Source organism: Acidisoma sp. L85 (assembly GCF_009765865.1).
Taxonomy (GTDB): domain Bacteria; phylum Pseudomonadota; class Alphaproteobacteria; order Acetobacterales; family Acetobacteraceae; genus Acidisoma.
In genome coordinates this window covers 180,523-264,273 of the sequence record NZ_LMUQ01000026.1, presented here as the reverse complement: position 1 = coordinate 264,273, position 83,751 = coordinate 180,523, and the positions used below count along the sequence as shown (strand labels likewise).

The following is an 83,751-nucleotide window of genomic DNA, read 5'->3' as shown; positions in this document are numbered from 1 at the left end:
ACTCTTGGGAATAACGCTAGTATCTGTCTATAACCGATCGGCGAGCGGCGACGTCGCCGGCGCGGTCGCCCGGGAGGACCGGGATCTGGAACTTGGCGCAAACGCGCCATTCTTGGCGGGTCTACCCTCGGGCGGCGAGATAGAGGCGCCATGGCTTCCCGTCATGCAGCCACAGCTGTCCGCGTCGAGCCCGGAGCTCACTTCGCAACCTGCGTCGCTCCGGCGCTCGCAATCCGCGTTGTTCTAAGGAGCATAGATCGATCTCGCCAACGGGTCCGGCGCCGGGAGGGCGAGGTAGACGCTATCGGTCCAGACTTCTCCCACACGAAAGGTCGCCTGCGCCTCACCGGTTTTCTCGAATCCAAGGGAGAGCAACAGCCGCAGGGACCGGTCGTTGCGAGGATCGATGTCCGCCGTGATGGCGGTCACATCGCGCGCGAAAGCGCGGCCGATGACGGCCTGCAAGGCTTCCCGCGCGAGGCCTCGTCCCCAATGGGAGCGGCTGAGGAAAAAGCCGATCTCGGAGCCCTGCCACAGGCCCGCTTTGCCGATGACAACGCCATCCTGTGTGATGACGAAATCGTCGCTGTCTCCGGCCACGACCGCGGCGATCGTCGTTTCCACAAACGTCCGCGTTTGCGCCTCGGTCTCATGCGGCAAGTTTGACCAGTAGCGCATCACGTCGGGGTCGCTCAAAGCGAGGTGCAAGGCGGGCACATCCGCCAACTCGAACCGGCGAAGGCGAAGACGCGGCGTTTCCAGCACGACGTCGGTCATGGCTGCCTCCACAAAAAAAGGGCGCCCGCAGGCGCCCTTTCCGATCCGGCGATGCTGCCGAAACCGCCCTCAGCGCGAATAGAATTCGACGACGAGGTTCGGCTCCATCTGCACCGGGTAGGGCACGTCGGTCAGCTTGGGCGCGCGCAAGAAGCGGCCCTTCATCGCGCGATGATCGACCTCCATATATTCCGGCACGTCGCGCTCGGAACTCTGGGCGGCATCAAGCACGACGGCCAGCTGCTTGGATTTGTCGCGCACCTCGATCACGTCGTCATTGCTGACGAGGTAGGAGGCGATATTCACCTTGCGGCCGTTCACCATCAGATGGCCGTGGCTCACGAACTGCCGGGCCGCGAAGGGCGTCACCGCGAATTTCAGGCGGTATACAACCGCGTCCAGCCGGCGCTCGAGCAACTCGATGAGGTTCTCGCTGGTGTCGCCCTTACGGCGCACGGCTTCCTCATAATACTTGCGGAACTGCTTCTCGCTGATGTTGCCGTAGTAGCCCTTGAGCTTCTGCTTCGCCATCAGCTGAACGCCGAAGTCGCTCGGCTTCTTGCGGCGCTGGCCGTGCTGGCCGGGACCGTAGTCGCGCTTGCCGATCGGGGACTTGGCACGACCCCAAAGGTTCACGCCGAGGCGGCGGTTAATCTTGTACTTACTCTCGAGGCGCTTGGTCACGCGCTACTCCTTCTCGTGTTGCGCCAGTAGTCCATCCCGGCCTGCCGCCCTGGGGCGGAAGACAGCGAAAGGGCGGCGACCGGCCCCAATAGGAGCAGTCTCCGCCCGAAACGCCTTGGGTGGCGGGCGCGAGGCACGGAAGGCCGCATCTCGTCCACATTCCCAGCAATGGCGCGCTGTCTAGGGCGCCGCGCCGCCGCTGTCAAACCATGGCAGCCCCCAAACTCAGCCTTCGGCGATGAGCTTGTTCGAGGTCGCGCCGCCTCGCGCCGCCGACCAGTCCGCCGGAGCTTCAAGGAAGCGATGGACTTCGGCCAGCGCCGCGGCCGGGAAGTAGGAGCGTTCACGGCAGGCCTCCAGCACATCCCACCAGGTGCAGAGGTAATGCAGGGCGATATCGTTCTCCGCGAGAGTCTCCAGGCTGCCCTCGAAGACGCCGTAGAAGAAGATGACGAAGGCGTGGTGGACGAAGGCGCCGGCATCGCGCAGCGAATTGGCGAACCGGATCTTGGACTGCCCGTCGGTGGTCAGATCCTCGACCAGCAGCGTGTGCTTGCCCTCCGGCACATCGCCCTCGATGAGTGAGTTCCGGCCGAAGCCCTTGGGTTTTTTCCGGACATAGGCCATGGGCGCGGCCATGCGGTCGGCGATCCAGGCGGCATAGGGGATGCCGGCGGTCTCTCCGCCCGCAACGACCTCGACCGATTCGAAGCCGATATGGCGATAAATCTTCTCGACCGCCAATTCGCAAATCCGGGTCCGCGCGCGGGGAAAGTAGATGATGCGGCGGCAATCGATATAGACCGGCGATTTCCAGCCCGAGGTGAGGGTGTAAGGCTCATCGGGTCGGAAATTGATCGCGTTGATCTCGAGCAGGATGCGGGCCGTGGTCATGGCCGCGTCCCGATCCCAGTCGCTCGCATGCCCCGCGATCTTGCGGGAAGGGACAGCCATGTCCGAACTCCTTATCTCCTTTTGGGGGTTCTAGTGGAAAACACCCTGTCCGCAAGGCGCGCCGGCTGGCAGTATGGGCTATCGGTGGCTCGCTTGAATTCACGGGCTACCGCCGATAGAGGACGACCAAGGGCCGCGATTGTCGCGGCTGCGTTGAGGCGAGGAGCCGATACCCCGGATGGTTCGCCAGTTCAGCAACATCGCGAGGCGCTGCGAACGTGCCGTGGCAACCGCCTATGGCGAGTTGCGGTCGATCGGCTGCGAGGACATGTCGGCCTTCCAAAGCTGCGTGACCCTCTACCGCATCCACCACCCGGAAGCACCGCTCACCGAGGCTCGCCGCCTCGTTGCCGAGTGGATCGATCACCATCATGTCCGCGCCGACGAGGGGCCGACCAACGGTTGCGACTGCGCCGACTGATTTTCGGCCATGACGATCGAGTTGCACGGGCATCGTGGTGCCCGTGGCCTATGGCCCGAGAACTCACTCCCCGGATTTGCCGCCGCCATCGCTCTTGGCGTTACCGCCATCGAGATGGATATCGCGCTCACCGCCGATGGCGTGGTCGTTCTGAGCCATGATCCTGGGCTCGACCCCGATCTTACCCGGCTGGATGGCGACTGGATTGATGCGCCGACACCGCGCGTGCTCGATCTGACTTTGGCGGAACTCTCACGTTACGACATAGGTCGCATCCGCCCGGGGAGCGCCCAGGCGGGCCGTTTTCCCGATCAACGCGGCCTCGACGGGCTGCGCATTCCGACGCTCGCCGAGGTCGTCGCTTTGCGGCCGGAGGTCATGCTCAGCGTCGAGCTCAAGACCCACCCTGACCGCCCAGCGGACAGCACCTCTCCCGAGGTCATGGCCGATGCGGTTTTGGCGGTGCTGGAGGAGGGCGGGGGGCTCGGCCGCGCCCGCGTCATCTCCTTCGACTGGCGCGGGCTGCGCCACCTAAGACGACGCTGTCCCGGTCTCAGCCTCGGCTTCCTGACGGATGCGGAGAGCCTGGCCGATGCTGCCCTCTGGTGGGATGGCCCGACCGCCGCCGACTATGGCGGCTCCATCCCGCGCGCCGTCGCGGCCGAAGCTGCGGCAGGTGCCATAACAGCCTGGGGACCGGACCACGAGGGTCTAAGTGAAGCGCAGGTGGCGCAGGCCAAGGCGCTTGGTCTGCTCGTCAACCCTTGGACGGTCAACGACGAAGCCGAAATGACCCGCCTCCTTGGCTGGGGCGTCGGGGCGATAACCACCGACTATCCGAACCGCGGCCTGCGCGCGATCGCGGCCTTCGCCGCGACGTGACCCATAAGCGAAGCGAATGAGCGTTACGCCCGTTCGCTCATCGGTATGAAGTCCCTCGCGGTCTCGCCCGTGTAGACCTGGCGTGGCCGGCCAATGCGGTTCGCCGGATCTTCGACCATCTCTTTCCACTGGCTAATCCAGCCGACCGTGCGCGCGACGGCGAAGAGCACGGTGAACATGCTCGTCGGGAAGCCCATAGCCTTTAGGATGATGCCCGAATAGAAATCGACATTCGGGTACAGCTTGCGCTCGACGAAATAGGGATCGTGCGTCGCAATCTTCTCTAGCTCCATGGCCAGATCGAGCAGCGGATCATCCTTGATACCAAGTTCGGCCAGAACCTCGCGGCAGGTCTGTTCCATGATCTTCGCGCGCGGATCGTAGTTGCGATACACGCGATGGCCGAAGCCCATCAGTCGAATATGGCTCGTCTTGTCCTTCACCTTGGCGATGAAGTCCGGGATGTTGTCCTTGTGCCCGATCTCGCCAAGCATCTTCAGCACCGCCTCATTGGCGCCGCCATGCGCGGGACCCCAAAGCGAGGCAATTCCCGCCGCGATGCAAGCGAAGGGATTGGCGCCGGTCGAACCCGCCAGCCGCACCGTGCTGGTCGAGGCGTTCTGCTCGTGATCCGCGTGCAGGATGAGAATACGATCCATCGCCCGAGCGAGAACAGGACTTACGACGTATTCCTCGGCGGGCACCGCATTCATCATGTAGATGAAATTCGCCGCATAGCCGAGGTCGTTGCGCGGATACATGAAGGGCTGGCCAATCGAGTACTTGTAGGCCCAGGCTGCGATTGTCGGAAGCTTCGCGATCAGGCGGAAAGCGCTGATGCGGCGATGCTCGGGGTTATTGATGTCGAGACTGTCGTGATAGAAAGCCGAGAGCGCGCCGACGACGCCACACAGCACTGCCATCGGATGCGCGTCACGCCGAAAGCCCTCGAAGAAGCGGCGAAGCTGTTCGTGCACCATGGTGTGACGAATGACGCCGGTGTGAAAGTCTTCCATCTCCACTTCGTTCGGAAGCGAGCCGTTCAGCAGGAGATAGGCGACTTCGAGGAAGTTCGACTGTTCGGCGAGCTGGGCAATGGGATAGCCGCGATGCAGCAGGATGCCCTCATCGCCATCGATATAGGTGATCTTACTTTCGCAGGCCGCAGTGCCGCCATAGCCAGGGTCGAAGGTGAAGATACCGAGGTCGGCATAGAGTTTTCGGATGTCGGCGACTGCCGGGCCGATTGTGCCGGTAATGATCGGCAACTCCGCCACCCGGTTGGAGCCGTTCAGCGTGACGGTCGCCGAGCCACTGGCCGTATCGGTCATTGTGCCGCCCTTTGCGTTAGTACCCCTCGACAAGCATGGCTCGGAGGGAAAGGTGGGATACCTTCAAGAGCACATAATATCGCCGGCTCACCCTGGCAATCTTCGCTGCTGCAGCAACCGCGGCGCAGCAGCCATCGCGGGGTGTGAGGTCAGTCGCAGTGATGAAGTTAGAAGGCGCCGGACTTAAGCAGCTTGCGCCAAAGCTCGAGAACCTCGCCGCGATCGCTGCGGCCGCCGCCAACACCGAAGCCGCGCACCAGCCCTAAAGCCTCGTCAGCGCGCGCGTCAGGTTTGGGCGGACGGAGATCGCGCGCCAGACCCGCCGCGACGATGCCGTCATTGTGTTTTCCCATACTCTCCTGCAGTTGAGACAGCCGCTGGACAAGCTTCCTCGCCTCACGCTCAGGCAGAACATCGGAAAACATTTCAGTCTGGTAGCGCAGCTTCTTACATTTGATCCGGAGCCTGTGGAGGTCCGCGTCCGATAGCGCCATCACTTCGCTCGTGGGGCACGCGATCTTCTTCCAGCGGCGATGAATCAGATGCCGCGCGTAGCTGTCGATCGTCTCATAGGCTGGCTCGGACAGTGCGGGCGGCAGCGGGACATCCGCCTCGGGATCCGAGGCGACGGCGTCGATGGCTTCAGCAAGCGTCGGCTCTGCGGCCAACTCAGGGGAAAGCTCATTCTGCGCCTCACCCTTCCAGCCTTCACCTAAAGTGACAGCCACCAGATCCCAGGCTAGCTGCCGGAAAGCATCCCCGGCCAGCCATTGAAGAAGCGTGGCATAGGCCTCCCTCCGCCGCTGTTCCGCGGTCTGCCGTAGCCAGGCGATGGCGGGATCTTCCGCCGGCAAGCCATCCGCGAGCGGCCCCACCGTTTCGGCAAGGAAGACATCCCAATCCCTGGCGGGACCCAAGGCTTCCTTCAGCCCGCCCAAGGCGAGTTTCAGCGCTTCCTCGGTCTCTCCCAGCAGCGGCCGGAAGGCGAAAAGCAGCGCTCGCAGCCGGCGCAGCGTCACCCGCGCCTGGTGGACATTTTCCTCGCCGCTGTCGTGCTTGATCCCGCCGAGCAGGTTGAGAAGCGTGCTGACCCGGTCACGCAGCAAAGTCCCGAATGCCGTGGCGGCGGACATCTCCGGACTAAGCCTCACCGGCACCCGCCCCGGCAGCGTAGCCTCGGCAAGCTTCAATGCCTCATGCGGCAGGCTGCGAAGGGATGGCGTGAGCGCGGTGTCCCGCCCGACCAGCTTCGCGAAGGACAGCGCCGCGGCGACATCTCCCTCGATCTCGATGCGCGCGACCGGACGCGAGGCGGTGATCTCCCCGTGCAGGTTCACCGCAGTCAGCGTGCCGCTCAGGATGCGGAATTCGAGCGGGGCGCCGTCATGGTTCAGGCCTAGTCGCTGCAAGCGGCCGTGCAGGCTTGCGAAGGGGCGGAGCGGGCCCGGCAAAGGATGACCAAGGCGCTCCTCGATTCCCGCCGGGTGGATAGACGTCGCGGAGGGCGGGACGGGCCGCCCAGGACCCTGGCGCCTCGCGCGTCCCACAGTCTCGGCGCTCCATACCGGGGCAGCCTCGACCAAGGCCAGGTCGCATGCCGCGAGGTCCCAGCCGGTAGTGTCGTAAAAGGTCCGGGTCACTGTGCGAAACCGGCTGCGGGTGCCGCGTGGTCGCCCGAATGCCGCGTGGCGGGGGAGGGCGAGCGCGACCTCGGTTGAGCAGATCATCTCGATCGTGGGCGCCTGGGCACCGGGCTGCCCCCTCTTACTCATGGCGCTCAAGCGTTTCCTCGAGTTTCGGCGGGAGTTACGAAATTTAACAAGCGCGCGCCGTGCGGCAGGTCGGACCATTGGCCTGCAACGGAGAAGTCGAGCAGGCCGCCGGTGGGCAGGCCGCGCGCCAGCCGGCTCGTGAGTTTGCCGCCCAGGCTTATGCCATGCGCCCCACTGAGCATCATCGCGAGATCGTGCAGGCCGGGATTATGCGCGATCACCAGCACGCGCTCGATCTCGCGCGGGGTGAGCGCGAGATAGTCAAGGATCTGCCGCGGGCTCGCCAAATACAGGTCGCTGCTCCGCTCTATCCGAGGCGAACCCGGCAGCGGCTCAAGCAATTCAAGCGTTTCGCGCGTGCGCCGGGCGGAGGAGACGAGAACCAGTTGAGGTGCGAAGCCAAGGCCAAGAATTGTCTCGCGCATACCAGAAGTAGCGGACCGGCCCTCGCTATCGAGGGGTCGATCGTGATCGGCAAGACTGGGGTCCTCCCAGTTTGATTTGGCGTGCCGGAGCAGAAGCAGCTGACGCATGAGCGCGATCCTGCCACGAAACCCGACCCCTGTCGTCAGGGACATCCATCCTCACCTATTGTCCGTAAAACATGGCTGAGGCTTAAGACGCTTGGCCATCCATGTCAGATTCGCCTCTCCGGCCGGATCGAGACTGCAGGAAGGAGGACGAACCAGATGCTCGATCACCTCGAACTGGCGAAACGCGAGACGCCCACCAACACAGCATTGCCTCGGGCTGTCGGGCGCGCCGCATGATTGGCGGTTTCTTTCACTCGCTCCAATCTCCGGTTGTGGCGCCAGAGAAGCAGAGCAACAGCGTCCCGGGTCGGCGCCGCTTTTTGCTGGGTGCGGCGGCGGGGGCGACAGCCCTGGTGCTCGACCACCCGGCATTGGCACAGGTCATCCCGGCGTCGGGCCACGCAACCTACCAGCTCGTGCGCCATGGCGATGTGATCGGGCATGAGACGATCAGCTTCAACCAGTCGGGCGGCATGCTGACGGTGACGATCGAGGCTCACATCAGAGTCACGCTGGCGATGGTGACGATATACGCGCTCGATCATCACGAGACGGAAACCTGGCAGAACGGCACTTTCCTGAGTTTCTCGTCGACGACGAACAAGAACGGCACCAAGTTCTACGCCCAAGGATGGCGCGACAACGGGCAGCTCATGGCGCGGGGCACGCGGCACCCGGCGACCTATGTGGCACCGCCGAATGCGCTGCCGACCTCGCAATGGAATCACGCGATGCTGAGCGGGCCGATGTTGAATACGGAAGACGGCCGGCTCATGCACCCGCATGTGGTTGACATGGGGCTGGTCAGCCTGCCGACGGCGAGTGGTGGCACCGTCACTGCGCGGCATTTCAACGCCAGTGGCGACTTACGGTTCGACACCTATTTCACCCCGGCCTGGGATTGGGTCGGTCTTTCCTTTCATGCCGATGACGGTTCACTCGTCACCTATCAGAAAGTCTGAAATCCTTGGCGACTCCCCTGAAGCTGGCGATCGAGATCGTCACACCCTTCGCTCAGAATTGCGCGATCCTCTGGGACGACTCGACAAAGCATGGCGTGATTGTCGATCCAGGCGGGGAGGTCGATCGTCTACTCGCCTCGATCGATAAACTCGGCATCCACATCGACCGCATCCTGCTGACGCATGGCCACATCGACCACGCGGGCGGGGCAGCGCGGCTGCGGGACGAGCTAGCCGCACGTGCCGGCACACCACCGCCCATCGAGGGACCGCACGAGGCCGACAAATTCCTGCTCGACAATCTTGAGATCACCGGCAAGGGCTATGGCCTCACGGATGCGCGCCCCGTCGTGCCCGATCGCTGGCTCGCGGAGGGGGATGAGGTCGAGATCGCCGGGGCCCGTTTCGCGGTGCGCCACTGCCCCGGCCACTCGCCCGGCAGCGTGGTTTTCATCGCCGCCGATTTGGGTTTCGCCATTGTCGGTGACGTCCTGTTCCGGGGCTCGGTCGGCCGCACGGACTTCCCGTACGGGAACACGGAGGCGCTACTGGAATCCATCCGCACGAAGCTGATGACGCTCGATGACAGCGTCGTTTTCATCTGCGGCCACGGTGCCCGCTCGACGATCGGGGCGGAGCGGCGTAGCAACCCTTATGTCCTCGCGGCCGAGTGACGGAACCCGCCTAGCAAGCCACGGCGCGGCGTCCCTGACCATCGAACCGGCCGATGTCGCCATCATCGGCGCCGGTGTGGTCGGTTGCGCGATCGCCCGCGCCCTGGCGCTTGAGGGCCTCTCGGTCGTCCTTATCGAGCGCGGGCGAGACATTTTGTCGGGCGCCAGCAAGGCCAATTCCGCGATCCTGCATACCGGTTTCGATGCGCCCACTGGCAGCGTCGAACTGCGCGCCATGCAGGCTGGCTACGACGAATATCTCGCGATCCATGAGAGCCTTAACCTGCCGCTGTGGAAAACCGGCGCGCATGTCGTCGCCTGGACAGAGACAGAGGTCGCGAAGCTCGACGCGATCGTTGCGAAGGCGCGGGCCAATGGCGTGGCGGACGTCGCCCGCATCGAGGTGGCGGAGTTGTCGCGCCGCGAACCGGCCCTTGCCCGTGGCGCACTCGGCGCCGTTCAGGTGCCGCGTGAGTTCCTCATCGATCCGTGGTCGGCGCCGCTCGCTTACGCGTTGCAAGCGATGGCCCATGGCGCGCGCGTGCTGCGCGATGCGGCGGTGACAGCTGCGCGGTTCGATGGCGATGGCTGGGTGATCGAGACGTCGCGTGGAATGGTGCGCGCCAGCGTGGTCGTCAACGCGGCCGGTCTTTTCGGCGATCACGTTGAGGCTTTGGCGCGAACCTCACCTTTCGCGATCCGCCCAAGACGCGGACAGTTCCTCGTCTACGACAAGCCCGCCGCCGCGTTGATGCAGTCGATCCTGCTGCCAGTGCCGAATGAGCGCACGAAGGGCATCGTTCTCTGCCGCACTGTCTACGGCAACCTGCTCGTCGGCCCAACCGCCGAGGAGGTCGATGAGCGGGAGAATGCCACGACCACGGAGGACCAGCTTCGCATGCTGCGCGAGGTCGCTGAGACCCGGCTCCCGGCGCTGCGCGACATACAGATTACCGCCACCTATGCCGGGCTGCGGCCAGCGACGGAGCGGCAGGATTATGTCGTGGAGGCGGTACCTGACCGCCGCTGGATCACCGCCTGCGGCATCCGTTCAACAGGGCTGACCGCCTCGCTTGGTGTGGCGGCCATGGTGCGCGCGCTTTACGCGAGTCACTTCGGTCCGCCGCGTCCGGTGCCAACGCCGCACCTTATCCGCATGCCGAACCTGGCCGAGGATCGGCCGCGCGGGATCGACGGTCCGGCGCCCGGCGCGATCATCTGCCACTGCGAAGGCGTAACCCGGCGGGAAATCGAGGCGGCGCTCATTGGGCCGCTGCCCGCGGCGGATCTCGGTGGCCTCAAGCGGCGCACGCGGGTGATGATGGGCCGCTGCCAAGGTTTCTACTGCGCGGCGCAAGTCGCGGCGCTCGCGCCCAAGCTGGTCACGCCATGAGCGCGGAACGCGACGTGGTGGTGATCGGCGGTGGCCCAACGGCGGCGGGGGCGGTGCGGGCATTGGCCAGGAAGGGACGGCGCGATGTCATCGTGCTGGAGCGCGAGTCGGAGGCGGGCGGCATTCCCCGGCATTGTGGCCACACGGGCTACGGCGTCGCCGAATACGGCCGCCTCATGCCCGGCCCGAACTTCGCCCGCCGGCTTGCGGCGGAGCTGGGGGCGGGTGCGGATCTACGCCGCCGGCATACGGTGCGTAGGCTGCAACCGGACGGCCAGCTAAGTGTCGTCGGTCCGGAAGGGTCGTATGAACTGAGGGCCCGCGCCGTGCTGCTCGCGACCGGGGCGCGGGAGACGCCGCGCAGCGCGCGGCTCGTCGGCGGCATCCGGGCGCCGGGTATCATGACCACAGGCACTTTGCAGCAACTGGTCTATCTTCAAGGCGCGCGCCCGGTGCGGCGGGTGGTGATCATCGGCACTGAGGTCGTCTCCTTCTCGGCCATCCTGACCTGCCGCCATGCCGGCATCGAGATCGCGGCGATGATCGGGGAGGGTTTCCGCACGCTCGCCCGCTGGCCCGCCCATCTCGTCTCGCGGCATGCCTTCGGCGTATCGGTGCTGCGCGGCGCGCATCTCGAGGCGATTGAAGGCGGGTCAACCGTGACCGGCGTACGCCTGCGCCTCGCATCCGGTCAGACAAGAGTCATTGCGTGTGACGGCGTGATCTTCACCGGAAAATTTCGGCCCGAGACGGCGCTCCTCGCCGATCATCCCGGACTCGTCGATCCGGGCTCACGCGGCCCATCCATCGACCAGTTCCGCCGCCTCGAGCTGCCGGGCTATTTTGCTGCGGGCAACCTCGTGCATCCGGTGGAAACCGCTGGGCGGTGCTTTCGCGACGGCATGGCGGCGGGCGAGGCAATCGCCGATCACCTCGCGGGGGTTTTGCCGCCGTTGGGTGACACGCGCCTGATTCGTGCGGCGGGCGCGATCCGCTCGCTCTATCCGCAGCGCCTGGCCGGGGAGGGTATGGCGCCGATCCACTTCCAGGTAACCGAAGAAGTGCGCGGGAAGCTCGAGATCCGTCTGGACGGCACACTGATTTGGTCCCGGCCGCGGCACTATCTGGCGGAGCGTCGCCACACCATTCCACCCTGGCGCCTCGCCGGCAGGCACTTTGCCGAGGCTGAGGTGCGCATCGCGTGAACGCGCAGCCCATCCTCGGGATCGACCAAGGCACCACAGGCACCAAGGCGGTGCTGCTTTGGCCGGACGGCCGCCACCGACTGGTCTTCGAGCGGCGCCACGCCCAATCACACCCGAGGCCGGCCCAGGTCGAACACGACCCAGAGGAGTTGTTGGCAAGTATTGCAGCGGCGCTTGCCGCGGGGCAGGCGGAGTCACCGGCGGCAATCGGCCTCGCCAATCAGGGCGAAACCGTTATCGCCTTCGATGCCGAGACCGGCCGCGCGATCCATCCCGCGATCGTCTGGATGGATGCGCGAGCGGAGCAACTTCTGCAGACCCTTCGCGTGGCGGGAGCGGAGGAGGTCAGCCTGAAGCATTCCGGGCTGCCGCTGGACGCATATTTCTCCGCCGGCAAGCTGCGCTGGATCCTCGATAACGTGCCGGAGGCGCGGCGTCTCGCGACCTTCGGCCGTCTTCGGCTCGGCACGAGCGACGCTTTCTTCCTCCATCGCCTTACGAGCCGCTTCGCGACCGACCTCTCCACCGCCTCGCGCACCGGCCTGCTCAATCTCAACACCGAGCGGTGGGACGAGACGCTCTGCGCCCTTTACGGCATCTCGCCTGAGACACTGCCCGAGATCCTATCGAGCGCCGACGACTTCGGCACGACGGCCGAGGGCATCGCCGTGCGCGCCTCGCTCGTCGATCAGCAGGCAGCCTTGTTCGGCCATGGCTGCCGGGAGCCGGGCGCACTCAAGTTCACCTTCGGCACCGGCGGTTTCGCCCTCGCCCTGACTGGCGCGGAGCCTGTGCGGGATACGACCAACGGCGTGCTGACGACGGTTGCCTGGCGGCGGCCGGGCGGCACGGACTATGCGCTCGACGGCGGCCTTTATCACGCCGCCTCGGCGGTCGATTGGGCGCGGCGGATCGGGCTGTTCTCGGACTACACGGAGATTGAGAGTTTCGACGGACCTTCGGCACTGGAACGCGGCCTCGTCTTCGTGCCCGCGCTGACCGGCCTCGGCTGCCCCCATTGGGACCGTTCAGCGGCGGGCACGTTTCTCGGGCTTGGCATCGATACGATCGGCCGGGAGATGGCGCGCGCCGTAGTGGAGGGCGTGGCGCTCAGAGCAGCCGAGATCATGCGGGCGATAGGCGGGTTGCTGCCACTGGCGGACACTGTCTCGATCGATGGCGGCCTATCGCGCAATGGCTATTTCTGCCGGTTCCTGGCCCGCGCTCTCGGCCGCGAGGTGCGGGTCTTTGAGGGTGAGGCGGCAGCCCTCGGCGCGGCGCTTATGGCCGCCGAGGGGCTGGGACGAGCGCAGGCGGCGCCCCATGCGGATGGCCGCCGTTACTCGCCCGGCCCGCCTGTGGCCGAAGCCGATCTGGTGCGTTTCGCTGAGGCAATTCGGCGCGCGAAGAACTGGCGCTGACCCCGGCCGACACACGGCGCCGGCCGGGAAACGCCGCGTCGTCTTAGGCTTCTGCCTCCAATGCCCGCTCCTCGGCGAGGATTGCGGCCTGGCGCGCGCGGATCGCGGCGTCGCCAATCGGCGGGCCCTTGAACCGGCGGCGCTCCAGCGCGAACCAGCCGATCACCAGCAGCACCAGGGCGCCGATCGCGTAGCTATCGAGAATGTCGTTCGGCGGCCGGGTGCCGATGTAGAGCAGGATAATTCCGCCAACCACGGTGATCACCGCGAAAGGCTTGGACAGCGCGCCGAGCCGGAAGGGGCCGAAATCGGTCCAGCTCCGGCCCTCGGCGAGAAGACCCGCGAAAACCGGCATGGCGTAGGAGACATAGAGGAACACGGCGCAGCCGGCGGCGAGCGCGTTGAAGGCGGGCGAGTAGAGCGTCGCGAGGAAGGACAGTACCGCGACGGTCCAGATCGCCGGAACCGGCGTGCGGTAATGCGGGTTCACCCGCTTCAGAGTGTTCGAGAAGGGCAGCCCGCCGTCGCGCGCGAAGGCGAAGAGCATGCGGGAGGTCGATGTGACGCCGGCCAGCGCGCAAAGGTAGTTGGCCAGCACGATCGCGATGAAGATCAGGTATTTGAGCCAAACCGCGATCGGCAAACCGCCGAGCAGGTTGAAGAAGACGTTGCCGCCGTCCTTCGCCGCCTTGGTCATGTCGGGCATGGCAAGCACGAAGGAGCAGGCCATGATGTAGCCGAATAGGCCGGACCAGACGACGGCATGAATCATGCCCTTCGGCACCGTCCGCTGCGCGTCAACCGTTTCTTCGGAGGTATGGGCGGAGGCGTCGAAGCCAGTGATCGTATAGAGCGGCAGGATAAGACCGAGCAGCAAGGCCATCAACGGCCCGGTATGGGTCGGGAAGACCCCGCCGCCCGCATCGCCGGTATTGTTCACGAAGGTGAAGAGGCGGCTGATATGGATCGAGGGTGCCGCGTAGAGCATCGCGATGGTCAGCACCACGGCGGTGACCAGGATGAGGTAGCCGGAAAAGTCGGTGAGCTTGGTCGTGACGCGGATGCCGAAATGATTGAACAGCGCCTGGCTCGCGGTGATCAGAATCACGCCGATAGCCTGCTGCGTAAGCCCCCAATGCGACACGTCGATGTGGAAGATATTGGTCAGGATCAGCTGGGTGAACAGCAGATAGACGCCGACATCGACCGAGGCCACGACGAAGATGAGGCCGAGCAGATTGATCCAGGCCGTCGCCCATCCCCAGCCCCGGCCGCCAAGGATCGAGGACCAATGGTAAAGGCCACCCGCCGTCGGATAGGCCGAAGCGATCTGTGCCATCGAGCATGCGACGATGACCGCGAAGACGGAACCGATGAGCCAGCCAACGCCGATGCTGAAACCGCCGGTCGAGCTGAATCCGAGCTGAAACGATGTGATGCCGCCAGCAAGAATACAAATAATTGAGAATGATATGGCGAAATTGGAGAAGAGTGGCATCCGGCGCGAAAGTTCCTGCGCGTAGCCCATCTTGTGCAGATGTTGGGTATCGCTATCGAGAACTTCCGGCTCGTGCGGCGATGGTGGTCGAAGAGGCCCGGTGGGCTGGGTCATGCGCAGCCTTTCACGAAATGATGAGGAAGGTTACGGGAATATTACCAAAAAACTCAACGACAGAGTTTTCTGCCGGCCGGCGCCGGGTTGGCAGTTCATGACGAAACTGACAGGATTGCCCTCGGCAAAGGCGTAGCGATCGAAGCTGCGGCCGCGGAAGGGGTGGTTGATGCAAGACATTGGAAATGCACGCCGGGTCGTCGTCGCCTCCTACCTCGGCTGGACCCTCGACGCCTTCGATTACTTCATCATGATTTTCGTCTTCGACGACGTTGCGCGGACCTTCGGAGTTGGGCTGACCACGGCCAGCCTCGCCATCACTCTGACGCTTGCGATGCGCGCCGTCGGCGCCTTCATCTTTGGCCGTCTCGCGGACCGGTATGGGCGGCGGCCGGTCATGATGATCAATATTCTCTGCTTCTCCGGGCTGGAGCTGCTGTCGGGTCTCGCGCCGACGCTGCTCGCCTTCATGTTTCTGCGCGCCCTTTTTGGCATCGCCATGGGCGGCGAGTGGGGCGTCGGCTCCTCGCTGACGATGGAGACGATTCCGGCGCGCTGGCGTGGCTGGGTCTCCGGCCTGCTACAGGCGGGATATCCCAGCGGCTATCTGCTGGCGACGCTCGCCTACGGCATTCTCGGACCTTATGTCGGCTGGCGTGGCCTGTTCATCGTGGGCGCGCTGCCGGCGCTGCTGGTGCTCTATATCCGCCGCAACGTTCCCGAGAGCCCGGATTGGGAACGCATCCAGGAGAAGCCGAAGGTCAAGATCACCGAGGTCCTGCGCCGCCACATCGGTCTCACGATCTACGCGGTGATCCTGATGACCGCCTTCAACTTCTTCAGCCACGGCACGCAGGACATCTACCCCAAGGCTTTCCTGAAGGCGCAGCATGGCTTCAGCCACGGCACCATCACGATGATCGCCTTGACCTATAATATCGGCGCGATCCTCGGCGGGCTGTCCTTTGGCGCGGTCTCTCAGCATATCGGCCGGCGCCGCGCCATGGTCATCGCGTCGCTGCTCTCTCTGCTCGTCATTCCGCTCTGGGCCTTCGCTTCGTCGCCTTGGGTGCTCGGCCTCGGCGCCTTCCTCATGCAGTTCATGGTGCAGGGCGCCTGGGGCATCATCCCAGCGCATCTAAACGAGCTGTCACCGGGCGAAATTCGCGGAACCTTCCCGGGCGTCGTCTACCAGCTCGGCAATTTCCTCGCCTCGTATAACGCGACCTTGCAAACGGCGATCGGTGCCCGGAACGGCCACAATTACAGCTGGGCGCTGGCCGGGGTGGCGGGCACCGTCGCGGTGGTGATCGCCCTGCTTGTCGGCTTCGGGGTGGAGAACCGGCACGTCAAACTCGGCAACGAGGCGCGGGAGGCCGAGCGATTGGCCTAGCGGAGTCGCCGCCTAAGCCGGCAGGGTCAGCACGATGCGGGTGCGGCCCTCGGGCATCTCCGGTGCGAGCGTGATGTCGCCGCCATGGGCAAGCATCACGTCCCGGGCGATGACCAGGCCAAGACCCGTGCTCCCGTAGCGATAGCAGCCGGAGAAGGCGCGGAACGCATCGTCCCGCATGGCCGGTGCGAACTCGGTGCCGTCGTCGGTCACGAAAATGACGATCCTGCGGGCTTCCGTACGTGCCTCGACCACGGCGACCTTTGCCTGGGCATCCGCTGCCACGCGCAGGACATGGGCAAAGGCGCGGTCGAGGTGAGCACGATCCGCTTCGACCTCCAGCTCGGCCGGGGCGCGGTTCTCCACCGACAGCGAGCGGTGCGTTTCCCCGAGGTTGAGTGCAATCTCGTCCACCAGCTCGGCCAATCGAAAACGCGACGGGGTGAGGGCAGGGCGCGCCTCTCCGGCGAAGTCGGACGCCGACTGCAGCATCGCGGTCGATCGTTCCACCGCACTTACCAGCCTGCCCCCCGCTCGGCTCACGGCCTTGTCCTCCGACTCCTGCAGCCGGTCGGCAACCAGCATCGCCGAGGTCAGCAGATTACGAAGGTCGTGGTGAACTTTGGCCGCCGCGACGCCAAGCTCGGCGAGCCGGTTCTGCCGCCAGAGAGCGTCGCGCAATCGCTGATCGTGGCGATGGATGGCAGCGGTAAGCGCCGCGACCTCGTCGGCCTCCACGGAGGCCAGCGAAAGCGCGTCCAGCTCCTCGCGCGTCGCGGTTAGCGCCCCGGTGATCTGTCCCAGTGGTGTGGCGATCCAGCGCCTTGCCAGCACCGCCGCGACTGAGGCCACGGCGAAGGCGGCAACCAGACCGATGAGGCAAAGCACCAGTATGGGTCCGGTCGCCATCGGCAAGAGAGCAGTGGCGGGGGCAAGGGTCACGGCCTCAGCGAGGACGGCGGCGATAAAGATCCGCAGGAAGAACCGACGAGGAAGGCCGTCCGACCTCCTCATGCAGAAGCGTTGGGCTGGCCGATATGTGGCTCCGGCGTGGCCTCAGCCGGCTGCGCGAGGGCGTCGTCTGCCGCCGCCTGGCCAGCCGTGAAAAGCTCCGTCAGGAAGTCGAACTCGGTGTTGAACTTACTGGAAATCGGCAGTTCCGCGAGCGTAGGGTCAGCGTCGATTGAGCGCAGCAGGATGCCGGCCGGCAAGGCCGCGAGTTCGGTCTCCAGCACCGTGTGGCACGCGATCTCGTTCAGCCGGTTCATGATCTCGGCCGGGGTCCTCGGCACGCCGCGCCGCCGCTCGGGCTGGCCACGGATGATCCAGAGTTCGTCGGGCAGCGGGTTGAGCAGCGGGCGGAGCGGCGGATTGCCGCTGTAGCCGCCGTCCCAATAGGCGCGGCCATCGATCTCCACCGCTGGGAACACCAGCGGCAGGCAGGCGGAGGCGAGCAGCACGTCGACGGTGATCGCGTCATTGCCGAAGATCACCGGCGCCCCGGTCTCCACGTCGGTCACACCGACATGGAGTCGCGGTGCATCCGGATGTTCCAGCAGCGCCGGGTCAATCAGCTCCTCGAGAAGCGCGCGGAGCGGATTGTGCCCAAGAGGGTTGAGCTGATGCGGGCTGAACAGCCGCATCGTCGTCTCGAGGCCGGCCCAGGCCATGTTGTTCGACAGATCCCAGCCGTAGAGCCACTTTTCCAAGGGCGAGCTGCGAATCGGGCTGAGGGCGCCGGCGGAGGCGACACCCTGCCAAAGGCGATGCATCGCTGCTCGGCCGCCAGCCGCTCCACCCTGCGCCAGACCCTGTACCAGCACGGCGCCCAACATCGCCCCCGCCGAAACGCCGCAGACCCGCGTTGGCACGACATCGCGTTCGAGCAGGCGGTCGATCACGCCCCAGGCGAAGGCGCCATGCGCAGCGCCGCCCTGGAGAGCGAAAGCAATGCCGCCCTGCCGGGCGTCTGAAGGAGTCGCGTTCAATGTCATTCCTGGGGTAAGTGAGCCTTCAACGAGGCGGCGGCAACTTCTTAGCGGATCCAAGTTCCAGTCGGCACCGCCCTCACCCCGCCCGGCCACCCCCGACAGTACGCTGATGGGTGGCCGGGTGGGGGTTAGGGCCGGTGCCAACTGGAACCAAAAATCCGCGTGGCATTGACGTGAGCTTCTGGCGGCCCCTATACACCGCCGCCGAAAACGGTGCCTGTGACGGGCGCCGCCTTCGTTGCTGCGGATGACCGTGCGGCCCCCTTCGACGGCGAGGTGGGGCCAAGCGTTGTTAAAGAGAGCTGGAGAGTAACGTGAAGCGCACCTATCAACCCTCGAAGATCGTCCGCAAGCGGCGGCATGGCTTTCGCGCCCGCATGTCGACGGTGGGTGGCCGCAAGGTGCTCGCCAATCGGCGCGCTAAGGGCCGTCAGAAGCTCTCGGCCTAGGCCCGACCGCACATCGCAAGGGCACGTCGCCATGGCGCCGACGCGGTTGACGCCGCCGGCGCGCCTTAAGCGCCGGGCGGAATTTCTCACTGTCGCGAGCCGCGGCGCCAAGGCGCCGATGCCCGGACTTGTGTTGCAACTTCTTTCGCGTGGCGACGACGCGCCACCTCGTATCGGCTTTACGGTGACCAAGAAGGTCGGCAACGCAGTGGTGCGGAATCGCACCAAGCGTCGCCTCCGCGAAGCCGTACGCCTGACGCTGGAGGCGGACGCCCATCGCGGCCTCGACCTCGTGGTGATCGGCCGGGACAAGACCGCAGCACGGCCCTTTCCAGACCTGGTGAATGACCTCCATGCCGCCATCGCCAGAGCGCGGCGGGGCAAGCGGTCATGATCGGCGGCCGTGAATGAACGACTTTTTGGCAACGCTGCTCCGCGCGCTTCTGATAGGGCTGGTTAAGGCCTATCAGCTGACCCTGCGCCCGATCCTCGGCAATAACTGCCGCTTCACGCCGAGCTGCAGCGACTATGCCCTGGAGGCGATCCGCAGCCATGGCGCCATTCGCGGCGGCTATCTGGCGGGGCGCCGCATCCTGCGCTGCCACCCTTGGCATGGCGGCGGGAGCGACCCCGTGCCTCCCGCCTCTTCGCGCTCAACCTAGGACCCTGTCGGCTGATGGATCAGAAGCGCCTCATTATCGCGATCGCCATCTCGGTCGCGATCCTGCTCGGGTTCGAGTTCCTGGTGCGCCCGCATCTACCTCAGCCACCGCCCGAATTGGCGCAAACCACGGCGCCTGCCTCCACCGGCAATACGACTCCGGGAGCGGGCGCGCAGCCCGGCATCGGTACGGCAACCTCGGCGGCCGCCACCGCCGCCGCGCCGCGCGTCACGATCCATGCCGAGCGCGTCGATGGCAGCCTCAGCCTGCGTGGCGCCACGCTCGATGACCTCGTGCTGAGCGACTATCACGAGACGGTCGATCCGAAATCGCCGCTGGTCCGGCTGCTCGAGCCGGCTACCCAGCCGCAGCCCTACTACCTGCAGTTCGGCTGGACCGGCGCACCCGGCGCCACGATCGACGGCGCGCCACTGAAGCTGCCCGACTCGAACACGCTCTGGACGGCATCTGCGCCGAACCTCGACACGGCCCACCCGGTTACCCTGCATTGGGATAACGGCCAGGGCCTCACCTTCTCGATCGTGATCGCGATCGATCCGCATTACATGTTCACGGTTGACCAGCAGGTCACGAATAGCGGCAAGCAGCCGGTCTCGCTCTATCCCTGGTCCCGCATCCGCCGAGACTACACGCCGACGACCGCAGGTTTCTATCTTCTGCATGAGGGTCCGGTCGGCGTCTTCAAAGGCACGCTGCACGAGTTCAGCTACAAGTCGATCAAGAGCGACGGCGCCCATCAGGATGGCATCGGCTATACCGAGAGCAGCGACGGCGGCTGGCTTGGCATCACCGACAAATACTGGCTGACCGCCCTCGTCCCCGATCAGCGCCTCAGCGCGACCGCCGATGTGCGGGAGATGCAGATCAACGGCACGACCGGCTTCCAGACCGACTTCATCGCCAATACGGCGCAGGTCGTCGCCCCCGGCGGCACGACATCCACCCAGACCCATGCCTTTGCCGGCGCCAAGGTGGTGAGCCTGCTCGATCGCTATGAGAGCGAGTTCAATATCCCGAGCTTCGACAAGGCCGTCGATTTCGGGATGTTCTACTTCCTGACCAAGCCGATCTTCTTCGCGCTCGACTACCTCAACCGCGTGCTCGGCAACTTCGGTCTGGCGATCCTGGTCTTCACGGTCGCGGTGAAACTGTTGTTCTTCCCGCTCGCCAACAAATCCTACAAGTCGATGAGCAAAATGAAGCTCCTCGCACCGAAAATGACCGAGGTGCGAGCCCGCTTCAAGGATGACCCGGCGAAGCAGCAGTCCGAGATCATGGCGCTTTATCGCGCCGAGAAGGTCAATCCGGCCTCGGGCTGCTTGCCGATGGTGATCCAGATCCCGGTGTTCTTCTGCCTCTACAAGGTCATCTTCGTGACCATCGAGATGCGGCACGCGCCATTCTATGGCTGGATCCACGATCTGTCGGCGACCGATCCCACCAATATCTTCACCCTCTTCGGTCTGATCCCCTGGGATCCGACGGCCATCGCCCCGTTCCTGCATCTTGGCGTCTGGCCGCTCATCATGGGCTGCACGATGGCGCTGCAGCAGCGGCTCAACCCGCCGCCGCCCGACCCGACCCAGGCGCGGCTGTTCCAGTTCATGCCGATCATCTTCACCTTCATGCTGGCGCGGTTCCCGGCCGGGCTGGTGATCTATTGGAGCTGGAACAACCTGCTCTCCGTCGCACAGCAGTGGTTCATCATGCGCCGCACCCGCCTCGCCAAGCCGCGTATCGCCCGGACCGATCGTCCGCGTGTCCGTTCCGGTGCCTGAGCCCGAGCCCGACTGGGACGAGCTGGAGGAGGAGCCCGGCACCCCGGCGCCGATCGGCCACAAGCCGCCCGACGCCGACCAGATCGAGGCGGGGCGCCTGCTGTTCGCCGCGCCCTGCACCTTCTTTTTCGCGGCCCAGCGGCTGGAGCAACTGCCGGCACCGCGCAGCATCGAGCTGGCCTTCGCCGGCCGCTCCAATGTTGGGAAGTCATCGCTGATCAATGCGCTGACCGGCCAGCATGCGCTTGCCCGCGCCTCCAACACGCCCGGCCGCACGCGCCAGCTCAATTTCTTCGATCTTGGCGGGCGCATGACCCTCGTGGACATGCCAGGCTACGGCTATGCCCAGGCCGAGAAGGCGGTGAAGGAGGATTGGCAGGGTCTCATGTTCGACTACCTGCGCGGCCGCCCGAACCTCCGCCGCATCGCCTTGCTGATGGATGCGCGGATCGAGCTGAAGCCCTCCGACACGGCGGTGATGGATCTGCTCGACAAAGCCGCGGTTACTTTCCAGCTCGTCCTCACCAAGGCCGACGGGCTGAAGCCTCCCGCGCTGGCCCGCAAGCTGGCTAGCCTGGAGGCGATGGCCCGCAGCCATCCGGCAGGCTTTCCCGAGGTGCTGGTAACCAGCGCCCGCAGCGGCGACGGCATCCCGGAGGCTCGCGCCGCCTTCGCGGCGCTGCTGGCTTAGGCGGGCCTGAGACGTGGTGATTTATTATTGAACCGCGACCCAAAGGATCCGTCATGGCACGCGAAGGCGTGCGGGGCACCCCGTGCCATCCACGCCTCCCGTCGTCACGCAAGTAAGGCGTGGATGCTCTGCCTTCGCGGAGCAGACGCAGTGAAATGCACACGGCTAAGACCAAAGACATCACGCTTAGCCCGGACCCTCGCAGGCACTGAAGCTGACGGCTTGACCCGCCGCGCGAGCCAGACCACTAGCTGAAAACCTGCCAATTGCCGGAGGGATTCGCGCGCATGACCAATGCGGCTGAGCGTTATCGGATTGCGGCCGAACAGGCCTCCACCGTATCGCGCGCACTTCCCTATCTCCGCCGTTATGCCGGTGCCACGATCGTCGTGAAATACGGCGGCCATGCGATGGGCGATGAGAGCCTTGCCGCCGGCTTCGGGCGTGACATCGCGGCGCTGAAGCAGGTCGGCATCAACCCCGTCGTGGTTCATGGCGGCGGCCCGCAGATCAACGCGATGCTTAAGCGGCTGGCGATCCAATCGACCTTCGTGGACGGACTCCGCGTGACCGACGCCGCGATGGTCGAGGTCGTCGAGATGGTTCTCGCCGGCACCGTCAACAAACAGGTTTCGTCGCTGATTACCCAGGCGGGGGCGCTCGCGGTTGGCATCTGCGGCAAGGATGGCGGCCTCATACGGGCGCGCAAGCTGACCCGGGTGAAGCGCGATCCCGATAGCCATATCGAGCGTGCCCTGGACCTCGGCTTCGTCGGCGAGCCGGTGCATATCGACATCCGCGTCATCCACGCGCTGACCGGCGCCGGTCTGGTGCCGGTCATCGCGCCTGTGGGCCTGGGGGATGACGGGCTGACCTACAACATCAACGCCGACACCGCCGCCAGCGCGATCGCCGCCGCTCTCTCGGCACACCGGTTGTTGATGCTGACGGATGTCCCCGGCGTGCTGGACGAGAATCGGGAACTGCTGCCAGAGCTGACGGTGGCGCAGGTGGAGGCGGGAATCGCGAGCGGCATGATCAGCGGCGGCATGATCCCGAAGGTCGAGAACTGCATCGCGGCCGTGCGCGGCGGGGTGCGCGGTGCCACGATTCTCGATGGCCGCGTCGAACACGCTTGCTTGCTTGAACTCTTCACCGAGGGCGGCGTCGGCACCATGATCTTGGGATGACAGCGAGCATGCGGACCATCTCGACAAGACTGCGGCCTCTCCGGCTGGGCGCGGCGCTTATGGTGGGGCTGGCCCTCGGTACCGTGGGCGCGCGAGCGGAGCATTCGGGCGATGTGTTCCCGGGCATCGGCGAGGTCTTCATCAAGACCGAGAAGGCGGTGGGTCAGCTCCCGAAGGTCGTGGTTACGGATAAAGCTGGCCGCGTGTTGCTGAGCACGGCGGTGGGTGGCACGCAATCCGACTATTTCAGGATCCAGCAGAATACGGACGGCACGCTGAACCCTACGGTGCATTACGCTGTGCTGCCCGGGCCGACGCCAGACTCCCGCGCGGTGCTTGCAGTGGCAGCGGCCACCGGCGGCTCGGATTGTGCCTATGAGGCGGTGGTTTTCGGCTCCAACCGGGGCAAGCTCAGCCTCTGGACGCCGCGCACGCTGGATACGATGGCGGAAGGCGGCATCTATGTCGGCGATCTTGGCGGAAGGAAGGGCTACGGCCTCGCGGTCTGGAACTTCATCTGGGGCAACGAGGCGCATGTCGATCCGCATCGCTACAAGGTGTGGTTCTATAAGCTGAACCGGCGGAGCATGGTCTTCGTGCCGTCCGGCACCCGCATGACCCGCGGGCGTTTCGCAAGCGATACCGCCGCGCTGCATGAACTTGGCCTGACCTTTCCGAACCTTACCCGCGCGATTCCGAAGCTGGCTTGCTGAAGGGTTGTTTGGGCCGTCCATGCCGACCTTTGGCCGAAATTTAACTGGCGTATCTGGCGTCAACGGACATGGTTCGGCGGAATACCCGTCATGGCACGCGAAGGCGTGCCATTCACGCCTTCTTCCTGGAGCAAGCAAGGCATGGATCCTCCGCCTTCGCGGAGGATGACGAGTGCGAGTGGTGGCTACACGCGGCGGACCTATTCAAACTAGCCGCAGCGTCTCCAGCGCTTCTCCAACCCGCCGCGCGACATCTTGTGATACCGGCAGCATCGGGCGTGGCGGCTGCGCGTTGCTGAGACCAAGCTGGTTCACGATCGCATAAACCACCCGGACGCTGCTGGCCTCTACGAACAGATCGAACAACCGGGCGAGACGCTGAGCGAGATCACGCACCTTCCGCGCGTCGCCCGCTTCAGCGGCTGACATGATCGGCGCGCAAAGACCGGGGAAAATTCCGCCGAGCACGCTGTACCAAGCGTCGGCCCCAGCGATCATCGCCTCGGCGGCCTTCCAGTCCATGCTGTACCCGACTGAGAAGTCAGCCGCCGCCACCTCCCGCAACCGGCGGAGATCCTCTGCGGCGGTATCGGCACCAGATGCCGGGTTCTTCAGCGCCACGATATGCGGCAGCCGGCTCAACCTGCCGACCAGCCCGGCGGAGAAGTCGAAGCGCGTTGCGCCGGGATTGTTGTAAATGCAAAGCGGCAAACCTACCGACCCCGCCACTGTCTCGTAATGGACAAAAGCCTCGTCCTCGGTCAACGGCGTGTAGGATACCGGCGCAAGCAGCACCGCATCTGCGCCCGCAGCCTTCGCGTCCTGCCCGAGCGCCACCGCTTCATCCGTCCGCAACGCGCCGATGCCGACCATGAGCGGCGCCCGCCCGCCAACCTCATCCACCGCGATCTCGATCGCCCGCCGCCGCTCCCCGCGTGTGAGATAGGGATAGGCGCCCGTACTGCCGAGCAGCCCGATCGACCCGACCTCCGGCCCTGTCAGCCGCCGCAGCAGCGCTCGAAGGTCCTCGGCAATGACCCGCCCGTTCTCGTCGAAAGGCGTGATGGGAAAGGCCGACAGGCCACGGAAGAGCGTCATGCGCGGACTACTCCTGCTCCTTGAGCTGCACGGCGTAATCTCCGAGCGGCAGCGTCTTGGCGATCAGCTTATGCGCCAGCATGAAATCCGCATAGTTCGTGTAGCGCGGGCCATCCAAGCGAAACGGATCGGCCGCGAAATAGGGCAGGGTCTGGAACCAAGCCGTCTTGTTCAGCGTGTCGTTTAAATCCGGATGCGACTTGATGAAGCCCTCCCAGGCCTCCTGCGGATGCGCTTGCAGATAATCCTCGCCCTCCTTCACGGCGGCGAGAAAGCGGGGGAGACGCGAGTCCGACAGCGACTTACGGTTGGCGATCAGGATCAGCTCGTCATCAGCCGGGACACCCTCGGCCTGGGGATCGATGACGACGGGCGACAGCCCATGCTCCTTCAACTCATTGACCTCGAAGTTGCGATAGGCGCCGGTCACCGCATCCACCTGATGCGCCATCAATGACGTCACCAGCGCGAAATTGACGTTGACCAGATGCACGTCCGAGAGGTGCAGCCCGGCATGGCCGAGCATCGTGTCGAGCAAAGCCTCGTCCAGCCCCGGCACGGAATAGCCGATGCGCTTGCCTTTGAAGTCCGCCATCGTGCGGATGCCGCTCGCTGGCAGGGCGACAAGCACGTTCAGCGGCTTGTCGATCAGCGTGCCGACGCGGACCAGCGGGAGGCCCTGATCCGCCAGCAGATAAATCTGGGTCTGGTAGCTCACCGCCAGATCCGCCTGACCGGCCGCGACCTCGCGCGGCGGCGTCGAGGGATCGGCGGGGGCAATGAATTTCACCTCCAGCCCGCGCTTCTTGTAGGCGCCGATCTGCTCGGCGACGAAGAGCGGCGCGTGATCGGGGTTCACGAACCAGTCCAGCACCACCGTCAGCCGATCCTCGGCGAGCGCTGGCCGGCTGAGGGAAGCAATCAAGAGCAGCGCGACAATGACTCGGATGAGCATGGCTGGAACCCTCGGGTGACGGGACCTAGGGATCGCAGGCGCACGGCCCACCATCAACTGGCATCGCGGAGACCTTGCCATGTTCAGAGCGAGGGCCGTGGCGATTTCTGCTCCGAAGCCCAGACAAGACCTTGAGGGAGCGCCCCGAATACCGCCTGCGGGCTGTTTCTTCCGGTTTAAGCCTTGTCGAATAGATCGACGTCATCGCGTGTTTCGATCAGGATAGCGAGGTTTGCAATGAATAACGCTAGAGAAGCTAACGGCGCGCGAATGTCTCAAGCAAAGATCCCGCAATCGCCGCGTGGGCAGGTCACTCGCAACCTCATCACAATGTCTGATCTCCGCCGTCGCGCGGCGCATCCTTTTGGCCGACCCACCATCTGAGGGTCTTGAACGAATTCGCCGGAAGACCCGGAGCCCCGTCAAGTCGCCGTCCGGAGTCCGCGATTGCCATCGTGCCGGGACTCAGCAACAGGGACCTTTCAAATGCGGATATCCCACTAGATGCCGACAGCTTTTATTACCGGCATCACCGGTCAGGACGGCGCCTATCTGGCGCAACTGCTCCTCGGAAAAGGTTATCGCGTCTTCGGACTGCTTCGCCGCTCCGCGTCCTCGGACGTCGTCGGAGAGCGGCTGCGCTGGCTCGGCGTGCTCGATCAGGTCGAGCTGATCGACGGCAATCTCACCGACCTCTCCAGCCTCATCCGGGCGATCGAACAGGCTAACCCCGACGAGGTCTATAATCTCGCCGCCCAGAGCTTCGTGACAGCGTCGTGGCAACAGCCGCTGCTCACCGGGACCGTCACAGGGTTGGGCGCCGCCAATCTGCTTGAGGCCTTGCGGATCGTTCGCCCGAAGGTTCGCTTCTACCAGGCCTCCAGCTCCGAAATGTTCGGCTTGATCCAGGAGCCGGTCCAGAACGAGCGTACGCCCTTTTATCCGCGCAGCCCTTATGCCTGTGCCAAGCTCTATGCCCATACGATGACGGTGAACTATCGCGAGAGCTTCGGCATGTATGCCTGCTCCGGCATATTGTTCAACCACGAGAGCCCGCTTCGAGGAATCGAATTCGTCACGCGGAAGATCTCGGACGGCGTGGCGCGCATCAAGCTTGGACTGGCGGACCATTTGACTCTCGGCAATCTCGATGCGCGGCGCGACTGGGGTCATGCGCGGGACTATGTGCAGGCGATGTGGCTCATGCTGCAGCAGGACGTGGCGGAGGATTTCGTCATCGCAACAGGCCAGGCCGCGTCGATCCGGGATTTCTGCCGGCTCGCCTTCGGTCATGTCGGCCTCGACCCCGAGATTTACCTCCGCTCAGACCCGGCCCTGTTGCGGCCCGCCGAGGTCGATCTCCTCCTGGGCGACGCCTCGAAGGCCCAGTCGAAGCTGGGCTGGAGCGCGGAGACGCCCTTGGCTGGCCTGGCGACCGAGATGGTGGAAGCGGATCTTGCGAGATATCGCGTGAAACTCAGGACGTGGTATGAACCCGCCCTAGTATGAATCCTCGCCGCATATTTCTGACGGGTGCCAGAGGTTTTGTCGGCGGCCACATGCTCACGCGGCTTGGGAAGTCCTTCCCGGACGCGATGGTTCATTCGTCGGCCGCCGACATTACCGATCGGCGGGCCATCACATCCGAAATAGCCGCGGCCCGGCCTGACGTTTGCATCCACCTGGCCGCCATCGCGGCGATCGCCGAGGCCAACCGGTCCTCGGAACGCGCTTGGCACGTCAATCTCGACGGCACGCTGAATCTGGCGCAAGCGGTGCGTGAGCACGTGCCTGATTGCCTCCTGCTCTACGCGTCGAGCGCGGATGCCTATGGCGGCGCATTCAAATCCCGCGTGGCGGTGGACGAGGCCGTGGCCCTGGCCCCGCTCAACACCTACGCGGCCACAAAAGCGGCGGCGGATCTGGCATTGGGCGCCATGGCAGCGGGTGGCTTGCGCTGCGTTCGGCTGCGAGCCTTCAATCACACGGGTGCCGGCCAGTCGGATGCCTTTGTGGTTCCGAGCTTCGCCCGGCAACTGGCGCTCATCGAAGCGGGCCGCTTACCGCCTGTGATCCGTGTCGGGGACCTCTCGCCGAAGCGGGACTTCCTCGATGTCCGGGATGTCTGCGGGGCCTATGTTGATTGCATAACCAATGCCGAAGTTCTGGCGCCCGGCACGATCCTCAATATCGCCTCGGGTGTGCCGCGACAGGTTGGCGAAGTGCTGCAAGCGCTTTTAGCAGCAGCACGGCTGACGGACGTGGCGATCGAGCAGGATCCAGCTAAGCTGCGGCCGAGCGATATTCTGCTCGCCTGTGGCGATTCGGCGCGGGCGCGGGAACTGTTGCAGTGGCAGCCACGCGTGCCTTGGGATCAGACGATCAAGGACGTGTTGCAGGATTGGCGCGAACGCCTCGCCTCCGCTTAGCGACGTAATCGCACCAGCGCTCTATCCGTTCAGCAGTCGCAGGAAGCTGCGAAGGCGGGTAAGGAACATCTCCGGGTGTTCGAGTTCGCTGCCCTCATGGGGCGCGGTATCCGCGCGCAGCGCCGCCTGGCCGCGTTGCGCGACGGCCTCCAAGCCCTTCGCAAGTTCGGGGCTGGCCTTGATGGCGGCGATCATCGCCTCCCTTTCCAGCTGATAGACCTTCAGCGGCGTCAAGGCGGTGGCTGTGGCGATGAAGGGCGCATTGGTAATCAGGCCGATCGCACCCACGGTCTCGCCAGGGCTCATCCGATACACGACACGCGGACCGGACGGCCCGTTCACCGTGATTTCGGCGGCACCGGACGCAATGACATAGAGCGCGACAGGGGTCTCGCCGATGCGGATCAGCGTCTCGCTCGCTTTCAGCCATACCGGCGAGAAGTGCTCCGCCAGCGAGTCTCTGTCGCCGGGCTGCAAACCGCCGAACAGATCCGACTGCTCCAGCAATTGGCTCAAGGTTGGGATCGCTATCGCGGGCACCGTTGCGACGCCCGGAACGGCCAGCGCGATTCCCGCATGGCGCAGATGGCGCTGGATTTGCGTGAAGAGTTCGTCGCGGGCCTTGCCGAGCCGGTCGCTCGACGGAACCGTGAAGCTGATCTCGTAGGTAACGCCGTCACCATGCAGGCCGGTGCAGGTGATCCCGGGCGGTGCCAGTGGGATACGGCAGGCGCGCGTCGCGGCGGTCAGGGCGGCGACGCAACGGTCCGAAGCCGCCGCTGGATCGAGCCTCAACTCAATTGAATCGCCGCGCGTCGGTGTGGGCAGGCTGCGATTGACCAGCCGCGCCTTGGCCATGATGCTGTTGGGAATCACGGCGATGTTGTTGTGCCCGGTGGAAATCTGCGTCGATCGCCAGGTCACCTGGATGACATGGCCCTCGATACCGCCTTCCACCCACAGCAGATCGCCGGCCTTGTACGGTCGCTCCAAACCCACCGCGATGCCGGAGAAAACATCCGACAATGTGTTTTGCAGCGCGAGGCCGAGCACGATGGCGATGACGCCCGAGGTCGCGAGCAAGCCGCCGATCGGCACGGAGAAAACAAAATTGACGATCGCCAGCGTCGTCGCGACATAGATCGCGCCGGCCATGAGATCCGAGACGATCTGCGTCTCCCGTGGCCGATGCTCCAGCACCACAAGCAGGCGCACGATGCCCACCGCGACGCGCGCGGCGATTACCCACCAGCCCGCTTCCACGAGCTTTTCCCAAAACAACACGCCTTCCTGGCCGTTGCCGTAGATCGGGCGCAACGGCGAGCCTAGGATGTGCTGGACAAGCACGGTGAGCACGACAAAGACCGCGACGCGCCAGCTCACCCTCAGCCAAAGCGGCCAGTGTGGCCGCAGCCGCGGCACAACGGCCGAGATCACCAGCACCAGCGTCGCGAGCAGCAGCAATTGAATCGGCTGGTTTGACATCACTGCCCTTGGCGCTTTGTAATGGCAGAGGACGAAGTGTTTTCCAGTTTACATCTCGATGATGTGCCGCACGACATCACCCCGGTCGAGGCGGTCGAAGGCTTCGTTGATGCCGGAGAGCGGACCCGTGCTGGACAGCAGCTTGTCCACCGGCAGCTTGCCGGCGAGAAAAAGGTCGATGTATCTCGGAATGTCACGCGACGGCACGCAACTGCCCATGTAGCTGCCTCGCACGACTCTTTCGTCGGCGACCAAGGTGACCGGCGGAATCTGGAAAATCGCATCGGGCCGCGCCAGCCCAGCACTCGCGGTGGTGCCGCCGCGTCGGGTGATGCTGAACGCCATCTCGAAGGCGCGGGGCGATCCCGCCATTTCCACGGCGTAATCGACGCCGCCATTGGTCGCCGCCCGGATCTCCTTCGTGGCCTCCGGATCGGTGGCGAGGAAGGTGTCGGTGGCGCCCATCGATCGCGCGAGTTCCAGCTTTTCCGGTAGGATGTCGATTGCCACGATGCGCCCGGCCCCCGCCGCGACGGCGCCGAGCAGCGCGGAAAGCCCGACGCCGCCGAGCCCGACAATGCCGACCGATTGGCCCGGCGAGACCTTGCAGGTGTTCACGATCATCCCGACGCCGGTCATCACCGCGCAGCCGAACAGCGCCGCATGGGTGAGGGAGATCGCATCGGTGATCTTCACCATCGAATGCCGCGAGATCACCGCATATTCCGAGAAAGCCGAGACCCCGCTGTGATGATTCATCTCCACGCCGTCGCAGGTGATGCGCCGCGCGCCGGAAAGCAGCGTGCCGCTGGCATTCGCCGCATGGCCCGGCTCGCAAAGCGAGGCCCGGCCGCTCGCGCAGCTTGGGCAAACGCCGCAGACCGGCAGGAAGGACATCACGACATGATCGCCGCGCTTCAAATCCTTGACGTTCGAGCCGGGCTCCTCGACCACGGCTGAGGCCTCATGGCCGAGTGCAACTGGCAGCGGCCTCGGCCGGTCGCCGTTGATGCCGGAAAGATCGGAGTGGCACACGCCCGCGCCCGCGATTTTCACCAGCACCTCGTCCGGCCCCGGCGGCGCGAGCTCAAGGGTCTCAATGCTCAAAGGCCGTGAGGTCGCATAGGGCTTCGGAAGCCCCGACTGGCGCAGAACAGCGGATGATATACGCATGGTGCTCCTCCTCGGGGCTGGTCCCCTTTCTTTCTCGGCGCGGCCGGTGGTTCATCCGGCCGCTTCCTTCCGACACAGCCGAAGCTTAAGCGGAAGGGCGCATGACACCACGGGGATTGCTATGCGGCAAGCTCACGGGGAAAGGCGTGAAACGACCGCGCGAGGGATCAGGTTGAATTAAGGTATTGAAATCGGTGTAAGATTGTTCGCCTCGCCGCGTGATTCCGTCCGCCATGCGACGACGTAGCGGCGGCTGATCGGATCGTGCTAGGCGAGGTTCGGTCCTCCGATCGGAGAAGAGATGATGGCTGATCCCGAAATCGACCGCATTCGCGAAATATTGGCGGCCAATCCGCGCCCTGCCGCCTTGGCTGAGCGGCGCGAAAGGCTCGACATGCTCGGCCGGACATCGAACCTGCCGCCCGATATTCGTGTCGAACCCGCCGATGCCAACGGTGTCGCGGCGGAATGGACGATGTCGCCGGAGGCCGATCCCTCCCGCGTGATGCTGTTTCTCCATGGCGGCGGCTATGTCTCGGGATCGCTGCTCAGCCATCGCGCCATGGTTGCCGAGGCCGGCCGTCAGGCGAAGCTTCGCACTTTCGCCTTGGCCTATCGTCTGGCGCCCGAGAACCAGTTTCCCGCCGCACTGGAAGATGCGGTGACCGGCTTCCGCTTTCTTGTCGCGAGTGGCATCGACCCGAGCCGGATCGTCGTTGCCGGTGACAGCGCCGGCGGCGGGATGACGATCGCCATGATGATCATGCTGCGCGAGGCGGGCGAGGCCCTGCCTGGCTGTGCCTGGTGCATCTCGCCCTGGGTTGATCTGGAAATGACCGGCATCAGCATGAGCACCAAAGCGGCGACCGATCCGATGATCCAGAAACCTTACCTTGAAGAACTGACCGGCCAATACCTCAACGGCACCGACGCCAGCAACCAGCTCGCATCGCCTCTCTATGCCAATCTGCGCGGGCTGCCGCCGCTCCTGATCCAGTGCGGTTCAGCGGAAACCTTGCTCGATGATTCGCTACGTCTCTCCGCCGCCGCGGCTGAGGTCGATGTGCGGACCACGCTGGAAGTTTATCCCGACATGATCCATGTCTGGCCGCTGTTCCATCAGCACGTTGCGGCCGGCCAGCGAGCACTCGTTTCCGCTGGCGACTTTATCCGCGCCGCTCTCGGCTGATTCGAGTCACACCAAGAGCCTAAGTCGCAGCCTGCATGTCCTTTGTAATTGCCGTACGGATAACCTGCGAGCGCCGGTAATATTGATGCGATTCGAGGAAGCCCGCAGGGTAGTCGGAGGCGGTGGCGGCGTCGAACATGGTGTAGGGCGGCACGGGAAAGGTCTGCGCATTGGCACGGTCGCGCGGCCCGTCCTGGCCCATCCTCTGCGCAAGGTTCACGACCTGGCTGAGCTTAAGCACGTCGTCGCGGTCGCTGTAATAGATCGAGACGCGGTCGGTCAGATGCACAAGACCGCTGAGGCCAAGCATGTTAGGTTGATCAAAGGCGTCAAAGCCACAATCGGCGGCGGCGAGAATCGTCAGGTCGAAGAGTGCGGCGTCCCCTTGGCCGTGCAGGAACCAGTTCTCCACGGCGCTATTGAGCGCCAGATTGCCCATGCTGTGGGCAAGAAGGAATGTCCGGCACTTGTTCGCGCGCGCCGTTCGCAGAATAGGCTCGAGTTTTGCGAAGAACGACATCAGATGGATGCCGGAATGCTGTGCCATGGCCTGATCGTGCTTGTAGGCATCGGGCAAGATCGGAACTTCGACGATCTTCCCCAGGGAGGGCCAGCTGAAGGAGATGATCGCGTCATTCGCGGCCAGAACGCGTGAGGCGGCCATCCATTCGCGATTAAACGCCGCTTGGGTGATCGCATCGGTAAAGGTGTTGTCGAAGCCGTGGATGAAGACCAGCAGGTTGCGTCCGGGTTGCGACAGATCGGCGGCTGCTTCTGTCGGGAAGCGGCCGAGAGTTGTCTCCTCGATGGCGGTGATGACGCCCGGGTTGTTGGTCGGAATATCCACGCCGTTGACGAAAGCGGTGCCGTAGACCATCGATTGTGAGTTCGAGGGCGGCTGGATATTCGGGCCGTAGCTTGCGGGATCGTCGGCCGGGCCGGTCAGGATTCGGTTGCTCGCAAAATACACTGTGGTTGCCATGGGAGGTCACCTTCCAGATTAAATGCATCGGAAGCCAAGCAATCTCGAACGCGAACGCCAAAGGACGCTCTAGCCTAATTTCCTCTCAGGGTAGTCATCCATCTGCGCTGAATGTAAGTGTGAGCGGAAGCAGCGCGCAACGGTCAGATCATGTACTTGCCACTCCGTGCCATTAGCGTGTTCCACGCCGCCGCCAGGGCAGGCAGCATTACCAAGGCTGCCGCCGAACTCAACGTGACGCCATCGGCCGTTAGCCAGCAAATTCAGGCACTTGAAGTCCAGCTCGGCACGTCACTGATGACCAAGACCGGCCGCCGTATCGTGCTGACAGAGGCCGGGGAGCGCTACTTTGAAAGTATTACCGACGAGATCGAGCGTATTTCCGAGGCGACGAAGAATATTCGTGGCTATAGAACTGTGACTACATTGACGGTTCGAGCCTCGCCGACACTATCGAATAAATGGCTGTTGCCGCGTCTTCGGTCCTTCCTTGACGCCTATGCTGATATCGAGATCCGGCTCGACGGGACGAATGAGTCGACGGACTTTACGCGTGAGGCTGTCGACCTTGAAATTCGCCACGGTGGCGGCCGATGGGCAGGTCTCTTCATCGAGGGGCTGGCGGACGAATCCTTCGTTCCGGTCTGCACACCGTCTTACGCCGCCGCTGAGAGCCTGGACGCGGGTGAAGTCGCCAACTTTCGGCTGATTCACTCGGTGAAGTCCCAGGCGCAGTGGCCGAACTGGTTCGTGATCGCAAATGTACAGCCACCCGCGCGTTGGCGAAGAATCCTGTTCGATCGCAGCCACATGGCGATCGACGCCGCCTCGGACGGTCTTGGGATAGCGCTCGAAAGCCGGTTTATGATGTGGCGCGAATTAAGCGACGGCAGCCTCATTTGCCCGGTGCGAGCACCGCCGCCGCTCATTCTCACGACGCAATGGATCGTCTGCCCGCACGACCATTTGAGGCAGCGAAAGGTGCGGGTTTTTCTCGACTGGCTGCGCAATGAGCGCGATTTGGCGGGTTACAGCTCAGCGGAGCCCATCAAGGCAATCGTTTAGCCTGGCTAATCGATCCGATCGAAAATCTGCATTGTTCTAACCAAAGCAGGCCCGTATCCTCCTCAGCAAGAAGACCACAGAGGAAAAACGTCATGGCGCCGGCCAAGTATGGCGGCCACCGAACAGTTTCCATGCGGATACTCGTGACGACCCTCCGGTAGGGCGCGGGCGTGCGAGCCTGAGCGGGCTCGACACGCGTTTATTTCAATCGATGGCTATCGGGCATTGGCGTCGTTTGAGTGACGACAACAAGGCCTATTGAACAGGAAAAGACGAGCATGAACCTCTCCTCACTGTTGGCTGCTCACGCGTCGAAGGGACGTGCGGTGCGTGTCGGTCTGATTGGCGCGGGCAAGTTTGGGTCCATGATCCTGGCGCAGGCGCAGCAGATTGTCGGGCTTCATGTCGTGGGCGTCGCGGATCTCGATGTCGCGAAAGCTCGCGCCTCCTTCGCGCGCGTCGGCTGGCCTGCTGAGCGCTATGCTGCGAAGTCGCTTGGCGACGCTCTGAAGTCAGGCTCCACATGTATCGTGGACGATGCGGCGCTGCTCGCTGGCTGTGACGAAATCGACTGTATCATCGAGGCGACGGGCCATCCGATTGCCGGCGTGCGCCACGCGCTTGCGGCGATCGAAGGTGGCAAGCACATCGTCATGGTGAACGTCGAGGCGGATGTTCTATGCGGACCGCTGCTGGCGGCACGCGCCGCGGCGAAAGGCCTGGTTTATTCCATGGCCTATGGCGATCAGCCGGCCATTATCTGCGAGCTGGTCGATTGGGTACGCTCCTGCGGCTTCGAGCTGACCTCCGCCGGCAAAGGCATGAACTTCGAGCCTCGCTACCGTTACTCCACGCCGGATACAGTCTGGGGTTTCTTCGGATGGAGTGAGGAAGAGGTTGCCAAGGGCGACTTCAATCCGAAGATGTACAACTCCTTCACCGACGGCACGAAAGCCGCGATCGAGATGGCGGCTGTCGCGAACGGCACTGGTCTCGACTGTCCGGATGACGGCTTGGCGTTTCCTCCGGCGGGCCTGCAAGATCTGGCACAGGTGTTTCGTCCTGCCGCCGATGGTGGCCGCCTGTCACGTAGCGGCCTCGTCGATATCGCCGCGAGTCAGGAGCCCGATGGTCGCGAGGTGCTGAACAATATCCGCTACGGCGTCTTTGTGACGTTCAAGGCACACAACGAATATGCGCGCGCCTGCTTCAAGCAATATGGGCTGCTGACGGACTCCTCAGGTTGGTATGGCTCAATGTGGCGTCCGTTCCACATGATCGGTCTCGAAACCAGTGTCAGCGTTCTGTCGGCGGTGTTGCGCGGCGAAGCGACCGGCTCGTCAAAGGAGTTCCGCGGCGATGCGGTCGCGACCGCCAAGCGCGATCTGAAGGTCGGCGAAATGCTAGACGGGGAGGGCGGCTATATGGTTTGGGCGAATGCGATCCCTGCCACAAAGAGCCTCGCCTTCGGCGGTCTTCCAATAGGCCTCGCCGGCAATGTGCGACTGAAGCGACCGGTCGCCAAGGACGCGATGGTAAGCTTCGACGATGTCGAGATGGTCCGAGATCTCGACGTTGTGGCGCTCAGGCGCGAGATGGAAGCCGCGGCAACCAGCCGGGCCGCGAAGGCCGCTTAATACGCCGACGCGCGAGACCGCTAAGCAAGAACCAGAAATGCCAAGCGGCGCCGGTATTGAATCCGGTTCCGCTAACGAAGGGGAAACGACCGTGAACAAGAAGTCCGCTATACTCGGGTCTACGACCGCGCTTGCCGCGCTGTTGCTCTGCGCGCCGGCCTTTGCCGCCAGCTCCTGCTCGGCATATCCGACTTCGCCGATCGACAAGATCGAGTCCTCCGCGATTGTTGCGAAATTCGGCGCACTGCCGAAGCCGAAGGATGAACTGAAATTCGCCTATGTCACGAAGACGCTGATCAACGAATTCTGGCAGGTCGTCGCGGCTGGCGTGAAAGGTGAATCGGCCAAATACGGCATCAAGGTCGATCTGCAAGCGGCGAATGATGAGTCATCCATGATCGAGCAATTGAACCTCGCTCAGACGGTCATGTCGAAGAAACCTGATGCGCTGCTGTTGTCGCCGGAATCCGATTCCAATCTCGTGCCGGTCATCGAGGCCGCGCGCGCCGCGAATATCCCGACCGTGGTTATCGACGACGCCCGCACGAAGGGCGCCAGCACCTATATCGGAACCGATCAGGTGGCGATCGGCGCCAAGGCCGCTGACTTCTTCCACAAGATCTACCCGAATGGCGGCAAGGTCGCACAGATCGAGGGCGCCGCTGGATCGCCGAATGCGCGTCTTCGTATCAAGGGCTTTGAGGATGAGCTCAAGACCTATCCCAACCTGCAGCTTGTCGCGAGCCAGCCGGGCAACTGGGATCGGCTGACGGCCCTCAATGCCACCTCCAACATTCTACGTCAGCACCCCGACCTCGTGGGCATCTACGCCAATAATGACGGCATGGCGCTCGGCGTCGTCGAGGCTGTGAAAAGCGCTGGCGACCTGGCGAAAGTCGCGGTCGTGGGAACCGACGGCATCAAGGAAGCGAAGAATTCGATCATAGCGGGCGAGCTCAGGGCGACGGTTGCCGAGGCTCCCTATGCGGAAGGCCAGCTCGGCGTGCAGATGGCTCTTCGGCTCCTAGACTGCCAGCCGATCCCGGCTTGGGTTTTGTCGCCTCAGGTCGTGATCACCAAGGACAACCTCGCCGACTTCCCGAGTGCCACGGGCGACTAAGGACCCGACCCATGCAAAGCATTCCCGCCGTGAGCGAAAGCTCAACCGGGGCATCCGTCATGCTGCGGATGGAAGGCATCTCCAAAGCCTTTCTCGCGGCCCGGGTATTGAAGAACGTGGATCTGACCCTGCAGAAGGGTGAGGTTCACGCGCTTCTCGGGGAGAACGGGGCGGGAAAGTCGACCCTGATGAAAATCATGTTCGGCGTCGTCCAGCCAGATGCGGGGGTTATCGATCTGGATTCCGTTGGCCCAATTCGGGTCGATGGACCGCGTCACGCGCTGGCCTTAGGGATTGGGATGGTGAGCCAGGAACTCAGCCTTGTTCCGCAACTTGACGTGGCACAAAACATCTTTCTCGGGCAAACGCCGGCCATGGGGATCGTACCGCGCCGGCGCTATCGCGACGAAGCGGCTATCATACTGCAAACTCTGGCACCTCATCTGCAGGTCGATGCTCCTGTCCAGACCCTAGGCATGGCAGACCGTCAGCTTGTGGAAATCAGTAGAACCTTGGCACGTGGCGGCCGTGTCATCGCCTTTGACGAACCGACATCCAGCCTGACGCCTGCCGAGCAGGAAGCGCTTTTCGCTGTAATCCGGCGGCTTCAGCATGACGGCAAGGCGATCGTCTATATCTCGCATCGTATGCAGGAGATCCGCGCCATCGCCGACCGGGTCACGATATTGCGCGATGGTGCGGTGGTGGCATCCGGGCCGATCGGTGATTTCACCGATGACGCCCTCAATGAGCTGATCGCCGGGCGAGAGCTTTCGCGTGCGTTAAGCCGCCATCACGTTCCCAAGGAGAACGCCGCTGCTCCGCTGCTGGAGTTGCGGAACCTCTCGACCCAGCGGATTCGTAACATCGATCTTACGGTGAGGCCCGGTGAAATCATGGGCCTCGCGGGGCTCATGGGTTCCGGGCGGACCGCGATCATGCGCAGCATTTTCGGGATCGACAAGAAAACCTCGGGACAGATCCTCATTGATAGCGAGCCCGTGGACATCCACGGGCCGGCCGACGCCATTGCCGCCGGGATCGCGCTGATTCCTGAGGATCGTCGTGGTCACGCCATCGTGCCGATGATGACGGTGGAGCAGAATTTCGGCCTTGCAAGCCCGCGCAAGTTTTCTCGGCTGGGCGTCCTGCGCGGAGCCACGAGGCGAGGGGCGATCGATCATTTTGTTGGCGAGCTCGGTATCCGTCCGACAACGACAGCCTCGCTCATGAGCAGCCTGTCAGGTGGCAACCAGCAGAAAGTCGTGATTGCCCGCTGGCTGGCGACCGGAGCGCGTGTTCTGCTGTTTGACGAGCCCACCCGCGGCATCGATGTCGGGGCGAAAGCCGAGATCTACACTCAGCTGAAGCGCCTCGCCGAGAGCGGCGCCGCCATCCTCGTCATTTCGTCCGAGCTGCCGGAGCTGCTCCTGCTGTCGGACCGCATCGCAATTGTCTCTGGCGGGCGTCTGACCCGAACCGTCGAAAATACCGAAGATCTCAGCGAAGATATGCTCATCGCCTATACGGAAGTGGATGGCACAGCATGAAAACCCAGGCCGTTAAAACCGAGCTATCCCCCGCCGCCCTGGCTCCCTCAATCGGGCGGCGCAAGAGCGTCTTCCGGCAAGCCGGGGCTTTGACCGGCTGCGTTGGCCTGTTCGTCATCTTCTCGATCCTGACGAGCAACTTCTACCAGCCGGCTAATCTCATCGATGTCATGCTCCAATCGTCGATCAACGCGATCATCGCGGTCGGCATGACGCTTGTCATTATGACGCGCGGGATTGATCTCTCGGTTGGCTCGGTTGTGGGTCTGTCGAGCATGGTGGCATCGGACATGCTGTCTCATGGGCTGCTTGTCGGTATTATCGCCGGCCTCGTCGTCGGTTTGCTGTGTGGCGCGATCAACGGCATTCTAATCGCAAAGCTCAAATTGCCAGATTTCATCGTGACTCTCGGCACGCTGAGCGTGTTTCGCGGGGCCGCGCTGATCTACACCAACGGCCAGCCGATCTACGGTCTGCCGCCTGCCTTCCGTGACGCCTTCGCGGGGCGAATATTGGCGATCCCGACGCCGGTGCTGCTTGCCATCATAATCGCGGTCGCTGCCTTCCTGTTCATTCGCTTCACCGCCCTGGGCGAACAGGTCATCGCCATCGGTGGCAATGAGGAGGCCGCGCGCTTGTCCGGCATCAGCATCGATCGCGGAAAAATACTAGTCTACACGATATCCGGCGTGCTCTCGAGCATTGCGGGCTTCGTGCTCATCGCGCGCATCGGCGCCGCAGAGCCTATTGGCGGCAGCGGATTCGAGCTTCAGGCGATCGGCGCGGCGGTCATCGGCGGCGCCAGCCTGTTCGGCGGGATAGGCAATCCACTCGGTTCCCTCATCGGCGCGCTGACCCTTGGCGGTTTGCAGAACGGCCTGACGCTCATGAACGTGCCTTCCTTCTGGCAATACGTGGCTTCCGGCGCAGTCGTCATCCTCGCGGTTTACGCGGACCAGTTGACCCGCAAGCGTCGCTAGGTATGACATCCTGGCTCGCGTCGGGTTTGCGAAGGGGGAAGCACAATGGAAACGGCACGGCCAAAACGGGTCGCCATAACGGGAGCCTGCGGCAACCTCGGTCGCAAACTGGTGGAATCCTGTGTCCGCGCCCCGTGGTGTGATGAGGTTGTGGCCCTCGACATCCGTTCCTGGGATGGCGCGGGCGACAAGGTTTCCTCGGTCGTTGCGGATCTTGCGGATCGCAGGGATCAGCGATGGCTGGACGCGCTACGCGGCGTCGATGCGATCGTTCATTTCGCTGCCCAAAATCCTTATACGGACGCCAACTGGGAAGACATGGCGGCCTCGATCGACATGACCTTGAACCTCAGCGGCGCCGCGCAGGCAATGAATGTCGGGCGCTTCGTCTTTGCGACGTCAAACCATGTGATGGGCGGCTACAAGGAAGAGTCGGACCGCATGCTGCCCGGATCCCTGACGGTCGATCTTCCGCCGTGGCCCGGCACAAAGGTGAAGGAGCCGAATGGCAGCGAAGTCCAGCCCCATCCTTATGCTGTCTCGAAACTAACCGGCGAGCGCATTTGTCGCGAACGCGCGCTAGGCTCGAACGGCAGCCTCACGACCGTCGCGGTTCGGATCGGCTGGTGTCAGCCGGGAGACAACCGGCCGGAGACGCTCAATGCTACTGGCATGCCCGGAGCGGAGCACAGCGGCGAAATGGATGCCGAAGCCGCGCGAGACCTCGCTTGGTTCCGCAACATGTGGCTATCCAACAGCGATTTCGCGCAGTTGTTCGAACGCGCGATCTGCGCCGATGCCGGCGCTTGGACGGAGCCCTCGATAATCGTCAATGGCATGTCCAACAACGATCGGATGGTTTGGGACATCGCACAGACCGCGCGGCTACTCGGCTATCAACCGGTCGATAACGTCTCTGCCGGCTAGCGCTGAGCAGTATGTCCGCGGCGGGATTCGAACCCACGACCCCAGGATTCATCCCACTTCGGCTTCCGCCGCCGGCGACCGAAATGGCCGCCGTTCGTGGTCTGGACTGTCCCTTCGCCTTGAGATGGAACCCGTTCCATCCGTTAGGCGTCGCCCGTCCAGTCTCTACACCTTCCTCGCCGGGTAGGCGGGGCTTGGCTCGGGATTGGCTGGGTGCGCGTGCACCGGGAGCTTTCCCCGACTTTGAGCGAATCCGCCGCGCGGTTTCCCCTCGCGACGCCCAATCGATTGCCGAAACTCCTTCGAGTTCCGGCGACCAGGAATCCTGTGCTCTATCCTACTGAGCTACGCGGACATAGGCTGCCGAGGATAAAGCGGCTGCGCGTGGTGGGCAAGCCGCGCCCAGACCAGCCAGCAGGAGAACGAGCCGATGTGTCAGCGGTGCGACTTTACCATTCATGCCGCCCAGCATCATTTCGGCTGGGACAATAGCTTCACCCCGGTTCTCCGCACCGAGCCGGGCAAGCGCATCGAATTCGTCTGCAACGACGCCTCGGCCGGCCAGCTCGGGCCGAGCAGCACGGTGGCCGATGTCGCGACCCTGGATTTCAGCCGGATCAACCCGGTCAACGGCCCGGTCTATATCGAGGGCGCCGAGCCGGGCGATGTGCTGAAGGTCACGATCGAATCCTTCGCGCCCTCCGGCTTCGGCTGGACCGCCAATATCCCCGGCTTCGGCCTGCTGGCGGACCAGTTCACCGACCCCGCGCTGAAACTCTGGTCCTACGACGCGAACGAACTCGCCCCCGCGGCATTCTCCGACACCGCCCGCGTGCCGCTGAAACCCTTTGCCGGCACGATCGGCGTCGCTCTGGCCGAACCCGGCCTGCACTCGATCGTTCCGCCCAGGCGGGTCGGCGGGAATATGGACATTCGGGATCTGGCGGCGGGCACCACGCTCTATCTGCCCATCGAGGTCCCCGGCGCCTTGTTCTCGATCGGCGATACCCATGCTGCGCAAGGCGATGGCGAGGTTTGCGGCACAGCGATTGAAAGCCCGATGACGGTGGTGGCCCAGCTCGACCTCATCAAGCAGACGCCCTTGGCCACGCCGCGCTTCACCACGCCGGGGCCGGTCACGCGCCACCTGGATGGTGCAGGCTATGAGGCGACCACCGGCATCGGTCCTGATCTGATGACCGGCGCGCGAGACGCCGTTTCTCGCATGATCGACCTGCTTTCCGCGCAGCATGCGCTCTCGGCCATGGAGGCGTATCTTCTTTGTTCGGTGGCCGGTGATCTTCGGATCAGTTGCGTCGTCGATCGGCCGAATTGGCTGGTCTCCTTCTACTTCCCGCGAATTATTTTCGCATGAGAGAGGCCGTTTGGATCTACTGGGTGCCTTCCGATGTTTCGTGCGCGTGGCCGAAACCGGCTCCTTCTCCGCAGTGGCGCGAGAGGTAGGAGCCACGCAGCCCGCGATCTCCCGCCAGATCGCCGCCCTCGAGGCGCATTTCGACGTCCGCCTGATCCAACGTACCACGCGCAGCCTGACGCTCACGCAAGACGGCCAGGACCTGTTGAGCCATGCTCGCAGGGTGCTCGATACGGTGGAGGAGACCGAGGAGGTGCTGGGCAAGCGCCGCGCCTCACCCTCCGGAACGGTTCGGCTCGCTTCTTCCACCGCCATGGCGCGCCTGCATATCGTGCCCCGCCTGCCGCGCCTGCTCGAGCGCTACCCGCAGTTGGAGGTGGAGCTCAGCATCTCCGAGCAGGCCCAGGATCTCATCGCCGAGAATATCGACCTCGCGATTCGGGCAGGAACGATCGGCGATTCCTCGCTCGTGGCGCGGCATTTGGGATCGACCGGCCGTGGCGTGATGGCCGCCACCTCATACCTCGCGACGCATGGCGAGCCGCAGTCGCCGGCCGAACTCGCCGACCATGCCTGCATCATCTACACGGGCGGCTTCGGCTCCCAGAGGCTGACGGCCCATAGCTGGGATTTCGAGGGGCCGGCCGGCAGCGTGACGGTCGAGGTGAGCGGCCGCTTCCGTTGCGACAGCGTCGAGGGGATCAGTGACGGGTTGCGGGCCGGGCTCGGCGTCGCGCGGCTGCCGATCTGGATGTTCAGCGAGGATATCCGAAGGGGCGAGGTGAAGCCGATCCTCACCCATTGGCAGACCTCGCGCATTCCGATCCACGCCGTATATCCCTCCCGACGCCACCTGGCGCCGCGGGTGCGCGCGATCATCGACTACTTTGTCGCGGAGTTCCGGCTCGATCCTGTGGTCTCCGACCACGTAGCTGCCGCCTGAACCCGCGAAAGATGCCCGCCACGCGCACGAGAAGGCTATAAGGGCGCTGGAGGAAAAGGACACGTCGGATGAATATGCCGGCCTATGCGCGGGCACCGCTCTCGATCGAGGTCATCTATGACCTGATTTGCCCCTGGTGCTTCATCGGCACGCGGCGCCTCATGCGCGCCCTGCGGCGGAGGCCGGAATACGCCACCAGTATTAAATGGCGTCCGTTTCTGCTCAATCCGGATATGCCGCGCGGCGGGATGTCGCGCGTCGATTACCTCACGCGGAAATTCGGTGCGGAGGACCGGGCGCGGCGCCTGTTCAACTCCATCACGCAGCTCGGCCGGGGTGAGGATATTCTCTTCCGCTTCGACCAGATCAAGCGGTCACCGAGCAGTGTCGATGCCCATCGGCTGGTCGGCTATGCCAGCGGCTTCGGCCGCGCCGAGATCGTCGCGGATGCTATTTTCACGGCCTATTTCACGGATGGTCTGGATATCGGGTCCGCCGAGGTGCTCGTCCGCGTCGCGATGCAATGCGGGCTCGACCGGCGCGAGGTGCGTGACTACCTCTCCTCGGGGGACGGCACGGACCAGGTGCATGGTGACAATCTTCGCGCCCATCGCCTCGGCATCAACGGCGCGCCCTGTTTCGTTCTCGGCCGCCGCCACGCCATCGCCGGCGCGCAGGAGGAGGAGGTGTTGGACCGCCTCCTCAATGTCGCGGCGCTCGATATGACCGAGGACTGACTGCCTATGTCTTCTTCAGCGGCTTGTGGGCGCGATCGACCAGGCGGCGCAGCAGGCCGGGCGGCTTCGGCGGTGGCGGCGGCTTGCGCTGGGCGGTGGCTTCCAGGCGCTCCCGCTCCTTGGATTGCAGCCACTTATCCAGCGACATGCCGGCTTTCTGCGCCCGCTTCGTCTCATAGGCCTTCTGTGATTCGCTCATTTTGCGCTGCATGCCGCATCTCCCGCCCGTCGCGCTCATCTGGCAGGCGGCCGCGCGGGTGTCGAGAGGGGCTTTTGGTTACGAGGAAGCCACGCCGGCATGTCTGAGGCGCGGGTCAAGGCCGGCATCTGGGTGCAGGCGGCGCTACGCCTCGCCGATATCGGCGGCCGGCCCGGCATGGTGCTGCGCCGGGGCGACGCGGATGCCGGCGGCGTGCTGGCGGTGTTGCGCGACCGCGAGGGCGGCGTCTCCGTGTTGTCGCAGACCCGGACGGATGGCGGAGCGCTCGCCTGGATGCGCGGCACCGGCGCCGCGCCGGTGGACGACGCAACGGCCGATGCCTATGTGGCGCGCCAGATCCGCATCGATCCGGACCTCTGGGTAGTCGAATTCGATGCCCCGGATCTGCTGCCGCCGTTCGAGGGCAAAGTTATTTAGAATGCGATGACTTTGGTCAGGACCATGCTCATCGTACCACGTCATGTTCGGCGAAGGCCGAGCATCCACGCCTTTTCTCGCTTCACAAAGGCAAGGCGTGGATGGCATGCCTTCGCATGCCATGACGAATCGTTGGGTGACGGCTCGGGGATCGAATCATGACGCACTACCCCCTCCGTGCACGGGAGGGGAAAAGCCGTCAGCGCGTTTAGTTCACCCCAGCTTCACAGCCCGGCCCGTCTTCAAACTCTCCAGCGCCGCATTCGCTAGCCGCAACGCCTCCGCGCCATCGCGGAAACTCGTAAGCGGCGTCTGCTTCGCCGCGATGCTGTCGACGAAATGCGCGACCTCATTGGCGTATGCATCAGCGTAGCGCTCGATGAAGAACGGCAGCACCACATCGCCCGCTCCGGTGCGCTCCGCCGAAAAAGCCGTGACCGTCGTTGCCGTCTTGTTGCCGGCGAGCAGCATGCCCTTCTCGCCGAAAACCTCGAGCCGCTGGTCGTAACCATAAGCGCAGCGGCGGCTGTTGTTGATGTGGATGAGCGCGCCGGAAGTCGCCCGCATCGTCACCATCGCCGCGTCGATATCGCCCGCCGCCGCGATGGCCGGGTCGACCAGATTGGCACCGAAAGCCTGCACCTCTGCGATCTCGCCCGCGAAGTAGCGTGCGATGTCGAAGTCGTGGATTGTCATGTCGCGAAACAACCCGCCCGAGACATTGATATAGGCGATCGGCGGCGGCGCCGGATCGCGGCTGGTGATGACGAGTTGCTCAAGCTTGCCGATCTCGCCAGCGGCCATCCGGTCGTGCGCCGCGCGGAAGGACGGGTCGAAGCGACGGTTGAAGCCGATCATTACCGTGGCGTTGAGATCGCGAATGTCGTTCCAGCACTGCTCGACCTTCGCCATGTCGAGCGCGATCGGCTTTTCGCAAAGGATCGCCTTCCCGGCCCGGGCGGCGGCCGTGATGAACTCGACATGCGTGTCCGTGCTGGTCGCGATGAGAACGGCATCGACCTCCGTATCCCGCAGAACTTCCTCGATGGAGGCGGCTGCCTTCACTCCGAGTTCCGCCGCCATGCGATCGGCGGCGGCGGTCACCACGTCGAAGACTGAGGTGAGGCGGGCCTGCGGATGCCGCGCGAGGTTGCGCGCATGCATGGTTCCGATGCGGCCACAGCCGAGAACGGAGAAACGGATCATCATTTTTCTTTCGTGTGGCGAGGGCGTGTGAGTGTTCGGGTCGGCGTGCGAGATGTCGGCAACGGCCAAAGAGGGCAGGGCGCCGGAGCGCTGAGTCGGCAGGCGATCCTTCCCTCACGCGCCGCTTAGATTGGAGCGTTTCTTTTTCTTCGATCTAATTCTGGAAGTCGTATTCCATTCACGCTATGGGATGTCAACGGGAGATGACGCCCATGCAGGACGTAGGACATGATTTCGCTGGCGCGGGGGAAACGGACGAAGTGGCGCATGTCGCCGCGCCACCCGCCGAGACCCCGCGCGATTTCCGAACCCTGCGCGCGCTGATCCTGGAACGACGGGACGGGCTGCCCAAGCGGTTGATCCAGGTCGCCGAATTCGCGCTCCAACATCCGTCGGAGATCGCCTTCGGCCGCGTCGCCGAACTCGCGAGGCAGGCGGGGGTACAGCCCTCGACGATGATCCGCTTCGCCCAGGCGCTCGGCTATTCCGGCTTCTCCGATCTCCAGCTCGTCTTCCAATCCCATGCCCGCGACCGCTGGCCCGACTACAATACCCGTCTCGAAGCGCTGCAGGGGGGCGCGATAAGCGGGGACGTAGCCGCATTGCTGGATGGGCTGGTCGAAGCCTCCTGCAACTCGACAATCAGTTTCCGTCAAAGCGTTGACCTCGTCGCGCTGGAGCAGGCCGTCGTGGTCTTAGCGGCGGCGCGGACTATCCATATCGTCGGTGTGCGGCGCGCCTTCCCTGTCGCGATCTACCTCACCTATGCGTTGCAGAAGCTCGGGGCGCGCTGCGATCTGATCGACCAGCTTGGTGGGCTAGGCGGCCGCCAGGTCGATCTCATCGATCCGGAGGACGCGCTGCTGGCGGTGAGCTTCACGCCCTACGCGAGCGAAACCTTGTCGATCACGCGCGCTGCCTTCGATCGCGGCGTGCCGGTGATCGGCATCACTGATTCCCCCTTTTCACCGCTTGTCCAGACCGCATCTGTCTGGCTGGAGGTTGCCGAATCTGATTACGCCGGCTTCCGCTCCCTCGCGGCGACCTTCGCTTTAGCAACGACCCTGGCCGTCGCTTTGGTCAGCCGCCGCTCGGCGACCGGTTCGGCTCAAGATTCTTCGGATCAAACTAAAAGGAATGAATGAACCATATTGACTTCGATTTGGAATACTGATTTTAGTGTGCTCGGCTGATCCTGAGGGGTCGGCCCAATGAATTCGGGAGGACGTAAATCGATGCCAGCCCCAAGCCTGGATCTGATCGCGATCGGCCGCAGTTCGCTCGACCTCTATGGCCAGCAGATCGGCGGTCGGCTTGAGGATATGGGCAGTTTCACCAAAGCCGTTGGCGGCTGCCCGTCGAATATCGCCATCGGCACCGCGCGTCTCGGCCTGCGTTCCGCTCTCATTACCCGTGTCGGAGATGAACAGGTCGGCCGCTTCATCCTGGAGCAACTGGCGCGCGAGGGCGTGGAGACCGCCGGCGTCGTCACCGACAAGGCGCGCCTCTCGGCGCTGGTCATTCTCGGCGTACGCGACAGCCACACCTTTCCGCTCATCTTCTACCGAGATGACTGCGCCGACATGGCTCTATGCGAGGACGACATCGACGAGGCCTTCATCGCCTCGGCCGCCGCTGTCGTCGTCACCGGCACCCATTTCTCCCGCCCCGGCGTCGCCGCCGCGCAGAACAAGGCGATCCGCATCGCCACGGCGAACGGCCGCAAAGTCATTTTCGATGTCGATTATCGCCCCAACCTCTGGGGCCTCGCCGGCCATGACGCCGGCGAAAGCCGCTACATCCGTTCGGACGAGGTGACCGCCCATCTGGCGCCGGTTCTCGCCCAATGTGACCTCATCGTCGGCACGGAGGAGGAGCTGCATGTCGCTGGCGGGTCCGAGGATACGTTGCAGACCATCCGCAATATCCGCGCGCTCTCTTCCGCCGTCATCGTCTGCAAGCGCGGCCCGATGGGCTGCGTCGTTTTCCCCGGTGCGATCCCTGACGATATCGAGGATGGCGTGCGCGGCCCCGGCTTCCCGGTCGAAGTCTATAACGTGCTCGGCGCGGGCGATGCCTTCATGTCCGGCTTCCTGCGCGGCTGGCTCAAGGATGAGGCGCTGGAGACCTGCTGCGCTTACGCCAATGCTTGCGGCGCCTTCGCCGTTTCGCGCCTCCTTTGCTCACCCGAAATCCCGACTTTCGCCGAACTGAAAACCTTCCTCGCCAATGGCAGCCCGCATCGCGCCCTGCGCCATGACGCGGCGCTCAACCATGTCCATTGGGCCACCACCCGGCCCGCCAGCCCGCCGGGCATCATGGCGCTCGCGATCGATCACCGTGTCCAGCTCGAGGCTGTCGCCAAGGAAGTCGGCGCGCCCTTCGCGAAGATCGATGACTTCAAGGTGCTGGCCGTGCAGGCCGCCGCCCGCGTCGCCGACGGCCGCCCCGGCTTCGGCATGTTCATCGATGGCCGCTACGGGCGCGAGGCCCTGTTCCGCGCCGCCGACCACAAGCTCTGGGTCGCACGCCCCGTGGAACTCACCGGATCCCGTCCGCTCGACTTCGAATATGGCGGCAGCCTAGGCACCCATCTCATCGAGTGGCCGACCGCGCAGGTCATCAAATGCCTCTGCTTCTACCACACAGATGACCCAGAGGAGTTGAAGCTGCGGCAGGAGCGGGAGTTGCAGCGCGTCTATGACGCCTGCCGCAGCCTCGGCCGCGACCTGCTCATCGAGATCATCGCCGGCAAACACGGCGCGCTGACCGACGACACCATCTCGACGGTGATCCAGCGCATCTACGACATCGGCATCAAGCCCGACTGGTGGAAGCTGGAGCCGCAAAAAAGCGCCAAGGCCTGGGACGCCATCAGCCAGGCCATTTCCCGCAACGACGAATACTGCCGCGGCGTCATGGTGCTGGGGCTAGAAGCGCCGATCGAGGATTTGGTCGAGGCTTTCCGCGCCTGTGCCGGTGTGCCGCTGGTGAAGGGTTTCGCGGTCGGTCGCACGATACATATCGAGCCTGCACGCGCATGGCTGGCGGGCCGCATCACGGACGCGCAAGCTGTGGACCAGATGGCCGAAAGGTTCTCCCGCCTCGTCGAGGCCTGGGGGCAGGCGCGGCGAGCGGAAGCGGCCTGAGCCGTGGACGCAATGGGGGGAACGGGCATGAACAAAATCCGGTTGACCATGGCGCAGGCCCTGGTGCGCGCCATGGCGGCGCAGAAGACGATCATCGAGACGCCGGATGGCAAAACGTCGACCGTGCCGTTCTTCGGCGGCGTCTGGGCGATCTTCGGCCATGGCAATGTCGCCGGCATGGGCGAGGCGCTGCATGGCATTCGCGAACGGCTTCCGACCTATCGCGCGCATAACGAACAGGCGATGGCCCATGCCGCCATTGCCTATACCAAGGCGCTGCGCCGCCGCCGGGTGATGGCCTGCACAACATCGATCGGGCCCGGCGCGCTCAACCTCGTCACGGCCGCTGCACTCGCCCATGTCAATCGCCTGCCGCTGCTTCTGTTACCGGGCGATATCTTCGCCACCCGCCGCCCAGATCCGGTCTTGCAGCAAGTCGAGGATTGGAGCGACGGCACGATCAGCGCGAACGACGCCTTCCGCCCGGTCTCGCGTTATTTCGATCGCATCACGCGCCCCGAGCAGATCATCCCAGCCTTTGCGCGCGCCATGCAGGTTCTCACCGATCCGGCGGAATGCGGTCCGGTGACGCTCGGCCTCTGCCAGGATGTGCAGGCCGAGGCTTATGATTTCCCCGCGCATATGTTCGAGGACAAACTCTGGGTGCCGCGCCGTCCGCGGCCCGATGTCCATGAATTGGGCGAGGCCGTGCAGATGTTGCTCGGCGCGAAACGCCCCTTCATCGTCTGCGGCGGCGGCGTGCTCTATTCGGAAGCCGAGCGCGAGCTGGCCGATTTCGCGCAGAGCTACGGCATTCCAGTCGGTGAGACGCAGGCCGGCAAATCCTCGCTGCCCAGCACGCATCCTATGAATCTCGGCGCAATTGGCGTGACCGGCACGGGCGCCGCCAATACGCTGGCGGCGGAGGCGGATGTCGTCCTCGCGATCGGCTCGCGGCTACAGGATTTCACCACCGGATCCTGGGCGCTTTTCCAGGGGGACGGTCGTCGCATCATTGGCCTAAACACGCAGGCTTTCGACGCCGGCAAGCACAATGCTCAGCCGCTGCTCGCCGATGCGCGCGCCGGGTTGTCGGAACTTGCGGCGGCGCTGGGCGACTGGCGCGCACCCAAAGCTTGGGCGGGTCGCGCGGCGGAGAACAAGGCGAGCTGGACCGTCGAAGCCGCCGACTACACGGCGGCACCGGTCGCGGAGAGCAACGAGCTACCCTCCGACGCTCAAGTAGTTGGCGCGGTCCAGCGGCAGACGCAGGCGGATGACGTCATCGTCTGTGCCGCCGGCGGGTTGCCGGGCGAGCTGCACAAGCTGTGGCTGGCGAGCAAGCCGGGCGGCTATCACATGGAATACGGCTTCTCCTGCATGGGCTACGAAATCGCCGCTGGCCTCGGCGTGAAAATGGCCGAGCCCGAGCGCGAGGTCATCGTGATGGTGGGCGACGGCTCCTACCTCATGCTGAATTCCGAGATCGCGACCTCCGTTATGCTGGGCCACAAGATAACCCTCGTGATCCTCGACAACCGAGGCTACGGCTGCATCAATCGCCTGCAACGCGCGACCGGCGGGGCGCCATTCAACAATCTCCTGCGGGACGCTGTGCATGAGGTGCTGCCGGAAGTTGATTTCGCGATGCATGCGCGCAGCCTCGGCGCAGTGACGGAGAAAGTCGCGAACCTCGCGGCACTTGGCCCAGCGCTGGAACGCGCACGCGCAAGCACACGGACTTATGCCGTGGTCATCGACACGGATCCGCTCATCAGCACGGATGCCGGTGGCTATTGGTGGGATGTCTCGGTGCCGGAAGTCTCCGTCCGCAGCGAGGTCCGCGCCGCACGCGAAAAATACGAAGCCGCCATCGAGCACCAGTTCATCGGCAATTGACGATGGGCTGGGGCGCCCGCATCGCGAAGGAAACTGCCGCACCATGACCATCCGCATCGGGGCCAATCCCATCTGCTGGTCCAATGACGACATGGTCGAGCTCGGCGGCGACACGACGCTCGAGACGATTCTCAGCGAAGCGCACCAGGTCGGCTTCGAGGGCCTCGAGTTGGGCAAGAAATTCCCCCGTACCCCAGACGCGCTGAAGGCCGCGCTGGCGCCTTATGATCTCGCCTGCATCTCCGGCTGGCACTCCGCCAAGCTGCTCACGCGTGATGCCAATGCGGAGTTCGCCGCCATGGGCAAGCACCTCGCTTTGCTCAAGGCGATGGGCAGCACGGTCATGGTGGTTTGCGAAACTTCCAACACTATCCAGGGCGAAATCGAGACGCCTCTGTCACGCCGCCCGCATCTCAAAGGCGATGAGTGGAAGGTTTTCGGCGCGCGGATGACCGCCGTGGGTGACCGGCTGCTGACCGAGGGCATCCGCATTGTCTACCACCACCACATGGGCAGCGTCGTGCAGAGCGATGACGATATCCATGCCTTCATGGCTCATACAGGACCGTCGATCGATCTGCTGCTCGATACCGGCCATGCGGCCTGGGGCGGCGCCGATCCGGCGGCGCTCGCGGCCCGCTATCGCGATCGTATCAGCCACGTCCACACCAAGGATATTCGTCCCGCCGTACGCGCGCAAAGCGATGCCGAGGACAGGAGTTTTCTCAAAAGTGTCCTCAACGGCGTCTACACCGTGCCCGGCGACGGCACGATCGACTTCGCGGCGATCTTCCGAAGTCTCCCAGGCTATTCCGGCTGGGTCGTGCTGGAGGCCGAGCAGGATCCGAAGAAGGCCAATCCGCTCGTCTATACGACGAAGGGCTATGCCTATCTCAAGACAGTGCTGACACAGACGGGGCTGATGTGATGTCGAAGCTTCTGCTCCATCCGAACGCACCCGATGGCGACGGCTATATCCACGACATCACGCCCGCTAGCGCCGGCTGGGATTATGTCGGTTTCGCCGCGCTCGAACTAAAACCCGGCCAGCGCGTGACGCGCGAGACCGGCGGCACCGAAGTCTGCCTCGTTATCCTTTCGGGCCGCGCCCGCATCGAAGCGGGCGCGGAGGATTTCGGCATGCTCGGCGAACGCGAGTCGGTTTTCGATGGCATCGGCTGGTCCGTCTATATCCCCGCGCATTCCCGCTGGACTGTGACCGCCGAGACCGCCGCCGAAATCGGCGTCTGTTCCTCCCCCGCCGAAGGCAAGCTGCCCGCCCGTGTCATCACACCGGACGAGGTGGGGCAGGAAACGCGCGGCAAGGGCACCAATACCCGCTATGTGCGAAACATCCTGCCGGATACCGGCATCGCCGAATCTCTGCTCGTGGTGGAAGTCGTCACCCCCGGCGGCAATTGGTCGAGCTACCCACCGCACAAGCATGACGTGAACGATCCGCCGCGCGAGACCTATCTTGAGGAAACCTACTATCACCGCCTCAAGCGCGGCTCAGGCTTCGCGCTACAGCGCGTCTATACAGACGACCGATCACTGGACGAGACGATGGCGGTCAGCGACCGTGATGTCGTGCTGGTGCCGAAAGGCTACCACCCAGTCGGCGCGCCGCACGGTTTTGATCTTTTCTATCTCAATGTGATGGCGGGACCGGTGCGCGAGTGGCGCTTCACGATGTCGCCCGACCACGCATTCCTGACCTGGTAAGCAGCGCATCGCGCGCGAGGAGTCGAAAGTGGATACTGTTCAGCACTATATCGGGGGCAAGCTGACTTCCGGCGCTTCCGCGCGACGGGCGAAGGTCTACCAGCCGGCGGATGGTTCGGTCGCGCGCGAAGTCGTTCTCGGCACGCGTGACGATGTCGATGCCGCGGTGCGTGCGGCGGCCGCCGCCTTCCCAAAATGGGCCGCGACGACCCCGCTGATGCGCGCTCGCGTCATGTTCCGTTTTCGCGACCTCATCGAGCAGAACGCGAAGAAGCTCGCCGCCATCATCACCGAAGAGCACGGCAAGGTGCTCTCCGATGCGCTGGGCGAAGTCACGCGCGGCATGGAGGTGGTGGAATACGCGACCGCCGCTCCGGAGCTGCTGAAGGGTGATTTCACCGAACAGGCCGGACGCGACATCGACGCTTTCTCGCTGCGCCAGCCGCTCGGCGTTTGTGCGGGCATCACGCCATTCAATTTTCCCGTGATGGTGCCTTTGTGGATGCTGCCGATGGCAATTGCTTGTGGCAATTGCTTCATCCTCAAACCCTCGGAGCGCGATCCCAGCGCCTCGTTGCTGCTCGCTGATCTGCTCAAGCAGGCGGGGCTGCCGGATGGCGTGTTAGGTGTGGTCCACGGCGACAAGGAAGTCGTGGATGCGATCCTGGAGCACAAAGGCATCCAGGCGGTCAGCTTCGTGGGCTCCACGCCGATCGCGGAATATATCTACCACACCGGCGTCAAGAACGGTAAGCGCGTGCAGGCGCTGGGTGGTGCGAAGAACCACGCCGTCATCATGCCGGATTGCGATCTCGACAAGACCGTCGATGCGCTGATGGGTGCGGCCTATGGCTCGGCGGGCGAGCGCTGCATGGCGATTTCCGTGGCCGTCGCAGTCGGAGGAATTGGCGACAAGCTGATTGAGACCATGGCGCCGCGCGTGCGCGCCCTGAAAATCGGGCCGGGCACGGATAGCACAGCCGAAATGGGTCCGCTCGTCACCAAGGTGCATCTCGACAAAGTCACCGGCTATATCGATGCCGGTGTGGCGGAGGGCGCGAAGCTCGTGGTGGATGGCCGCGGCCTGAAGCTGCAGGGCTACGAGAACGGCAATTTCATCGGCGGCACGCTGTTCGACGACGTGACGCCCGAGATGAAGATCTACAAGGAGGAGATCTTCGGTCCGGTACTCGCGGTCGTGCGCGCCGATGACTTCACCTCGGCCATCAAGCTCGTCAATGAGCATGAATTCGGCAACGGCACCTCCATCTTCACCCGGGATGGCGATTCTGCCCGCGCCTATATGCACCAGGTCCAGGCCGGCATGGTGGGCATCAACGTGCCAATCCCGGTGCCGATGGCCTATCACAGCTTCGGCGGCTGGAAGCGCTCGCTCTTCGGGGACCACCACATGCACGGGCCGGAGGGCGTGCGGTTCTTCACCAAATACAAGGCGGTGACCTCGCGCTGGCCGGCCGGTATCCGCGCCGGGGCGGACTTCGTGATGCCAACGCTCGCCTGACGGATTATTGCGGGGCTGCCGTGCCGGGAGCGCTTGACAAGAGTGTTCCCGGCGCGAAACCTCTAAAATTGCAGATGCGGCTCAAACCGCGCGGAAACGGGAGGGTTTATGGAGCCGAACGAGACGGTCGCAAGCGCGCCAGCGCTTGACGCCAAACCGAAGTCGACCGCGCTTGAAATGCGTGGAATCAGCAAAACCTTTGGCTCCGTCCGCGCTCTGACGAACGTTTCCCTCACGGCCTACGCTGGTGAAATTCACGCCCTGATGGGGGAGAATGGCGCCGGCAAATCGACCCTCATGAAAATCCTCTCCGGCGCCTATCATGCCGATCCGGGCGGCGAGATCAGGATCGACGGTAAGCCTTTGCAAATCGGCAGCCCCCAGGCCGGCCGCCGCTCCGGCATTGCGGTGATCTACCAGGAATTGGCGCTCGCCCCGAATCTCACCGTCGCCGAGAATATGTTTCTGGGCGAGGAAATGCGCCGTGGCGGCATGATCGACCGCGCCGCCATGAACGCCGCCGCCCGGCCTTTCCTGGAGCGTCTGTCGGCGCCGTTCTCGCCTTCCGCCAAGGTCATCAGCCTGTCGATCGCCGAACGCCAGCTCGTCGAGATTGCGCGGGCGCTGGCAGGCCATCCGCATATCCTGGTGATGGACGAGCCGACGACCTGCCTTTCGGCCCGCGAGGCGGATAAGCTTTTCGCGATCATCCGGCAGCTTCGGTCCGAGGGGATCGCGATCATCTATATCAGCCACCGGATGGGCGAGGTTTACGAACTCTCCGACCGCGTCAGCGTATTGCGCGACGGCGGCATGGTCGGGACGCTCATGCGTGCGGAACTGAATGCCCCGACGCTGGTGCGCATGATGGTGGGACGCGACGAATCTTCCTTCTACAAGAAAGAGCATCGGCCGCCGGAGGAAGGGCACCGCAAAACCGTTTTCGAGGTGCGGGACATGGCCGATGTCAGCCGCGTCCACGGCTGTTCCTTTGTGGTGCGGGAAGGGGAGGTGCTGGGTATCGCCGGTCTCGTTGGCTCCGGCCGCACAGAGCTGGCGCGGCTGATCTATGGCGCCGACCCGAAAACCCGTGGTCAGGTCTTCATCGAGGGTCAGGAGAAGCACATCTCCAATCCGCGCGACGCGATCGACGCGGGGATTGTGTATCTCACCGAAGATCGCAAGGTGCTCGGGCTGTTTCTCGATATGAGCATCAGCGGCAACCTCAATATCAACGTCATCGGCGAAGACTCCCTGACCGGCGGCGTGCTCAACCTTGCGGCCGCGCGCCGCCGGGCGGCGGCGGCCATCCAGAAACTAGGGGTGCGCGCGCCTAACGCCGAGATTAATGTCGGCAGCCTCTCGGGCGGCAATCAGCAGAAAGTGCTGTTGTCGCGCCTGCTCGAAAGCAAGCCGAAGGTGCTTATCCTCGATGAGCCGACGCGCGGCGTCGATGTCGGCGCCAAATCAGAAATTTACCGTATCATCGACGATCTGGCACGCGGCGGCGCGGCGGTCGTCGTGATCTCCAGCGAGTTGCCGGAAGTCATCGGTGTCTCCGATCGCGTCGTCGTCATGCGGGACGGCCATCTGGTGGGCGAGGTCGAGGCGCATGCCGGTGCGCCCATCACTCAGGAAGCCGTGATGGCGCTCGCCACGGATCTCGCGGCGGCTCACGCGGCGTGATGACCCCGAAGAATAAATCCTTCAGCATGAGAGGGCCGAGAAATGTCTGAAGTAGCGGGCGATCCGATCGCGGGAAAAAGTCGCGAAACGGTCACGCATGCGCAGCGCATGCGGGCGATGTTCCAGTACGCCGGGATGCTGCCGGTCCTGATCCTGCTTTGCATCGGCTTCGCCATCGAGAATGGGCGATTCGCCTCGCTCACCAATATCTCGATCGTCCTGCAGCAGGCCGCGATCAATACGGTTCTCGCGGCCGGCATGACTTTTGTCATCCTCACCGCCGGTATCGACCTTTCGGTCGGCTCGATCCTCGCCGCTTCCGCGATGGGCGCTTTGCTGGTCTCCAAGATCCATGGCCTCGGCATGCTGGGCATCGTCGCAGGGCTCGCGGTCGGCCTGGGGTTTGGTCTCATCAATGGCCTGCTTATCGCGCTGGTTCGCCTGCCGCCCTTCATCGTGACCTTGGGTTCGCTGACGGCGGTGCGCGGGATGGCGCGGCTGATGGGCAGCGACACCACGATCTTCAACGCGAACCTGCCTTTTGCCTTCATCGGCAATGGCACGCTTTTCGGCGTGTCCTGGCTCGTCATCATCGCGCTGATTGTGGTGGTGCTGTCCTGGTTCATCCTGCGGCGAACCGTGCTCGGCACTCGCATTTACGCGGTCGGCGGCAATCCGGACGCGGCGCGGCTGACCGGCATCAAGGTCGGTGTCATCCTCATCTTCGTCTACGCGACCTCGGGTTTCCTTGCCGGGCTCGGCGGCGTCATGTCCGCCGCACGCCTCTATGCCGCGAATGGGTTGCAGCTTGGGCAGAGCTACGAATTGGACGCCATCGCCGCCGTCATTTTGGGTGGCACAAGCTTCACCGGTGGCATCGGATCGATCTGGGGCACACTGATCGGCGCATTAATTATCGCGATCCTCACGAATGGGCTTGTGCTTTCCGGTGTCTCGGATATTTGGCAGTTCATCGTGAAGGGTCTCGTCATTATCGGTGCCGTGACACTCGATCGCTATCGGCTGGACCATAACGGCCGCACCTGACCGGCCCGGAACGATCCGGGCCCCATCAACGCCATTCGGAGGACAGATAATGCAGCTTACCCGTTCGGGTCTCTCCCGCCTCGCCCTCGGCGCCGCGCTCGCGGTGGGTCTCGCCAGCCCGTCTTTCGCGGCTGACATCAAGAATGTCGGCATCACCGTCGGTTCGCTCGGCAACCCCTATTTCGCCGCGACCGATAAGGGCATCCAGGCGAAAGCCAAGGAGATCACGCCGGACGCGCATCTCACCGCGGTATCGTCGGATTACGATCTCAACAAGCAGTTCACCCAGATCGACAACTTCATCGCGGCCGGTGACAGCATCATCATGCTGAATGCCGTCGACCCGGTGGCGATCCTGCCCGCGGTGAAGAAGGCTCAGGCCGCCGGCATCGTCATCGCCGGGTTCGACGTCGCGGCGACCGGTGCCGACATCACGGTCATGACCGACAACGTCAAGGCGGGCGAGATTGCTTGCCAGTACATCGTCGATCATCTGCCGGGTAAGAAGGGCAATGTCATCATCATCAATGGCCCGCAGGTCTCGTCCATCGTCGATCGCGTGAAGGGCTGCCATCAGGCGCTCGCCACAGCGCCGGACATCAAAATCCTGTCCGATAACCAGAACGGCCAGGCCTCGCGCGATGGCGGTTTCGCGGTGGGACAGAGCATGTTGACCCGCTACCCTCAAATCGATGCGGTCTTCGCGATCAACGACCCGACGGCGATCGGTTTCAGCCTCGCCGCGAAACAGCAGAACCGTAAGGACCTTTTCATCACGTCAGTCGATGGAGCCCCGGATATCGTGGGCGAGATCGCGAATAAGGACGGGATGATCAAGGCTTCTGCCGCGCAGGACCCCTACGGCATGGCCGCTCAGGCCTATGAGATTGCCGTTGGCATCGTCGGCGGCAAGAAGCCCGCGAACAACGTCATCCTGCTCGCGCCGACACTGATCACCGCGGATAACGTTGCAAGCTACAAGGGCTGGGATCCGACCGCCGCGAAGTAAGCGCGCCGGACCAGGACCGCTACAAGCCCGCGTCGATCCTCGGCGCGGGCTTTTCTTTGTCGGGGAAAGGATCGTAGCGATGACGAATGTTCCGGCGGCGAATTGGCGCGGCGTCGTGCTGATGTTCGCGGCGGGATTGGCGCTGGGCCTCGGCCCCGCAGCGCCCGCGCGTGCCGCGACGCCTGATCAGACGCAGATCGCGGACGCGCTCAAGGCCTGGATGACGGCATTCAATACGCGCGATGCCGCTCATGTCTGCGATCTCTTCGCGCCTGACCTGGTCGCTGCCGTCCAGGGCAGCCCGACCCGTCATTTCGACACGGTTTGCGCGGGCCTGCGCAAGGCGCTGGCGAATAACTCGCGCGCCTTGCACTACACGATGGCAATCCGGGACATCATCGTCTCGGGCGACCTCGCCGTGGTGCCGATCGCCTGGACGCTGCAGGAGCGTGTTGGCCAAGGCAAGCCGCGCGTCGTATCCAAAGAAATCGGCATGGACGCCTTCCAGCGCCAAGCGGACGGCAAGTGGAAAATCACACGCTTCGTGAGCTTCACGATCCCCGCGAATGCGAAGTAACCGTCTGAGTTGCGGACATGAGCCGTCGGGGGTTTCCATCGTCATCTTCGGCGAAGGCCGAAGATCCACGCCTTACTCGCGGCGAGAAGGCAAGGCGTGGATTCTCGGCCGCGGGCGGCCCCGCCTTCGCCGAGCATGACGGGGGTGAAATCACTCCTGGCACTAGGCTCCGTTCAATCCAGCGTCACCCAGCGCTGCGCCCGCGACGATTCCAGCGCCGCGTCGATGACGCGCTGAACCTCATAGGCCTCGCGGAAATCAGCGAAGGGTCGCGGCCCGCCTGCCAGCGCTTCGAGGAAGTTGCGGATCTCGATGACCTTGAGATCGTTGAAACCGATCTGGTGGCCGCCCGCGATGCAGAAGGCGCCATAAGGCGGATGCTCCGGCCCGGCCAAAATGGTGCGGAAACCGTTGCGCGATCCGTCGCGCTCGACCTTGTAATAGCGCAGCTCGTTGAAGCGTTCCTGCGAGAAAACCAGCGCGCCCTTCTCGCCGATCACCTCGAATTCCAACTGCATCTTGCGGCCGGAGGAAAGCCAGCTCGTCTCGATCACGCCACGGCAGCCACGCGCGAAACGCAGCAGCATGCGCGCTTGGTCATCGACTTCTACAGCGCGTGACCCGCCACCACCGGGCAGCGGCCGCTCGGGAATCACCGTCTCGACATCGGCGCAGAGCGCGGAAATGGGGCCCAGCAAGAACCGCGCGATGCCGATGATGTGGCTACCGATATCGGCGATGGCACCCGCGCCGCCCGCAGGGTCCAGCCGCCAGGTCCAGGGCGACTGGCGGTCGATCATGAAATCCTCGGCATGGATGCCGCGGAAAGACCAGATTTGGCCAAGCTCGCCACTGGCGATCATCTCATGCGCCAAGGCCAGCATCGGATTGCAGATATAGTTGAAGCCGACCTGCGTCACGATCCCGGCGCGCTCGGCGGCTTCCACCATTTCCAACGCCGCCACGGCGGTCGGCGCGAGCGGCTTCTCGCAATAGACCGGCTTGCCAGCGGCGATCGCGGCCAGAGCGATGGGCGCATGCAGCAGATTGGGCGCGGTGATATCGACGACATCCACCGCCGGATCCGCGACCAGCGCCCGCCAATCTCCGGTTGAGCGGGCAAAGCCCAGCCGCGCCGCGGCGCCACGCGCCAGATCCTCATTCGCATCCGCCAGCACCTCCAGCACCGGCGCCAATGCCAGGTCGAAGACTCCGCCGACGGTGCGGAAGCCCAACGCGTGGGTTCGCCCCATAAAGCCGGACCCGACAAGCCCGATGCGTACCGGTTTCTTCATGGCGTCCCCTAAACACATCGATTGCATCGCACCGCTATTTGCCACGCGCGGCCTCGCGCGTCATCGGTTCGCTCGCGCGGTTTTGCGGGGGCGAGCGGTGGCGGTAGGGTCGCGCGCGGTTGAGCTTGAAGGATGAAGCGGAATGGCTGGCGGACGGAACGACTGGAATTTCGGTAGCGACAACGTGGCGCCCGTCGCGCCCGAGATCATGCAAGCCATCGCGGCCGCCAATCACGGCACCGCCGCCTCCTACGGCGCCGACGAATGGACCCTGCGGCTGGAGGCGAAGGCGCGCGACATCTTCGAAACCGACCTCGTCCTTTTTCCGGTTGCCACCGGCACCGCCGCCAATTCGCTCGCCCTCGCGGTGCTGGTGCCTTCCTACGGCGCCGTGCTCTGCGCTGAGGATGCGCATATCAACACTGATGAGTGCGGTGCGCCCGAATTCTTCACCGGCGGCGCCAAGCTGATCGGCTTGCCGGCGCCCGATGGCCGGCTGCGGCCCGAGCAGATCAACCAGCAAGCCGAGCGGGCGCGTGCCCTCGGCGTCCATGCCGTACAGCCGGCGGCTGTCAGCATCACTCAATCGACCGAGTGGGGCGCGGTCTATTCGGCCGCCGAACTCCAAGCGCTGGGCGAGGCGGCGAAGGCGCAGCGGCTGCCGGTCCATATGGATGGCGCGCGGTTCGCCAACGCGGTCGCGCATCTCGGCTGTTCGCCGGCCGAAACCACCTGGAAGGCCGGCGTGCAGGTGTTGTCGCTCGGCGCCACGAAGAACGGCGCCATGGCGGCTGAGGCGGTCATCTTCTTCGACCGCGCCCTCGCGCGCGGCTTCGAGGAGCGGCGCAAGCGGGCAGGGCACCTCTGGTCGAAGCTCCGCTACGTGAGCGCGCAGCTCGGCGCCTATTTGGAGGACGGGCTTTGGCTGCGGAACGCTACCCACGCCAATGCGATGGCGTCGCGTCTCGCCGCTGGCCTCGCCGCCATTCCTGGCGCCTCACTCGCGGTTCCGGTGCAGGCCAATGAGATCTTCATCTGCCTGCCGGAGCCTGTGGTCGCCGGTCTCCTCGCGGAGGGTTTCGGCTTCTACCGCTGGGATGCGCGACAGAGTTCCGCCGATCCGATGGTGCGGCTCGTGACCTCCTACGTCACCGACCCGGCGGCGGTGGAGGCACTCATCGCGGCGGCTAAGCGCCTCGCGAGTTAAGCTGGATGTCTCTGGTTTGGGTCATGCTTGTTCCACCACGTCATGCTCGGCGAAGGCCGAGCATCCACGCCTTGCCTGCGAACCAAGGAAGGCGTGGATGGCACGCCTTCGCGTGCCATGACGGATCTGTCGTTCCGGTTCGGTGCTAGATCATCACGCCAAAGCGGGCGCGGCGGTCTTACGGAACCTCCGCGTAGAGCTCCCACAGGATATTGTCGGGGTCGGTGAAGTAGCAGCTCCGCGCACCCCAGGGATAATCCGCCGGCATCCGCTGGAAGAGGAGACCGCTCTCCGTCAGGGTTGCGTGCCAGCGATCCACCGCCTCGGCGCTCGGTAGTTTGATCGAGACGCAGGCGCGGTGGTCGGGGCGCGGCGATATTGGCGGGCCGTTCGGACGTTTCACATCGGGCACATGCCCCACCTGCCAGACGACCAGGCTGACGCCCCGGCTGTCGAAGGCGGCAAACCCCTCGGTCCGCCGCCGCACGGTGAAGCCCAGCTTCTCGGTATAGAAGGCGATCGAGCGGTCCAGGTCCTGGACCAGCAGGCAGATGTCGCTGATGGCGTGAAGTTCGGAGAAGTCCGTCATCATTTCCTCGCAGGCTGGCCGTCGTGCCAGCTCTTTTGACGACTGCTTAACCATTTTCGCCTTCGACGAAACGCGCGAAAGCCTGGAGGCAGGTATCGGACACGTGATGTTCGATTCCCTCGGCATCCTGTTCGGCGATTTCCAGGGGCACGCCCAAGGCGAGAAGGGTCGCGACCACCAGGCGGTGGCGGGCCCGGACCCGCTCGGCAAGCCGCAGTCCGGCAGCCGTCAGCGCGACGCCGCGATAGGGTTTGACGAGGGCGAGCCCCTCGCGCTCCAGCCGGGTCACGCTGCGGATGACGGTGACATGCGAGACACCGAGGCGACGGGCGATTTCGGCCGCGCGGGCTTCCCCGGCTGTGTCGAGCAGATCGGCGATGAGCTCGACGTAATCCTCTAAAAGCGCCGAAGCCTGGGCACGCCGGGTCTTGCTGAAGCGATGGGCTTGAGTGGGTTGGGCCGGCAATTCTGTCAAAGCGGACCCTCCCTCGCGGTCGCTGTCGCTACGCCAAAGCCAAACTGCGGCAGACATCGCACTTGATCAAGATGTAGCACATGCTACATCTTGTCTCATGGACGCGGAGGCGCAACAGACACGGAGCTTGCGGCTGAGCGGCGGGGCGACCTGGCCGCGGCGTCTGCTCGCGGCTTCTGGTCCGGGTTACGTTATCGCCGTCGGCTATATGGATCCGGGAAACTGGGCGACCGATCTGGCTGGCGGTTCGGCCTATGGCTATCGCCTGCTCTCCGTCGTGCTCGCTTCCAGCATCATGGCGATGCTGCTGCAGGCCTGGTCGGCGAGGCTCGGCCTTGTCACAGGGCGCGACCTCGCCCAGAGCTGCGCCCAGGCTTTGCCCCGGATCCCGCGCATCGCACTTTGGGCCACGGCGGAACTCGGCATCATCGCCTGCGACCTCGCCGAGGTCATCGGCACGGCGATCGCGCTGAAGCTGCTGTTCGGACTGCCGCTCCTTGTCGGCGCCATCATCACCATTGTGGACGTCATCATCGTCCTCGCCCTTCTCGGGCGCGGCATGCGCGGGCTGGAGGCCTTCGTGATCGCCCTCATCATCACGGTGATGCTGTGCTTTGCGATCCAGATGGCGCTGGCGCAGCCGCCAATCCGCTCGGTGCTCGGCGGCTTTGTGCCGACGACGCGGATCGTGAGCGACCCGGCGATGCTGTATCTCGCGATTGGAATCATCGGCGCGACGGTGATGCCGCATAATCTCTACATGCACTCCGCCTTGGCGCGCGGACGGGCGGATCGACCGGATGGAGAAAAACGCGCGGCGCTGCGTTGGGCGGTCCTCGATTCCAATGTCGCCCTTGGCCTCGCCTTCGTCGTCAATGCGGCGATCCTGGTGCTGGCGGCGGCGACCTTCTTTGCGCATGGACGGCATGACGTGACCGATATCGCGCAAGCCTCTCACCTGCTGGCGCCGCTCCTCGGGAGCCATATCGCTCCGTTGGTTTTCGGCGTGGCGCTGCTTGCCTCCGGCCTCAACTCCTCGGTGACGGGGACGCTGGCGGGCCAGATCGTGATGGAGGGTTTTCTCAACATCCGTCTGCGGCCCTGGATGCGGCGGCTCGCGACAAGGGGCCTGGCGGTGGTGCCGGTCGTGGCTTTCACCGCTTTCGCCGGACCGAACAGCGTCAACGGCCTGCTTCTTGCGAGTCAGGTCGTGCTGTCGTGCCAGCTTCCCTTTGCCGTTTTCCCCCTAGTTCGCTTCGTGGGCGACCGCCGGCGCATGGGCGCCTTCGCTCTCAATCTGCCAGCCAAGACCCTGGCGTGGGGCGTCGCCTTCCTGATCCTAGGTCTCAACCTGTGGCTGATCGGCGGATTGCTGTAACAGCGCAGTCCGACGCCGAGGCGTCAGCTTTCTCCAACACGCCGCCTCCTGCCTCCGCCGCGGCGAGAGCCATTTCAAGCAATTCGCACCGCTCGTGAAACGCCGCGATTTCCGCTTGCAGGAGTCCGCGCAATGCGGCGACCTCGACTTGAAGGTGAAACTGGGTCTTCTCAACCCGGGCGAAAAGTCGCGCGGTTTCGGTGCGATGAGACCGCAGCATCGCGTCGCGAAACCGCCTCGCGGCTGGGCGAATATCGAGGCCGACCCCGGCGAAAGTGAGGATGGCGCGGCGGCACAGACTTGGCGAATGGGGCACGGAATTCCTTTCGCCGAACCTCGCGGCTGATCGCGGGCAGTGGCAAAGTGGTTTCGTATCGTGTATGAAGTTAGATGCTGAGTCGCAACCAAAATATTTGCTGAGTCGCAACGTCTGTGACGCTTTCCCGCGCTAGCTCTCGCTGGCAATGCCCACCAGCGTCATCGTCCGCGCAGGCATGCCATCCAGGGTCGCAGCGCTGCCCGCGCCGGCTTTGGCGATTGCCCAGCTGCTCGGGAAGAACGTCGCAGGTCTCGATGCGGAACTCGCCGAACTCGCTCGCACGATCGCGGCACTGCACAAGGCGAACCCGGTGAGCCAGAGACTTGCGGCGGTCCCCGGCGACGGTCGGTCAGCGCCATCACGCTGGCGCTGACTGTGGATGCGGCGCGGTTCCGGTGGAGGCGGCACTTCGCGGCCTGGATCGGATTAACGCCGCGTGAACACTCGACCCCGGCAATCCGCGTCTCGGCGGGATCAGCCGACAGGTAGTGAGCGGCTGCGCAGCTGCTGGTCATCGGCGCGACCGCGTCATCAGACATCCGGCAGTCGCGGCGAAGCAAGGCCGCCTCGCGCTCAGTGGTAGTGCATCCAGTCTGGCAGGGCGGCGTCTGGCGCCGCCTTCATGAAGTTGAGTTGGTCGCGATAAGGCAGGAAGGTCAGTAGCGCTGCAAAGACCGCCGGGGAGGGCGGGGTTCCCCGCGAGACCCAGGCGAACAATCCCTCCGAGGTCAGGACCTTCGGCGGCAGCGACGCGAGTTCGGCGACGATCTCGGGCTGAGGCAAAGCTCCGAGCAATCCGTGGACCTTGGCGAGCGAAAAGCGTTCCCAGTCCATCGCGACCTCACGGGTGACGAAAACTCGACCGATACCCTCTGGATCATCGACCATCGGCGGCCACGCCGTGATGAAGCGCCCGGTGCGAGGATGGCGCAGGCTGAACCGGGCGCTTTCGTCGCCCGCAACAGAAACCGCCTGGTAGGAGAGGATATCGCCGATGCGATGCTCTCTCAGGAAATCGACACGAATGGCGGGATCGACAGGCCGCACGATGCGGAGCGGGATCTCCGAGCGCGAAGAGATGAGAAAGACTATATCGGCTTCCGCAAGCGGTCTCATGGCGAAAACTGGATGGCAGCCAGCCAGCTTGATGGTGTCGGGTGTCGCGTGGAGCAGTTCCCCGGTGATTCCGTCGGCGCAGAGCACGGTTCCAAAGGCGCTTACGATCCAGTGAAAATCAGCTGCCGGCGAAACGATTGGCGCGGCGGCTGTTGGCGCGGTGCCGATCACTGAAAGCAATCGCTGCGCCAGTGGGGCAAAAAGACGCGGCAAGCTTCGCCTCTCCCGAGCTTCGCGCCTGAAGGCGAAGGCCGCCTGTCGGCATCGGTTCACGAAAGCCTTCAATACCTCGCGGTCGATCCGGAGGATCTGCCGGTAGATTGGCGACAATTTATCGAGCGGCGAAAGATCCTCGATCTCGTTCGTTCCGAACCCACCGAGATCCTCCTGTGACAGCAGGCGCAGATCCGGCCGGCGATGCAGGCGATCGATCAGATGCTCGATGCTGCGGCCGGTAAACTGCATGACCTTCGCCTGCGACCAGTCCGGCGGTTTGGCAACACAGCCGTGTTCGGTCCAGTCAAGGTGATGCCCCGCAGCGTCGATATAAGGCGCCTCGACATCGAAGCGATGCGTGTCGAGCCATTGCGGGCCGACTTTGCCGGGGCGCACGAATGATTTGATGACGTTGTGATAGGACCATGGAGCCGTATGCCGGGTGAAAGCCTCAAAAGGCGGGATCCGCGGCTTTAGAACGTGACCGTTATTTCCATAGCTGCACCAGCTGAAGCCGAGGCCGTTCGCGCCGGGATAGCGGGCGAGGAAGGATTTGATCGAGAGGTCTTGCCGGAGGTGCAGATATTCGTCGCCATCGAGAAACCCCATCCAATTGAATTTCGCGCCGAATAACGCGAGAGCTTCCCGAAAGGCCGCGGACTGCCGGTCCGTACGCGAGCGCAGCTTCGCGTCCGTTCGCAACAGACGAATATCCTGGCACTGGCTCGCGGCTCTGGCGATATTGTAGGTATGATCATCCGATTCATCGTCGAAGAGGATGATCGTATCGACACCGATCGTATGGTACCAGGCAAGCCAGGCCGGCAGATCCGATGCTTCGTTCTTGATGACCGTCACGACAGCAACCTTCATGGCAATCCCGTGCATTCGTTGTCGTATGGCGCGTCACGCCGATTGGCAGGATAGGACATCAGCCTCTCGACTGTGCTCGCGCGGAGCAGCGAATGCGTGCCTTGAACGCGGGATGACTTGCCGGAAACGGGTTTCAGCTTGATGAAGATAGACGGTATATTCCGCCTCCGAAGTGACTCTGATTGATGTAGCGATGGACAAACTGCCAATGTCTCAGGCGTCAGCCTCCTCACCCTTCATGCGTGACTTCGAGGCGCCCGGCCGCTCGGTAGCGATGGGGCGCAATGGTATGGCCGCGACCAGCCACCCGGCCGCAACCCTGACCGCGATCGAGGTGCTCCGCGCGGGCGGCAATGCCATCGATGCCGCCATCGCCGCCTGTGCCGTGCAATGCGTCGTCGAGCCGGCGATGACCGGCATCGGTGGTGACTGCTTCGCGCTCTACGCGCCCAATGGCGGTGCCGAGATTCACGCCTTCAACGGCGCCGGGCGGAGCCCCGCCGGGAGCGATGCGGAGGCACTGCGGCGTCAAGGCCATGCGCGGATCCCGCCGCATATCGCGGCAGCCGTCACGATACCCGGCGCGATCGATGCCTGGTGCCGCCTATCGGCCGATCATGGCTCCATGCGGTTGGGCGAGTTGCTGCAACCAGCAATCGCCTATGCCCGGGACGGCTACGCAGTGACACCCCGCGTCGCCTTCGACTGGCGAAACGCCGAGCCCGTCCTCGCTGCGCGCCCGGCGACCGCTGAGGCCTTTCTGACACAGGGGCGGGCGCCGGCCGCCGGAACGGTGCATCGTCTTCCACAGCTGGCCGAGACCTTGGCCGCCATCGCGGAGCATGGCCGGGACGCGCTTTATACCGGGCCGGTGGCCGAGGAGCTGGTGGAGACGCTCCGGGCCGAGGGCGGTTCGCATAACCTCGCGGATTTCGCCAACCATGCCGGCCAGTACGTCACGCCGGTCCGCGCGAGTTTCGGCGACTACGAGGTCGTCGAGTGTCCGCCGCCGGGGCAGGGCATCATTGTGCTGCTCATCCTCGGCATCCTCGAGCGCCTGCCGCGCTCCGGCGGACCGCTCGACCCTGCCCGGCTGCATCTCGAGATCGAGGCGGTGCGACAAGCCTATGCGGTGCGGGATGCCGCCCTGGCCGAGGGCTCGCCGAAATCGGTCGAGGAATTTCTGGCGCCGCGCTTCCTGGACAAACTGGCGGCCCTTATCGACACGAAGAGCGCGGCGACCGAGCTTCATGGCTATCCGGGGCCCGAGCATCGCGACACGGTTTACATCACGGTCGTCGACCGGCACCGCAACGCCGCGAGCTTCATCAACTCGATCTTCTGGGGTTTCGGCAGCGGCATCCTGGCGCCTCGCAGCGGCGTGCTGCTTAATAATCGCGGTTCAGGCTTCTCGCTCGTTCCGGGTCACCGAAATTCCTTGGCGCCGGGTCGGCAGCCGCTCCACACCATTATCCCGGCGATGCTGACGCGAAAGGGCCGCGTGGTGATGTCCTTCGGCGTGATGGGCGGCCATTACCAGGCGATGGGACAGGCGGCCCTGTTGTCGAAGGTCCTGGAACAGGGCCTCGACCTGCAAACCGCGATCGACCTGCCGCGCCTCTTCCCCGATCCAATGACCGGCAAGATCGAGGCGGAGGCGACGCTGCCCGCCTCAAGCCGGGCGGGGCTGGAGGCGCTTGGCCATAGCTTCATGGCGGCGGACGACCCGATCGGCGGCGCGCAGGCGATCTGGATCGACCATGCGACGGGCGTGCTGACGGGCGGTTCCGATCCGCGCAAGGATGGCTGCGCGCTGGGTTACTAGACCGGATGCCCATCGATGGCGTGCACCTTGCGCGCCACATGTTGAACGGCGGCCCGAGGCTCCCGCGTTGACACCGGCCGCCGCCTCATGATCGGGGTGCCCCGATGAGCATCCCGATCCGCGCGTTTCTTGCTGTATTTCTGCTGCTCATCGCGAGACCGAGCCTGGCCGCGACGGCGGACGTGGCTGATTCGCCCTCATCCCCCACGGCGCCGCAGGGATTGTCGTCCGCCCAGGCGCAGCAGCTCCTCGACGTCCTTCAGGACCCGGCAAAGCGCGCGATGGTGATTACGACGCTCGAGAACTTGCAAAAGGTCGTGCCGGTCGCTGCCGTTACGACCACGCCGGCCGCCGCGGCCAAACCAGGAGCGCCACCTCCAGCCAAAGCCCCGTCTCTCAAGGCGGATGGGTTGGGTGCCGAGTTGCTGGATCAGGCCTCTTCCGCCAGCGCCGACACCGGCGCGATGCTGGCCAGAACAGCGAAGGAGATCACGGATTTCCCGGCCCTGGGTGCCTGGGTGGTTAGCGTGGCGCGCGATCCGGCCAAGCTCCGGACGGCAGGCCGCGCGGCGGTGCCCCTGGTCGTGATCTTTCTCCTCGGCTTCCTGCTTGAATGGCTCACGGTCCACTTCACCCGCCGCTTCTATGACTTCCTGGGCGGCCATCAGGCACACGCTTCGGCTGAGGCGGCGGAGGAGCCCGAAGCCCCAGCGGAAGTCCCACCCGGACCCGAAGCGGAGCCCGAGGCACGGCGCAGGCGCCTGCGAGCGGGCTGGCTGCTGCTACGTCGCTTGCCCTTCATCCTGCTCGCTTTGGCGGTCGATTTGACTGGCCCCCTGGTCTTTCTCGCCACCGCCCTGCTGGTTTTGGCGACTCCGCTGTCCGGCGGCGAGACGACGCGGCTGCTGGTTCTGGGTGCGGTCGGCATCTATGCCCGCGGCCGGGTTGCCTACTGCGTCATCAGGGCGCTGATCGCCGCGCCGGCCTTCCGCCTACGGCTGCTGCATGTCCCTGATGCCGGAGCCGCCTTCGTGCGGCGTTGGACCCGGCGCATCGTCGCACTTATAGTCTGCGGCTACATCCTCGGACGCATCGCGCTCTATCTCGGCTTGAGCCCATTCCTCGAAAATGGCTTCATCCACATGATTGCGCTCGTGGTGCATCTTCTGTTGATCTGGGCGATCATCGAATGCCGAGCGCCTGTCGCCCTGTGGATCGCCGGCACCGGGGACGAGATGACATCATGGGCGCGGCTGCGTCGCCGCTACGCGCCCTTCTGGCACATCCACGCGATGATCGTTGTGGTCGCCGTTTGGATCATTGCGGCAACGTCAGATTATGACGGCACCGCACGCCCGGTGCAGTTCGTGATGATGAGCCTCCTCATCCTCGTGCTGGCCCGCATCGTGTGGATCGTTCTGCTCGGCGGCTTCGACCGGCTATTCCCCGGCATACGCGCGACCGAGACCGCGAGTGTCGTGCGGCTGCGGGTCGCGCATTACCACAGGCCGGTGCGGGTTGCCCTGCAGACCCTCATCGTCATCGCGACGCTGCTCGCGCTGTTCCAGGTTTGGGGCCTCGGCGCCTTGAGCTGGCTTACCCATGACCGCATCGGCAGCCAATTGCTGCGGCTGATCCTAAACCTGGCCGTGACGCTGGTAATCGCGGTCGGACTATGGGAAGTGCTCAACGTCGGGATGCAGGCGCAGCTCGACGGCTTGACGCGGCGCGGCGACTACCTGCGCGCGGCGCGTCTGCGAACCATCGTGCCGCTGCTGCGCAACGCCTTGTTTATTGTCCTTGTTATATTGATCGGACTGACGGCGCTCAGCGAACTCGGCGTCAACATCGCGCCGCTCCTGGCGGGGGCGGGAATTTTCGGCGTGGCGCTCGGCTTCGGCTCGCAGAAGCTGGTCCAGGACTTCATCACGGGGATTTTCCTGCTCATCGAGAATGCCATGCAGGTCGGGGATAATGTGACCGCCGGCGGTCTTTCCGGCACGGTCGAAAACCTCTCCATCCGCACCCTCCGGCTGCGGGCGGGCGATGGCTCGGTGCATCTCATCCCCTTCAGCGCCGTTTCCACCGTCACCAACAGTAACCGGGGCATCGGCAATGCGGCCGTGGCGGTAACGGTGGACTACGAGGAGGACACGGATCGCGTCGGCGCTCTGCTGAGCAGAGTCGCCAAAGAGATGCGCGACGACGAGAAATACGCCAGCGGCATGCTCAGCGACCTCCAGCTCTGGGGCGTCGATAAGGTGGACGGAACCACGGTGACGCTCGCTGGCCAGATCGTCTGCACGGACGGGGCGCGCTGGAGCGTGCAGCGGGAATATAACCGGCGGATCAAGCTCGCCTTCCAGGAAGAAGGCATCCGCATGACGCCGCCCGTCACCGTGAGCGGCTTCCGCCACCCTCTCGATATCCGTGTGGAACGTCCGCCGGCGGCGGCCGCACCGGCCGGGGATGCGCCCGAGGCACCGAAGGACCATAACTAGAGCCATGCGAATCCTGCCCTGGCACCGCAAGCGCTATCCCGTGGTCGAGCTGCGTGGCGTCATCGCTGCCCGGCCCGGCGCCCTCAACCTGCAATCCGTCAGCGTGGCACTGGAAAAGGGCTTCGCCCTCGCGCCCAAAGCCGACAAGCGCCTCATCCTGGCGATCGAGAGCCCCGGCGGCTCCCCCGTGCAGTCTGACCTGCTCGGGCGCTTCATCCGCCGCCGCGCGGAGGAAACCGGCACGCGCGTGACCGCGGTGATCGGCGATGTGGGCGCCTCGGGCGGCTACTGGATCGCCTGCGCGGCCGATGAAATCCGGGCGAATGCCATGAGCATCGTGGGTTCGATCGGCGTGATCGGCGGTGGCTTCGGCCTCGACCGGTTGATCCATCGCCTGGATATCGATCGGCGCATCTATACCTCCGGCCGCAACAAGGGCCGGCTCGATCCTTTCCGGCCCGAGCGCCCCGAGGATGTGGAGTTCACGCGCGAGTTGCTCGACGACCTGCACGGGCATTTCAAGGATTGGGTGCGCAGCCGCCGTGGCACTCGCCTGCGCGCACCGGAGGATGAACTGTTCGACGGCAGCTACATGACCGGAACACGCGGCGTCGAAGCCGGCTTGGTCGATGCCATCGATGACGTGGACGGACTGGTACGAAGCTGGGGCGGCACGAAAGCCCGACCGCTTTGGTTGAGACCACGCAAGCCACGGGGATTGCTACGTCTCATGGGACGTAGCGCAATCGAGATGGCGACCGAGCTAACAGATGCGCGAGATCTTCCGCAATTCCGTTGAGCGTGTCTTGTCGATTGAGGAGCGCACGGCCAGCTGAGGGTGCCTAACCTCGGAACAAACCGTGCGCGCAGCTTCAACCGGCAGCCTCTCGAACCTGTACGCGCATAGGATCACGGCATCGTCAGTGGCTATTCCGGTTCGCAACGAGGAAGCGGCGATCGGCCCCTGCCTCGCCGCTCTTTTTGCTCAGACCGAGCCGCCCGATCAAATCCTGCTTTTGCTGAATAATTGCACGGACGGCACCGAGGATGTGGCACGCACGATGGCGCGGTTATGTCCATCCATTTTGCGTATCGTCACGCGCAAGCTCGCGCCACAACAGTCCAGCGCCGGTATCGCGCGTGGCCTGGCCATAGATCTCGCTGCCTCGCTCGCCGGACCGCGCGGCGCTGTGCTGACAACGGATGCGGATGGCCGTGTTCCGCCAGAGTGGGTGGCGCGGAACCTCACGGGACTGCGCGGTGGCGCCGATGTCGTCTGTGGCACGGCCACGATCGACCCGGACGATGAGCGGGCGCTCAGGCGCGAGATCGTCGAGGATGATGCGCGGGAAGCCTGCTACACGCGACTGCTCGACGAGATCGACAGCGTGATCGACCCTAACCCCGATGATCCTTGGCCGCGCCACACACAACATTCCGGCGCCAGCATCGCCTTTTCCGTCGCCGCCTTGCGCGCCATCGGCGGCGTGCCGCGCGTCGCGATTGGAGAAGATCGGGCGCTGATCGAGGCGGCGCTGAAACATGACGCCCGGATCAGGCATGATCCAGAAATCGACGTTGTTGTTTCAGGCCGGATGGTCGGTCGCGCGGAAGGCGGGATGGCGGCGACGATCGCGCGCCGTATGATCAAGCAGGACCAATGGGCCGACGACCGGTTGGAGCCGGTGGAAGCCGCGATCGCACGCTCGATCCTGCGCGCCGAGGCGAGGCGGTTGTGGCAGAAACGACCTGATCGGCGGGAGATCAGCGAAATGGCGCACGGTTTGGCAATGAGTGAGGTCGACGCCTTGGCGGCCATGTTCCGACTGCCCCGCTTTGGCGCCGTTTGGCAGGCGATCGAAAGAGCAAGTCCGAGGCTAGAGCGTCGACCGGTGGCGATGCACGAGCTGGCGGCGCTGATCTCGGAGGCCACGAACCGGCTCGCCGGCTATAAATCAGCCTTTGAATCTGAACCTCTCGGCCGCTTGCCTGCAACGGAGCCGAGCATCGACCTCGGCGAACTGGCTGCCGCTTGACGCCGGATGATCGCTCGGCGGGATTGCTCGAAGCGCTCGCCGCTCTTTCCCCGAAGCTGGCTAACCGCGCCACTGCCCTCGATCGCGAAGGCCGTTTCCCGACACAAGATATCGCTGATCTCGAAGCAATCGGCGGATTGATCGCCTCATTGCCACGCGATCTGGGCGGTTTCGGATTGGGCACGGAGCCGGGGCAGGGGCTCCAGCTCCTCGACTACCTGGAAGCCTTGGGAACGGCCAATCTCTCGGTCGGTCGGATCGTCGAGGCTCATATCAATGCGCTCCGGCTGATCATGCGTTGCGGCAATGAGGGGCTCCGGGAGGAGGCAGCGAGCGCCGTTCGTGCCGGTGGGCTGTTCGCCCTCTGGGTTACCGACGCGCCGGGCGAAAGCGCTCTGCGGTTCGAGCGCGAAGGCGGTGCGCTCATTCTGCGCGGCGGTAAAGCCTTCTGTTCCGGCGCGGGCCATGTGACGCATGCCGTCGTGACAGCGGCCGAGGCCGGAACCGATGCGCCTCGGCTGCTCATGCTCGACCTGGACCGGGGCGAGCGTGTCTCGCCTCTGCCCACCGCGATGAGCGGCATGCGCGCCGCTGTTACCGGGCAGGTGGATTTCACTAAACTCCGTGTCGATGGCGGTCGTATCATTGGCCAACCGGGCGACTACATGCGCGAGCCCGACTTCTCAGCCGGTGCCTGGCGCAGCAGCGCGGTGGCGCTGGGCGGGTTGCGGGCATTGCTAGGTCTGCTCGGCAATGCGCTGGTGGTGCGAGGGCGCGACAGCGATCCCCACCAACGGGTGCGCTACGGGGAGACTTTGATGGCATATCGGACCGGCCAGCTATGGCTGGAGCAGGCGGGACAAGCGGCGGAAAACCTGATCGCACCGCCGGAGCAGATCGTCGCTACCGTTGGCCTCGCTCGAACAATCGTCGAGAGGGCCTGTCTCGACGGGATCGAGCGGGTGCAACGCTCGCTCGGCTTGAGCGCCTTCCTAAGCGGCACCGCGGTGGAGCGCGTGGCGCGCGACCTGCAAACCTATCTTCGGCAGCCCGCGATCGATGAGGTTCTAGTACAAGCGGGCGGCTACTTCATGACACGGCCGGACGGCCTCTGGGGGAGGAGGTCATGATGCGCATGGAAGCTGTGCGGCAGGCTTGGAACGACCTGCCGCTCGCCGATCTCGACACAATCCTGCAAGGACGCGTGCCGGTCATCCTGGCGCCGCATCCCGATGACGAAAGCATCGGCTGTGGCGGGCTCATCGCCCAGGCCTGCGCCGCTGGCGTGAAGCCACAAGTCGTCATTCTCACCGACGGTTGCCGGTCACATCCCAATTCGCCGAGCTATCCGGCGGAGCGTCTGCGCCACGCGCGGGAGCGGGAGGCGCAGACGGCGCTTGGGCTGCTTGGTCTTCCCATAGGCAACATCTGGTTTCTCGGATTGGAAGACACGGCGATGCCGCGCGTCGGTCCGGCGTTTCAGCTCGCGGCCCGCCGCGTTCTCGGCATCTGCGAGGGCCAGGAACGTCCGGTCCTGTTAACCGCGTGGCGGCATGACCCGCATTGCGACCATGAGGCGGCGGCAGGACTAGCCGTGCATGTCGCGGGGCGGGCAGGGATCCCGCTGCTCAGCTATCCGGTCTGGGGCTGGACACTACCGGACGACGCCATGGTCGATGAGCCTTTCCCCCATGGATGGCGGCTCGACATCGGCGATGAGTTGGATGTGAAAGAGCAGGCCATTAAGGCGCATGCCACCCAGTATGGCGACCTCATCAAGGACGATCCGGGCGGTTTCAAACTGCCAGAAAGCTTGCTCACCCACTTTCCCAAGGCCTTCGAGGTCTACCTCGCTTCATGACTGCGCCTTCCCGCGACGCCGCGCATTTCGAGCGACTCTACGCGGCCAATCCAGATCCTTGGGGCTTCACGACCAGTGCCTATGAGCAGGAGAAATACGCCCGTAGCCTGGCCGCGCTGGCCGACCGCCGCTACGCCTCAGCGTTTGAGGTCGGATGCTCGATTGGCGTGCTATCGCGCCAGGTAGCGCCACTCTGTGAGCGGTTTCTGGGTGTCGACATCACGGATATGCCGCTCGACGCTGCCCGCCGACGCTGCGGCGATCTGCCGCAAGCGCGCTTCCTCCGTATGGTGATACCGGCTGAGTGGCCCGAGGCTTCGCTGGATCTCGTTGTGCTGTCGGAGGTGCTGTATTTCCTCGACGGCCCCGATATTTCCCAGGTCGCGACACGGTTGCGCGAACATCTTCAGCCTGGCGGGCGCGTCTTGCTTGTGAACTGGACCGGCGCTCTGGACGACCCAAACCAGGGCATTGCGGCCGCCGACCGCTGTATCGCGGAGACGGGGTTTTCGATCTCGCTACGGCAGATGGGGAAGGGGTATCGACTCGATCTTCTCCAGCGGGACTGAGTAGAAAACAGTGCGGTTGGCGTGCTCGCGCGAATGTTTCTCGCGCTCATCTTATCGTGCGTCGAGACGCGCGGTTCCGCTGGCTATCGTCTGATCCCCGCCCCTGAGGGGGCCCAGAAAGGGAGGACGCTATGGCAATGCAGCCGCAAGACCGCGATTCGACAAACTCTTCGGCAACCTCAGGGCCGCCCGGCAAAGTTGTTCCGGAAGCTATAGGCAATGTGAGCAAGACGGCGCCCACGGGCGCGGATGGTGACGAAGAGGTCACGACGCCGGCCGAAGCCTTCGGTGACGCACAGCACACCTCCGCGAAACCAGCAGCCTCGGGTTCAAGTCCTCAGGTGCCGGGAAAAGCCGTCCCGGACGCGCTTGCTAAAACTGGCAAGCGCTAAGACGAGTAGGCTTCACCCGCGAGATAGGACGTGCTCGCGGGTGAAGCTGACCGGCTTGGCATTCTCGGTTCCGAGGGAGCGGAATTCCGCCACGTGCTCCTCACACTGCTGAGACGCCGAAGATTTACGCTTTCCGAAACGGAAGAGGCGGCGCAAGGACGCATCAACTCCTCGACAGCCCACCATCCCGCATAAAAAAGTCGCAGAAGATATATTATGTTAAGTCTTCGAGGTTACGATTTGTGACGGTCGCGCTCGACCTCTTCACGCTTGGTCTCTTTAGGTCCTATGTCCTGGGTTACCTCAGGAGAAGAGCATGAGCGACAATAAATCCCTGCCGCTGAGGCGGCTTGGGCTGACCGACATGAAGATCACGCCAGTCGGCTTCGGCGCCTGGGCGCTGGGCGGCGGGGAATGGGCATTTGGCTGGGGTAGTCAGGATGATGCGGACTCCATCGCCGCCATCCGCCACGCCGTAGAGCATCATGGGGTGAACTGGATCGATACCGCGGCGGTCTATGGTCTCGGCCGGTCCGAGGAGGTCGTTGGCGCGGCCTTGCGCGAGATGTCGCCCGACCAGCGTCCCTTCGTCTTCACCAAATGCGGGTTGGGCTGGGACGAGGCCGATCGCCGCGCCGTCGCCAAGCGGATCGGCCGGCCTGAGGGCATTCGGAAGGAGGCCGAAGCGTCGTTGCGGCGCCTGGGAGTCGAGCGGATCGACCTTTATCAGATGCACTGGCCGCCGGATGACGGCACGCCGATCGCCGACTATTGGGGCGCTCTGCTCGACCTCAAGGCCGAGGGTAAGGTTCGCGCCGTTGGTCTCTCCAACCACAATGCACAGCAGCTCGAGGCGGCTGAGTCGCTCGGTCATGTCGACACGCTGCAACCGCCCTTCTCGGCAATCGAGCGCGGCACGGCGGAACACCTGCTCCCCTGGTGTGCGGCACATGAGACGGCGGTGATCGTCTATAGCCCCATGCAGGCGGGTCTGCTGACTGGAGCCTTCTCGGTCGCTCGGGCCGAGGCCTTGGGCGCCGACGACTGGCGCTCCCGCAGCCCCCATTTCAAAGCCGACGGGCTGCGCCAAAACCTCGCTTTCGCCGAGGCACTGCGGCCGATCGCCGAACGTCACAATGTGGCGGTTGCGGCCGTCGCGATCGCTTGGGTCTTGTCCTGGGCGCCAGTGACAGGAGCAATCGTGGGTGCGCGTAGCCCGGCTCAGGTGGATGGCTGGGTCGAGGGCGGCCTCATCCAACTCACCAGCCACGATCTCGACGAAATCGCGGCGGCGATCCAGGCGACAGGCGCGGGACGCGGCCCGACGCGGCCGTGACTAAGGGGCCGCCGCCGGCGGCCCCGCCTTGTGTTTGTGACGATGCGTCGCTCCGGGCAGCGGCGCCATCGCTATCGCGTGCTCCAGTACCTTCATGCGATACGGCCCGCTTAGACCCGGCGTGTGTGAGTGGTAGTAGCCGATCGCCTGGAGCATATTGCCGTGGGTTTCGACGAGGTAACCTTTGAGGATGGCGGCAGCGCTCGCCACGCCGAAACAAGGGCTCAGGATGAGGCGCAGGCTCACCGCTTGTTCGGGCAAGCCCGTATAGGCGGCGAGCGGCTTCACCCACCGCGAATTGACCTGCATGATACCGAGATCGTGGCTGCCGTCCCGATTGGGACTAACGGCGCCGACATACCCGCCCTCAACCGCCTGGATGGCCGGGAGAACACGCACGGGCAGGTGATAAGCCGCCGCGGCGGCGATCATGCAGGCGAGATATGGGACGGGCACCTGGGATTTCCGACAGGAATGGACGGCACGTTTAAGTCTGTGCCGCGGATCATACCGCTAAATCACTTCTAAATCATAAGCCGTCCGCCGCGCCGGCTAGGACGTCAGCGATGCGTAATAGGATGCGAGCGCCTTGATATCGTCCGGCGTGAGCTGCGCGGCGATGCCGCTCATCGTGTCCGCCTGGCTGCCCAGCCTCTGGTGCTGCTGATACTGGCCGAGGGCATAGGCGATATAACCGGCATTCTGGCCGGCGATATTTGGGAAGGTCGGGTAAGGCGAACGCCCGTCCTTGCCGTGGCAGGATGCACAAATGGCAGTCTTGGCAGGCGGGGTCGCCGCCTGTGCCGCGCCGCCAACTAGCAATCCGCCCAGTCCAACAATAGCCAGAATCGCCAAGCGTCGCGCCATCGTCTCGCCTCCCTGCCCCATACGCTAATTCGCGGCTGCGGGAGCCTCGACCAGCGTCTCGCCCTTTGCGATGCCGGAGCGTACCACACGCGCCATAAGGCTCGAAAGCCTATCCGCCTCGGCCGCGGGCTTGTCGGTACGGATGCGGCTGATGCGCGGGAAGCGGAGTGCCACGCCCGATTTGTGACGTGTGGAAAGCTGCGCCGCGTCGAAAATGATCTCCAGCACCAGCGCCTTCTCGACTTCCCGAACCGGTCCGAAGCGCGATGTCGTGTGGTTGCGCACCCAGGAGTCGAGGAAGTTCAGTTCCTGGTCAGTGATGCCCGAATAGGCTTTGCCCACCGGAACCAGCACCCCGTCGTCTCGCCACAGGCCGAAGGTATAGTCGGAATAGATGCTCGACCGCCTGCCATGCCCACGCTGCGCATACATCAGCACAGCGTCGATCGAGAGCGGATCGCGCTTCCACTTCCACCATGGCCCCTTGGGCCGCCCGGCGAGATAGGGCGCATCGCCGCGTTTGAGCATCAGTCCCTCGATGCTCGCCGCTCGAGCGCCGAGGCGTAGCTGAGCGAGATCCTCTGGGCCTGCGAAATCGATGAGTGGCGAGAGGTCCATCCGTTCCGGATTTTCCTGCGCATACCAGGCTTCCAGGCGCTGTCGGCGCGCATCGAAAGGCAGCGCCCGGAGATCCTCATCGCCGTCGAACAGAATGTCATACAGCCGCACGGCGGCTGGAAATTCGGCCAGCATTTTCGCGGTGGGCGACTTGCGGTTCAGGCGTTGCTGCAAGTCCGCGAACGGCGCCACCTGCCCGTCTCGCAGCACCAGCAACTCGCCGTCCAATACGCCGAGAAAATGCATCGCCGCTAGGATCTCGGGAAAGGCGTGAGAAATGTCCTCCGCGGTGCGGGTATAGAGTCGCTTGCCCCCGCTCGTCGCGACCAGTTGCACGCGGATACCGTCCCATTTCCATTCGGCGCGAAACGCGTCCCAGTCGATCGACGCCGCATCGGCTTCCTCCAGCGGATGGGCGAGCATGGTCGGACGGAAAACCGGCGCCCCCGCCGCGTCAGGCTTGGGCGCCCTGCCCTCCAGCCAATCGAATAGCGGCAAGTAGGGCGGCAACAGGCCGTGCCAGACCTCCTCGATGTCATCGGCTGGAAGTCCCGCCATTTCGCCCAGCGCGATCTTTGCCAGCCGAGCCGAGGCGCCGACGCGCAATCCGCCCGTGATGAGCTTCAGCAGCGCGATCCGCTCGGAGGGATCGCAGAGGTCGAGCCAGCCAGCGATCCGCGCCGGCAAAGCCGCCTTGCTCGTGTCGTGCAAGGCGTCCACCACTTCCGACAGGCGCGGCGCAACCCCCGGCGCCGTATCGGGCCAGATCAGCGCGACGGTTTCGGCGAGGTCGCCGACATAGTCATAGGACCACTCGAAGAGCGTCGCATCGACCCGCGCCATGGTGATCTCGCGGATCATGGCGGGCTTGGCGGCGACGAAACTGAGATCGCCGGCAATGGCCGCAAGGGCATAGCCTCGATCCGGATCGGGGGTATGGGCGAAGTAGTCCCGTAGCAGAGCGATCTTGGCGAGGCGGCCGGGGGTGAAAAGCAGCCGCTCCAGCAAAGCCGCGAAGGGTGTCATGCGGCACCCTCCGCCACGGGCGGCAGATGGTCGCCGGGTTCGGGCGGCGCCGAGGCGCGTTCGTCGGGTGCTTCCTCGCCCGGCTCCTCGCCCTCATAGCCGACCAGCCGCAAGGCGCGACCACGGATCTGGCGCAGCGAGAGTGCGTGGATCAGCGCTTCCTCCGAGCCGTGCGTCACCCAAACCTCCGGCGCCTGGGCCTCCGCGATGCTGCGCAAGAGATCGTCCCAATCGGCGTGGTCGCTGATGATCATGGGCAGCTCGACGCCGGCCATCTTGGCGCGCTGACGCACCCGCATCCAGCCGGAGGCGCGGGCGATCACCGGATCGTTCAGCCTCCGACCCCAGCGGTCGGCGCAGGCCGCCGGGGGCGCCACGACAATCGCCCCCTTTAGGACTTCTTTCTTAGCCGCAGTCGCTGCCCGAAGGTCACCAAGGCGAACCCCGCGTTCCTCATAGAGGGCGCAGAGCGAGGTCAGCGCGCCGTGGATATAGATGGGGCCATCCCAACCGGCTTCGCGCAGCAAGGCGATCACCCGCTGAGACTTGCCGAGCGAATAGGCGCCAATGACATGCGTGCGCTCGGGAAACAGCGCGAGGCTTTTGAGAAGTTTGGCGATTTCATGCGCGGGTGGCGGATGGCGGAAGACCGGAAACCCGAAGGTCGCCTCCGTCACGAAGACATCGCATTCGACGGGCTCGAACGGCGCGCAGGTCGGGTCGTCCTGGCGTTTGTAGTCGCCACTGACAACGGCACGGCTGCCTCGCCATTCCATGACGATCTGCGCCGAGCCGAGAACATGACCAGCCGGCCTGAGCGTTACCTGCACGCCGCGAATGTCCAGGGGCTCGCCATAGGCCAACGGCTGCTGGCTCTCCCCGGCCCGCTCCGCCCCCATACGGGCGCGCATGATCGCAAGCGTGTCGGGGGTAGCGAGCACAGCTTGGTGACCCGCCCTCGCGTGATCGGAGTGGCCATGCGTGATGACCGCTCGATCCACCGCTCGCAGCGGATCGATGAAAAACCCTCCAGGCTCGCAATACAGGCCCTGAGGCAGCACGCGGAGCCAAGTTTCAGGATGCGGCACGACCACGGAGTAGATATAGGGTCTGCCCGTTGTCCTGGAAGAGGCGCTTTGAGCTTGGCGGCGGAGGCTAGTCTTCGGTTTCTGACTGTTCAGCGTCCTCAGCTGATGCTCTGTTTTGATCCGGGAGCAATTGCGCCTTTTCCCAATTTATCGGTACGAGACCTCCGTGATTTGCGCGAAGAAATTCCTTCTCTTCCATAGCGATCGTGTGCGGTGAGTTTTGCGGGCCAGACTGCCGCTCGAGTTGCAGAAAGGCCTTAGGGAGCCGCTTAACGACTCTGTAGCAACTCAAGCCGCCAGGTGCGTGCTGAGGCTGCGGAATTGTCGGCTTCGGCTCGAAGGGCGTCGTCGTTTGCTCCTCACGCAGTGCTCGCGCCGACGTAAGCGTGGCTTGTGTCGTTGGCCCTATCGCCATTGTCTTCTGTCCTGCCAGCCGCCCGACGACGACCGAAGAATTATGTTCCAAGTTCAAGCAGAGATCAGTCGCACGCTGCCTTCGCTGCGTGACCATGCACGCCGCTTTTGTAACCGAAGCATGCTTATAATTTCGTTGCGGTATTGCGACTAAAAAATTGTCGCCTTCGGCGCGCTCATGGTTTGTATCGGCCCCCGGGACGCCGAAACGCGAAAACGCTCTGCGCTTAAAGTACGCGCGGTAGCCGCTAGCGGACTTCTCGGATTGTGCGGTTCCAATCACGCCAACGAACGGCGATCGCGACCTTTTGCGCAGTCGCGGGCGGCGATGATCTGGCGCAGCCGGGCGACTTCGGCACCGGTCACTATCAGCGGCGCGCAGGCCATTGCCTCCCAGACCAGCGGCTCCTCTGCGGCCGCAAAGTCCGGGTGCAATTGCGCGAGGGTGCCGCCATTCGCGAAGGCCGCCCGGACTCCAGTATCGAGAAAACTCTCCGCCGGCATGCCTTCGGCAAGCAGGACATCATGCGTCTCGAGCTCGACATGGCAGTAGAGCACGGTCTCGGTATCCACGGGGACAATGCCGTGGCCATCGATGAGATGCTTGATCGGGATGAGCACGCCTTCCGAATAAATCGCGTGATCCGGCGAGAGGTATAGATCCCGTTGAGGCACGTCGGGTCCAAAAGTGCCAGCCGGGACGCGGACGGGTAGGAACTTTGTCGGATCAGGCTGAAGGCCGAAATACACGCGGCGCCGGCCGACCCAGCGGATAGCCCGCGCATTGCCGTCGGCGGTAATGACCATTCCCCCAGGGCCAAGCTCTTCCACCGGAACCTCTCCCCCGGGCGTCAGGATCCGGCTGCCCGCGGCGAAGCAGGCGGGTGTGAAGTCGATGGTGGCGAGGCCGCGTACCTCGTCTTCTCCCGAGGTATAATCGGCAGGCTGGATGCCGTACGCAACATCGTCGAAATTATAGGTGCCGATATTGGTCACGATGGTGAGCGTGGAGCTGCCAATCGTGACGCCGACCACGCTGGTGCCTGGAAGTTCCAGAATATCGCCCGCTGAGAGCCCGGCCAGCCCAGCATCGATCGTGGCGCCCGGAGCGGCAAGCGCCAGGGTGTCGCTCTCGCCATCCACAAAGTCGATGTCGGTACTGACGGCGACAGTGCTTTCGAGCGCGAGGATCCCGCCGTTTAGAAGCGTGTAGTCAGCACCGCCATCGACGCCAACCTCCGCCGAAGCTCCAGCGCCGTTCAAGACGAGGCTGCCACCACCGCTCACCTGACCAGTAAGGATCCCGTGCGGGTTTCCGGCGGTGGCGCTGACGGTGATCGTGGCACCGCCGGCAAGCTGCATCGCGGTGGCTACGAGATCGCCTTCGACCGTCAGCGCCGTGCCGTTCTCGGCCGTCAGCCCGACAAGATGGAGATCGGCCATGTCATCGAGCCCGGCCGCGCCAATGACCACACCGTCGCCGTCCTGCGGCGCACCATTGGTCCAGTTTTGGCCGTCGCTCCAGAGGAATGGACCGCCTGCAGGAACGGTCTGCTCGAATGTTGTGTAGCCCAGCAAAGTCAGGGCATCGAGGTTGGTGCTGGGATCCTTCGCGATCGCTTCGCCGGTGAGAGAGGTCGCGTAGCTCACATCCGTGAAGGCAACCGTTCCGGCGTTGGAGACGATGGTGACCGCGCTCGGGCTGATCGTCACGGCGGAGAAAAAGGTGCCGGGCAACTCGATGGCATCGCCGGTGCCGAGGCCGAGAAGCGACGCCTGAATCACGGTCCCCGGATTGGAGAAGGCGAAAATACCCGGCCGCGCCGGGTCGAGGAAGGAAAAAGCGGAGTTTGCGTTGGGTGCGTCATCCAGCTGCACCACGCCACGATCCGTTGCCGCGTAATAGAGTCCGGGGTCACTGCCGGTGAGATGTACCACCGCGCCGCCACCGAGTGCGGCCACCACCGCGGCGGTCGCGCCTTCGGCGTCTCCCGTCCCATCTCCGAGGATCGACGCTATCGTCAGTGTGCTGGGCGTGCCTCCTTCGGCATCATCGACGACAGTGGCATTGTCATCCACTAGCAGGCTGCCGACCGAGAGATCATCGATGTTATAGAGCACACCGTCGGCGAGCACCGTCACGCTGGGGAGGCTGAGGCCCGGGATATCGTCCGTCCCCGTGCCGCCGACGACAACGGCTTCGCCGTTCGTTGGGATGCCATCCGACCAATTGGCCGCATCGCTCCATAGATACTGGCTCGGACCGGTCGCCCCGGTGGTCGCGTGACTATCCGAGAAGATGTCCGGCTCGCCCATCACAGAGGTCCTGTCGTTTCGGTACTGGAACCATAGGGCCTCTGTGACCAATCGTAAGATTTATTTTAGCGTACGCGTTCCGAAACCCCGTGTCGCCGGAGGCCGGCTTGGTCACCGTGCGATCTCTGGCGCTGCTCGCAAAGAGACTTCGGGCTTCCGTCTCGTTGATGCCGCTGTCGGGGTAGTAGGCGTGGATCGCTACGGATAAGATTTCACTCATTCACCCCTTCCGGCGAAGAAGTTTTGCGGGTGACCAAGCTGCTCGCAGCCGTATCTTCTTTTGCCATCGTTTCCCGCATCGCAAGCTCCGCTTCGCGCTCCTTCTTCCGTTTCTGTTTTGCCGCAACGCGATGGTTCGGAAGTGTAAATGTACTAGTATCGAAACACTCTGTGCTCGCGGATCCCACAGGCATTTGTTGCAGTGATGGTGTTTCCGCCATATTTCAAGCCTCCGGTTACTTTCGGGCCAAAGTAGTGGTGGAGTGGGTTAAGATTTGGTTATCTTCTGAAACACTTAGACGGCTCTTAGGATTGCAGCCGGTCCCGACATCACCCGGACGTCGCTAGGAATCGGTAAGCCCTGCCTCGCGAAGCGCCCGTTTCATAAAGACCTCGAGGTAGTCTCTCAGATCGTCGACGCTCTCGGCGGAGAGGAAAACCGGTGCGGTAATGACGACCTCGCCTTCCGCCAAGCCGAAGACCGCGCGCCGGACGCCCTCGGGCCGAGCGGACGGCTCGACCAGTGAAACCACCTCGCTGAGGGAATGGCGTTCGGTGGTGGACGGCATCGAAACCGGCTGCCGAACAAGTTGTTCCGCCAGGAACTGTTTCGTCTCCCGATAGGAGCGGACCGTGGCTTCGGCTGCGGGCGGGATGAACCCTTGGGTCACGAGCCAGGCGCGTATCGCCGCGTCACTGGAAGCACCCTCGGCGAACCGCTCATCGAGACGGCCGAAGAGCGCGGGTTTGGCCGCGGCCTCGGCCACCGCCTCGCTTCGTTCAGGCGACGCGCCCGGATAGGCGAGGATACGGGCCGCGAGATCGGTAACCCTCACCTCGTCGCCCCGCCCCTCGACCAGACCGAAACGGCCCAGGGCCGCGAGAACCGCGAGAGACTTTCCGTTCAGGCCCGAATAGCCCAGGCGCTCTGCCGCGACCTCTCGCGTCAAAACATTTCTGTAATCGCGGTCGTAGACGGATTTTACGCGTTGGACCGCTTCCCGCAGGCCGATCTGGGGATAGGACGGACTTCGGCTTCTGCCCATCAGCCAAACTCCTCGATTCATGCGCAGACGAGAGATAGCCGGACGGTTGTCTGCCAGCAACATCCGACCGCCACCCCTAAGCGCAGCGTTATAGAACGTCTTAAACGTCATCTTTGCGTCACGCTAACGTTTCGTGCTGTTTGCAAAGATACCCACAGCGCCATCCCCGCCGCACCGCACCAATGAGAGAAAGTGGCTGGGCCGACGCAGGATTCACGCTATGTTCTCGTCGCGATGAGCAGACGCCGCCCCGCCGCCCTTCCCACGCTTCCGCAATCGCTGCCCCCGGCCTTTGCCGCATGGTTCGCGGCGCGCGGGTGGCGGCCTCGGCCACACCAGATTGACGTGCTGGAGGCGGCACGGGCCGGCAGCCATGTCCTGCTGATCGCACCGACCGGAGGAGGCAAGACGCTCTCCGGCTTCCTGCCGAGCCTGATCGCGCTCGCGGAACGCCCCGTCCCGGCCGAGGATGCGCCGCCGCGTGGTGTCCACACCCTCTATCTCAGCCCGCTCAAGGCGCTCGCGACCGATATCGCCCGCAACCTGATGGACCCGGTG

General features: G+C 64.2%; 79 protein-coding genes (1 of these 79 only partly in view). 52 read left to right on the top strand and 27 right to left on the bottom strand.

Annotation, left to right across the window (positions count from 1 at the left end):
• Positions 1 to 243: 243 nt before the first annotated feature.
• From GSQ83_RS07165 to GSQ83_RS07155, 3 genes are all read right to left on the bottom strand, one after another.
• The gene (locus tag GSQ83_RS07165; RefSeq protein ID WP_158802193.1) at positions 244 to 777 is read right to left on the bottom strand and encodes a GNAT family N-acetyltransferase; all 534 of its coding nucleotides are present in this window, start codon (positions 775 to 777) and stop codon (positions 244 to 246) included.
• Between the two features lie 69 nt (positions 778 to 846).
• On the bottom strand, positions 847 to 1,461 hold the full coding sequence (gene rpsD, locus GSQ83_RS07160; RefSeq protein ID WP_158802192.1) for a 30S ribosomal protein S4: 615 nt from the start codon (positions 1,459 to 1,461) through the stop codon (positions 847 to 849).
• 225 nt (positions 1,462 to 1,686) lie between these two features.
• Positions 1,687 to 2,415 carry an orotate phosphoribosyltransferase gene (locus GSQ83_RS07155; protein ID WP_158802191.1) on the bottom strand — a complete coding sequence of 243 codons (729 nt, stop codon included), beginning with the start codon at positions 2,413 to 2,415 and terminating at the stop codon, positions 1,687 to 1,689.
• 178 nt (positions 2,416 to 2,593) lie between these two features.
• Between GSQ83_RS07155 and GSQ83_RS07150 the strand changes: the two genes are divergently transcribed.
• Entirely contained in the window at positions 2,594 to 2,836 is a 243-nt protein-coding gene (locus GSQ83_RS07150) for a hypothetical protein (RefSeq protein WP_158802190.1), read from the top strand.
• Between the two features lie 9 nt (positions 2,837 to 2,845).
• A complete protein-coding gene (locus tag GSQ83_RS07145) occupies positions 2,846 to 3,718 on the top strand; it encodes a glycerophosphodiester phosphodiesterase family protein (protein WP_158802189.1) in 873 nt (290 codons plus the stop codon).
• Positions 3,719 to 3,741: 23 nt separating this feature from the next.
• Here GSQ83_RS07145 and gltA read toward each other — a convergent pair whose 3' ends face one another.
• The 3 genes from gltA to GSQ83_RS07130 form a co-directional block, all read right to left on the bottom strand.
• Positions 3,742 to 5,049 (bottom strand): citrate synthase, encoded by a 1,308-nt coding sequence (gltA, locus tag GSQ83_RS07140; RefSeq protein ID WP_158802188.1) that lies wholly within the window; start codon positions 5,047 to 5,049, stop codon positions 3,742 to 3,744.
• Positions 5,050 to 5,216: 167 nt separating this feature from the next.
• Positions 5,217 to 6,821, bottom strand: a complete 1,605-nt coding sequence (locus tag GSQ83_RS07135) for a CHAD domain-containing protein (protein ID WP_158802187.1) — start codon at positions 6,819 to 6,821, stop codon at positions 5,217 to 5,219.
• 5 nt (positions 6,822 to 6,826) lie between these two features.
• Entirely contained in the window at positions 6,827 to 7,354 is a 528-nt protein-coding gene (locus GSQ83_RS07130) for a histidine phosphatase family protein (RefSeq protein WP_158802186.1), read from the bottom strand.
• Positions 7,355 to 7,587: 233 nt separating this feature from the next.
• On the opposite strand from GSQ83_RS07130, the gene GSQ83_RS07125 reads away from it, so the two are divergent.
• From GSQ83_RS07125 to GSQ83_RS07105, 5 genes are read left to right on the top strand one after another with little or no spacing between them, the layout of a single operon-like run.
• Complete coding sequence (locus tag GSQ83_RS07125; protein ID WP_158802185.1) at positions 7,588 to 8,316, top strand: DUF6134 family protein; 729 nt, start codon at positions 7,588 to 7,590, stop codon at positions 8,314 to 8,316.
• A 5-nt stretch (positions 8,317 to 8,321) separates the two neighbouring features.
• Positions 8,322 to 8,990, top strand: a complete 669-nt coding sequence (locus GSQ83_RS07120; protein ID WP_158802184.1) for an MBL fold metallo-hydrolase — start codon at positions 8,322 to 8,324, stop codon at positions 8,988 to 8,990.
• A complete protein-coding gene (locus GSQ83_RS07115) occupies positions 8,971 to 10,383 on the top strand; it encodes an NAD(P)/FAD-dependent oxidoreductase (protein ID WP_158802183.1) in 1,413 nt (470 codons plus the stop codon). Before GSQ83_RS07120 ends, GSQ83_RS07115 begins: the two co-directional genes overlap by 20 nt.
• Positions 10,380 to 11,588 carry an NAD(P)/FAD-dependent oxidoreductase gene (locus GSQ83_RS07110; RefSeq protein ID WP_158802182.1) on the top strand — a complete coding sequence of 403 codons (1,209 nt, stop codon included), beginning with the start codon at positions 10,380 to 10,382 and terminating at the stop codon, positions 11,586 to 11,588. Before GSQ83_RS07115 ends, GSQ83_RS07110 begins: the two co-directional genes overlap by 4 nt.
• Positions 11,585 to 13,009, top strand: a complete 1,425-nt coding sequence (locus GSQ83_RS07105; RefSeq protein ID WP_254065539.1) for an FGGY family carbohydrate kinase — start codon at positions 11,585 to 11,587, stop codon at positions 13,007 to 13,009. Before GSQ83_RS07110 ends, GSQ83_RS07105 begins: the two co-directional genes overlap by 4 nt.
• Before the next feature lie 43 nt (positions 13,010 to 13,052).
• On the opposite strand, the gene GSQ83_RS07100 is transcribed toward GSQ83_RS07105, so the two are convergent.
• Complete coding sequence (locus tag GSQ83_RS07100) at positions 13,053 to 14,621, bottom strand: amino acid permease (RefSeq protein ID WP_158802181.1); 1,569 nt, start codon at positions 14,619 to 14,621, stop codon at positions 13,053 to 13,055.
• A gap of 169 nt (positions 14,622 to 14,790) precedes the next feature.
• On the opposite strand from GSQ83_RS07100, the gene GSQ83_RS07095 reads away from it, so the two are divergent.
• Positions 14,791 to 16,014, top strand: a complete 1,224-nt coding sequence (locus GSQ83_RS07095) for an MFS transporter (RefSeq protein WP_158802180.1) — start codon at positions 14,791 to 14,793, stop codon at positions 16,012 to 16,014.
• A 12-nt stretch (positions 16,015 to 16,026) separates the two neighbouring features.
• On the opposite strand, the gene GSQ83_RS07090 is transcribed toward GSQ83_RS07095, so the two are convergent.
• Both GSQ83_RS07090 and GSQ83_RS07085 read right to left on the bottom strand, forming a co-directional pair.
• A complete protein-coding gene (locus GSQ83_RS07090; protein ID WP_158802179.1) occupies positions 16,027 to 17,028 on the bottom strand; it encodes a HAMP domain-containing sensor histidine kinase in 1,002 nt (333 codons plus the stop codon).
• A complete protein-coding gene (locus GSQ83_RS07085; protein WP_254065538.1) occupies positions 17,025 to 18,002 on the bottom strand; it encodes a patatin-like phospholipase family protein in 978 nt (325 codons plus the stop codon). The genes GSQ83_RS07090 and GSQ83_RS07085 overlap by 4 nt, the downstream gene beginning before the upstream one ends.
• Positions 18,003 to 18,319: 317 nt before the next feature.
• Between GSQ83_RS07085 and rpmH the strand changes: the two genes are divergently transcribed.
• The 7 genes from rpmH (at position 18,320) to GSQ83_RS07050 (ending at position 23,509) form a co-directional block, all read left to right on the top strand.
• The gene (gene rpmH / locus GSQ83_RS07080; protein WP_158802177.1) at positions 18,320 to 18,454 is read left to right on the top strand and encodes a 50S ribosomal protein L34; all 135 of its coding nucleotides are present in this window, start codon (positions 18,320 to 18,322) and stop codon (positions 18,452 to 18,454) included.
• A gap of 31 nt (positions 18,455 to 18,485) precedes the next feature.
• Complete coding sequence (rnpA, locus tag GSQ83_RS07075) at positions 18,486 to 18,848, top strand: ribonuclease P protein component (protein WP_158802176.1); 363 nt, start codon at positions 18,486 to 18,488, stop codon at positions 18,846 to 18,848.
• Between the two features lie 13 nt (positions 18,849 to 18,861).
• A complete protein-coding gene (yidD, locus tag GSQ83_RS07070; RefSeq protein WP_158802175.1) occupies positions 18,862 to 19,116 on the top strand; it encodes a membrane protein insertion efficiency factor YidD in 255 nt (84 codons plus the stop codon).
• Positions 19,117 to 19,130: 14 nt separating this feature from the next.
• On the top strand, positions 19,131 to 20,915 hold the full coding sequence (gene yidC / locus GSQ83_RS07065) for a membrane protein insertase YidC (protein ID WP_158802174.1): 1,785 nt from the start codon (positions 19,131 to 19,133) through the stop codon (positions 20,913 to 20,915).
• Positions 20,916 to 20,967: 52 nt separating this feature from the next.
• Entirely contained in the window at positions 20,968 to 21,606 is a 639-nt protein-coding gene (gene yihA / locus GSQ83_RS07060) for a ribosome biogenesis GTP-binding protein YihA/YsxC (protein WP_158802405.1), read from the top strand.
• A gap of 287 nt (positions 21,607 to 21,893) precedes the next feature.
• The gene (argB, locus tag GSQ83_RS07055; RefSeq protein WP_158802173.1) at positions 21,894 to 22,796 is read left to right on the top strand and encodes an acetylglutamate kinase; all 903 of its coding nucleotides are present in this window, start codon (positions 21,894 to 21,896) and stop codon (positions 22,794 to 22,796) included.
• Between the two features lie 8 nt (positions 22,797 to 22,804).
• Positions 22,805 to 23,509: a hypothetical protein gene (locus tag GSQ83_RS07050; protein WP_158802172.1), complete on the top strand. Its 705-nt coding sequence runs from the start codon at positions 22,805 to 22,807 to the stop codon at positions 23,507 to 23,509.
• Between the two features lie 204 nt (positions 23,510 to 23,713).
• On the opposite strand, the gene GSQ83_RS07045 is transcribed toward GSQ83_RS07050, so the two are convergent.
• Together GSQ83_RS07045 and GSQ83_RS07040 are read right to left on the bottom strand one after the other, a co-directional pair.
• Positions 23,714 to 24,607, bottom strand: a complete 894-nt coding sequence (locus GSQ83_RS07045) for a dihydrodipicolinate synthase family protein (protein WP_158802171.1) — start codon at positions 24,605 to 24,607, stop codon at positions 23,714 to 23,716.
• Positions 24,608 to 24,614: 7 nt separating this feature from the next.
• On the bottom strand, positions 24,615 to 25,562 hold the full coding sequence (locus GSQ83_RS07040) for an ABC transporter substrate-binding protein (RefSeq protein WP_158802170.1): 948 nt from the start codon (positions 25,560 to 25,562) through the stop codon (positions 24,615 to 24,617).
• A gap of 504 nt (positions 25,563 to 26,066) precedes the next feature.
• On the opposite strand from GSQ83_RS07040, the gene GSQ83_RS07035 reads away from it, so the two are divergent.
• Positions 26,067 to 27,071, top strand: coding sequence for a GDP-mannose 4,6-dehydratase (locus GSQ83_RS07035; RefSeq protein WP_158802169.1), 1,005 nt, complete (start codon positions 26,067 to 26,069; stop codon positions 27,069 to 27,071).
• Complete coding sequence (locus GSQ83_RS07030) at positions 27,068 to 27,991, top strand: GDP-mannose 4,6-dehydratase (protein ID WP_158802168.1); 924 nt, start codon at positions 27,068 to 27,070, stop codon at positions 27,989 to 27,991. The genes GSQ83_RS07035 and GSQ83_RS07030 overlap by 4 nt, the downstream gene beginning before the upstream one ends.
• Before the next feature lie 21 nt (positions 27,992 to 28,012).
• Here GSQ83_RS07030 and GSQ83_RS07025 read toward each other — a convergent pair whose 3' ends face one another.
• Together GSQ83_RS07025 and GSQ83_RS07020 are read right to left on the bottom strand one after the other, a co-directional pair.
• Complete coding sequence (locus GSQ83_RS07025) at positions 28,013 to 29,476, bottom strand: mechanosensitive ion channel family protein (protein WP_158802167.1); 1,464 nt, start codon at positions 29,474 to 29,476, stop codon at positions 28,013 to 28,015.
• A 48-nt stretch (positions 29,477 to 29,524) separates the two neighbouring features.
• Positions 29,525 to 30,649 carry a zinc-dependent alcohol dehydrogenase family protein gene (locus GSQ83_RS07020; RefSeq protein WP_158802166.1) on the bottom strand — a complete coding sequence of 375 codons (1,125 nt, stop codon included), beginning with the start codon at positions 30,647 to 30,649 and terminating at the stop codon, positions 29,525 to 29,527.
• A 301-nt stretch (positions 30,650 to 30,950) separates the two neighbouring features.
• On the opposite strand from GSQ83_RS07020, the gene GSQ83_RS07015 reads away from it, so the two are divergent.
• Positions 30,951 to 31,838 (top strand): alpha/beta hydrolase, encoded by an 888-nt coding sequence (locus GSQ83_RS07015; RefSeq protein WP_254065536.1) that lies wholly within the window; start codon positions 30,951 to 30,953, stop codon positions 31,836 to 31,838.
• 19 nt (positions 31,839 to 31,857) lie between these two features.
• Here GSQ83_RS07015 and GSQ83_RS07010 read toward each other — a convergent pair whose 3' ends face one another.
• Positions 31,858 to 32,820: an alpha/beta hydrolase gene (locus GSQ83_RS07010; protein WP_158802165.1), complete on the bottom strand. Its 963-nt coding sequence runs from the start codon at positions 32,818 to 32,820 to the stop codon at positions 31,858 to 31,860.
• A gap of 150 nt (positions 32,821 to 32,970) precedes the next feature.
• Here GSQ83_RS07010 and GSQ83_RS07005 point away from each other — a divergent pair, with 150 nt between their 5' ends.
• The 9 genes from GSQ83_RS07005 to GSQ83_RS06965 all read left to right on the top strand — a co-directional run bounded on the left by GSQ83_RS07005 (position 32,971) and on the right by GSQ83_RS06965 (position 43,154).
• Complete coding sequence (locus GSQ83_RS07005) at positions 32,971 to 33,885, top strand: LysR substrate-binding domain-containing protein (protein ID WP_158802164.1); 915 nt, start codon at positions 32,971 to 32,973, stop codon at positions 33,883 to 33,885.
• 278 nt (positions 33,886 to 34,163) lie between these two features.
• Entirely contained in the window at positions 34,164 to 35,522 is a 1,359-nt protein-coding gene (locus GSQ83_RS07000; RefSeq protein ID WP_158802163.1) for an NAD(P)H-dependent oxidoreductase, read from the top strand.
• Between the two features lie 91 nt (positions 35,523 to 35,613).
• A complete protein-coding gene (locus GSQ83_RS06995; protein WP_158802162.1) occupies positions 35,614 to 36,642 on the top strand; it encodes a substrate-binding domain-containing protein in 1,029 nt (342 codons plus the stop codon).
• An 11-nt stretch (positions 36,643 to 36,653) separates the two neighbouring features.
• Entirely contained in the window at positions 36,654 to 38,192 is a 1,539-nt protein-coding gene (locus GSQ83_RS06990; protein ID WP_158802161.1) for a sugar ABC transporter ATP-binding protein, read from the top strand.
• Complete coding sequence (locus GSQ83_RS06985; RefSeq protein ID WP_158802160.1) at positions 38,189 to 39,172, top strand: ABC transporter permease; 984 nt, start codon at positions 38,189 to 38,191, stop codon at positions 39,170 to 39,172. Before GSQ83_RS06990 ends, GSQ83_RS06985 begins: the two co-directional genes overlap by 4 nt.
• A gap of 45 nt (positions 39,173 to 39,217) precedes the next feature.
• Positions 39,218 to 40,099, top strand: a complete 882-nt coding sequence (locus tag GSQ83_RS06980; protein WP_158802159.1) for an NAD(P)-dependent oxidoreductase — start codon at positions 39,218 to 39,220, stop codon at positions 40,097 to 40,099.
• 430 nt (positions 40,100 to 40,529) lie between these two features.
• A complete protein-coding gene (locus tag GSQ83_RS06975) occupies positions 40,530 to 41,474 on the top strand; it encodes an acetamidase/formamidase family protein (RefSeq protein WP_158802158.1) in 945 nt (314 codons plus the stop codon).
• Positions 41,395 to 42,417 (top strand): LysR family transcriptional regulator, encoded by a 1,023-nt coding sequence (locus GSQ83_RS06970; protein ID WP_256367072.1) that lies wholly within the window; start codon positions 41,395 to 41,397, stop codon positions 42,415 to 42,417. Before GSQ83_RS06975 ends, GSQ83_RS06970 begins: the two co-directional genes overlap by 80 nt.
• Before the next feature lie 68 nt (positions 42,418 to 42,485).
• Positions 42,486 to 43,154 carry a DsbA family oxidoreductase gene (locus tag GSQ83_RS06965; protein ID WP_158802156.1) on the top strand — a complete coding sequence of 223 codons (669 nt, stop codon included), beginning with the start codon at positions 42,486 to 42,488 and terminating at the stop codon, positions 43,152 to 43,154.
• 4 nt (positions 43,155 to 43,158) lie between these two features.
• Here the strand turns inward: GSQ83_RS06965 and GSQ83_RS06960 are convergent, their stop codons facing one another.
• Entirely contained in the window at positions 43,159 to 43,353 is a 195-nt protein-coding gene (locus tag GSQ83_RS06960; protein ID WP_254065535.1) for a hypothetical protein, read from the bottom strand.
• A gap of 99 nt (positions 43,354 to 43,452) precedes the next feature.
• Between GSQ83_RS06960 and GSQ83_RS06955 the strand changes: the two genes are divergently transcribed.
• On the top strand, positions 43,453 to 43,791 hold the full coding sequence (locus GSQ83_RS06955) for a DUF1491 family protein (RefSeq protein ID WP_158802154.1): 339 nt from the start codon (positions 43,453 to 43,455) through the stop codon (positions 43,789 to 43,791).
• A gap of 213 nt (positions 43,792 to 44,004) precedes the next feature.
• Here the strand turns inward: GSQ83_RS06955 and iolG are convergent, their stop codons facing one another.
• On the bottom strand, positions 44,005 to 45,000 hold the full coding sequence (gene iolG, locus GSQ83_RS06950) for an inositol 2-dehydrogenase (protein WP_254065534.1): 996 nt from the start codon (positions 44,998 to 45,000) through the stop codon (positions 44,005 to 44,007).
• A gap of 209 nt (positions 45,001 to 45,209) precedes the next feature.
• On the opposite strand from iolG, the gene GSQ83_RS06945 reads away from it, so the two are divergent.
• The 10 genes from GSQ83_RS06945 (at position 45,210) to GSQ83_RS06900 (ending at position 57,611) form a co-directional block, all read left to right on the top strand.
• Complete coding sequence (locus tag GSQ83_RS06945) at positions 45,210 to 46,142, top strand: MurR/RpiR family transcriptional regulator (RefSeq protein WP_158802153.1); 933 nt, start codon at positions 45,210 to 45,212, stop codon at positions 46,140 to 46,142.
• 90 nt (positions 46,143 to 46,232) lie between these two features.
• A complete protein-coding gene (gene iolC / locus GSQ83_RS06940; RefSeq protein ID WP_158802152.1) occupies positions 46,233 to 48,146 on the top strand; it encodes a 5-dehydro-2-deoxygluconokinase in 1,914 nt (637 codons plus the stop codon).
• Positions 48,147 to 48,173: 27 nt separating this feature from the next.
• Positions 48,174 to 50,045, top strand: coding sequence for a 3D-(3,5/4)-trihydroxycyclohexane-1,2-dione acylhydrolase (decyclizing) (iolD, locus tag GSQ83_RS06935; protein ID WP_158802151.1), 1,872 nt, complete (start codon positions 48,174 to 48,176; stop codon positions 50,043 to 50,045).
• 43 nt (positions 50,046 to 50,088) lie between these two features.
• On the top strand, positions 50,089 to 50,973 hold the full coding sequence (gene iolE / locus GSQ83_RS06930) for a myo-inosose-2 dehydratase (RefSeq protein WP_158802150.1): 885 nt from the start codon (positions 50,089 to 50,091) through the stop codon (positions 50,971 to 50,973).
• A complete protein-coding gene (gene iolB, locus GSQ83_RS06925; RefSeq protein ID WP_174246635.1) occupies positions 50,973 to 51,770 on the top strand; it encodes a 5-deoxy-glucuronate isomerase in 798 nt (265 codons plus the stop codon). Before iolE ends, iolB begins: the two co-directional genes overlap by 1 nt.
• 28 nt (positions 51,771 to 51,798) lie before the next feature.
• Positions 51,799 to 53,292: a CoA-acylating methylmalonate-semialdehyde dehydrogenase gene (locus GSQ83_RS06920; RefSeq protein ID WP_158802148.1), complete on the top strand. Its 1,494-nt coding sequence runs from the start codon at positions 51,799 to 51,801 to the stop codon at positions 53,290 to 53,292.
• Positions 53,293 to 53,400: 108 nt separating this feature from the next.
• Positions 53,401 to 54,978: a sugar ABC transporter ATP-binding protein gene (locus GSQ83_RS06915; protein WP_158802147.1), complete on the top strand. Its 1,578-nt coding sequence runs from the start codon at positions 53,401 to 53,403 to the stop codon at positions 54,976 to 54,978.
• Between the two features lie 42 nt (positions 54,979 to 55,020).
• Positions 55,021 to 56,025 carry an ABC transporter permease subunit gene (locus GSQ83_RS06910; protein ID WP_158802146.1) on the top strand — a complete coding sequence of 335 codons (1,005 nt, stop codon included), beginning with the start codon at positions 55,021 to 55,023 and terminating at the stop codon, positions 56,023 to 56,025.
• A gap of 49 nt (positions 56,026 to 56,074) precedes the next feature.
• On the top strand, positions 56,075 to 57,034 hold the full coding sequence (locus GSQ83_RS06905) for an ABC transporter substrate-binding protein (RefSeq protein WP_158802145.1): 960 nt from the start codon (positions 56,075 to 56,077) through the stop codon (positions 57,032 to 57,034).
• A gap of 79 nt (positions 57,035 to 57,113) precedes the next feature.
• A complete protein-coding gene (locus GSQ83_RS06900; protein ID WP_158802144.1) occupies positions 57,114 to 57,611 on the top strand; it encodes an SgcJ/EcaC family oxidoreductase in 498 nt (165 codons plus the stop codon).
• 173 nt (positions 57,612 to 57,784) lie between these two features.
• Here GSQ83_RS06900 and GSQ83_RS06895 read toward each other — a convergent pair whose 3' ends face one another.
• The gene (locus GSQ83_RS06895) at positions 57,785 to 58,906 is read right to left on the bottom strand and encodes a Gfo/Idh/MocA family protein (RefSeq protein WP_158802143.1); all 1,122 of its coding nucleotides are present in this window, start codon (positions 58,904 to 58,906) and stop codon (positions 57,785 to 57,787) included.
• A gap of 142 nt (positions 58,907 to 59,048) precedes the next feature.
• Here GSQ83_RS06895 and GSQ83_RS06890 point away from each other — a divergent pair, with 142 nt between their 5' ends.
• The gene (locus tag GSQ83_RS06890) at positions 59,049 to 60,113 is read left to right on the top strand and encodes a low specificity L-threonine aldolase (protein ID WP_158802142.1); all 1,065 of its coding nucleotides are present in this window, start codon (positions 59,049 to 59,051) and stop codon (positions 60,111 to 60,113) included.
• Positions 60,114 to 60,291: 178 nt separating this feature from the next.
• Here GSQ83_RS06890 and GSQ83_RS06885 read toward each other — a convergent pair whose 3' ends face one another.
• The gene (locus GSQ83_RS06885; protein WP_216849965.1) at positions 60,292 to 60,702 is read right to left on the bottom strand and encodes a VOC family protein; all 411 of its coding nucleotides are present in this window, start codon (positions 60,700 to 60,702) and stop codon (positions 60,292 to 60,294) included.
• Positions 60,703 to 60,748: 46 nt separating this feature from the next.
• Entirely contained in the window at positions 60,749 to 61,177 is a 429-nt protein-coding gene (mntR, locus tag GSQ83_RS06880; protein ID WP_254065533.1) for a manganese-binding transcriptional regulator MntR, read from the bottom strand.
• A gap of 97 nt (positions 61,178 to 61,274) precedes the next feature.
• Between mntR and GSQ83_RS06875 the strand changes: the two genes are divergently transcribed.
• From GSQ83_RS06875 to GSQ83_RS31115, 4 genes are all read left to right on the top strand, one after another.
• Positions 61,275 to 62,555, top strand: coding sequence for an Nramp family divalent metal transporter (locus GSQ83_RS06875; RefSeq protein ID WP_158802139.1), 1,281 nt, complete (start codon positions 61,275 to 61,277; stop codon positions 62,553 to 62,555).
• A gap of 94 nt (positions 62,556 to 62,649) precedes the next feature.
• Positions 62,650 to 62,901 (top strand): hypothetical protein, encoded by a 252-nt coding sequence (locus GSQ83_RS06870; RefSeq protein ID WP_158802138.1) that lies wholly within the window; start codon positions 62,650 to 62,652, stop codon positions 62,899 to 62,901.
• Positions 62,902 to 63,049: 148 nt separating this feature from the next.
• Complete coding sequence (locus GSQ83_RS06865) at positions 63,050 to 63,247, top strand: hypothetical protein (protein WP_158802137.1); 198 nt, start codon at positions 63,050 to 63,052, stop codon at positions 63,245 to 63,247.
• A gap of 2 nt (positions 63,248 to 63,249) precedes the next feature.
• On the top strand, positions 63,250 to 63,363 hold the full coding sequence (locus tag GSQ83_RS31115) for a transposase (RefSeq protein WP_158802136.1): 114 nt from the start codon (positions 63,250 to 63,252) through the stop codon (positions 63,361 to 63,363).
• An 84-nt stretch (positions 63,364 to 63,447) separates the two neighbouring features.
• Here GSQ83_RS31115 and GSQ83_RS06855 read toward each other — a convergent pair whose 3' ends face one another.
• Positions 63,448 to 65,079 (bottom strand): glycosyltransferase family 2 protein, encoded by a 1,632-nt coding sequence (locus GSQ83_RS06855; RefSeq protein ID WP_158802135.1) that lies wholly within the window; start codon positions 65,077 to 65,079, stop codon positions 63,448 to 63,450.
• 193 nt (positions 65,080 to 65,272) lie between these two features.
• On the opposite strand from GSQ83_RS06855, the gene GSQ83_RS06850 reads away from it, so the two are divergent.
• The 8 genes from GSQ83_RS06850 (at position 65,273) to GSQ83_RS06815 (ending at position 75,599) form a co-directional block, all read left to right on the top strand.
• Positions 65,273 to 66,904 carry a gamma-glutamyltransferase family protein gene (locus tag GSQ83_RS06850; protein ID WP_371417974.1) on the top strand — a complete coding sequence of 544 codons (1,632 nt, stop codon included), beginning with the start codon at positions 65,273 to 65,275 and terminating at the stop codon, positions 66,902 to 66,904.
• Positions 66,905 to 67,008: 104 nt separating this feature from the next.
• Complete coding sequence (locus tag GSQ83_RS06845) at positions 67,009 to 69,405, top strand: mechanosensitive ion channel family protein (RefSeq protein ID WP_158802134.1); 2,397 nt, start codon at positions 67,009 to 67,011, stop codon at positions 69,403 to 69,405.
• Between the two features lie 4 nt (positions 69,406 to 69,409).
• Complete coding sequence (locus GSQ83_RS06840; protein WP_158802133.1) at positions 69,410 to 70,204, top strand: S49 family peptidase; 795 nt, start codon at positions 69,410 to 69,412, stop codon at positions 70,202 to 70,204.
• Positions 70,205 to 70,328: 124 nt separating this feature from the next.
• On the top strand, positions 70,329 to 71,441 hold the full coding sequence (locus GSQ83_RS06835; protein WP_158802132.1) for a glycosyltransferase family 2 protein: 1,113 nt from the start codon (positions 70,329 to 70,331) through the stop codon (positions 71,439 to 71,441).
• Entirely contained in the window at positions 71,438 to 72,571 is a 1,134-nt protein-coding gene (locus GSQ83_RS06830) for an acyl-CoA dehydrogenase family protein (protein ID WP_158802131.1), read from the top strand. The genes GSQ83_RS06835 and GSQ83_RS06830 overlap by 4 nt, the downstream gene beginning before the upstream one ends.
• The gene (locus tag GSQ83_RS06825; protein WP_254065532.1) at positions 72,568 to 73,302 is read left to right on the top strand and encodes a PIG-L deacetylase family protein; all 735 of its coding nucleotides are present in this window, start codon (positions 72,568 to 72,570) and stop codon (positions 73,300 to 73,302) included. The genes GSQ83_RS06830 and GSQ83_RS06825 overlap by 4 nt, the downstream gene beginning before the upstream one ends.
• Positions 73,299 to 73,871, top strand: coding sequence for a class I SAM-dependent methyltransferase (locus GSQ83_RS06820; protein WP_158802130.1), 573 nt, complete (start codon positions 73,299 to 73,301; stop codon positions 73,869 to 73,871). Before GSQ83_RS06825 ends, GSQ83_RS06820 begins: the two co-directional genes overlap by 4 nt.
• Before the next feature lie 708 nt (positions 73,872 to 74,579).
• Positions 74,580 to 75,599 (top strand): aldo/keto reductase, encoded by a 1,020-nt coding sequence (locus GSQ83_RS06815; RefSeq protein ID WP_158802129.1) that lies wholly within the window; start codon positions 74,580 to 74,582, stop codon positions 75,597 to 75,599.
• Here the strand turns inward: GSQ83_RS06815 and GSQ83_RS06810 are convergent, their stop codons facing one another.
• The 7 genes from GSQ83_RS06810 to GSQ83_RS06780 all read right to left on the bottom strand — a co-directional run bounded on the left by GSQ83_RS06810 (position 75,600) and on the right by GSQ83_RS06780 (position 83,193).
• Entirely contained in the window at positions 75,600 to 76,055 is a 456-nt protein-coding gene (locus GSQ83_RS06810) for a lytic transglycosylase domain-containing protein (protein ID WP_254065531.1), read from the bottom strand. It lies immediately after the preceding gene.
• Positions 76,056 to 76,151: 96 nt separating this feature from the next.
• Positions 76,152 to 76,466, bottom strand: coding sequence for a c-type cytochrome (locus tag GSQ83_RS06805; protein ID WP_158802128.1), 315 nt, complete (start codon positions 76,464 to 76,466; stop codon positions 76,152 to 76,154).
• A 24-nt stretch (positions 76,467 to 76,490) separates the two neighbouring features.
• Positions 76,491 to 78,110 carry a cisplatin damage response ATP-dependent DNA ligase gene (locus tag GSQ83_RS06800; protein WP_158802127.1) on the bottom strand — a complete coding sequence of 540 codons (1,620 nt, stop codon included), beginning with the start codon at positions 78,108 to 78,110 and terminating at the stop codon, positions 76,491 to 76,493.
• Complete coding sequence (locus GSQ83_RS06795; RefSeq protein WP_254065530.1) at positions 78,107 to 79,171, bottom strand: ligase-associated DNA damage response exonuclease; 1,065 nt, start codon at positions 79,169 to 79,171, stop codon at positions 78,107 to 78,109. The genes GSQ83_RS06800 and GSQ83_RS06795 overlap by 4 nt, the downstream gene beginning before the upstream one ends.
• A 720-nt stretch (positions 79,172 to 79,891) precedes the next feature.
• Positions 79,892 to 81,928, bottom strand: coding sequence for a Hint domain-containing protein (locus GSQ83_RS06790; protein ID WP_158802125.1), 2,037 nt, complete (start codon positions 81,926 to 81,928; stop codon positions 79,892 to 79,894).
• A 212-nt stretch (positions 81,929 to 82,140) separates the two neighbouring features.
• Positions 82,141 to 82,368, bottom strand: coding sequence for a hypothetical protein (locus tag GSQ83_RS06785; RefSeq protein WP_158802124.1), 228 nt, complete (start codon positions 82,366 to 82,368; stop codon positions 82,141 to 82,143).
• A gap of 123 nt (positions 82,369 to 82,491) precedes the next feature.
• A complete protein-coding gene (locus tag GSQ83_RS06780) occupies positions 82,492 to 83,193 on the bottom strand; it encodes a hypothetical protein (RefSeq protein WP_158802123.1) in 702 nt (233 codons plus the stop codon).
• Between the two features lie 234 nt (positions 83,194 to 83,427).
• Between GSQ83_RS06780 and GSQ83_RS06775 the strand changes: the two genes are divergently transcribed.
• On the top strand, positions 83,428 to 83,751 hold the beginning of the coding sequence (locus tag GSQ83_RS06775; RefSeq protein ID WP_158802399.1) for a ligase-associated DNA damage response DEXH box helicase. The gene runs 2,193 nt beyond the window's last position; 324 of the gene's 2,517 nt are visible here — the first part of the coding sequence; its start codon is at positions 83,428 to 83,430; the stop codon falls past the right edge of the window.

Coding starts and splice junctions, on each gene's coding strand:
- GSQ83_RS07165 (WP_158802193.1), bottom strand. CDS start 777: ATGACCGACGTCGTGCTGGAAACGCCGCGTCTTCGCCTTCGCCGGTTC.
- GSQ83_RS07155 (WP_158802191.1), bottom strand. CDS start 2,415: ATGGCTGTCCCTTCCCGCAAGATCGCGGGGCATGCGAGCGACTGGGAT.
- GSQ83_RS07150 (WP_158802190.1), top strand. CDS start 2,594: ATGGTTCGCCAGTTCAGCAACATCGCGAGGCGCTGCGAACGTGCCGTG.
- GSQ83_RS07145 (WP_158802189.1), top strand. CDS start 2,846: ATGACGATCGAGTTGCACGGGCATCGTGGTGCCCGTGGCCTATGGCCC.
- gltA (WP_158802188.1), bottom strand. CDS start 5,049: ATGACCGATACGGCCAGTGGCTCGGCGACCGTCACGCTGAACGGCTCC.
- GSQ83_RS07135 (WP_158802187.1), bottom strand. CDS start 6,821: ATGAGTAAGAGGGGGCAGCCCGGTGCCCAGGCGCCCACGATCGAGATG.
- GSQ83_RS07130 (WP_158802186.1), bottom strand. CDS start 7,354: ATGCGTCAGCTGCTTCTGCTCCGGCACGCCAAATCAAACTGGGAGGAC.
- GSQ83_RS07125 (WP_158802185.1), top strand. CDS start 7,588: ATGATTGGCGGTTTCTTTCACTCGCTCCAATCTCCGGTTGTGGCGCCA.
- GSQ83_RS07115 (WP_158802183.1), top strand. CDS start 8,971: ATGTCCTCGCGGCCGAGTGACGGAACCCGCCTAGCAAGCCACGGCGCG.
- GSQ83_RS07110 (WP_158802182.1), top strand. CDS start 10,380: ATGAGCGCGGAACGCGACGTGGTGGTGATCGGCGGTGGCCCAACGGCG.
- GSQ83_RS07100 (WP_158802181.1), bottom strand. CDS start 14,621: ATGACCCAGCCCACCGGGCCTCTTCGACCACCATCGCCGCACGAGCCG.
- GSQ83_RS07095 (WP_158802180.1), top strand. CDS start 14,791: ATGCAAGACATTGGAAATGCACGCCGGGTCGTCGTCGCCTCCTACCTC.
- GSQ83_RS07090 (WP_158802179.1), bottom strand. CDS start 17,028: ATGAGGAGGTCGGACGGCCTTCCTCGTCGGTTCTTCCTGCGGATCTTT.
- rnpA (WP_158802176.1), top strand. CDS start 18,486: ATGGCGCCGACGCGGTTGACGCCGCCGGCGCGCCTTAAGCGCCGGGCG.
- yidD (WP_158802175.1), top strand. CDS start 18,862: ATGAACGACTTTTTGGCAACGCTGCTCCGCGCGCTTCTGATAGGGCTG.
- yidC (WP_158802174.1), top strand. CDS start 19,131: ATGGATCAGAAGCGCCTCATTATCGCGATCGCCATCTCGGTCGCGATC.
- argB (WP_158802173.1), top strand. CDS start 21,894: ATGACCAATGCGGCTGAGCGTTATCGGATTGCGGCCGAACAGGCCTCC.
- GSQ83_RS07050 (WP_158802172.1), top strand. CDS start 22,805: ATGCGGACCATCTCGACAAGACTGCGGCCTCTCCGGCTGGGCGCGGCG.
- GSQ83_RS07045 (WP_158802171.1), bottom strand. CDS start 24,607: ATGACGCTCTTCCGTGGCCTGTCGGCCTTTCCCATCACGCCTTTCGAC.
- GSQ83_RS07040 (WP_158802170.1), bottom strand. CDS start 25,562: ATGCTCATCCGAGTCATTGTCGCGCTGCTCTTGATTGCTTCCCTCAGC.
- GSQ83_RS07035 (WP_158802169.1), top strand. CDS start 26,067: ATGCCGACAGCTTTTATTACCGGCATCACCGGTCAGGACGGCGCCTAT.
- GSQ83_RS07030 (WP_158802168.1), top strand. CDS start 27,068: ATGAATCCTCGCCGCATATTTCTGACGGGTGCCAGAGGTTTTGTCGGC.
- GSQ83_RS07025 (WP_158802167.1), bottom strand. CDS start 29,476: ATGTCAAACCAGCCGATTCAATTGCTGCTGCTCGCGACGCTGGTGCTG.
- GSQ83_RS07020 (WP_158802166.1), bottom strand. CDS start 30,649: ATGCGTATATCATCCGCTGTTCTGCGCCAGTCGGGGCTTCCGAAGCCC.
- GSQ83_RS07015 (WP_254065536.1), top strand. CDS start 30,951: ATGATGGCTGATCCCGAAATCGACCGCATTCGCGAAATATTGGCGGCC.
- GSQ83_RS07010 (WP_158802165.1), bottom strand. CDS start 32,820: ATGGCAACCACAGTGTATTTTGCGAGCAACCGAATCCTGACCGGCCCG.
- GSQ83_RS07005 (WP_158802164.1), top strand. CDS start 32,971: ATGTACTTGCCACTCCGTGCCATTAGCGTGTTCCACGCCGCCGCCAGG.
- GSQ83_RS07000 (WP_158802163.1), top strand. CDS start 34,164: ATGAACCTCTCCTCACTGTTGGCTGCTCACGCGTCGAAGGGACGTGCG.
- GSQ83_RS06990 (WP_158802161.1), top strand. CDS start 36,654: ATGCAAAGCATTCCCGCCGTGAGCGAAAGCTCAACCGGGGCATCCGTC.
- GSQ83_RS06985 (WP_158802160.1), top strand. CDS start 38,189: ATGAAAACCCAGGCCGTTAAAACCGAGCTATCCCCCGCCGCCCTGGCT.
- GSQ83_RS06980 (WP_158802159.1), top strand. CDS start 39,218: ATGGAAACGGCACGGCCAAAACGGGTCGCCATAACGGGAGCCTGCGGC.
- GSQ83_RS06975 (WP_158802158.1), top strand. CDS start 40,530: ATGTGTCAGCGGTGCGACTTTACCATTCATGCCGCCCAGCATCATTTC.
- GSQ83_RS06965 (WP_158802156.1), top strand. CDS start 42,486: ATGAATATGCCGGCCTATGCGCGGGCACCGCTCTCGATCGAGGTCATC.
- GSQ83_RS06960 (WP_254065535.1), bottom strand. CDS start 43,353: ATGAGCGAATCACAGAAGGCCTATGAGACGAAGCGGGCGCAGAAAGCC.
- GSQ83_RS06955 (WP_158802154.1), top strand. CDS start 43,453: ATGTCTGAGGCGCGGGTCAAGGCCGGCATCTGGGTGCAGGCGGCGCTA.
- iolG (WP_254065534.1), bottom strand. CDS start 45,000: ATGATGATCCGTTTCTCCGTTCTCGGCTGTGGCCGCATCGGAACCATG.
- GSQ83_RS06945 (WP_158802153.1), top strand. CDS start 45,210: ATGCAGGACGTAGGACATGATTTCGCTGGCGCGGGGGAAACGGACGAA.
- iolC (WP_158802152.1), top strand. CDS start 46,233: ATGCCAGCCCCAAGCCTGGATCTGATCGCGATCGGCCGCAGTTCGCTC.
- iolD (WP_158802151.1), top strand. CDS start 48,174: ATGAACAAAATCCGGTTGACCATGGCGCAGGCCCTGGTGCGCGCCATG.
- iolE (WP_158802150.1), top strand. CDS start 50,089: ATGACCATCCGCATCGGGGCCAATCCCATCTGCTGGTCCAATGACGAC.
- iolB (WP_174246635.1), top strand. CDS start 50,973: ATGTCGAAGCTTCTGCTCCATCCGAACGCACCCGATGGCGACGGCTAT.
- GSQ83_RS06915 (WP_158802147.1), top strand. CDS start 53,401: ATGGAGCCGAACGAGACGGTCGCAAGCGCGCCAGCGCTTGACGCCAAA.
- GSQ83_RS06910 (WP_158802146.1), top strand. CDS start 55,021: ATGTCTGAAGTAGCGGGCGATCCGATCGCGGGAAAAAGTCGCGAAACG.
- GSQ83_RS06905 (WP_158802145.1), top strand. CDS start 56,075: ATGCAGCTTACCCGTTCGGGTCTCTCCCGCCTCGCCCTCGGCGCCGCG.
- GSQ83_RS06900 (WP_158802144.1), top strand. CDS start 57,114: ATGACGAATGTTCCGGCGGCGAATTGGCGCGGCGTCGTGCTGATGTTC.
- GSQ83_RS06895 (WP_158802143.1), bottom strand. CDS start 58,906: ATGAAGAAACCGGTACGCATCGGGCTTGTCGGGTCCGGCTTTATGGGG.
- GSQ83_RS06890 (WP_158802142.1), top strand. CDS start 59,049: ATGGCTGGCGGACGGAACGACTGGAATTTCGGTAGCGACAACGTGGCG.
- GSQ83_RS06885 (WP_216849965.1), bottom strand. CDS start 60,702: ATGACGGACTTCTCCGAACTTCACGCCATCAGCGACATCTGCCTGCTG.
- GSQ83_RS06875 (WP_158802139.1), top strand. CDS start 61,275: ATGGACGCGGAGGCGCAACAGACACGGAGCTTGCGGCTGAGCGGCGGG.
- GSQ83_RS06865 (WP_158802137.1), top strand. CDS start 63,050: ATGCCATCCAGGGTCGCAGCGCTGCCCGCGCCGGCTTTGGCGATTGCC.
- GSQ83_RS06855 (WP_158802135.1), bottom strand. CDS start 65,079: ATGAAGGTTGCTGTCGTGACGGTCATCAAGAACGAAGCATCGGATCTG.
- GSQ83_RS06850 (WP_371417974.1), top strand. CDS start 65,273: ATGGACAAACTGCCAATGTCTCAGGCGTCAGCCTCCTCACCCTTCATG.
- GSQ83_RS06845 (WP_158802134.1), top strand. CDS start 67,009: ATGAGCATCCCGATCCGCGCGTTTCTTGCTGTATTTCTGCTGCTCATC.
- GSQ83_RS06840 (WP_158802133.1), top strand. CDS start 69,410: ATGCGAATCCTGCCCTGGCACCGCAAGCGCTATCCCGTGGTCGAGCTG.
- GSQ83_RS06825 (WP_254065532.1), top strand. CDS start 72,568: ATGATGCGCATGGAAGCTGTGCGGCAGGCTTGGAACGACCTGCCGCTC.
- GSQ83_RS06820 (WP_158802130.1), top strand. CDS start 73,299: ATGACTGCGCCTTCCCGCGACGCCGCGCATTTCGAGCGACTCTACGCG.
- GSQ83_RS06815 (WP_158802129.1), top strand. CDS start 74,580: ATGAGCGACAATAAATCCCTGCCGCTGAGGCGGCTTGGGCTGACCGAC.
- GSQ83_RS06805 (WP_158802128.1), bottom strand. CDS start 76,466: ATGGCGCGACGCTTGGCGATTCTGGCTATTGTTGGACTGGGCGGATTG.
- GSQ83_RS06800 (WP_158802127.1), bottom strand. CDS start 78,110: ATGACACCCTTCGCGGCTTTGCTGGAGCGGCTGCTTTTCACCCCCGGC.
- GSQ83_RS06790 (WP_158802125.1), bottom strand. CDS start 81,928: ATGGGCGAGCCGGACATCTTCTCGGATAGTCACGCGACCACCGGGGCG.
- GSQ83_RS06785 (WP_158802124.1), bottom strand. CDS start 82,368: ATGGCGGAAACACCATCACTGCAACAAATGCCTGTGGGATCCGCGAGC.
- GSQ83_RS06780 (WP_158802123.1), bottom strand. CDS start 83,193: ATGGGCAGAAGCCGAAGTCCGTCCTATCCCCAGATCGGCCTGCGGGAA.